General features: G+C 39.7%; 80 protein-coding genes, 4 tRNA genes, 1 other RNA gene, 2 pseudogenes and 1 riboswitch. Of the genes and pseudogenes, 75 read left to right on the plus strand and 12 right to left on the minus strand.

Annotated elements, in window-relative coordinates; all coding sequences use genetic code 11:
* From GARC_RS26885 to GARC_RS08465, 6 genes are all read left to right on the plus strand, one after another.
* The coding region (locus tag GARC_RS26885; RefSeq protein ID WP_039989179.1) for a hypothetical protein at positions 1 to 353 on the plus strand (353 nt) is incomplete at its 5' end.
* 39 nt (positions 354 to 392) lie between these two features.
* On the plus strand, positions 393 to 902 hold the full coding sequence (locus tag GARC_RS08440; RefSeq protein ID WP_007618860.1) for an adenylyl-sulfate kinase: 510 nt from the start codon (positions 393 to 395) through the stop codon (positions 900 to 902).
* A 9-nt stretch (positions 903 to 911) separates the two neighbouring features.
* On the plus strand, positions 912 to 2,357 hold the full coding sequence (locus GARC_RS27215; RefSeq protein ID WP_226989085.1) for a formyltransferase family protein: 1,446 nt from the start codon (positions 912 to 914) through the stop codon (positions 2,355 to 2,357).
* On the plus strand, positions 2,354 to 4,735 hold the full coding sequence (locus tag GARC_RS08455; protein ID WP_007618862.1) for a PEP/pyruvate-binding domain-containing protein: 2,382 nt from the start codon (positions 2,354 to 2,356) through the stop codon (positions 4,733 to 4,735). The genes GARC_RS27215 and GARC_RS08455 overlap by 4 nt, the downstream gene beginning before the upstream one ends.
* Entirely contained in the window at positions 4,735 to 5,352 is a 618-nt protein-coding gene (locus GARC_RS08460) for a gamma-glutamyl-gamma-aminobutyrate hydrolase family protein (protein ID WP_007618863.1), read from the plus strand. The genes GARC_RS08455 and GARC_RS08460 overlap by 1 nt, the downstream gene beginning before the upstream one ends.
* Positions 5,353 to 5,359: 7 nt before the next feature.
* Complete coding sequence (locus GARC_RS08465) at positions 5,360 to 6,073, plus strand: phosphocholine cytidylyltransferase family protein (RefSeq protein WP_007618864.1); 714 nt, start codon at positions 5,360 to 5,362, stop codon at positions 6,071 to 6,073.
* A 118-nt stretch (positions 6,074 to 6,191) separates the two neighbouring features.
* Here the strand turns inward: GARC_RS08465 and GARC_RS08470 are convergent, their stop codons facing one another.
* Entirely contained in the window at positions 6,192 to 9,704 is a 3,513-nt protein-coding gene (locus GARC_RS08470; protein ID WP_007618865.1) for a motility associated factor glycosyltransferase family protein, read from the minus strand.
* A gap of 266 nt (positions 9,705 to 9,970) precedes the next feature.
* Here GARC_RS08470 and GARC_RS08475 point away from each other — a divergent pair, with 266 nt between their 5' ends.
* From GARC_RS08475 to GARC_RS08645, 35 genes and pseudogenes are all read left to right on the plus strand, one after another.
* Positions 9,971 to 10,774 (plus strand): flagellin N-terminal helical domain-containing protein, encoded by an 804-nt coding sequence (locus GARC_RS08475; protein ID WP_007618866.1) that lies wholly within the window; start codon positions 9,971 to 9,973, stop codon positions 10,772 to 10,774.
* A 198-nt stretch (positions 10,775 to 10,972) separates the two neighbouring features.
* Positions 10,973 to 12,412 carry a sigma-54 interaction domain-containing protein gene (locus GARC_RS08480; RefSeq protein WP_007618868.1) on the plus strand — a complete coding sequence of 480 codons (1,440 nt, stop codon included), beginning with the start codon at positions 10,973 to 10,975 and terminating at the stop codon, positions 12,410 to 12,412.
* Between the two features lie 170 nt (positions 12,413 to 12,582).
* Positions 12,583 to 13,842: a sensor histidine kinase gene (locus GARC_RS08485; protein ID WP_007618869.1), complete on the plus strand. Its 1,260-nt coding sequence runs from the start codon at positions 12,583 to 12,585 to the stop codon at positions 13,840 to 13,842.
* A gap of 3 nt (positions 13,843 to 13,845) precedes the next feature.
* Positions 13,846 to 15,198, plus strand: coding sequence for a sigma-54-dependent transcriptional regulator (locus GARC_RS08490; protein ID WP_007618871.1), 1,353 nt, complete (start codon positions 13,846 to 13,848; stop codon positions 15,196 to 15,198).
* Positions 15,199 to 15,494: 296 nt separating this feature from the next.
* Positions 15,495 to 15,821 carry a flagellar hook-basal body complex protein FliE gene (gene fliE / locus GARC_RS08495; protein ID WP_007618879.1) on the plus strand — a complete coding sequence of 109 codons (327 nt, stop codon included), beginning with the start codon at positions 15,495 to 15,497 and terminating at the stop codon, positions 15,819 to 15,821.
* A 10-nt stretch (positions 15,822 to 15,831) separates the two neighbouring features.
* Positions 15,832 to 17,532, plus strand: a complete 1,701-nt coding sequence (gene fliF / locus GARC_RS08500; protein ID WP_007618887.1) for a flagellar basal-body MS-ring/collar protein FliF — start codon at positions 15,832 to 15,834, stop codon at positions 17,530 to 17,532.
* A 37-nt stretch (positions 17,533 to 17,569) separates the two neighbouring features.
* Entirely contained in the window at positions 17,570 to 18,607 is a 1,038-nt protein-coding gene (gene fliG, locus GARC_RS08505) for a flagellar motor switch protein FliG (RefSeq protein WP_007618889.1), read from the plus strand.
* Positions 18,608 to 18,637: 30 nt separating this feature from the next.
* On the plus strand, positions 18,638 to 19,420 hold the full coding sequence (gene fliH / locus GARC_RS08510; protein WP_007618891.1) for a flagellar assembly protein FliH: 783 nt from the start codon (positions 18,638 to 18,640) through the stop codon (positions 19,418 to 19,420).
* Between the two features lie 3 nt (positions 19,421 to 19,423).
* Positions 19,424 to 20,758: a flagellar protein export ATPase FliI gene (gene fliI / locus GARC_RS08515; protein WP_007618893.1), complete on the plus strand. Its 1,335-nt coding sequence runs from the start codon at positions 19,424 to 19,426 to the stop codon at positions 20,756 to 20,758.
* A 10-nt stretch (positions 20,759 to 20,768) separates the two neighbouring features.
* Positions 20,769 to 21,209, plus strand: coding sequence for a flagellar export protein FliJ (gene fliJ, locus GARC_RS08520; RefSeq protein ID WP_007618895.1), 441 nt, complete (start codon positions 20,769 to 20,771; stop codon positions 21,207 to 21,209).
* Positions 21,210 to 21,392: 183 nt separating this feature from the next.
* Complete coding sequence (locus GARC_RS08525; protein WP_007618897.1) at positions 21,393 to 23,627, plus strand: flagellar hook-length control protein FliK; 2,235 nt, start codon at positions 21,393 to 21,395, stop codon at positions 23,625 to 23,627.
* 98 nt (positions 23,628 to 23,725) lie between these two features.
* The gene (gene fliL, locus GARC_RS08530) at positions 23,726 to 24,247 is read left to right on the plus strand and encodes a flagellar basal body-associated protein FliL (protein ID WP_007618899.1); all 522 of its coding nucleotides are present in this window, start codon (positions 23,726 to 23,728) and stop codon (positions 24,245 to 24,247) included.
* A 28-nt stretch (positions 24,248 to 24,275) separates the two neighbouring features.
* Positions 24,276 to 25,334, plus strand: coding sequence for a flagellar motor switch protein FliM (gene fliM / locus GARC_RS08535; RefSeq protein WP_007618905.1), 1,059 nt, complete (start codon positions 24,276 to 24,278; stop codon positions 25,332 to 25,334).
* A gap of 29 nt (positions 25,335 to 25,363) precedes the next feature.
* Positions 25,364 to 25,783 (plus strand): flagellar motor switch protein FliN, encoded by a 420-nt coding sequence (gene fliN / locus GARC_RS08540; RefSeq protein WP_007618907.1) that lies wholly within the window; start codon positions 25,364 to 25,366, stop codon positions 25,781 to 25,783.
* Complete coding sequence (gene fliO, locus GARC_RS26285; protein ID WP_081587527.1) at positions 25,743 to 26,252, plus strand: flagellar biosynthetic protein FliO; 510 nt, start codon at positions 25,743 to 25,745, stop codon at positions 26,250 to 26,252. The genes fliN and fliO overlap by 41 nt, the downstream gene beginning before the upstream one ends.
* Positions 26,249 to 27,004, plus strand: a complete 756-nt coding sequence (fliP, locus tag GARC_RS08550; protein ID WP_007618910.1) for a flagellar type III secretion system pore protein FliP — start codon at positions 26,249 to 26,251, stop codon at positions 27,002 to 27,004. Before fliO ends, fliP begins: the two co-directional genes overlap by 4 nt.
* Positions 27,005 to 27,054: 50 nt before the next feature.
* Positions 27,055 to 27,324, plus strand: coding sequence for a flagellar biosynthesis protein FliQ (fliQ, locus tag GARC_RS08555; RefSeq protein WP_007618912.1), 270 nt, complete (start codon positions 27,055 to 27,057; stop codon positions 27,322 to 27,324).
* A 57-nt stretch (positions 27,325 to 27,381) separates the two neighbouring features.
* Positions 27,382 to 28,143, plus strand: coding sequence for a flagellar biosynthetic protein FliR (fliR, locus tag GARC_RS08560; RefSeq protein WP_407636165.1), 762 nt, complete (start codon positions 27,382 to 27,384; stop codon positions 28,141 to 28,143).
* Positions 28,144 to 28,160: 17 nt separating this feature from the next.
* A complete protein-coding gene (flhB, locus tag GARC_RS08565; RefSeq protein WP_007618917.1) occupies positions 28,161 to 29,285 on the plus strand; it encodes a flagellar biosynthesis protein FlhB in 1,125 nt (374 codons plus the stop codon).
* Between the two features lie 189 nt (positions 29,286 to 29,474).
* Positions 29,475 to 31,574, plus strand: coding sequence for a flagellar biosynthesis protein FlhA (gene flhA / locus GARC_RS08570; RefSeq protein ID WP_039989182.1), 2,100 nt, complete (start codon positions 29,475 to 29,477; stop codon positions 31,572 to 31,574).
* 45 nt (positions 31,575 to 31,619) lie between these two features.
* Entirely contained in the window at positions 31,620 to 32,927 is a 1,308-nt protein-coding gene (gene flhF / locus GARC_RS08575; protein WP_007618923.1) for a flagellar biosynthesis protein FlhF, read from the plus strand.
* Complete coding sequence (locus GARC_RS08580; RefSeq protein WP_039989183.1) at positions 32,924 to 33,790, plus strand: MinD/ParA family ATP-binding protein; 867 nt, start codon at positions 32,924 to 32,926, stop codon at positions 33,788 to 33,790. Before flhF ends, GARC_RS08580 begins: the two co-directional genes overlap by 4 nt.
* Positions 33,787 to 34,518 (plus strand): RNA polymerase sigma factor FliA, encoded by a 732-nt coding sequence (locus GARC_RS08585; protein WP_007618927.1) that lies wholly within the window; start codon positions 33,787 to 33,789, stop codon positions 34,516 to 34,518. The genes GARC_RS08580 and GARC_RS08585 overlap by 4 nt, the downstream gene beginning before the upstream one ends.
* 56 nt (positions 34,519 to 34,574) lie before the next feature.
* Positions 34,575 to 34,958 carry a chemotaxis response regulator CheY gene (cheY, locus tag GARC_RS08590; RefSeq protein WP_039989185.1) on the plus strand — a complete coding sequence of 128 codons (384 nt, stop codon included), beginning with the start codon at positions 34,575 to 34,577 and terminating at the stop codon, positions 34,956 to 34,958.
* Positions 34,959 to 34,991: 33 nt separating this feature from the next.
* On the plus strand, positions 34,992 to 35,756 hold the full coding sequence (locus tag GARC_RS08595) for a protein phosphatase CheZ (protein WP_039989187.1): 765 nt from the start codon (positions 34,992 to 34,994) through the stop codon (positions 35,754 to 35,756).
* A gap of 12 nt (positions 35,757 to 35,768) precedes the next feature.
* A complete protein-coding gene (locus tag GARC_RS08600) occupies positions 35,769 to 37,868 on the plus strand; it encodes a chemotaxis protein CheA (protein ID WP_007618930.1) in 2,100 nt (699 codons plus the stop codon).
* Positions 37,869 to 37,935: 67 nt separating this feature from the next.
* Positions 37,936 to 39,048, plus strand: a complete 1,113-nt coding sequence (locus GARC_RS08605; protein WP_007618931.1) for a protein-glutamate methylesterase/protein-glutamine glutaminase — start codon at positions 37,936 to 37,938, stop codon at positions 39,046 to 39,048.
* Between the two features lie 98 nt (positions 39,049 to 39,146).
* Complete coding sequence (locus GARC_RS08610) at positions 39,147 to 39,926, plus strand: ParA family protein (RefSeq protein ID WP_007618932.1); 780 nt, start codon at positions 39,147 to 39,149, stop codon at positions 39,924 to 39,926.
* Positions 39,923 to 40,628, plus strand: a pseudogene (locus GARC_RS27700) (chemotaxis protein CheW). The gene GARC_RS08610 and the pseudogene GARC_RS27700 overlap by 4 nt, the downstream one beginning before the upstream one ends.
* A gap of 25 nt (positions 40,629 to 40,653) precedes the next feature.
* Positions 40,654 to 41,148 carry a chemotaxis protein CheW gene (locus GARC_RS08620; protein WP_039989209.1) on the plus strand — a complete coding sequence of 165 codons (495 nt, stop codon included), beginning with the start codon at positions 40,654 to 40,656 and terminating at the stop codon, positions 41,146 to 41,148.
* A gap of 91 nt (positions 41,149 to 41,239) precedes the next feature.
* Positions 41,240 to 41,662, plus strand: coding sequence for a DUF2802 domain-containing protein (locus GARC_RS08625; RefSeq protein WP_007618936.1), 423 nt, complete (start codon positions 41,240 to 41,242; stop codon positions 41,660 to 41,662).
* Between the two features lie 173 nt (positions 41,663 to 41,835).
* A complete protein-coding gene (gene metA / locus GARC_RS08630) occupies positions 41,836 to 42,756 on the plus strand; it encodes a homoserine O-acetyltransferase MetA (protein ID WP_039989189.1) in 921 nt (306 codons plus the stop codon).
* Between the two features lie 53 nt (positions 42,757 to 42,809).
* Positions 42,810 to 43,868, plus strand: coding sequence for a homocysteine S-methyltransferase family protein (locus tag GARC_RS08635; protein ID WP_039989191.1), 1,059 nt, complete (start codon positions 42,810 to 42,812; stop codon positions 43,866 to 43,868).
* 9 nt (positions 43,869 to 43,877) lie between these two features.
* Positions 43,878 to 46,541, plus strand: coding sequence for a methionine synthase (gene metH, locus GARC_RS08640; protein WP_007618941.1), 2,664 nt, complete (start codon positions 43,878 to 43,880; stop codon positions 46,539 to 46,541).
* Entirely contained in the window at positions 46,538 to 47,131 is a 594-nt protein-coding gene (locus GARC_RS08645; protein ID WP_007618943.1) for a DUF938 domain-containing protein, read from the plus strand. Before metH ends, GARC_RS08645 begins: the two co-directional genes overlap by 4 nt.
* 70 nt (positions 47,132 to 47,201) lie before the next feature.
* Here the strand turns inward: GARC_RS08645 and GARC_RS08650 are convergent, their stop codons facing one another.
* Positions 47,202 to 48,365, minus strand: coding sequence for a GNAT family N-acetyltransferase (locus tag GARC_RS08650; protein ID WP_007618944.1), 1,164 nt, complete (start codon positions 48,363 to 48,365; stop codon positions 47,202 to 47,204).
* Between the two features lie 308 nt (positions 48,366 to 48,673).
* On the opposite strand from GARC_RS08650, the gene GARC_RS25900 reads away from it, so the two are divergent.
* The 9 genes from GARC_RS25900 (at position 48,674) to GARC_RS08695 (ending at position 56,102) form a co-directional block, all read left to right on the plus strand.
* Positions 48,674 to 48,859, plus strand: a complete 186-nt coding sequence (locus tag GARC_RS25900) for a regulatory protein RecX (protein WP_007618946.1) — start codon at positions 48,674 to 48,676, stop codon at positions 48,857 to 48,859.
* Between the two features lie 128 nt (positions 48,860 to 48,987).
* On the plus strand, positions 48,988 to 51,585 hold the full coding sequence (gene alaS, locus GARC_RS08660; protein WP_007618947.1) for an alanine--tRNA ligase: 2,598 nt from the start codon (positions 48,988 to 48,990) through the stop codon (positions 51,583 to 51,585).
* 156 nt (positions 51,586 to 51,741) lie between these two features.
* The gene (gene csrA, locus GARC_RS08665; RefSeq protein ID WP_007618949.1) at positions 51,742 to 51,957 is read left to right on the plus strand and encodes a carbon storage regulator CsrA; all 216 of its coding nucleotides are present in this window, start codon (positions 51,742 to 51,744) and stop codon (positions 51,955 to 51,957) included.
* Between the two features lie 296 nt (positions 51,958 to 52,253).
* Positions 52,254 to 52,343 (plus strand) — tRNA-Ser (locus GARC_RS08670).
* Between the two features lie 27 nt (positions 52,344 to 52,370).
* Positions 52,371 to 52,447 (plus strand) — tRNA-Arg (locus GARC_RS08675).
* Positions 52,448 to 52,511: 64 nt separating this feature from the next.
* A tRNA-Arg gene (locus GARC_RS08680) sits at positions 52,512 to 52,588 on the plus strand.
* 291 nt (positions 52,589 to 52,879) lie between these two features.
* A complete protein-coding gene (locus tag GARC_RS08685; protein ID WP_007618953.1) occupies positions 52,880 to 53,146 on the plus strand; it encodes an OadG family protein in 267 nt (88 codons plus the stop codon).
* A gap of 25 nt (positions 53,147 to 53,171) precedes the next feature.
* Entirely contained in the window at positions 53,172 to 54,962 is a 1,791-nt protein-coding gene (oadA, locus tag GARC_RS08690; RefSeq protein WP_007618954.1) for a sodium-extruding oxaloacetate decarboxylase subunit alpha, read from the plus strand.
* Positions 54,963 to 54,971: 9 nt separating this feature from the next.
* Positions 54,972 to 56,102, plus strand: a complete 1,131-nt coding sequence (locus tag GARC_RS08695) for a sodium ion-translocating decarboxylase subunit beta (protein WP_007618955.1) — start codon at positions 54,972 to 54,974, stop codon at positions 56,100 to 56,102.
* A 214-nt stretch (positions 56,103 to 56,316) separates the two neighbouring features.
* On the opposite strand, the gene GARC_RS08700 is transcribed toward GARC_RS08695, so the two are convergent.
* From GARC_RS08700 to pspF, 6 genes are read right to left on the minus strand one after another with little or no spacing between them, the layout of a single operon-like run.
* Positions 56,317 to 57,102 carry a peptide ABC transporter ATP-binding protein gene (locus GARC_RS08700; protein ID WP_007618956.1) on the minus strand — a complete coding sequence of 262 codons (786 nt, stop codon included), beginning with the start codon at positions 57,100 to 57,102 and terminating at the stop codon, positions 56,317 to 56,319.
* Positions 57,102 to 58,097: an oligopeptide/dipeptide ABC transporter ATP-binding protein gene (locus GARC_RS08705; protein WP_007618957.1), complete on the minus strand. Its 996-nt coding sequence runs from the start codon at positions 58,095 to 58,097 to the stop codon at positions 57,102 to 57,104. The genes GARC_RS08700 and GARC_RS08705 overlap by 1 nt, the downstream gene beginning before the upstream one ends.
* The gene (locus GARC_RS08710) at positions 58,097 to 58,990 is read right to left on the minus strand and encodes an ABC transporter permease subunit (protein ID WP_039989194.1); all 894 of its coding nucleotides are present in this window, start codon (positions 58,988 to 58,990) and stop codon (positions 58,097 to 58,099) included. Before GARC_RS08710 ends, GARC_RS08705 begins: the two co-directional genes overlap by 1 nt.
* The gene (locus GARC_RS08715; RefSeq protein ID WP_007618959.1) at positions 58,977 to 60,008 is read right to left on the minus strand and encodes an ABC transporter permease; all 1,032 of its coding nucleotides are present in this window, start codon (positions 60,006 to 60,008) and stop codon (positions 58,977 to 58,979) included. The genes GARC_RS08710 and GARC_RS08715 overlap by 14 nt, the downstream gene beginning before the upstream one ends.
* Positions 60,008 to 61,645: an ABC transporter substrate-binding protein gene (locus tag GARC_RS08720; protein ID WP_039989197.1), complete on the minus strand. Its 1,638-nt coding sequence runs from the start codon at positions 61,643 to 61,645 to the stop codon at positions 60,008 to 60,010. Before GARC_RS08720 ends, GARC_RS08715 begins: the two co-directional genes overlap by 1 nt.
* A 9-nt stretch (positions 61,646 to 61,654) precedes the next feature.
* Entirely contained in the window at positions 61,655 to 62,755 is a 1,101-nt protein-coding gene (gene pspF, locus GARC_RS08725) for a phage shock protein operon transcriptional activator (protein WP_007618962.1), read from the minus strand.
* 232 nt (positions 62,756 to 62,987) lie between these two features.
* On the opposite strand from pspF, the gene pspA reads away from it, so the two are divergent.
* The 7 genes from pspA (at position 62,988) to tyrR (ending at position 69,683) form a co-directional block, all read left to right on the plus strand.
* Complete coding sequence (gene pspA / locus GARC_RS08730) at positions 62,988 to 63,665, plus strand: phage shock protein PspA (RefSeq protein WP_007618964.1); 678 nt, start codon at positions 62,988 to 62,990, stop codon at positions 63,663 to 63,665.
* Positions 63,666 to 63,694: 29 nt separating this feature from the next.
* On the plus strand, positions 63,695 to 63,931 hold the full coding sequence (gene pspB, locus GARC_RS08735; RefSeq protein WP_039989199.1) for an envelope stress response membrane protein PspB: 237 nt from the start codon (positions 63,695 to 63,697) through the stop codon (positions 63,929 to 63,931).
* Positions 63,928 to 64,392: an envelope stress response membrane protein PspC gene (pspC, locus tag GARC_RS08740; protein ID WP_007618966.1), complete on the plus strand. Its 465-nt coding sequence runs from the start codon at positions 63,928 to 63,930 to the stop codon at positions 64,390 to 64,392. The genes pspB and pspC overlap by 4 nt, the downstream gene beginning before the upstream one ends.
* Positions 64,393 to 64,503: 111 nt before the next feature.
* Positions 64,504 to 65,934, plus strand: a complete 1,431-nt coding sequence (locus GARC_RS08745) for a YcjX family GTP-binding protein (RefSeq protein ID WP_007618967.1) — start codon at positions 64,504 to 64,506, stop codon at positions 65,932 to 65,934.
* Positions 65,931 to 66,995, plus strand: a complete 1,065-nt coding sequence (locus GARC_RS08750) for a YcjF family protein (protein WP_007618968.1) — start codon at positions 65,931 to 65,933, stop codon at positions 66,993 to 66,995. Before GARC_RS08745 ends, GARC_RS08750 begins: the two co-directional genes overlap by 4 nt.
* A gap of 162 nt (positions 66,996 to 67,157) precedes the next feature.
* Positions 67,158 to 67,958, plus strand: a complete 801-nt coding sequence (gene phhA / locus GARC_RS08755; RefSeq protein WP_007618969.1) for a phenylalanine 4-monooxygenase — start codon at positions 67,158 to 67,160, stop codon at positions 67,956 to 67,958.
* Between the two features lie 165 nt (positions 67,959 to 68,123).
* Positions 68,124 to 69,683 carry a transcriptional regulator TyrR gene (gene tyrR, locus GARC_RS08760; RefSeq protein WP_007618971.1) on the plus strand — a complete coding sequence of 520 codons (1,560 nt, stop codon included), beginning with the start codon at positions 68,124 to 68,126 and terminating at the stop codon, positions 69,681 to 69,683.
* 132 nt (positions 69,684 to 69,815) lie between these two features.
* Here tyrR and GARC_RS08765 read toward each other — a convergent pair whose 3' ends face one another.
* Positions 69,816 to 70,283 carry an Lrp/AsnC family transcriptional regulator gene (locus GARC_RS08765; RefSeq protein WP_039989212.1) on the minus strand — a complete coding sequence of 156 codons (468 nt, stop codon included), beginning with the start codon at positions 70,281 to 70,283 and terminating at the stop codon, positions 69,816 to 69,818.
* Between the two features lie 210 nt (positions 70,284 to 70,493).
* On the opposite strand from GARC_RS08765, the gene GARC_RS08770 reads away from it, so the two are divergent.
* Both GARC_RS08770 and ffs read left to right on the plus strand, forming a co-directional pair.
* Positions 70,494 to 71,543: a Glu/Leu/Phe/Val dehydrogenase dimerization domain-containing protein gene (locus tag GARC_RS08770; RefSeq protein ID WP_007618974.1), complete on the plus strand. Its 1,050-nt coding sequence runs from the start codon at positions 70,494 to 70,496 to the stop codon at positions 71,541 to 71,543.
* 98 nt (positions 71,544 to 71,641) lie between these two features.
* Positions 71,642 to 71,738: signal recognition particle sRNA small type (gene ffs / locus GARC_RS26295), an RNA gene on the plus strand.
* A 28-nt stretch (positions 71,739 to 71,766) separates the two neighbouring features.
* Here the strand turns inward: ffs and GARC_RS08775 are convergent.
* Positions 71,767 to 72,030, minus strand: coding sequence for a late competence development ComFB family protein (locus GARC_RS08775; protein ID WP_007618976.1), 264 nt, complete (start codon positions 72,028 to 72,030; stop codon positions 71,767 to 71,769).
* Positions 72,031 to 72,514: 484 nt separating this feature from the next.
* On the opposite strand from GARC_RS08775, the pseudogene GARC_RS08780 reads away from it, so the two are divergent.
* From GARC_RS08780 to GARC_RS08815, 8 genes and pseudogenes are all read left to right on the plus strand, one after another.
* A pseudogene (locus GARC_RS08780) lies at positions 72,515 to 72,914 on the plus strand (IS66 family transposase); the annotation flags it as partial.
* A gap of 1,478 nt (positions 72,915 to 74,392) precedes the next feature.
* On the plus strand, positions 74,393 to 75,163 hold the full coding sequence (locus GARC_RS08785; protein WP_007618980.1) for a DUF3450 domain-containing protein: 771 nt from the start codon (positions 74,393 to 74,395) through the stop codon (positions 75,161 to 75,163).
* 5 nt (positions 75,164 to 75,168) lie between these two features.
* Positions 75,169 to 76,521 carry a MotA/TolQ/ExbB proton channel family protein gene (locus GARC_RS08790; RefSeq protein WP_007618990.1) on the plus strand — a complete coding sequence of 451 codons (1,353 nt, stop codon included), beginning with the start codon at positions 75,169 to 75,171 and terminating at the stop codon, positions 76,519 to 76,521.
* 1 nt (position 76,522) lies between these two features.
* Positions 76,523 to 77,047, plus strand: a complete 525-nt coding sequence (locus tag GARC_RS08795; RefSeq protein WP_007618991.1) for a MotA/TolQ/ExbB proton channel family protein — start codon at positions 76,523 to 76,525, stop codon at positions 77,045 to 77,047.
* Between the two features lie 12 nt (positions 77,048 to 77,059).
* Complete coding sequence (locus GARC_RS08800) at positions 77,060 to 77,458, plus strand: ExbD/TolR family protein (RefSeq protein ID WP_007618992.1); 399 nt, start codon at positions 77,060 to 77,062, stop codon at positions 77,456 to 77,458.
* Position 77,459: 1 nt separating this feature from the next.
* Entirely contained in the window at positions 77,460 to 78,071 is a 612-nt protein-coding gene (locus GARC_RS08805; RefSeq protein WP_007618993.1) for an energy transducer TonB, read from the plus strand.
* Positions 78,071 to 79,333, plus strand: coding sequence for a tetratricopeptide repeat protein (locus GARC_RS08810; protein WP_007618994.1), 1,263 nt, complete (start codon positions 78,071 to 78,073; stop codon positions 79,331 to 79,333). The genes GARC_RS08805 and GARC_RS08810 overlap by 1 nt, the downstream gene beginning before the upstream one ends.
* A gap of 114 nt (positions 79,334 to 79,447) precedes the next feature.
* On the plus strand, positions 79,448 to 81,529 hold the full coding sequence (locus GARC_RS08815) for a spermidine synthase (protein ID WP_007618995.1): 2,082 nt from the start codon (positions 79,448 to 79,450) through the stop codon (positions 81,527 to 81,529).
* Between the two features lie 7 nt (positions 81,530 to 81,536).
* Here GARC_RS08815 and GARC_RS08820 read toward each other — a convergent pair whose 3' ends face one another.
* Entirely contained in the window at positions 81,537 to 83,648 is a 2,112-nt protein-coding gene (locus tag GARC_RS08820; protein ID WP_007618996.1) for a tRNA(Met) cytidine acetyltransferase TmcA, read from the minus strand.
* Between the two features lie 194 nt (positions 83,649 to 83,842).
* Between GARC_RS08820 and GARC_RS08825 the strand changes: the two genes are divergently transcribed.
* The 8 genes from GARC_RS08825 to rimI all read left to right on the plus strand — a co-directional run bounded on the left by GARC_RS08825 (position 83,843) and on the right by rimI (position 90,285).
* Entirely contained in the window at positions 83,843 to 84,694 is an 852-nt protein-coding gene (locus GARC_RS08825) for a hypothetical protein (RefSeq protein WP_007618997.1), read from the plus strand.
* Positions 84,695 to 84,790: 96 nt separating this feature from the next.
* A riboswitch (TPP riboswitch) is annotated at positions 84,791 to 84,894 on the plus strand.
* A 57-nt stretch (positions 84,895 to 84,951) separates the two neighbouring features.
* Positions 84,952 to 87,075, plus strand: a complete 2,124-nt coding sequence (locus GARC_RS08830; protein WP_007618998.1) for a TonB-dependent receptor — start codon at positions 84,952 to 84,954, stop codon at positions 87,073 to 87,075.
* 59 nt (positions 87,076 to 87,134) lie between these two features.
* Positions 87,135 to 87,392, plus strand: a complete 258-nt coding sequence (locus tag GARC_RS08835; RefSeq protein WP_007618999.1) for a hypothetical protein — start codon at positions 87,135 to 87,137, stop codon at positions 87,390 to 87,392.
* On the plus strand, positions 87,392 to 87,997 hold the full coding sequence (pnuC, locus tag GARC_RS08840; protein WP_007619000.1) for a nicotinamide riboside transporter PnuC: 606 nt from the start codon (positions 87,392 to 87,394) through the stop codon (positions 87,995 to 87,997). Before GARC_RS08835 ends, pnuC begins: the two co-directional genes overlap by 1 nt.
* On the plus strand, positions 87,994 to 88,785 hold the full coding sequence (locus tag GARC_RS08845) for a phosphotransferase (RefSeq protein WP_007619001.1): 792 nt from the start codon (positions 87,994 to 87,996) through the stop codon (positions 88,783 to 88,785). The genes pnuC and GARC_RS08845 overlap by 4 nt, the downstream gene beginning before the upstream one ends.
* Positions 88,786 to 88,923: 138 nt before the next feature.
* Positions 88,924 to 89,000: transfer RNA gene (locus GARC_RS08850), tRNA-Trp, on the plus strand.
* 312 nt (positions 89,001 to 89,312) lie between these two features.
* Positions 89,313 to 89,813, plus strand: a complete 501-nt coding sequence (locus GARC_RS08855; RefSeq protein WP_007619002.1) for a DNA polymerase III subunit psi — start codon at positions 89,313 to 89,315, stop codon at positions 89,811 to 89,813.
* Between the two features lie 25 nt (positions 89,814 to 89,838).
* Positions 89,839 to 90,285, plus strand: a complete 447-nt coding sequence (gene rimI / locus GARC_RS08860) for a ribosomal protein S18-alanine N-acetyltransferase (RefSeq protein ID WP_007619003.1) — start codon at positions 89,839 to 89,841, stop codon at positions 90,283 to 90,285.
* Positions 90,286 to 90,359: 74 nt separating this feature from the next.
* Here the strand turns inward: rimI and GARC_RS08865 are convergent, their stop codons facing one another.
* Positions 90,360 to 90,614: a helix-turn-helix transcriptional regulator gene (locus GARC_RS08865; RefSeq protein ID WP_007619004.1), complete on the minus strand. Its 255-nt coding sequence runs from the start codon at positions 90,612 to 90,614 to the stop codon at positions 90,360 to 90,362.
* Positions 90,615 to 90,861 lie beyond the last annotated feature (247 nt).

Consider the following 90,861-nt stretch of genomic DNA (forward strand, 5'->3'; position numbering starts at 1 on the left):
TTTCTGTCATTGATTATTCCGTCAGCTTAGGTGAACAAGAGGATTCTTATATTGGGACAGGAAAATCAGTTCGATTTCTAAGTCAAAATGAATTTGATTCTTTTTATCAAATGATACTTAATTCAGGAAAAGATATTTGGGTTCGAGGAAATTCAAAACCTGATTTTGAAAAAAATCGTATGTATATTGAAGGTATTATTACAGATGAGATACATGCTCAAAGTTTCATTAAAAAACAAAGAGATTGGGTTTTGACTATGCAAAATAAGGAGCCTAAATTATTCGACGCGTTAGTGCATAATAAAGATCCTGAGTACTGGACTTGGTCGAAATTATCAGATAGCTATAAATAGTAAATTCAATAACTTAGAAATTATCCCCATGGAGTAAAAATGGTCGTTTGGTTAATTGGTTTATCGGGATCCGGTAAAACAACAATAGGAAGTGCATTTTACCAGCGAGTAAAGTTAAAGAAAGAGGCAACTGTTTTAGTTGATGGGGATGGTATTAGGGCTATATTTAAACACGAATCCTACCATGACTATTCTGTAAACGGACGACGTATCAGTGCTGAGCGACTGCAAGAAATATGTTTGTGGTTAGATAAGCAAGGATTAGATGTGGTTTGTTGTAACTTAGGTATTTTTGATGATATTAATCTTAAAAATCGAGAAATATTTTCTGATTATAGAGAAGTATTTATTGATGTATCGATTGATAAATTAATTGCTCAAGATAATAAATGTTTATATCAATCAGCATTACGCGGTGAACAAACTAATGTAGTAGGCATTGATATTCAATATACACCTCCTTGCTCCCCTGATTTAACCATTAAAAACAGTCAAAAATTAGAGGATGTCAGCAGTTATGTTGATAAAATCATCTCTATTTGTAACTGAGGAAGGAATGTGAGCGCTTATCCATATTGTAACGGTCCGTTACTTAATTTACCGCAGAGCTACATGTACACACCTTATTTAGGTTTGGGGTTCATCTTTGATTGGCATAAATCCCGATCTTCTTATCTGACCCAATGCCCTTCTCCTGTCTATCTAGAGCTCCCTTCAAATCCCCTTCATTTAAATGTTCCTGATACTAGTCAACATTCAACAGAGGATATTTTGGTACAGCTTTGTTTGGATCTCAGAACTGAAGCTAAAATGTCTAAACATGTTGTTTATTGGTTACCGCGGATATTAAAAAAATTTGAAGTGAGTAAACGCCTCTATCAATTTTATGGGATTGAAGCACCACACAGAATAGTTAGCGAAAGTAGCTATGACAAATTAGAGCTTTATTTACTGCTGGCTGAGTCCCTTATTCGTGCTTGGGCGATAAAGCCAATATCTCAATATATCAATGGATTATTAAAATTAGTAGATACATTGCTCTCGCAAAAATCGCAGTTGAATAGGAATCAATCGTCACATCTCGGGTGGCTTATTATTGCCGAACAAATGATTTTGGATACAGTTTTGAAGCAGTCTAATTTGAAGAAAGATAATGCTCATTCGATTGTTAGATTGAAGTGTGATTCACATTCATTTCTTGATTTTACTCAGTCCCTCACTAATAACTCTAATGAGTCACCGGTAGTTGATGGAACTTATGACGGTAAAATAGTCCTAGAAAAGAGTAAAAAAATACTTCTTTTATGTGGTCATACAACCCGATCTATAGCTTATGTTCAGGCCCTTTGTAGTGCAAATATTATTCCTTGTCAGATTATTGTCTATGGTACTTCTAAATCAAAATTCACATCAACTAGAACGCATAGCAACGTTTCGATTCAAAACATGTTCACCCCAAATTTAGAATTAGATATTTTGCAAAGCCTAGATAATCATGGATTGAAATATACATCAACTGAAGAACAAGAACTCTCAGCTCCTGCTTTATTAGCACTAATTAGAGAGGCTGATCCTGATTTAATCATTTACTCTGGATATGGAGGACAACTAGTGCCTGCTTCGATTTTGAGTGAATTCCCTGTATTACATATCCATTCGGGTTGGTTACCTGACTATCGAGGAAGCACAACTTTGTATTATCAAATCCTTGATGAAAATTGTTGTGCTGCGAGTGCTATTTTATTAGATGAGCAGATTGACACTGGAGTAATAGTTGCTCGTAAAAGGTACCCTATTCCAGAAAAGGGAATTGATGTAGATCATTTGTACGATAGTACAATTCGAGCTGATCTATTAGTGGAAACATTGAAGCAGTGGTTAGACCCATTTAAACAGTGGAATATAACGACTCAAACAGAAGACTCTTTGCCCTTTTTTATTATTCACCCTTTGTTAAAACATTTAGCTCTGTTAAAGATTGATCAAGAGATGATAGATTTATGAGCAATCATCATTCTCAGTTTGTTTTTGGTACTAAATCGGAAACATTAACAAAGCTGCAGCCATTATTAACCCAAGCAAAAATCCTTCCTATTCTTTATTTCTCAGAAGGCGATTGGCGTAGGGATTCCGCTCAAGTTTTAAATTCTATCCATGTTTTCTCGCCAGAAAATGACTTAATTATAAGAAGCAGTGCTAAAAATGAAGACGGACATGAAAATTCTATGGCTGGGGCTTTCCTTAGTTGCCTGAACGTTTCTGTGAATGATGAAGCAGGATTAATAAGCGCAATTGAGCAAGTTATCGATTCATTTAGTGACTTTTCTCAAACAGACAATCAAATATTGGTCCAACCTATGTTAACCGATATAAATATGTCTGGTGTTCTGATGACTCACGATCTAGAACGCGGTGCTCCATATTACATCATCAATTATGACGATGAGAGTGGTTTAACCGATACGATTACCGGTGGTATTGGTATACAAAAGACGGTTCTTATTTATCGAGAAACCGAGCTGGAAAAAGTTCACTCTCCTAGAATTCGTTCACTGTTAAAGGCTTGTGCAGAACTAGAAAATATCTGTGGAAATGTTCCTCTTGATATTGAGTTTGCTATCAATCAATCAGGGATTGTTTATATATTTCAAGTGCGACAAATTACCTTATTTAATACATGGCATCCGGTTACAGAGAGAAGAGTAGTAAGAACCTTAAAGCATGTTGTAGAATTTATTCAGCAAATAATGAAAAGAAAGTCGGGTATTTATGGTGAAAAAACAATATTAGGTGTGATGCCCGATTGGAATCCTGCAGAAATTATTGGTACTACACCTAGACCTTTGGCTTCGTCACTCTACCGTTACCTTATTACCCAATCTACTTGGCGAGAGTCAAGAGCCGCTATGGGCTACTTTCATCCAAAAAACGAAGAACTAATGTTAATGATTGACCATCATCCATATATTGATGTGCGAAATAGTTTTAATTCTTTTCTACCTAATAATTTGTCTAGTAATATAAAAGAGAAGTTACTTAATGGTTGGATAACGAGGTTAGATAAATTTCCTGAATTGCACGATAAAGTCGAATTTGAAGTCGTTCAGACATGTATGAATTTCACTTTCGAGCATGACTTTGAAAACCGCTATAAGGATCTATTAAGTGAAAGGGAGTTTAAGGAATATCACACATCTATTCATTCGTTAACACTTGATGCTTTACTTATGCAAGATAGTGGATCGTTATGCCAAGCAAGCATGATGATTGATGAATTGGCCGTTGTGCAGGTATCTCGCGTTTTAAGTCCTACCCCTGAATTATCTGTAGTTCGAGACTTGTTAGTTTCCTGTCGTGATAAAGGAACTTATCCTTTTTCAATTTTGGCACGTCATGCTTTTATTGCGGAGTCTTTATTACGTTCTGCGGTTGAACGAGGCGCATTGAGTGTAGAGCGATTGCAAACTTTCAAGCAATCTATTCATACGATTACGACTGATTTGGCTGAGGAATATGGTGAAGTGTGTGATGGTAGTAGAAAAAACACGGAATTTCTAGATAGGTTTGGCCATCTGAGACCAGGAACTTATGATATTACATCTCTTCGTTATGATGAACGGAATGACCTGTTTACAGGTTCAGTTCAAAAGACGATTTTGGATGATAATTGCACATTTAAATTGCACCCTAGTGAACGAGAGAGCTTGCAATTATTGTTAAAAGAAGCCGGTTTTCCAATAGAAGTTGAAAATCTCATTGAGTATATGCGTAAAGCTATTATGGGGCGTGAATATGCAAAATTTGTATTTACCCGTGACTTGTCGGATGCGCTAGCTGTCTTAACTCAATGGGGTGGGAAAGTGGGATTATCTCGAGAGGATCTTTCTTATCTCGATATAACATTATTACTCGATACTTTAACTAATCCACTGCTGGATGATATCGACCGAGTTTTACTGAATAATGTAGAGAAAGCTAAACGAGATTGTGAACAAGCAAGGTCTTTAAAATTAGGGCACTTAATCTCAAATCCAGATGGTATTTATGTCATTCCTCTCCATCGTAGTGTGGCTAATTTTGTTACGGTTGAAACAGTTGAATCCGATGTGGTTGTACTTGATTTAGGTACACCTGCCACTATGGATTTAAGTAATAAAATAGTATGTATTGAAAATGCTGATCCCGGTTATGACTGGTTGTTTACTAAAGGAATTGCAGGCTTAATCACTCAATATGGAGGTACAAACTCTCATATGGCTATTCGCTGTGTCGAGTTTGCTATTCCTGCTGCAATTGGTTGTGGTGAACAGCTATTTTCTCGTATTGTGAAGTCTCAAAAATTGATTTTAAATTGTCGAGACAAAAAGATTGAGTTGATGTAATGATTAATCAGACCACAAAGAAACCAATTATTTTAATTAGCCAGCGAGTTGAACGTCATGAACAACGAAATGAGACAAGAGATTCGTTAGATCAGGCGTTAAGTCGATGGGTGGTTGCATCAGAAGCTATCCCAATCAATTTACCAAATACATTATTGCCAGAAATGCTAAAGGAGTTATTAGTACAATTAATGCCGACGGGAATTATTCTTTCTGGAGGTAATAATGTTGGTGAGTTTTGTGAGCGTGATAAAACTGAAACAGTTCTTTTAGATTGGGCGAAATTACAGAATGTTCCTGTTTTAGGGATTTGTCGTGGAATGCAGTTCATTGGTATTTGGTCAGGCACTACATTGGAAAGGGCTAAGGGGCACGTGGCGGAAAACCATGAAATTTGTGGCGATTTAAACTCCATTGTAAATAGTTACCATGATTATTCTTTAAAAAGTGTTCCCAAAGGGTTTCGTCCATTGGCCTATGCTCAAGACGGTCATTTAGAAGCCATTACATCTGAAACTGATTGGCCATGCGAAGGCTGGATGTGGCACCCTGAAAGGGATACACCTTTCGATTTAACATGGTTAACTCGATTTCGTTTATTAATGAGATTAGATTAGGAAAAAGATGAAAGCATTAATTTTAGCTGCTGGTCGAGGAAGTCGGATGAAAGGGCTAACGGAGAATAGCCCAAAATGTTTAGTAAAGTTAAATGGAAAATCTTTACTTACCTATCAATTAACAGCTCTAAGAGAAGCTGGTATTACTGAAATCGGTATAGTGACAGGATATCGCCGTGAGATGCTTGTATCTTCTGAATTGATTGAGTTTTATAACGAGCGTTGGAATAAGACCAATATGGTATCTTCGCTTAATTGTGCTTATGAGTGGCTGCAAGCAGACGATTGTATTGTTAGCTACTCTGATATTTTTTATGACGCATCTGCAGTCAACTCTCTAATTGAAGCGCAAGCTGATATTGCAATTACCTATGATCCAAATTGGTTGGAAATTTGGAGTCGGCGTTTCGAGGACCCGTTATCTGATGCCGAAACCTTCATAATGAATGATAAAAATGAATTATGCGAAATTGGTAATCAACCTAAATTAGTTGACCAAGTACATGGGCAATATATGGGGTTATTGAAATTTACGCCTAAAGGATTGGATATAATTGCTAAATTGCATCAAGGTCTTTCAGCTGATTTACAAGATAAAATGCACATGACAGGTGCATTGCAGAAAGTGATTGAAAGTAAAGTATTAGCGATTAAAGCAGTACCTTATTTAGGTCGATGGGGAGAAGTCGATTCTGAAGATGATCTTGCGTGTTATCAATAAATTTTGATTCTATATATTGTTGAACTTGTTAAGTTTGAATCGATTTATTTCCATAACCACTACGGCCTGAAAATAGCCATTTTTGATACACTTTAGTAATTGTATTGCCAGCTTGCCCTTAAATTTTAGAATCCAATAAATCTAGAACTTTTTGTTTATGTGTATAAAAGTCTGTTTCTGTCATTAATTGAAATATTAGCTGTCTCATTTTTAATGAACCGATTATTTTTTTTGTTCTGGTACCATTATTTGGTACTTTCTTGGATTGTTGACAATTACCTCTTAGAAACACGGAAATGTAACAACGATTGTCAAATGCTATATATCTTTCTGCGGGTATATTGAAGACATGTTCTTCCAAATCAATATTTTGTAGAGCCCTGTACTTAGGAAGTATTAGATTACATTTCTGTTCACTAAGGCAGGATGAAATCGCGACTCTAGCTAAAAATAATGGACTATCAAATATTTTTTCATTTTTAATCGCTGGTGACTTTAAATATGTAATCCCATTATAATCGAGAGGGGGGGCTTCATCGGATTTCAAGGTGATTATGGTGTTTCTCTTTCCTAATACGCTGGCATGTTTCAAGTCTTCTAAATGATATATTGCATAATCTGGAGTTTTTTTATACGAATCTAATTGCTGAGTGCTTAAAAAGTCAATTTTGTTAATCCATGAGAATTCACTATCCAGAATAAATTTCAAACTTTTCGTAAATATTGATGAGTCTGTAGCAATTAATATTGAACAATTGCCACAGTGGTTCTCTAGTTTTTTGATTTCTCTTTTAATTATATTGAAAGAGGATACATCAAAATCATCTTCTTCATTTTCTGTCATTAGGAATTTGATATTTCCAACAGTTTCTAACCATTTTTCTTTTGTTTGGATAAAAGCCTTTGGTACGGATTTGGAGTGCTGAGGTGTGTTTTGTAACTTACTCAACACTGCATTGGCAAAATTCACCGTCCCATACAAATAATAAAACAATAATGATTTGCCATTTTTATAAGAAGTAAACAACATTTCTTTTTGTTTGTTGATTACCCGCTCGATATCTTCTTTGCAGGTCACGTCTTTTTCTAAAAGGGTTTGAAATGCACTTAGTTCTGAAATTAACAGATCATGAGAAAACTGTTTTTCAAATCTCTCTGAGTAATTACTGAGTTCTTTAGTTGAAAAGATCTGCGTCTTTAGTTTTTCAACGACTTGTGTTTTTTGATTTTCAGTGACTACTATTAACAATTCATCTGGTCTTATAGGCAAGGCGCCTTGGATCTTTGCCCCATCACTGCAGTTGTAAAAATCCTGCCCTTTAGGCTTTGCGCTGGTCACTTGTTCAATGACTTGCCTAGAGACTTTAAATTCGTGTTTAGTATTGACCCTAGGACGAAAATTTCCAGGTACTATTAAAGAGGTATTAGCACTCTTAGTAAAGTCATAGGTTTCTTCTCCATCTTCTTGATAATACCCAGATGATTTTGAATGGTGGTGCTTAACATCTACAAAACCGAGATCAACACCAATTAAATAAATGCTAGTGAATCCTATAGTGCTGAATAGGTCGATGGCAAAATTACTTACAGTGGGGAAGGCGTTGAGTAGCGTGGTAAAGTTTTCTCGGCCTAATACACTTAACGCTGATACCGTTGATGATTCACCTTCTTTAAAAGCAATCAAAACATCTTTATATAAATCGCAGGTATCTGGGTGAATGCCGTTGCAGGATATCAGTGTGATATTTTTTAGGTAGTCTAAGTCGCCTATTAACACTGCCCAATCAAAGGTACTTCTGTTTTGTTCTATTTCGGCATGAAAGTCTGGCGTAATGCCATGTCTATGTAAGGCTTGTAGCGTGGTTCCACAGCTAACAATAATCGCTTGGCCTTGCCATTCTTTGATGGCTTCAATTGAGCTGTCTAATGATGGGCCATTGCCAACAATAAATACCGGTACTTCTTTATCGTCATAACTTAATTGACTTGCAGGGTCTGCCGTTAGAACGGGAATTTTTCGGCGCATGCCTTCTTTGGTATGGGCAATGCCATAATAGGCATGATCGAAGTATTCGCCCATGGATATCACCACTTGCAACTGCTCTCTGAGCTGAGTGATAGCCGAATTTAAAGAGGCGTTGTAGTAACTTTGATAAAAATAGGTGCTATTTAGAATGTAAGGACCAATGGCGTAGAACTGACTTAATAAATCTCTGAATAAATTCGTACCGTCGTCGCCAATATTTAAGTAAATACGTGTTTCTGATTTTTCTACGGTTTCGAATATGTTTTGCCAATCGATCGCAAACAACGATGCATAAAAGAAGTCTGGGTTGGGTTCACATATAAAGAGTTTTTCTACTGTATGTTCTTCAAGTAACTTTTCTAGTTGATAACCCACACCCAAGCCAAACATGATGATTGAGGGCACATTGTTGGGTAAGGCACCCACTTCTTCTTCGGCTTGTTTAAGTAACTCTTCGGTTTCTTTAACAAATTGGTAATGAATGTAGTGGGCGAGTTTGTTGCCTTTATAGCCTAGTACTAAGCCATCTTTGTTAGGTTGTTCGTTAAAGTTGTCGAAGTTTAAGGTGCAATCTTGCTTAGGTGATGCACCGTACCATGAGTGTAAACTGTCAATTTTGACTAAATTAACTTCACCGGCTGTGTTGGCAATGGGTAGCCATTTTTTGGGTTTGTAGTTTTTGTATTCTTTATAGATGTCAGGAAAATACTTTTTAAATGCTCTGAGGTTGTTGGTCAACTTTTCGTTAGGTGTAACTAATAACGAATGATCCGCTAAGTCTATGTTGGGAGTCCAACTGGGTAAAAAATCTAAATAACTTTCTTGCGACTTAAGTTTAAAGCCACTTTCTTCAATTTCACTCCAACTGCGCTCGGATAAATCTTTATGTATTGAGTCGAACACTTGATGGTTATAGTGTTTGTACAGATGAAAACTAGAAATAGCGCAGTGCTCAACTAACTCATTGATGTCTTGAAGTAGGTCCCTGCCATCTTTTTCAAGTTGCAGAAAAATAGCGGTATTGTGTTCTTTTGCTAAGGTAAAAATGTCTTGCCATGATGTGGTCATAATCGAACATTGGAAGTACTGTAATTCTGGTTCGTAAATAAGTAGGTTTTTGATTTTGTGGCGTTTTAACAAATGACTTAAATGAATACCTAGTCCACATCCAAGTACTACCAAACATTCAATTTCATAAGGCATGGGTTGTTGCTGGTTTCTAAGTTTTACACTTTCTAGTTCTTCAATACTTTTTACTTGGTGAGAATCATCATTATGGCTTGATATAGGTGTTTTAAATACAACTTCAGGGCAGTGTTGCTCAATTCGTGATAATTGTTCGAGCACCTCTTCCTCTGGATGAAAACCATAAAAGGTGCGGCCCATACCGTAATCAACAATATTATTTTCACCATATTTATTGATGAAAATAGAATGGTTGGCAAGATTCGGGTTTTGTACATAAGGCAACAAAGAAGGGATGTTACGCTGAAATGTATTGATATTGCTTTGGTGAGTGGTGAGTATGTGACTTGCTAGTTTTTCATCAAGCAGCGCTTGTTTTTGTTCATCTTTCTCAATATGTAAACGGATATTCTTCAGCATACTAACTCTAAACTCGTAATCGACAGGCACTTCACAATAGTTACTATCTTATGCTATCGGCAGTACTAAAAAAAGAATAAGTCTTTGAATTTATTGTGAGAAGTTAATGTTATTTAGTTATGTCAGAGGGTTTATTGATAGTGGCCTGATTGAGTTTTAATCTATAACTATGTATTGCTTTTTATACCTTTATTGGCGTTGCTTATATTTTACACACTCATGGACACTCTGCTATTATACCAAGCAGGTAAATGAGGAAAAAACATATGATTAGTTTTAACACTGAATCAAATACATCGTTGTTACAACAAGTTCAGAACAAGCAAGAGTCTATTCTCGAGAAGCTTTCTTCTGGTAAAAAAATTAATAGTGCGGCTGATGGCGCGGCTGCGCAGCAGATCATTGATCGTTTGACCACACAAGTTGAGGGTAACCGACAAGCTATTTCTAATGCTTACGATGGCGTTTCTTTGACTCAAGTTGCTGAAGGTGGCTTGTCTGGAATTAACGAAGACGTTAATAGGATCCGTGAACTGTCTATCCAAGCGGGTAACGGCATATTGAATGATTCGGATCGACAGGCAATTCAAGCCGAGGTCACGCAATTACAAGAAAATATTTCCCAAACCATTGAGCAAACTGAGTTTGCTGGCAAACCTTTGTTATCGGGCGACGGTAATATTGATTTTCAAATAGGTGCTAACGCTGGCCAGAAAATTGGCGTGGGTACGCAAGATGTTGCGGCCGGTTTGAGCGATATTCTTAATGTTGATTTAAGTTCGGCTCAAGGTGATGAAGATGCCTTGGCTGCGGCTGATGCTGCTTCAGAGTTTGTAGGTAATGCGCGTACCGATTTAGGTGCTACACAAAATCAATTTGAAAGTGCGGCGCGAAATCTAACTCAATCTGATATTAATGTTTCAGCAGCCAGAAGCCGAATTCAAGATACTGATTATGCACAAGCTGCTTCTGAAAGTGCTGCCGCTGACATACTGAGTCAAACTAGTTTGGCTGTGCAAGGCATGGCAAATCAACAACAAGGTCAGGTGCTGTCTTTGTTAAATGGTTAAAAAATTTGATGTGCAAAAAAGAGCGGCTGGTCTGCTCTTTTTTTATGCGTTACGTTTTTTCATTCTTGTGTTTTTTTGTATGAAAAATATACGACTTTAAAATTGCCTTAAATTATATTGCTATCCCACCTCGAATGGTTAAAATCATATACAATACAGTGAATTATAAGACCAACATAAGATAAGGCTGGAAGTGGAATGAGCAATATTTTGATTATTAGTTCTGACATAGCGCGGGCAAATAATCTGAGTACTATTCTGACCTTTCTTGGCGAGCCTTGTAGCAGCGTTTTATATACTTCTGCGATAGAAACTCTTAGAGACAAAATAGATATCAAAGCTGTTTTAATTGATGCAGATACACACGAACTAGCTTGCGATATCAGTGAAAAATTTCCTCATCAACCTTTTGTATTGGTTGGAGACTATGAAACCTTTGAACCAAAGACAAATATTGTCGGCGCCATAAGTGAACCTATTACTTACCCTGCATTGACTCAAATGTTACACCGTTGCCAAGAGTACAAACGCAGCCAGCCCAATACCAAGACCAGCGTTCACAACAAAACCCGTCTATTTAGGAGCTTGGTTGGAAAAAGTAAACAAATTCAGGGTGTTAGACATTTAATTGAGCAAGTGGCTCCAACCGAGGCAAATGTTCTTATCCTTGGCGCGTCAGGCACAGGTAAAGAAGTGATTGCTCGTAATGTACATTTTTTATCTAATCGCACTGACAGTATCTTTATCCCAGTAAACTGTGGTGCTATACCTGGTGAACTGCTCGAAAGTGAGCTGTTTGGTCATGAAAAAGGGGCCTTTACTGGTGCTATTAGTTCGCGAAAAGGGCGTTTTGAACTGGCGGAAGGCGGTACCTTATTTCTTGATGAAATTGGTGACATGCCATTACAAATGCAAGTTAAACTGCTGCGTGTATTACAAGAGCGAACCTACGAAAGGGTAGGTGGTACCAAACCCATTAAATGCAACGTAAGAGTTATTGCAGCCACTCATCGTAACCTAGAAATTATGATCGAGGATGGGCAGTTTAGAGAAGACTTGTACTACCGTTTAAACGTATTTCCAATTGATAGCCCTGCATTGTGTGACCGAAAAGAAGACATTCCATTATTACTTCAAGAGCTGGTATCGAGACTCGAGTTAGATAACTCACAAATAATGTTTACTGCTAACGCTATGGCCTCTCTGATGGAACACAAATGGGCGGGCAATGTTCGCGAATTATCGAATTTGGTTGAGCGTTTGATGATTTTATACCCTAATCAACTTATAGATGTAAGTGATTTACCCAGTAAGTATAAACATCTTGATGTTGAAGATTATGAACCCGATTACCCTGAAGAATTGTTAGAGCGTGACGCTATTAACGCTATGTTTGGTGGTGATAGTAGTGACGACGATAATGAAGAGGTTAATAATAGCTTCGATAATGTGTTATCGACTGAGTTGCCCGTTGACGGGCTAAATTTGAAAGAATACATTTCAGATTTAGAAGTTAATTTGATCACTCAAGCCCTAGAACAACAAGATTGGGTGGTCGCCAGAGCGGCTGAAGCTCTTGGTATGCGTCGTACCACTTTGGTTGAAAAAATGCGTAAGTACAATATTAGTAAAGATTAGCGGTAACATTCTACGATCCCCTTGCTTAACCTCACTGTGTCATTTCATTGACGTCATGTTTTCATAATAATTCATTCTAACATCTTGATTTAATTGTTAATTTTTGTTGGCATGGCATGTGCTTTACTCCACCTGTAATTATTCTGTCTAAGTTTTGACGTGAGGAATGTATGGGTACTAGTAACATCTTGATTGAAGCATCGCGTGACTCCTTGTCTGCGCTTGGCGAAGTGGTTAGGCATGACGCGTTAAAGAAAGCGTCACATGGATCTAACACTCAAGAATTAGACGCACTGCGTTTGCAAGCTAATCGTTTGGAGCATTTGCTACAAGTTATGCCCGCGGGAGTTGTGGTGATAGATGGTAAAGGATTTGTCAGACAGTCAAATAATCTGGCTAAAGCTTTATTAGGTGAGCCTTTGGAAGGCCAACAATGGCGAACCATTATCGCTCGTTCATTTAAGCCCCAAGCTGATGATGGACATGAAGTCTCATTGCATGATGGACGTAAAGTCAAACTGTCGATAACACCTTTAGAAAAAGAACCTGGGCAGCTTATTGTACTCACTGATTTGACCGAAACTAGGCAATTACAGCAACGTATTGGACATTTACAAAAGTTATCTTCATTAGGAAAAATGGTAGCGTCATTGGCACACCAAATTCGTACGCCTTTGTCGGCAGCTATGTTGTATGCGGCGAATCTGTCCAACAGCACCTTAAATAAAACTTCCCGTGAGAAGTTTAGTCACAAACTTGTTTCAAGATTGCGAGACTTAGAAAGCCAAGTAAATGATATGTTGTTGTTTGCCAAAAGTGGCGACGAACAAGTGATAAGTGAAATATCACTACAAAGCTTAATGCAAGAAGTACAGCAAGGTGCTGATGCCATGTTGCAAAGCCAGCAAGCTAGGTTAGTACTTTCTTTACCCGAGCCTGATGTTGTTATTTTGGGTAATAAAACCGCGTTAGCCGGAGCCTTACAAAATCTTATACACAATGCGTTAACCGTTAAACCGCAAAATGCGCTGATTAAAATTGCTGTGAATCGCCAAAAAAACAACCCTGATTGGGTGGATTTATCTGTCACAGACAACGGTCCTGGCATTAAAACTGAAAATCTAAATCGAGTTTTTGAACCTTTTTTCACTACTAAAAGTAATGGTACTGGATTAGGCCTAGCAGTGGTTAGGAGTGTTGCTCAGTCCCATCAAGGCAAGGTTCATGTGACCAATTCAGCTGAAGGTGGTGCCTGTTTTACTTTGTGTTTACCCACTTATGATGACAGACAATCACCACATCAAGTGACTGTCTCAACACACCAAGCCATTGAACCAACAAAACAAGCCATTGCGCCAACAAAACAAGCCATTGCGCCAACAAAAAGTGTGCAGCCTCAACAATATTTTGCCGATGCGGCGGGGAGCTAAAGTATGAGTCAAGCTAAAGTATTGATAGTAGAAGACGACGCAGGCCTAAGAGAAGCTTTAGTCGATACATTGTTGCTGGGTGGTTATCAAGTTATTGAAGCCGACAGTGGTGAACAAGCCATGGTTAAGTTGTCTGAACAAGCCGTTGACTTAGTAGTGAGTGATATACAAATGGGCGGTATGAGCGGTTTAACATTGCTCAAGAATATAAAAAACAAATATCCTAATTTGGCCATATTATTAATGACAGCTTACGCGACTATTGATGATGCTGTGCAGGCAATGCGAGATGGCGCAACCGATTACCTATCTAAACCTTTTGCTCCAGAAGTGTTACTTAATTTGGTTGGCCGTTATGCGCCGGCACAAAAAGTAGAATCACGTACACCAGTAGCAGATGATCCTAGCAGCTTACAGCTACTCGCTTTGGCCAAAAAGGTGGCTAGATCAGAAGCAACTGTCATGGTCTTAGGGCCTAGCGGATCGGGAAAAGAAGTCTTAGCCCGCTATATTCACGACCAATCTAACCGCAGCCAACAAACCTTTGTGGCTATCAACTGTGCCGCTATTCCAGAAAACATGTTAGAAGCGACACTTTTTGGATACGAAAAAGGGGCATTTACCGGAGCAATACAAGCTTGTCCAGGTAAGTTTGAACAAGCCCAAGGTGGCACCATTTTACTCGATGAAATTAGTGAAATGGACTTAAATCTTCAAGTTAAATTATTACGTGTTCTGCAGGAAAAAGAAGTCGAAAGACTAGGTGGTCGTAAAACCATTGCACTGGATGTCAGGATCATCGCAACCAGCAACCGTAACTTAAAGCAAACCGTAGATGCAGGCGAATTTAGAGAGGATTTATACTATCGCCTAAATGTGTTCCCACTTACTTGGTTGCCTCTTGATAAAAGAGGTGGTGATATTATTCCGTTAGCCGAACATTTAATCGAACGTCATTGCCAAAAACAAGGCTGCGAAATATCAAAATTGACTGCAGCCGGACGCAGTAAACTGTTACAACACAACTGGCCTGGTAATGTGCGAGAATTAGAAAATGTGATCCAGCGTGCCTTAATTTTATCTGATGGAAATCAAATTGATGCCCAAGACTTAATGATTGAGCAAGATACATCGGTATTGGCTCAGGCACCTCGGCTAGATTTTGAAAACATTGAAGAAGATAACAGCAAATTAGGGTCAGAATTGCGTCAGCAGGAGCATCAAATCATTCTTGATACCTTGCAAAGCTGCAAAGGTCGTCGCAAAGATGTGGCTGAACGGTTAGGCATAAGCCCTAGAACCTTACGTTACAAACTCGCCAAAATGCGTGAAGTAGGTATCGAACTTCCTGCATAACAATCAGTTTATAGTGTCGCAGATGCGAATCCTTTAGCCACCTAGAACGGTGGCTTTTCTTTTTCCGTTGCTTTAAATAATGCCGCTAATTAATGAAAACTTATTTATCAGTTTGTTTGATATCTCAACTGTCAAGAATATGACACCTCAACTTTTGTGATTATATGTATTTAAGTTGTTGAATTACATGCGTATTTTTTGTTGTGTTAGTTCGCTGCTATTTGGCACTTACCTTGCTAATGAAGTAGTTAGTTAACTCAAACGACAAAATATATCTTTTGCCAGCGGAGCGTCTTATGGACATCAAAGCACAATCACTTTATCAAGAAATGCAAGGCATGGCCCAGCAATCAAAGTTGGGCATGGGTGAGGGAAATGCCATTCAAGGCAATCCTTCTTCACAGAATTTTGCTGATTTACTGAGTAACGCTATAGGCACTGTTAATGACATGCAGTTAGAGTCTAAAGATATGGCTATGTCATTTGAGATGGGCGACAAAAGCTTAAGCTTAGCGGATGTCATGGTGGCGAAAGAGAAAGCTGGCATTGCATTTGAAGCAACGATCCAAGTACGTAATAAAGTACTTGATGCCTATAAACAAATTATGAACATGCCAGTTTAGGAGCTAACTAGTGGCTGAAGCAGCAAGTACAGAACTGGCAATGAGTGATATGAGTACAGATATGTACCCAGAAGACTCGGGTGCAGAACAAAAATCTGGTTTTATGGACTCAATCGGCAGTACCGATATAGTGCGTCAAATTACCTTGATTATCGCCTTAGTGATATGTGTGGCGATTGCTGTGTTTATCTTGATTTGGGCCCAAGAGCCTGATTACCGCCCTTTAGGTAGCATGGAAACACAAGAGTTAATCGAAACCCTTGATTACCTTGATCAGGCGCAAATTGATTACCGTTTAGAAGGCAATACTGTCTATGTAAGCGGTGAGCATTATCAAAAAATTAAATTAGGTATGACTCGTCAAGGCATTACCCAAGGCGATTCGGCAGGTGTCGATATCATCATGCAGGACATGGGTTTTGGAGTCAGCCAACGAGTTGAAAAAGTACGTCTAAAACACGCCAGAGAAAAACAAATCGCCAGCACTATTGAAGAAATGACAGCGGTTTCAAGGGCGAAAGTACTTTTGGCCTTACCTAAAGAAAATGTATTTGCCCGCCGCGAAAAACAAGCTAGTGCCACTGTAGTGGTCACCACTAGGCGTGGGTCGATGATTTCAACTGGAGAAGTGAACTCCATAATCGATATTGTTGCTTCCGCGGTGCAAGGATTAGAGCCTGAACGAGTGACAGTGACTAATAGTAATGGGCGTTTGCTAAATTCAGGATCCCAAGGAGCCGAATCGGCGCGTTCGCGCAAAGAATACGAATTGGAGCAAAAGCGCGAAAGTTCCTATATCGAAAAAATAGATTCCATCCTTATCCCTGTCTTAGGCTTAGGTAACTATACCGCTCAAGCCGATGTGACTATGGACTTTACTTCGGTAGAACAAACGCAGCGTAGCTACAACCCTGACTTACCTGCCATTCGCAGTGAAATGACGGTCGAAGATAACAGTATTGGTGGGGTTATCGCCGGTATTCCAGGAGCACTAACCAATCAACCTCCTTTAGACTCGAATATCCCTGAACGCGCTAGTACTAGCTCAACTCAGCAAACGCCTGGACGAAATCATAAAGAAGAAACCCGTAACTACGAATTGGACACCACAGTCAGTCATACAAAACAACAAGTGGGTATGATCCGCCGATTAAGTGTTTCGGTTGCGTTAGATTATGTGAGCAGCACAGCTGCAGATGGTACAGTGTCAACTGCGCCTAGAGCTCAGGCTGAACTATTGGATATCCGTCGTTTGTTGCAAGGTGGGATTGGCTTTGATGTGACTCGCGGAGATTCTTTAGAAGTAGTGAGCATTCCATTTAACCGTGAAGGTGAAGTAGAGCTGGCAGAAATTCCGTTTTGGGAAGACCCTAAATATTTACCATTATTTAAACTCGGTGGTGGTATCTTTATTATTGCTTTGCTTATTTTAGTGGTTGTGCGGCCTATGGTACGTAAACTGATTAATCCTGATGATATGAAAGCAGATGAATTTGATGCTGATGAAGGGTTAGACTTAGGTGATGAGACTATTAGCTTATTAGCTGAAGAATTTGACGAATCTCAGGTAGGGTTTGCCGCAGATGGCACCTTTATGTTGCCAGATTTACATAAAGATGAAGATGTACTTAAAGCGGTCAGAGCACTAGTTGCAAATGAACCTGAGTTGTCTTCACAAGTAGTTAAAAACTGGATGATGCTTGATGATTAAGTTTAGAGCTAATATCTGGAATTTTGAGGATTAGATTGTGGCTGAAGAAGAACAAACCGAAGATACGGGTTATGACGTTAGTAAATTAGAAGGCGTTGATAAGGCTGCTATTTTACTACTAAGTTTGACCGAAGATGATGCGGCGCAAATTCTAAAACATTTAGAGCCAAAGCAAGTGCAAAAGTTAGGTCAAGCTATGGCTCAGATTGATGATATGACTCAGGCGAAAATTACTGCGGTTCATAAACATTTTATCGAAGAAATTCAAAACTACAGCACTATTGGATTCCAGAGCACAGATTTTGTGAAACGTGCGCTTACCTCTGCATTAGGCGAAGACAAAGCGGCGAACTTAATTGATCAAATTTTGATGGGCACAGGTGCCAAAGGCCTAGATTCATTAAAATGGATGGATTCAAAACAAGTGGCCAGTATTATTCGTAACGAGCATCCACAAATTCAAACTATTGTTATGTCGTATTTAGATGCTGAGCAATCAGCGGAAATTCTCAGTCAGTTCCCAGAAAAAGTTCGTCTGGACTTAATGATGAGAGTCGCGAATTTGGAAGAAGTGCAACCTGCCGCATTACAAGAATTAAACGAAATTATGGAAAAACAGTTTGCTGGTCAAGCGGGTACACAAGCCGCGAAAATGGGCGGCTTAAAATCTGCAGCTGACATCATGAACTACCTAGATACCAATATCGAAGGTCAGTTGATGGACGCCATCCGCGAGCAAGACGAAGAAATGAGCCAGCAGATCCAAGACTTGATGTTTGTGTTTGATAACTTGGCTGATGTCGATGACAGGGCAATTCAAGCTATTCTGCGCGAAGTGCAACAAGACGCATTACTTAAAGCGATTAAAGGTGCAGAAGGCGAATTAAAAGAAAAAATCACCAAAAATATGTCAAAACGAGCGGCCGAAATGTTGCTTGATGACCTTGAAGCCATGGGGCCTGTGCGTATTAGTGAAGTGGAAACAGCGCAGAAAGAAATACTCTCTGTGGCAAGACGTTTGGCTGACGCAGGTGAAATTATGTTGGGCGGCGGCGGTGGCGATGAGTTTTTGTAATATAGCCGTTAGTTTTAAGGCAAATAAAGTATGACCACAGATGAGCAAGATGATGAATTCCAAGCATGGGATTTACCCTATGTTGAAGATATCAATCAAGATACGCTTGACAACAAAACCAATGCATTGAATCGTAAATCTGATTGGAAGTACGAGCCCCCTGAAGTAGAAATAGAGATATTACCCCCCACAGCTGAAGAAATCGAAGAGATTCGAGCTGCAGCCCATGCCGAGGGATTTTCTCAAGGTCAGCAAGAAGGTCATGCTCAAGGGGCCGAAGAGGGATTTGCCAAAGGGCACGAAGAAGGTTTAGCTAAAGGTTTAGAAGAAGGTACCCAACAAGGTTTAGTGACTGGCGAAGAGCAAGTTCAGCAACATGTGGCCAGTTGGATATCCTTGCTTGATAGTCTTCAAAATCCAGTAGCGAATGTCGAGCAAGAACTTGAAAAAGAACTGGTGCTTTTAGCAGTGAGTCTAGCCAAAGGTGTGATACGCAGTGAGGTAAAAACCAATACTGATCTTATCTTTCAGGCTTTAAGTGAGGGATTAAAAGCCTTACCGATCCAAGAAAAACATTACCAAATCCATTTGCATCCCGATGATATTGAGTTAGTTAATAACCATTTTAGCCCTGAAGAAATCACTAAACATCGTTGGGATTTTATTGGATCTCCTGAATTATCAGCGGGGGGATGTGAAATTGTCACTCAATCAAATGCTGTTGATATTACGGTAGAGCGGCGAGTCAAAGATATCATAGACAAATTCCTGTTAGAACAAGGTTTGAGTCATGTTAGCGAAAGTGACGAGTAAGTTATGTCTACCGCTATGTTGGAACGGATAAAAAGGCTTAAAGATCAAGTACCGCAAGCGCCGATTGTTGCCTGTGGCAAACTAGTACGCGGCATAGGGCTAACGCTCGAAGCTGTAGGTTGTCAAATGCCTGTCGGCAGTCAGTGCTTGATCCAAACAATGGAAGGTGAAATCGAAGCAGAAGTAGTAGGTTTTGCTGAAAATATTACTTATTTGATGCCGACAGAAGCTGTCAAAGGCATAGTGCCTGGCTCACGTGTGCAACCTCTCAATCGTGAACAAGGATTGGCTGTCGGTATGGATCTACTTGGTCGTGTTGTAGATGGCAATGGTCAACCTTTGGATGGTTTAGGCCCTATCAAAGCAGAAAAACGTGTGCCCTTATCTAGGCCTCCAATGAATCCGCTACTGCGTAAACCTATTACCCAACCTTTAGATGTAGGGGTAAGAGCAATTAATTCTATTGTGACCGTTGGCTTGGGTCAGCGTATGGGCTTATTTGCTGGCAGTGGCGTAGGTAAAAGTGTGTTGATGGGCATGATGACTCGTGGCACCGCAGCTGATGTAGTGGTAGTTGGCTTGGTAGGAGAACGAGGCAGAGAAGTAAAAGAGTTTATACAAGATATTTTGGGCGAAGAAGAGCGGGCAAAATCAGTGGTGGTGGCAGCGCCAGCCGATACGTCGCCGCTTATGCGTTTAAAAGGTTGTGAAACCGCCGTTACTATCGCCGAATATTTTCGAGATAAAGGTTTAAATGTATTACTACTGATTGATTCCCTTACACGTTATGCCATGGCGCAACGTGAAATTGCCCTAGCTGTAGGTGAGCCTCCCGCAACAAAAGGTTATCCGCCCTCGGTATTCGCCAGATTACCAGCACTAGTAGAGCGCGCGGGTAATGGTAGCGAAAACCAAGGGTCGATTACTGCTTTTTATACAGTATTAACTGAGGGAGACGATTTACAAGATCCCATAGCCGATGCTGCAAGAGCAATCTTGGACGGACATATTGTGCTATCCAGAGATTTGGCAGATTCGGGTCATTATCCAGCAATTGATATTGAGTCCTCAATCAGTCGAGTCATGCCTATGGTGGTATCTGAAGAGCATGTGCTTGGGGCTAGACGTATTCGCCAAGTGTATTCAAATTACCAGCGTAACCGTGACTTAATCAGTATTGGTGCATACAGCAAAGGTACTGATCCTAGAATTGATTTAGCCATTAATGCAGAGCCTGCAATCAACGCTTTTTTACAGCAAGGTATGCAACAAATTATAGATTTTGAGCACAGTATCGCTGACATGGCTACCTTAAGTGGTGGATTGGGTAAGGCATAATGATAAACTAATGGCGCAATCTCAATTACAGATGGTCGCAGACTGGGAGCGGCAAAAAGAACAGAAACTGGTGCAAGATTTTCAGTTGGCCCAACAGTTTGCCCAAGATAACAAGCAAAAACTTTCTGGATTAGAAAACTACCGTTTAAATTATTTACGGGAAGCTCAATTACGGGCAAAACAAGGCGTTGGTAGTGTCATCTTTGGTCAACATCAACAATTTATTGGTAAGTTAGATAAAGCCTGTGAAATGCAATTGCATACTTTAAATCAGGCGGTAAGAGTGGCCGACCAAAGACGAATGTTATGGATGGCACAACAACGAAAACGTAAAGCCGTAGAAATGTTGCTGGATAAACAACACAAAGCCAAATTAAAGCGGGAAGACAAGCTTGAGCAAATAATGCTGGATGAACTGTCACTGCAAAAATTTATGCGCAAGAGAGGATAATACAAGTTACCAAGGAAAAAGTTGGAATGTTCTTTGCTGAGTCATACATACACACACAATATAATGGTTAATTTAAAGCTGAGCTTAGAGTGAAAATGTCAAGTTAAAATGGCATGGTAAAGAATAAATAGCTTATGAATCAGCAGTTTAACCTAAACGTCTCAGTTCGAGGGATAATAAATAATGATGCAACATGTTGCCACAACTAAATCAGAAATTGCCGCTTTTGCCACTGGTACGGGGTCAAATTCAATTAGTGGTACTGATTCTAATGAACAGTTTGGCAAGTTATTGCAAGATCAAAACTCCCCAAATTCGTTTGCTGCTAAATCTGATGGACCACCTCCCCACTCGCCAAGAAAACTTATGTTGCAACAATCTCTTGACGAAATGGAGAAAGCTCCTATTTCAGCTGATAAAGAGAGTAAAAAACTGCAGCAAAAAAACACTTCAAATGAGCTTATAGAAATTCAAGACGCACATAAATCAAGCTCATCACAACACAAAACTGCGGTGCAATCTGCCACTCAAGATAATGCTGCTGATAATAGTTTAGAAGGTCATGGTGAAGTAAATGGTGAACTAGAAGTTGCTAATACAGAAGCAGAGTTGCTTTTAACCTCAAAACAAAACGATTTTGAAGCAGATAATAATGATGCTCAAGAATGGGTAACATTAGTTGATAACCTGCAAAAACTGGTGGATATTTCGCGACTTACTAATACACCTTCAGTTGATAGTGAGGTTGAATCTTTAGATGTATTGGCGGATGAATTAATATTATCCCAAAAAGTTGCTCAAGATCTGTTGGAGCTTAGTGCCGATTCAGAGATGCCAGAACCTCTACAAACAGGTTTTGTAGATGACGAAAATGTCAGCAAGGATGATCTTGGATCCCTTGCTGCCAAAGAGGAAAACCAAGCTAGCCTAGCCATATTGATTCAGCAGGCATTAGAAAAATTGTCTGCCGAGGGTGATACTGGCCAAGAGTCGTCTAATGATATCCAACAAAAGACGGCTGAATTATTGTTAGCACAACCTGAAGTTTTACAAAGTTTGCTTAATCAACTGCAGAACGTCAGTCAAAAAAATGGCTCTGACACTGCGGAGCAAAAAACGCTTGATACAACAATAGATAACGTTATTAAAAAAGACTCAGCGTTAGCAAATCAGCAAATTGAAACCAACGGACAAGTAGACCTAACTTTAGGTGAAAATAAAGCGCTGCTGAGCACCTTATTAGATGGCTCTGAATTAGATGGCTCTGAAATTAACAAAAACGGTGTACAAGAAACCGTTAAATCGGCTAAGCCTGTTTTTTCTGATGCACCGGAAAAATTAGTGCAAGCCCAGCAAGTTGAGACGTTATTACCAAAATTAGGATCTGTATCCGAGCAAGACGATATACTTGAGCAAGATGTTCACGTTGCGCCTAATAATTCACTTAACTCGAATAAAACCGAGAAAGTAGCTAATAATAACGACATAAAAAACATTTTAAACTTGTCTGATAATAAGCTAGATAAGGTATTGGAGAATATTGCCCAGCGCGTGTTTGATACTAAAAATACTAACGAGACTATAAGCCCGGAACAGCTAGCTCAGCAGGCAGTTATGCCTAAGACGACTGAAATCACTAATTTAGTCGGATCTTCGTCAAAAGATTTTATTGCCGAGTTAAAGTCGAGCTTAGAAGAGTTTAAAAGTCAGTTATCTCAAGGCAGAGAGCCGGGTATGGATTTAAAAGCCTTAGTAGCAGATGCGTTAGCAAAAACAACCGACACCTCCGTTGTTAGCAAAGCCCCTGTAAACTTAGAACAGGCGCTTAACAATGTATCGCAATTACTCGATTTTGCACAAACAATGAACCGGGCGATTGAGCATCATCACGACCAAACTTATAGTGCTTCATTAAGAGATGTCGCACAAATTCAAGGTGAACAAAGTAAACAAATTCAATTAAATCAGTTTGAGAGCAAATTCGATAAAGCCATTAATATAGCTAAACCAGAAGGCCATCAGCAGTTAGCTGAAAAAGTCCGCTGGATGGTGAATACTAAAAATCTAGTGGCTGAAATTCGACTTGACCCTGCTGAATTAGGGTCGGTGCATGTAAAAGTGGCAGTGTCAGGAGAGTCAGCAACGGTGAATTTTGTGGTTCAATCACAACTTGCACGAGATGCCGTTGACAATGCCACTCCTAGATTAAGAGAAATGTTGGCTGAAAAAGGCATAGAACTAGGCCAATCTTCAGTGCGTCAAGAAAGTGATGGTCAGCAAGGCCAGGGGGATGGTGAATTCTCCGGGCAGGGTGGCAGCGGTAATGAGGAGCTTGAAAATCTTGAGGGACCTGAGCAAGTTTTAGCCCAGCAAAATATTGTTAATGGTGCCTTAGGGGGAATTGATTATTTTGTCTAGTTCGCGAATAAATTTGCAAGTAAATAGCCTAAAGCACTTTGCCAAATTAACTTTGGAGCTGATACTAACGCCACGGTTTGATAATTTGAGAATAAAGCATGGCTGAAGAAGAATTAAAAATGGAAGAGGGCGGCAAAAAAAGCAAACTGATTATTATTATTGTTGCTGTTGTTGTGCTGATTGCAGGTGGCGGTGCCGCTTATTACTTTTTGATGGGGGATGATGGCCCGATGCCGGAAGCTGAAGGTGAAGCTTTAGTGCAAGGGGACGAGGGCGCTGACTCAACTATCGTTAAAACCGGCACTGCTTTGTATGTCGCTATGCCCAGACCCTTTGTATTTAATGTGCCGGGGTCAACTCGAGACCGCTTAGTAGAAATTAAAGTGCAGCTAATGATGCGTGGTTCCGATAACGAAGAACAAGCTAAGATGCATATTCCTTTGATTGAAGGTACTTTATTAAAAACCTTTAGTACTGCCAATGCTGATGATTTAGTCACCGAGGCGGGAAAAATTGCGATTCGCGATAGCGCATTGAAAGAAGTACAAAAAACCATGATAGGTGTCAGCGGCAATCAAACCGTGGAAGAAGTACTATTCACCGGTTTTGTAATGCAATAACAACTGATTTGTTAATGAGAGAGTTAGATTGAGCGATTTATTATCCCAAGACGAGATTGATGCACTATTACATGGTGTAGACGATGTTGAGGAAGAAGAAGTTGACAGTGGTGTGTCTGATGGCTCAGCCATGGAATACGACTTCTCTTCTCAAGACCGGATCGTTCGTGGGCGCATGCCAACCCTTGAAATCGTTAACGAACGTTTTGCTCGGCATATGCGGGTCAGTCTATTTAATATGATGCGTCGTTCGGCAGAAGTATCTATTAATGGTATCCAAATGATTAAATTTGGAGAGTACATTCACACCTTGTTTGTGCCTACCAGTCTGAATATGGTGCGTTTTCGCCCACTCAAAGGCACTGGACTGATTACCATGGAAGCCAGACTAGTCTTTATTTTGGTTGATAACTTTTTTGGTGGTGATGGCCGTTATCACGCAAAAATTGAAGGCCGAGAGTTTACCCCAACTGAACGGCGTATTATTCAGATGTTATTGAAGCTTATCTTTGAAGATTACAAAGAGGCCTGGGCACCTGTTATGGATGTCTCATTTGAATATCTAGACTCTGAAGTTAATCCAGCCATGGCCAACATTGTTAGCCCTACTGAAGTTGTAGTGATCAGCTCATTCCATATAGAGCTAGATGGTGGCGGTGGTGATTTCCATGTATCCCTGCCATATTCAATGCTGGAGCCAATACGAGAGCTTTTAGATGCCGGTGTACAAAGTGATAAAGAAGACACCGATTTGCGCTGGAGCAAGGCTTTAAGAGATGAAATTATGGATGTGCAGGTGTCTTTATCTACCCATATGATGGATCTGAAGTTGACTTTAGCAGACATCATGGAGCTGGAACCAGGTTATGTGATCCCCATCGAAATGCCTGAACATATTACGGTATTAATTGAAGATCTTCCTACTTTCAGAGCTAAATTAGGACGTTCAAGAGACAATGTGGCACTTAAGATAATTGAAAAAATTCCGCGCCCGACTTCTGTGAAGTCTGAGCTGCAACTGTTAACTAAAGGTGGTCGAAGAATTGACAGCGACGCCGAATTGCAAACCCTTGAAGATGATTGGTAATCCCTGTTATCCAGAGTATGGAGTAAATAATGAGTGAAGAAGACGGTTTAGACGATTGGGCTGCGGCCATGGCTGAGCAAGCTGACGAAGAAGGTAAGACTGAAGGCGCCACTGATGAGTCAGGTTTGGGGGCAGAAGTAGCCGAACTTGAAGAGTTTGATGAAGATCGTGAAATAACGCCCACAGAAAAACGTAAGCTCGACACCATTTTAGATATCCCAGTGACTATCTCTATGGAGGTTGGTCGCAGCAATATCAGTATTCGAAATTTACTGCAATTAAACCAAGGATCTGTAGTGGAACTTGACCGAGTTGCTGGAGAGCCATTAGATGTTTTAGTAAATGGCACGTTGATTGCTCATGGAGAAGTAGTAGTAGTCAACGATAAATTTGGTATTCGATTAACTGATGTTATTAGCCAACTGGAAAGAATCAAAAAGCTTAGATAGACAAATAGCTTATAAAACATGGGCTTGGATAGCTCTCGGCTCATGTTTATGTATCTCATTTGAGGCCAATTCGGCGCCTCAAACTCTCTCAAACCCCACTTCAATAGTGTCAATTTTCCTGTCTTTATTGCTGGTTATTGGCGTTGTTTTTATGTTGGCGTTCCTGATGCGACGGTTTAACGTCACTCAATCTGGCACCTCAAATCTGAAAGTTGTTGCTTCAATGATGGCTGGAGCAAAAGAAAGGGTCATGGTTATTGAAGTGGCAGGTGAACAACATTTGATAGGTGTTACTGCTCACAATATTAATCATCTGGCGACCCTAACGACACCTATTGATAATTCGCCAGCATCCTTGTCGGGTAATGATAAGTTCAAAGATAAACTAGCGCTGTTTATGGCCGGTAAAATAAATCCGGCTATGGCTCCAAATGCTAAAGCAAAAGACACGAGTGGAGAGCAATCATGAAAAAAACATGTTTGAGTCTTTGTTTGATGTTGCTGCTAGGTATTGTTAGTGGACAGGTTTTGGCTGAACCAGGGATCCCTGCATTGACGCTTACCGATAATCCTGACGGTAGTAAAGATTATACAATGACCTTGCAGGTTGTCGCCATCATGACGTCCTTAAGCCTGCTACCCGCATTTGTAATGATGATGACCTCATTTACAAGGATCATTATAGTTCTGTCTATATTGCGTCAAGCCATAGGTTTGCAGCAATCACCTTCTAACCAAATTCTAATCGGCGTGAGTTTGTTTTTGTCGATGTTTATCATGGCTCCTGTATTTGAAAAGATAAACGAAACAGCACTGCAACCTTACTTAAACGAAGAAATTACTTCAATTCAGGCCTATGAAATTGGTAAAGAGCCATTACGTGCTTTTATGTTGGCGCAAACTAGGGTTAAAGATTTGGAAACCTTTGTGCAAATTGGCGGTATGGATGGACAATTTCAAGATCCCGTCGATGTGCCAATGAATGTGCTGATCCCGGCTTTTGTGACCAGCGAATTAAAAACTGCGTTTCAAATTGGTTTTATGTTGTTTATTCCCTTTTTGATTTTAGATTTAGTGGTTGCCTCGATTTTGATGGCCATGGGTATGATGATGTTGTCACCGATGATCGTGTCATTACCTTTTAAACTCATGTTATTTGTTTTGGTGGATGGCTGGAATTTAGTTTTTGGTACCTTAGCCAATAGTTTTGGGATGGGTTAGCGAATGTTACTTAGTCAAAATAATAGTCAAAAAATCAATAAGGTGCGCCCATGAGCCCAGAAGTCTTTGTTGAAATACTCAAAGAAGCGTTGCAGATGGTTATTCTGTTGGTTTCAGCGATTATTCTTCCTAGCTTATTTGTGGGGTTAATTGTTGCTGTGTTTCAAGCTGCCACCTCTATCAACGAACAAACTATGAGTTTTTTACCGCGCCTCATTGTCACTTTATTGGCACTTAGTTGGGGAGGGCATTGGCTAGTACAAAAGCTTATGGACTTCTTTTTCACTATGGTAGAGCGTATTCCCGAAGTAGTGGGTTAGCGGTGTTAGTTTTTCAGGCTCGAGGCTAAAGTCTTGGATATTGCCACTACTACCATCATGCAGTACTTAGCGGACATGCTGTTGCCTTTTATGCGCATCTCGGGGTTATTTGCCTCTATGGTGGGCTTGAGTGCTAAGACCGTGCCGCCAACCACTAGAGCGTTACTCACGTTATTTTTAACCCTTATTATTATGCCGGTCATCCCACCTGTGCCAATTCCAGCAGCAGAGGTTTTTTCTGTGGGGACTTTTTTATTAGTGATCCAACAGTTAATCATTGGTATCGCCTTAGGTTTTTTGTCGAATATGGTACTTAATACTTTTGTGTTAGCGGGCCAAATCGTTGCCTTGCAAACGGGTTTGGGCTTTGCATCTATAGTCGATCCTGTAAATGGCATTAATGTGCCAGCAGTGGGGCAGTTTTACCTAATTTTGGCAACCTTATTGTTTTGGGCTTTAGATGGGCACTTAGCCATGATCCGTATGGTTGTAATGAGCTTTGAAGCTTTCCCTATTGGAGAAGCCTGGTTTGCCCCTGAACAATTTAGAGATATTGCCCATTGGGCAGGCTGGATGTTTATTTCAGCTGTGACTATATCTCTGGCGCCGATAGTGTCATTGCTTATTGTTAACTTAGCTTTTGGTGTAATGACCAAAGCGGCGCCGCAATTGAATATTTTTAGTATAGGTTTTGCCATCGCACAAATTATGGGACTACTGATAATTTGGTTAACGTTAGACAACTTAACCCATCACTTTGAAGTGATGTGGGATCGGGCACAGCAGATGATGTGTCAGTTAGTGTTAGTTTGTCCTTAAACAAAGGGAGGTAAATCATGTCTGATGCAAACGAAAAAACAGAAGAACCCACAGCCAAAAAAACCGAGGACTCCCGTAAAAAAGGGCAGATTGCACGGTCTAAAGAATTGTCGACGGCCTTAGTGTTAATTGCTAGCGGTATTAGTTTTTTAGTTATTGGCTCTCAGATTGCTAGCGCGGTATTTGAAGTGGCACAGCGTATGTTTACTTTGTCACGTGATGAAACTTATGATTTTACCCATATGTTTCAAGCTTGGGGATTCGCTTTAGATACTATTAGTATGCCGGTGTTACTATATATGATGATTGTGACTATCGCTGGAGTCTACGGCAATATTGCGTTAGGAGGGTATAATTTCACTTGGGATAGCACTAAGCCTAAAGCACAAAAAATAAGCCCAATTGCGGGCTTTAAACGTATGTTTGGTATGAACAGCGTAGTGGAATTATTAAAAGCCATAGCCAAGTTTGTGGTGGTGGCAATGATGGCCTATATAGCACTTATGATGTTTCAGGATGAGGCATTACATTTGGACTTAGAGTTATATCCTGGAAACCTGTTTCATGCCATGGACTTAATTGCATGGGGCTTTTTAATTATGACTTTTGCACTGATACCTATTGCGGCTTTTGATGTGCCTTATCAGAGCTACAAACATAATAAAGAAATGAAAATGTCTATGCAGGAAGTCAAAGACGAGCGTAAAAATGCTGATGGCGACCCCCAAGTAAAAAGCAGAATTCGTAAGTTACAATATCAAGCAGCCGCTAATCGTATGATGCAAGAAGTGCCCAATGCTGATGTGGTAGTGACTAACCCTACTCATTTTTCTGTGGCGTTAAAGTATGACCAGCTTGGTACTCGCGCACCAACTTTAGTGGCGAAAGGAGTCGATGAAATGGCCATGCATATTCGGACTATTGCCAATGCACATGAGGTACCTATTGTGGCGTCCCCCATGTTAGCTAGGGCTATTTATTATTCCACTGAAGCAGAACACGAAATTCCAGAAAAACTGTTTATGGCCGTAGCCCAAGTATTGGCTTATGTTTATCAATTAAAAGCCTATAAAAAAGGTAAAGGTAAACGTCCTAAACCATTAAAAACTAACTTGCCTATCCCCCCAGAGCTAAGACGTTAACCAAGTTAACCTGATCTAAAATGGTTTAATACATTGTTTTTATTGGATTTATTTTAGTTGGCGGCGCGTCTTAACCTGAGTTTAGGTTCGTTAATACAAAAAATTCTGCTTTATCCAAAGACTTGGCGCACTAGTTGCTTTTACTCCTTTTAAGGTTAACAAAATCAACAAAGCGTCAATATATCGTTTATGCAATTAGCTTCCTATTTTAATCGATTTGATAAAAACCATTTTAAGTCAGCGGCAACTGGTTTAGGCGCACCAATAGTCTTGTTAGCAATAATGGGTATGGTGATCCTGCCCATGCCTGCTTTTTTATTGGATATTCTATTCAGTTTCAATATCGCCTTGTCTTTAGTGGTTATCTTGGTGTCAGTATTTACTAAGAAACCCGTTGATTTTGGTATTTTCCCATTAGTGTTACTTATTGCGACTGTATTACGACTTGCCTTAAATGTAGCGTCCACAAGGATAGTTTTACTTGAAGGCCACGAAGGGGGCGATGCAGCAGGTAAGGTGATACAAGCTTTTGGTGAAGTTGTTATTGGGGGTAACTATGCGGTAGGTATAGTGGTCTTTGCAATTTTACTGATTATTAACTTTAAAGTAGTTACCGCCGGCGCTGGGCGTATTTCAGAAGTCAGTGCACGTTTTACTTTGGATGCCATGCCCGGTAAACAAATGGCCATAGATGCAGACTTAAATGCAGGATTTATTGATTCTGATGAGGCCCGTAAACGTCGTTTTGAAATCACCAGTGAAGCTGACTTCTATGGTTCTATGGACGGTGCATCCAAATTTGTAAAAGGTGATGCGGTAGCGGGTTTATTCATTATGTTGATTAACATAGTGGGGGGCTTGTTTATTGGCATGATCCAGCACGACTTGGCTTTTGGCGATGCCATTGAAATATACACCTTATTGACCATAGGTGATGGTTTAGTGGCACAAATTCCGTCGTTATTGCTGTCAGTTGCGACCGCCATTATTGTGACAAGAGAAAACGACTCACAAGAAATGGGCAAAGAATTAACTAGACAATTAGGTAATCAGCGAGCGCTTTATATTACCGCTGGTATCTTGTTTGTGATGGGTATTGTTCCCGGGATGCCTCACGTTGCCTTTTTAGGTTTTAGTGCTGTGGTGGGTGGTTACGCTTATTACAGTAACTGGCGCCAACAGAAAATTGCCAATGAGCCAGAGATTGTTAAGTCTTTACCTGAAAAAAATCAACAACCTGCAGAAATAAAGGAGCTTGGTTGGGATGACGTTCAACATGTTGACACCATAGGTTTAGAAGTGGGTTATAGGTTGATCCCATTGGTCGATAAAGCTCAAGGTGGTGAATTGCTTACACGTATTAAAGGTGTACGTAAAAAATTATCTCAAGAATTGGGTTTCTTGATCCCTCCGGTACATATTCGCGACAATTTAGATTTAAGCCCGAATAACTACACTATTGCAATGTTAGGCGTCACAGTTGGTGAAGCTGAACTAAGTCACGATGATGAGTTGGCGATTAATCCCGGACAAGTATTTGGTAAATTAGAAGGTAAAGCAACTAAGGATCCTGCCTTTGGACTTGATGCCGTGTGGATCAGAGCCAATCAAAGAGAACATGCACAAACCCTTGGGTATACGGTAGTGGATGCCGCTACTGTTGTGGCTACACATTTAAGTCAATTGTTAACCAACAACGCGTATCAACTGTTAGGCCATGAAGAAGTACAGCAATTATTAGATTTGTTAGCCAAAAATAGTCCCAAATTAGTTGAAGGTTTAGTACCTGATATATTGCCCTTGAGTACTGTAGTTAAAGTCTTGCAAACCATGCTTTATGAAGGTGTGCCCATAAGAGATATGCGCACCATAGTACAGACCTTATGTGAGTTTGGTCCGAAAAGCCAAGATCCCGACGTTTTGGTGTCAGCGGTGCGTATCGCACTTAAACGCTTAATTGTGCAAGAAATAAACGGAGGATTGGCGGAAATCCCTGTTATTACTTTGGCGCCAGAATTGGAACAGATGTTGCACCAGTCTCTTCAAGCTGGTGGAGCAGATGGCGCAGGAATTGAACCTGGCTTAGCAGAACGTTTGCAAGGTTCGTTGAACGATGCTGCGCAACAACAAGAATTAGCAGGTGAACCTGCAGTTTTATTGACCTCAGGTATGTTAAGGCCTGTATTGTCAAAATTCTTAAAACACTCAGTGAGTGGGTTACATGTATTGTCTTATCAGGAAATACCTGATGACAAACAAATTAAAATTGTCAGTGCCGTGGGTCAATAATCTGACGGGATGAGCAAGCGTAGTGTTGGTATTTAAGGGGTATATATGAAAATCAGACGTTTTTATGGCAAAGATATGCGAGAAGCACTCAAACAAGTTAAAGACGAGTTGGGTGGTGAAGCGGTTATTATGTCCAATAAAAAACATGCTGACGGTATCGAGATAGTGGCTGCCTACGACAAAGAGCCTGATGCACAGCTAATGCCTAATAAATCTGAGCCCACAAGCAAAGCTAGTCAAACTAGAAAAACACCGACTTTAAGTGAGATTATTGGTGATTCTGGACCTGATAGTTTAAAAGCATTGTTGGAAAAACAGTCTCAGTCTGCCTCTCCCACACAAATTAAAGACCTAAAGCAGGTACCCGAAAAACAGCAGCAAGTGTATTCAAGTAATGCGGTTGCTGCTCAGCAAAATAACCAGCAACAAGATGCACTCAAAGAAATGCGTCAAGAGTTATCGTCTTTGCGACACATTTTGCAATTCCAAGTATCTGGCTTGATTGAACAAGAAAAGAATCGCAAACATCCACTGCATGGATATTTGTTGCAAAGGTTACAACAAATGGGGATCTCGGATGCCTTAGCTGAAGAAGTGGTGTCTTACGCGCCTGAAGAGGCCGATGAAAGACAATCTTGGTTGTTTCTTCTTAAACTTTTGGCTAATAGATTACAAACCAAACCTGATGATATCCTGTCCCAACCCGGAGTGGTGGCATTAATGGGACCTACTGGTACAGGTAAAACCACTACTATCGCTAAACTCGCTGCTCAAGCTGCACATAAATATGGCGTTGAGCAAGTGGCTATTATTACTTTGGATAATTATCGAATAGGTGCATACGAACAAATTGCTACCTATGGAAAAATTATTGGCTGCAGTGTTAAGCAAGCTCAAAATTCAAACGAACTATCAGATTTACTTTATCAGTTTAGAAATAAGCGTTTGGTATTAGTCGATACCGCTGGTTTTAGTCAGAAAGATGCTAGACTAATCAAACAGTTAGAAACAATGAAACAGAACTCTTGTGCTAATATCAGAAATTATTTAGTGATGCAGGCTAACTGTCAGTATCGAGTCATGCAACAAACAGTAAATGAGTATCGACAGATTTCTTTACAAGGGTGTATATTGACTAAATTAGATGAGTGTTACAGTTTAGGAGAGGTAATCAGTGTGGCAATTGAGAACAAATTAAAAATTTGTTATTTGGCTGACGGGCAACGGGTACCTGAAGATTTACAATCTGCAAGCACTAAATTTTTAATTACTAGTGCTGCGAAGCTTTATAAAAAATACGGTTTAATTCATACTAGCGCTAATCACGTTAATAACGCAGTAGTAGCAGTATGATTGAGGACCAAGCGAGTAGCTTAAGAAGAATGAATCAATCTAGATTAATAAAAGTAATAGCCGTGACAGGTGGAAAGGGTGGAGTGGGGAAAACAAATGTTACCCTCAATACTGCTATATCACTTGCGCAACAAGGCAAAAGAGTCATGGTGTTAGATGCCGATTTAGGCTTAGCTAACGTTGATGTGCTTTTAGGTCTTAGGGTAGAAAAAAATCTGTCTCATGTATTATCGGGCGAATGTACTCTAGATGAGGTGTTAGTTGAAGGTCCCTACGGGATTAAAATTGCTCCAGCTACCTCTGGTAGCCAATCGATGACAGAGCTTACGCCCACAGAACACGCAGGTCTTATTCGGGCGTTTAGTGAATTACAATCAAAAATTGATGTGCTAATTGTTGACACTGCGGCTGGTATATCAGACATGGTATTAAGTTTTTCCAAGGCATCACAGGACATTATGATGGTTGTCTGTGACGAACCAACATCCCTAACCGATGCTTATGCTCTGATAAAAATTCTGAATAAAGAACATGGCATATTTCGTTTTAAAATTGTTGCCAATATGGTGCGCAGTATGCGTGAAGGTGACGAATTGTTTTCCAAATTAACTAAAGTGACCAATAGATTTTTAGATGTGGCACTAGAACTTGTAGCCGTTATTCCGTTTGATGAAAATGTTCGCAAGTCGGTCAGAAAACAAAAAGCAGTAGTGGAAGCATTTCCTACTTCACCTGCAGCTATGGCTATTCGAAAGCTCGCCAAAAAAGCTATGGAGTGGCCCATTCCGAATCAACCAGGTGGTCATCTAGAATTTTTCCTAGAACAATTGGTCACCAAAAAAACAGTGGGTGACGACAGGTGAGTAGTAAAGCTGCTGCTTATCAACAACTGGCCGATAAGAATGAGCTGGTTGAAAGACACGCGTCTTTAGTTAAGCGTATTGCTCATCATTTAATCGCGCGTTTGCCAGCTAGTGTGTTAGTTGATGATTTGATTCAAGCAGGTATGATAGGCTTATTAGAAGCCTCACGAAATTTTGATGGTAGTAAAGGCGCCAGTTTTGAAACTTTCGCAGGGATCCGTATTAGAGGATCCATGTTAGATGAAATACGTAAAGGTGATTGGACTCCTCGTTCTGTGCATAAAAATGGCAGGGCTATTACCGAAGCTATTAATCAAGTTGAAAGAGAAACTGGTCGTGACGCCCGCGATTTAGATGTGGCAGAAAAATTACAAGTCAGTATCGAAAGTTACCACCAAATGTTGAATGAAGTGAATGCTGGAAAAATTATCGGCATGGAAGACTTAGGTGTAACGGAAGATGTGATCAGTACACAACAAACAAAAGGTTCAGACACACCCTTTGAAGATTTTCTTCAAGGTTCGTTTCAAAAGGCTCTGGCGCATGCCATTACAACGTTACCAGAGCGTGAGGCAATAGTATTGTCTCTATATTATGACGAAGAGCTGAATTTAAGAGAGATTGGTGAAGTACTGGATGTTAGTGAGTCCAGAGTGAGTCAAATACATAGCCAAGCCATGCTGAAACTAAAGTCACGCATGCAATATTGGCGTTCAAACGACAAGTAATTATCGTAATAAAGTTGGGTTTAACCTGAGCGTTAAAACTCTCACTGGAGGTGGTTTTGGATAAGAATATGAAGATCCTTGTTGTTGATGATTTTTCAACAATGCGAAGGATTATCAAGAACTTACTTAAAGATCTTGGCTTTGCAAATATACAGGAAGCAGATGATGGTAGTACTGCATTACCTATGTTGCAACAAGGTGATTTTGATTTTGTAGTAACTGACTGGAATATGCCAGGTATGCAAGGTATTGATTTGCTTAGAGCTATACGCGCAGACGCCAATTTAAAACATATTCCTGTTTTGATGGTGACTGCAGAAGCGAAAAAGGAACAAATTGTTGCTGCAGCACAAGCTGGGGTAAACGGTTATGTTATTAAACCTTTTACTGCTGCAACATTAAAAGAGAAATTAGCAAAAATCTTTGAACGACTTGGTTAAATTCAGGCTAAGCTAATTGCGAGAAAAGACTGTATGACGACCATGAACACTGCGCCAATTTCTCTTGAAGACGCAAAAAAACTAGTGACGTTGATCGAAAGTGGAGATAACCAGGGAGCTCAAGAGTTATTTGACGCTGCTGGCGCTCGAAGTTCATTAGAGTTATTTGCTGAAGTCGGTAAATTGACGCGTCAACTCCATGATTCATTAAATAACTTTCAACTAGATCCTCGCATCATTAATATGGCGAACGAAGATATTCCAGATGCACAAACTAGACTAACTTACGTCATAGAAGCAACTGAAGAAGCAGCAAATAAAACCATGGATTTGGTGGATTCTTGTATGCCTATTGCAGAGAACTTGCATGATGGGATAGTTAAGATCATGCCAGAATGGAATAAATTGCTTGCGCGAGAGTTGCTAGTGGGCGAATTTAATGTGCTTGCTAAAAAAATGGATGGTTTTCTGAAAAATGGTAGTGAAGATTCTGCTAAGTTAACTGGCCTGTTGACAGAAGTATTGATGGCTCAAGGTTATCAAGATTTGACTGGTCAAATTATTAGACGAGTTATCGAGTTAGTTAAAGAAGTTGAAGACAATTTAGTCTACATGCTCACTATGTTTGGCGGCGTTGAACCTAAAGATGGTGCCGAGGTTGTTGAAAAACCTAACAAATCTGAGAATGAAGCCGATAAGATAAAGGCTGAAGGTCCAATATTGGATGCCGACAGCAGAGAAGACGTGGCGTCAGATCAAGATGACGTTGATGATTTGCTTTCGAGTCTGGGATTTTAAGGGGGCTTTAATATGGCTTTTGATGTTGACGAGGAAATATTAGCCGACTTTCTGGTTGAAGCCGGAGAGATCTTAGAGTTATTACAAGAACAACTCGTTGAGTTAGAAAATAATCCTCAAGATTCGAATCTACTAAATGCTATTTTTAGGGGATATCATACCGTCAAAGGTGGGGCTGGGTTTTTATCACTGACTGAGTTAGTAGATATATGCCATGGCGCAGAAAACGTTTTTGATGTTATGCGTAATGGTCAACGAGCGCTTACGCCTGAACTGATGGATGTTATATTACAAGCCACAGATGAAGTCGTGCAAATGTTTGATCTTGTCAAGGCCGGAGCTCCTCTGGTCGCAGCTGATAAGAGCCTGATCGATACACTTACCAGACTCAGTAAACCAGAATCAGCCGAAGAAGCCGCGCCTAAAAGTGAGCCTGAATCTGCAGTTAATAAAGCCACAGCTAATGATGAAGTAGCAACCGCCTCCGGTGATTTTAGTGAAGATGAATTTGAGGCATTGCTTGATGAGTTGCATGGCAGCGGGGCTCCAGTCTCTAAGGAACCTTCTGCGGTAGAAGAAACAACTGCAAATGATCAAGATATTAGTGATGATGAATTCGAGGCGCTACTCGATCAATTGCACGGTAAAGGTCAATTTAAAGGTGAAGAAAAAACTGCTAGTGAGCCGGTAACAGAGACCCCAAAAACACCTGAGAAAAGTGTTTCTCCTGATGACATTTCTGATGATGAGTTTGAAGCTCTTTTAGATCAACTTCATGGCAAAGGTAAAGGTCCAGTAGAGCAAGAGCCTGAAAAACCAACTGCTGTAAGCGAAACTAAACCTGCGGAAGTAAAACAAGCTGCCGCACCAGTTGAGAAAGAAGAACAAACTAAAGCTGTCATAGCTAAAACAGAGGAGAAAAAATCTGCGCCTCCTCCTCAGGCAGAGACAACCGTAAGGGTCGACACTAAGCGTCTAGATCAGATTATGAATATGGTCGGCGAATTAGTTTTAGTGAGAAACCGTCTACTCAGTCTTAGTACTAATGTTAATGATGAAAGTATGGCTAAGGCCATAGCCAATCTAGATGTGGTAACGGGTGACTTACAAGGCGCGGTGATGAAAACGCGTATGCAACCCATCAAGAAAGTATTTGGTCGTTTTCCTCGAGTTGTACGTGACCTTGCTAGAACATTAAAAAAAGAAATAACACTTGTACTTGAAGGCGAGGAGACTGACTTAGATAAAAATTTGGTTGAAGCCTTAGCCGATCCTTTAGTGCATTTAGTCCGAAATTCAGTTGATCATGGTATTGAAATGCCAGAAGAAAGGAAGGCTGCAGGCAAACCCACTATGGGTACTGTTAAGTTGTCCGCATCTCAAGAAGGTGATCATATTCTACTGAGTATTATCGATGATGGTAAGGGCATGGATCCAGATAAACTTAAGGAAATTGCGGTTTCCCGAGGGGTAATGGATGCTGATACAGCAGCAAGAATGACCGATGTTGAAGCTTTTAATTTGATTTTTGCCCCAGGATTTTCAACTAAAACTGAAATATCTGAAGTATCAGGCCGTGGTGTCGGTATGGATGTGGTAAAAACCAAAATCAATCAATTGAATGGTACCGTCAATATTGATTCCAAGATGGGCGTGGGCACTACACTTGAAATAAAAGTGCCTTTGACCTTGGCAATATTACCAACGCTGATGATAGTCATAGGTAAACAAACCTTTGCTCTACCGCTAGGTTCTGTGAATGAAATCATCAACCTTGATATGAAAAAAACCAATACTGTTGATGGTCAGTTAACCATGATCGTCCGTTCTAAAGCTATACCATTATTTTATTTGGGTGAATGGTTAGCAAGAGGGGAAGTTAATATTGATAAAACCACAGGACATGTTGTTGTGGTACAAATTGGTACTCAGCAGCTTGGCTTTGTAGTCGACGCACTGATTGGCCAAGAAGAAGTCGTTATTAAACCTTTGGATGAGTTGCTTCAAGGTACGCCTGGCATGGCGGGAGCAACCATAACAAGTGATGGTGGGATTGCGTTGATATTAGATGTACCCGGATTACTGAAAAGGTATGCGGCCAAAAAAACATAGGTATTTATGCTCTTAAATAAGCCTAACGTGAAATTGATAATTATAGATACGGGTAAGATAGGCGAAGATGGCATATAGGATTTTAATAGTTGATGATTCAACTTTTTTTCGCCGCAGAATAAAACAGATACTTGAGGATGACGCTGAATTAGAGGTGGTTGGTGAAGCCAAAAATGGTCAGGAAGCGTTAACCTTAGTTGCATCTTTAAAACCTGATGTTGTGACAATGGATATTGAAATGCCCGTCATGGATGGGATCACAGCGGTGAAGAGAATAATGGCCAGTAATCCTGTTCCTATTATTATGTTTTCATCACTTACTCAGGAAGGCGCGCAAGCAACATTGAATGCATTGGATGCCGGAGCATTAGATTTTCTCCCTAAGAAATTCGAAGATATTGCTCTAAACAGAAAAGAAGCCATTCTGTTGCTACAAAACCGTGTTAAAGCTCTGTGTGGTAGAAAGTTGTTCGGTACTAGTTCATTGTCAAGAACAGGCTCCAATGCATTTAGATCTACAACATCACCACCAATCAAAAATGTAAATAGAGTAGCAAGTACACTAGTTAAAAAGACCAAATTCGACGCTTCCGCTTCCAGTCACTATGCTTGTTTAGCTATAGGTACCTCTACCGGGGGACCTGTGGCGTTACAGAAAATTTTGACTGAGTTACCGAGTAACTTCCCTATCCCAGTAGTGTTGGTGCAGCATATGCCAGGTACATTTACTCAGGCCTTTGCGAAACGCTTACATGAATTATGTGCTGTAACAGTTAAAGAAGCTGTTCATGGTGAAAGGTTGACCCCTGGGGTCTGTTATCTCGCTCCCGGTGGTAAACAAATGACCATTGAGGGCAGAGCGGGTAATGCAACAGTCACCATTTCTGAGCCCGAGCGTTTTCCTGATACAGCTTATAAGCCTAGTGTTGATGTGACTTTTGATTCTGTGGCGCAGGTTTATGCTGGTAATGTACTTGCTGTTATCTTAACGGGTATGGGGGCTGATGGTAGGGAAGGTTGCAAAACTTTAAAAGCCAAGGGTGCTAAAATATGGGCGCAAGATGAGCAGAGTAGCGTTGTATACGGGATGCCTCAGGCAGTAACTGTTGCCAATATATCCGAAGCAAATTATGACATTGCTCATATGGCAAGTCATATAATTAGCGAAATATTAGACTAAGGCAAAGGAGCACTGTGAGTGTTGTTTCAAAATGAGAATGTTGAACTAAGTGTCTCTGGAATCTCTTTGACTCTCATTTTTGAAGGGTGGTTTTTAGTTTGGTAGTTTGGACTGTCGCGAATCATAAAGGTGGTGTAGGTAAAACTACTACAACTGTTACCCTCGGCGGTTTGTTGGCACAAAGTGGACAACGAGTGATATTAGTTGATACAGATCCACAGGCCTCATTAAGTTATTATTTTGGTGTTGATTCAGAAGAATTATCTACAAGTTTGTATAATGTCTTTATGGCTGGGAAGTCGGTTACTAAAGATGATGTTTTAAACTGTCTTTGTTCGACTAAATTGGACTCTTTGTTTATTTTACCTGCGACAATGGCATTAGCTACTCTTGATCGAAAGTTAGGCACACAAAGTGGAATGGGATTAATTTTGCGGCGCGCCTTGGATCTTTTACGAGATGAGTTTGATTACGCAATTATTGATTGTCCGCCTGTTTTAGGTGTGTTGATGATTAACGCTTTGGCTGCGTGTGACAGGGTTGTTATCCCAGTACAGACCGAGTTTTTGGCGTTAAAAGGTTTGGAGCGAATGATGCATTCTATGGAAATCATGCAAAAATCTCTAGCAAAAACATTTGCTTATACTATAGTGCCAACAATGTACGATAAACGTGTTAACGCGGCAACTGAAGCATACAGTACCTTAATTCGCACCTATAAAGATAGAATGTGGGCTGGGTTAATTCCAATTGATACACGATTTAGAGATGCCAGTCAGGCGCAAAGCCCGCCATCAGTATATTGCCCGAAATCCCGAGGGGTTTTCGCCTATGCTAAATTATTGAGTTATTTACAAAAATTGGAAACACAAAAATGAGCGGTAATCCCTTCGCTAACGAAGATGTGATGGAAGATTACATGTCAGCTTTGTTGACAGAAGAGCCTATTATTGAAGATGTTCAACGTCAGTCTGTTGAACAGTTGCTGAAGACTGCGCCTATTCCTAGAACTAAGCCTTTTATTCAACCAATAGAAGAATCTGTTCCAGTGATTGCTAAAGTTCTAGAGTCTCAGGTCGAAAAAAAAGCAAGTAACTGATAAAACACTAACAAAAGTTGTCATACCTGTTATTCCTAAAGGGGAATTTCAAGTGTTACTGTTTGAAGTGGCAGGATTAACATTAGCTGTGCCTTTGACTGAATTAGGTGGCATACATCAGATTGAGACTGTTAATCCTCTGTTTGGTAAACCTGCATGGTTTAAAGGTGTTTTGCTACATCGTGACGAAAAGTATAATGTGGTTGATACAGCAAAATGGGTAATGCCAGAAAAAGCTCTTGAAAAGCTGGCAGAAACCACAAAATATCAATATCTTATAGTATTAGGTGAAAGTGGTTGGGGGTTAGGCTGTGAAAGTCTGATTACCACCGAGACATTGTTACCAGATGAAGTGAAATGGCGAAATGTTGAAGCTAGTCGCCCATGGTTATCTGGGATGGTTAAAAAGAAAATGTGTGCTTTGGTGAATGTTCCACAGTTTATTAACATGTTGAACCAAGGTTTAAGCAGTAACGATTAGCCTATTTAAGGCCGGAGCAATGGGTATGAGTAACGACAGAAATTCAAGTAATGCAGCAGCCGCGAACGGTGATGAAGTCTTGCAGTGGGTTACCTATAAATTAGGCGACGAGACTTACGGTATTAATGTTATGCAAGTACAAGAAGTACTGCGTCATACCGAAATCGCTCCAGTACCAGGTGCTCCCGATTATGTCCTGGGGATAATTAATCTAAGAGGAAACGTTGTTACCGTTATCGATACGCGTTCTCGTTTTGGGTTACCCGCTTCTGGTATTACAGATAGCACCCGTATCGTCATTATCGAGTCAGAAGAACAAGTGGTTGGTATTCTCGTCGACAGTGTCGCTGAAGTAGTGTATTTACGCTCTTCAGAAATCGACAGTGCACCTAATGTGGGTACAGAAGAAAGTGCGAAGTTTATTCAGGGGGTGAGTAACAGAGATGGAGAATTGCTTATCCTTGTTGACTTAAATAAATTGCTCAATGACGAAGAGTGGACCGAAATCACCAATATTTAAATGTGGAATTTAGGCAGCACTTTTCTCTTAGGCGTAATTTTCCAGCCTACGTTATAGTGAGATGTATTTTGTTGTCCTTTTAGAGATAATTATGAGTTTTCCATTATTACTAAGTTTAATAGCATTGATTGTCTCCATTGTTTGTTTAACTTTTTTGATCGTGTTGTTTAAGCGCTATAACACCCAGCTTGAAATCATTGTGTCGCAGAGTAGTTCACTGTCAGAATTAAGCAAAACAGTGAATAACCTCAATGAAGCATTACATGAAATCCGTAGCGGTAATTATGGAGTTAGTAGCCGTGTCAAAGAATTAGTTCAGCAAGTCGATAATTTACAGGCAGCTCAACAAAGTTTAGTTGAAAATTTAGTCGAACAAGATCCGCAAAGCCGTTTCTATAGCAAAGGTACTAAACTTATTAGTCAAGGCGCTAGTCTTGAAGATGTGATGCGAGAATGTGATATGCCTGCCGCAGAAGCTGAATTATTGTTTAATCTTCATAAAAGCCAAAAATAACCCCCCCCCAAAAAAAAGAAAAAATTACAGTTTAATTTGTGGATCACTTTGTCTATCTAAGACTGATTTTTATATTTCTATAATTTTTGTTTAGACGTCTAGACGTAAAGATGTTGACTTTTTTAGCGTATTGAGCCAAATTTGTTGGTATCACTTTTAGCCTTAGATCTGTTATGCCGATTAGAATTCCAAGTAACTTGCCCGCACAAAATGTGCTAAACAAGGAAAATATTTTTTTTATGGATACCGAGCGTGCCGCGACGCAAGATATTCGGCCAATGGAAGTGGGTATCTTGAATTTGATGCCTAATAAAATGGAAACTGAAGAGCAGTTTTTACGTTTGCTCTCAAATACTCCTTTGCAGGTAAATATCGATTTAATTCGTATTGATAACCAAGCCCCTAAAAACACTCCTGCAGCGCACATGGATAATTTCTATGTGGAATTTGATGACGTGGCAAATAAAAAATATGACGGATTAATTGTAACAGGCGCGCCACTTGCACATCTTGCCTATCAAGATGTGAAGTATTGGGAAAAAATGACTCTCATTATGGATTGGGCACGTCGCCATGTGCAGTCTACTTTATTTTCATGTTGGGCCGCTCATGCAGCTATTTATCATTTTTTCGGTAAAAATAGGCAAATTCGTGACCATAAGTTAAGCGGTGTTTATCGCCACTTCGTACAAAATGAGCATGATGAATTACTCAGAGGTTTTGATCCTGCCTTTTACGCTCCGCAATCACGCTATGGTGAAATAAGCTTGGCAGACTACGCTTCCATACCTGAACTGAATGTATTGGCTAAGTCAGATGAAGGTGGTGCTTATATAGTCGCATCTGAAGATAAACGTTTAGTGTTTGTGACTGGTCATCCTGAGTACGACCCCGATAGTTTAAAACAAGAATACCAAAGAGATTTATCGACTAATGGTCAGCCGCAAATCCCAGTAAACTACTTCGTGGATAATGATCCAAATAAAGATCCTATGGTTAATTGGCGAGCCCATGGAAGTTTATTGTTTACTAATTGGTTGAATTATTACGTTTACCAAAATACCCCTTATGACTTGGATCAGCTTTCTGAGTAAAAAAATTAATTTATATAGTGTAAGAGTGAAGAGGAAATACATTGAGTCAGCGAATGGCCCCAAAACAATTAAAAGAACAACTGATTGACGCTGCAAATAAACGTATTTTGTTGCTTGATGGTGCCATGGGCACCATGATCCAAGAACACAAACTAGAAGAAGCGGATTATCGAGGTGAGCGTTTTGCTGATTGGCATTCTGATGTGAAAGGCAACAACGATTTATTAGTTTTGAGTCAGCCTAAGATCATCTATGACATTCACTGTGCGTATCTTGAAGCGGGTGCCGATATTATTGAAACCAACACATTCAACGCTACCACTATCTCCATGTCTGATTACAATATGCAAGACTTGGCAAAAGAGATAAATATTGAGGCAACTAAGTTAGCTAAAAAAGCAGCAGATAAATTTACCGCACTAACACCGGATAAACCTAGATTTGTAGCAGGTGTTTTAGGGCCGACTAGTCGCACCGCCTCGATTTCTCCTGACGTAAACGACCCCGCCAAACGTAACGTTACCTTTGATGAATTGGTTGCAGCTTATGTGGAAGCGACTCATGGATTGATTGAGGGTGGCGCAGATTTGATCATGGTGGAAACCATTTTTGATACCTTAAATGCTAAAGCAGCAGTGTTTGCGGTACAGACAGTTTTTGATGAGCTGGGATTCAGTTTACCTGTGATGATTTCTGGCACTATTACCGATGCCTCTGGGCGCACATTATCTGGTCAAACGGCTGAAGCTTTTTATTATTCAATGAACCATGTAGAACCCTTTTCTTTTGGCTTAAATTGCGCATTAGGTCCTGATTTATTGCGCCAATATGTAGAGGAAATATCTCAAATATCCGAATGTTTTGTCTCCGCCCATCCTAATGCGGGTTTACCTAATGAGTTTGGTGAATACGATATGGAAAGTGACGAGATGGCTGCGCACATTAAAGAGTGGGCAGAGTCAGGTCTATTAAACATTGTGGGTGGCTGTTGTGGCAGCACGCCAAAACACATTGCGGCCATAGCCGATGCGGTAAAAGATTTCGCACCTCGTAAAATAGTCCAAAGAGAGGTGAAAATGCGCCTGTCTGGTTTAGAACCTTTTGTCCATTAGGCGGTTGTGATGAGTATTAATGAAGTAGATTTAGAACAAGATATTCTCGTCGAAGCGAAGACCTCTGCAAACTTTATCAATGTAGGTGAACGCACCAACGTCACTGGTTCCGCCATGTTTAAGCGTTTGATCCTTAACGATGAGTACGAAAAAGCCTTGGATGTTGCTCGCCAACAAGTTGAAAATGGTGCGCAAATCATAGATATCAATATGGATGAGGCCATGTTGGACTCTGAAGCAGCGATGACGCGCTTTTTAAATTTAATTGCCTCTGAACCCGATATTTCTCGGGTGCCTATCATGATTGATTCATCTAAATGGACAGTCATCGAAGCAGGTTTAAAGTGTGTGCAAGGCAAAGCTATTGTTAACTCAATTAGTTTGAAAGAAGGCGAGGAAAACTTTCTGCATCAAGCTAAGTTGTTAAAACGTTATGGTGCCGCCACAGTGGTCATGGCGTTTGACGAGAAAGGACAAGCAGATACAGAAGACCGCAAATTTGAGATATGTGAACGTAGTTATAAATTACTCACTGAAAAAATTGGCTTTCCACCTCAAGACATTATCTTTGACCCAAATATTTTTGCCGTGGCAACCGGCATCGAAGAACATAATAATTATGCAGTAGATTTTATTAATGCCACTAGGCGAATTCGCCAAAATCTGCCCCATGCTCACGTCTCGGGCGGATTATCAAACGTCTCTTTTTCATTTCGTGGCAATAATCCCGTTCGTGAAGCTATGCATTCTGTATTTTTATATTATGCGATCAAAGCTGGTATGGATATGGGGATTGTGAATGCTGGCCAGTTAGAAGTGTATGACCAGATCCCCGCAGAATTAAAAGATGCGGTGGAGGACGTGATCCTAAATCGTCATGATCAAGCTACAGATAAACTTTTAGAGCTAGCACCTAAATATCAAGGTGACGGTAAAGCCCTAGTCAAAGACAACCTTGAATGGCGTGAATTGCCCGTCAATAAACGTCTAGAACACGCGTTAGTGCGCGGTATTATGGACTTTATAGAGGAAGACACCGAAGCTGCTCGCCTAGCAGCAGAAAAACCGCTACATGTTATCGAAGGGCCATTGATGGATGGCATGAATGTAGTCGGGGATTTGTTTGGTGAAGGAAAAATGTTTCTGCCCCAAGTGGTCAAATCTGCCCGCGTGATGAAAAAGGCGGTATCTTATCTTAATCCCTATATTGAGCTTGAAAAAGACCAGGGCAGCAGTAACGGTAAAATTTTGCTGGCGACTGTAAAAGGTGATGTGCACGATATTGGAAAAAATATTGTAGGTGTGGTGCTGCAATGTAATAACTTTGAGATCATCGACCTTGGTGTGATGGTGCCTTGTGCAAAATTATTGCAAGTGGCCAAGGACGAAAATGTCGACATGATCGGTTTATCAGGACTAATCACCCCTTCACTTGATGAAATGGTGCATGTTGCAAAAGAAATGCAACGCTTGGACTTCGACTTGCCTTTGCTGATTGGTGGTGCAACTACTTCAAAAGCACATACTGCAGTGAAGATTGAGCATAACTATCAACATCCAGTGGTGTATGTTCCTAACGCCAGTAGAGCTGTTGGAGTTTGTCAGAAACTGATCACCGCAGAAAATCGTGCCATCTATGCAGAAGAATTAAAACTCGATTATGAAAAAGTGCGGGTACAACACGCCAAGAAAAAGCCGCGCACTAGACCCGTTACTTTAGAGCAAGCCCGTGAAAATGGTTTTAAGTTTGATTGGGATAACTATCAGCCACCTGTACCCAAACAGTTGGGCGTGACAGCTGTGAGTGTAGGACTGGCAGAATTGGTTGAATACATTGATTGGACACCGTTTTTCTTAACCTGGTCTTTGGCGGGTAAATATCCGCGCATTTTACAAGACGACGTTGTTGGTAAAGAAGCACAGATTCTTTTTGATGATGCACAAGCCATGTTAAAAACCTTATGCAATAACCCTGAGCTTAAGGCTAGCGGTGTTATAGGTATATTTCCCGCTAATCGAGTGCAAGACGATATTCAAATTTATACGGACGAAAGTCGTAATCAAGTGGCACACATAGCTCACCATCTGCGCCAACAAACAGAAAAACCTAAAGGGGCAAATAATTGTTTAAGTGATTTTATTGCGCCTAAGTCTTCAGGCAAAGCCGATTATATTGGCGCATTTGCTGTGACAGCAGGAACCTGGGAAGATGGATTCGCCAAAGCTTACGAAGATGATGGTGATGATTATAATTCTATATTGGTTAAATCTCTCTCTGATCGATTTGCAGAAGCTTTTGCAGAATATTTGCATAAAAAAGTACGTAAAGAAATTTGGGGCTACGTACCTGATGAGCAATTATCTAACGAAGAACTTATTCGTGAGAAGTATCAAGGTATTCGACCTGCCCCAGGTTATGCGGCTTGTCCGGAACATTCCGAAAAACAACTGATTTGGGATTTGTTGGATGCGGAAAAAAATACAGGTATGAAACTCACAGAAAATTACGCCATGTGGCCTGGAGCTGCTGTATCAGGTTTTTATTTTTCTCATCCAGAATGTCGTTATTTTGCAGTGGCACAAATACAAGAAGATCAATTACTCGATTATGCTGCGCGTAAAAACTGGGACAGATTAGAAGCTGAAAAATGGCTAGGGCCTAACCTGCAATGACATTGAGCAAAAAACCTTTTAGCCAAGCATGTGAAAATAATAAGCAGCCTATTTTAGAGGTCTTGCATAGAATTTTGGCGGATAGAAAAAAACTGTTAGAAATTGGTTCTGGCACAGGTCAACATGCCGCACATTTTGCTCCTAGGCTGACACATTTAGAATGGCATACTAGCGATATGCCTAATAATCATAGTGGCATAAAAGCTTGGCTCAACGATGTTCCAGTTAAAAACCTGCATCAACCTATGCCATTTACAATCGGTGTTAACGATTGGCCTTTAGGTACTTTTGATGCCGTGTATACGGCGAATACAACACACATAATGCAACCTTCTGAAGCGCAACTTATGATGCAACTTGTGGCCGATAACTTGCCTGTTGGTGGGGTGTTTTGCCAATATGGCCCTTATAAGTTTGATGGGCAATATACCAGTGAGTCTAATAAAGCCTTTGATCTGCATCTAAGAGAACAAGGATGTGGTGGTATTCGTGATATTGATGAGCTGACCCTTTGGGCTAAACCTCTGGTTCTCATTGAGAAAGTGGCAATGCCTGCAAATAACTTCATGTTGATCTGGCAAAAACAATAACCTGAATTCGGGGGATGGCTTGTACTGAGTTCAGGGTAAATAACCTTTGAGCACTATAAGCCTATCCAACTTAGGCTTCTGACTGTCTAAAAGGTAAAAGTTTTTCAGCATCATTTTTGTATTGTTCGATTTGGGTATTTTCTTGTTGAATAAATCGCTCAACTGCCTCGTGAAATGCCAATTCTTTGAGTGAATGGTTTGAGTAGCAATAAATAGGCTCAAAACCCCTTAAAATTTTATGTTCACCTTGCGTGCCGGGGTTAAACCGAGCAATATTTTGTTCAATACAAAATTCGATGCCTTGGTAGTAACAACACTCGAAATGCAAGTTATGTATCTCTTCTAAGGCACCCCAGTAGCGACCACAAAGTTGATTTTGATCAAATATAAATAATGCACTGGCAATAGGTTGCCCATCTTTTAATGCAATGACTAACATTAAGTTGTGATGTAAGTCTCTAAAAATTTGTTCGAAAAACATTTCAGTTAAATAACCGTTATGACCACTACGTTTTAAATAGGTTTGTTTATAGCAATGATAGAAAAATTGCATGTTTTCTTCGGTTAAATGCTCGCCGTGAACGCGAACAACTTTTATTCCTTCGGTGGTGACTTTAAGGCGTTCTTTTTTCACATTCTTTCTTTTACGTGAATTAAAGTGCGTCAAATAATCTTCAAAAGATGAATATTGCCGATTAAACCACTGGAATTGCACAGAATGGCGTTGTATTTGACCATGTTCATGGAGTAACTGGCTGATGTCTTGTTCAACAAATAACCAATGCATGGAAGACATGCCAGTCAATTTTAATTGATTAGTAATTTCTTGGCATAAAATAGGTAATAGTTGCTGTTTACCTACTCTTTCGTCGAGCATTAACCTCGCGCCAGTGACGGGGGTAAAAGGAATGGCTGCGACTAATTTGGGGTAATAGTTCACGCCATATTGTCGATATGTGTTTGCCCACGCGAAATCAAACACATATTCTCCGTAACTATGTGTCTTTTTGTATAATGGTAAGATGCCAACAGCCATGGAATTTTGGTAGATTACTAAATGAAACGGCTGCCAACCTGATTTTCCGCCAACTGACCCCGAGGTTTCTAAAGCGTGCAAAAAAGGGTATTGACAAAATGGGCTGCTGTCTTTAGCTAAATTATCCCAAATTGTTTGACCAATTTGTTCAATTGAGGTGCTAAATTTGAATGTATATTTTGAGCTTGATATTGACAATATTTGGCCTAACCTTTTGCTAAGTTTACTTCCCTAATATGGCAGATAATGACGTTAAGATCATTAAATATACCATCACAAGATTACTTGCTGGGCGTGAGCACGGTAAACATAAATTACTCAAGAAGCTATTGCAACGGGACTTTGAGCGTCATCTTTACCTCTAATGGATAGATAAATTTAATCAGCATAATTTACAAAGTAATGAGAGGTTTGCTGAATCTTTGATCCGCGGTCGTGCTAATTAGGGCATAGGTGAATCAAGAATAGGCAATGAGTTAAAAGAACATCATATTTCTGCATAGATAGTGACCGCAGCAATAACTGAGCTTAATCTTGATTGGTTCGAATTGGCTGTTAAAGTGTTTGAGAAAAAATATGCTAATAAGCCTGCTAAAGATTTTAAAGATCAACAAAAACAGCAGAGATTTTTATATTATCGTGGTTTTACTCATGAACAAATTCACTATGCAATTGAATCAACAAAAGATTAACAGACTTTAGTGTTAACGCTAGCCTTAACAAAAGACAACTAAACTGATATCTTTGGCGCCACAAGCCGTATTTATGCCGCTTAGGGCATATTTGAACCCCATTAATTATTAACACTTCAGGATTGTAAATGAGTAAAACAACCGCCGAGATCCGGTGCGCATTTTTAGATTTCTTTGCCGCTAGAGGACATCAAAAAGTATCCAGTTCATCTTTAGTTCCAGCAAATGATCCAACACTTTTGTTTACAAATGCTGGAATGAACCAATTTAAAGATGTGTTTTTAGGTACAGAGTCTCGTAGTTACGACAAAGCGACATCTTCGCAACGTTGTGTACGAGCAGGTGGTAAACATAATGATCTTGAAAATGTAGGTTATACAGCCCGGCACCATACTTTTTTCGAAATGTTAGGTAACTTCAGCTTTGGTGATTATTTTAAAACCGAAGCAATTCAATATGCGTGGGATTTTTTAACCACAGAATTAGGCCTGCCGAAAGATAAATTATTGGTCACCATTTACCACGAAGACGACGAAGCTTTTGATATTTGGGCCAATAAGATAGGTCTGCCAGAAGATAGAATTATCCGTATTAGCACTTCAGACAATTTTTGGTCTATGGGCGATACTGGCCCTTGTGGACCTTGTTCAGAAATTTTTTATGACCACGGTGAACATATTTGGGGTGGCCCGCCTGGCTCTCCGGAAGAAGACGGCGACAGATTTATTGAAATCTGGAATCTGGTGTTTATGCAGTTTAATCGTCAAAGTGATGGCACTATGCAGCCTTTACCTAAACCTTCTATCGATACGGGAATGGGCTTAGAGCGGATCTCAGCGATTTTACAAAACGTACATAGCAACTACGAAATTGATATTTTTCAGAATTTAATCGAAGCAACTGCCACAGTGGTTGGCACAACCGATAAACAAGATAAGTCATTACGTGTTATTGCTGACCATATCCGTTCATGTAGTTTCTTGATTTGTGACGGTATTATTCCCTCAAATGAAGGCCGCGGATATGTATTAAGACGTATTATACGCAGAGCGGTAAGACATGGTAATAAACTCGGAGCCAGTGAGGTGTTTTTCTATCGTTTGGTGGAAGCATTAGTAACTCAAATGGGCGATGCCTATCCTGAATTAGCTGCCAACCGAGAACTTATTGAGAAAGTATTAAGAACTGAAGAAGAACAGTTCTCTCGTACCCTTGAGCGCGGCATGAGTATCCTTAATGATGCTCTTAACGAATTAACATCCAATGTGGTGCCAGGTGAATTGGTCTTTAAACTATACGATACATATGGTTTCCCTGCAGACTTAACCAATGACGTTGCCCGTGAAAAAGAACTGAGTATTGACGAAGAAGGTTTCCAAGCTGCTATGGCGGCTCAGCGTAAACGTGCTCAACAAGCTAGTCAATTTGATACGGATTATAATGAGCAACTAAAGTCTAATAGCACTTCTGAATTTACAGGTTATGATCAGGTTACTAATCAAGCAGAAATTGTTGAATTGTTTGCCAACGGCCAACAGGTAGAAAAATTAAGTGCGGGTGAAGAGGGCGTTATTGTGCTTGATAAAAGCCCTTTTTATGCTGAGTCAGGCGGACAAATTGGAGATACTGGCGTACTCAAAACGACTAGCGGTAGTTTTGAAGTAAGAGATACGGTTAAGTTGGGTAATGCTATTGCTCATAAAGGAAAGGCTGACGCTGATTTTAAATTGGGTGACGTGGTGCAAGCTGAATTCGATGTTGCACGCCGTGAAGCTATAAAGTTGAACCACAGTGCCACGCATCTTATGCATGCAGCTTTGAAACAAGTATTGGGCGAGCATGTTAACCAGAAAGGCTCGCTTGTATCTGCGGATCGCTTTCGTTTTGATTTTTCACATTTTGAAGCTGTCACTAATGTCGAGCTTCAAAGTGTTGAGACGCTAGTTAACCAGCAAATTCGTGCCAACCATAGTTTACAAACCAAGTTAATGAATTTGGATGAGGCTAAAGATGCAGGCGCAATGGCTTTATTTGGTGAAAAATATGCAGAAGACGTGCGTGTTGTCACTATGGGAGACTTTTCTATGGAACTGTGTGGCGGAACACATGTCAATAGAACAGGTGATATTGGACTGTTTAAGATTGTGTCAGAAAGTGGTATTGCTGCCGGTGTCAGAAGGATAGAAGCGGTCACTGGAGGTAAAGCCCTTGATGTAGTGCAAAGCCAAAGTCAACAACTGAGTCAAATGGCTAGCCTATTAAAAACTGATCCTCAAGGCTTATTTATCCGTATAGAACATGTATTAGAACAAAATAAAATAGTAGAAAAAGAATTAGAAAAGTTAAAACAACAACTCGCCAGTAATGCCACGACAGACGTATTGTCTGAGGTATATGAAATAAAAGGCGTCAAAGTACTGTCAACTGTATTACAAGGCATTGAAGCTAAAGCACTGAGAACTATGGTCGATGACTTTAAGAACCAGTTAGCTAGTGCGATCATTGTTTTAGGAATAGCTGAAGAAAATAAAGTCAGTTTGATAGTGGGGGTGACCAAAGACTTAGTGTCTAAGGTTAAAGCAGGTGAGTTGGTTAACTTTGTTGCCCAGCAGGTTGGCGGTAAAGGAGGAGGACGTCCTGATATGGCTCAGGCAGGTGGTTCTCAACCTCAAAACTTAGATTCAGCCATTGCTTCAGTGCAAGCTTGGCTAGAAGAAAAGTTGTAAAAGTATAAAGGTAGTAAAACAAGAATTTTTCGGTTGTTTTTTGTGGTGACAACAAAAATAGGGAAAAACCGATAGGGTAAATTTTCTGGCTTAGCTGGTAATTTACACTAACTTTAACGAAGGGATCGTGTTTTTAACGGAAATAGGAGCAATAGAATGCTAATTTTAACTCGTCGTGTTGGAGAAACCCTAATGGTTGGTGATGACGTCACCGTGACAGTATTAGGGGTAAAAGGGAATCAGGTAAGAATTGGTGTGAATGCGCCTAAGGAAATATCTGTGCATCGTGAAGAAATTTATATGCGCATCCAAGCTGAAAAGAACGTGCAACTTGCCGCCCATGAACAGGAAGCAAGTCCAGACGAAAACTAATAGCAATTGGACTTAAAAAAAAGCTGGGTAACCAGCTTTTTTTATGGATGATGAATTTATATTTTCTTTCAAATCTGACAAAAAATAAGCACTTAGCCAATAATCGTTTAAAATCCCAGCAAGCCGTCATTAACTTCATAAAAAGTGTTTGACTTACTCATGTGGATCGGTAAACTTCGGCTCCTCATTTAGGAGACGTTAACCCTAAGTCAGGGTGACTAAAGCGAAGTGCTTAGAAATATAATCTAAGTAAATTAGCCAGAAAAATCTGAAGATGAGTGTAAGATCTAAGTTCCGGAGAGGTGGGTGAGTGGCTGAAACCAGTTCCCTGCTAAGGAACCGTACGTTTATTCGTACCGAGGGTTCGAATCCCTCCCTCTCCGCCATTAGGTTTTGATGTGAAAGTTTTCAATGCGCGTGTAGCTCAGCTGGATAGAGTACCTGGCTACGAACCAGGTGGTCGGAGGTTCGAATCCTTCCACGCGCACCATATTTCAAAGATTTTTTAGAAGATAGTTAAATGTTAGTTATACTTCTAAAGCAAACCGGTTTAAGCGCGTGTAGCTCAGCTGGATAGAGTACCTGGCTACGAACCAGGTGGTCGGAGGTTCGAATCCTTCCACGCGCACCAAATAATAAAGCCCATAAAATTTTATGGGCTTTTTTATTGTCTCGAAATTCTAAATCCTTTTTGATAAATCAAATTAACGGTTAGCCAATTGAATTGGACTCTCTTTGGAGTGTTTTATGATACTTCATGTAAGTATCATGTTAATGGTTTACTTGAAGTGGGTAAATATTCACAATATCCGAATATTTTATTATTCTTTATGCACTTTTCCTCTTGGCCTTTTGTTGTGTTTTCTTAGGCTGCATGGTACTTATCACCTACTAAATTGTTTAATATTGAGATCACGTTTGTATGCAGCCTGAAGTCGCAAATGCTCTTGTCGAAGCCGCTAATTTATTAGTTGTTGGAATGGTAGTGGTATTTCTGTTTTTATCGATGTTAATTGGTGCAGTTACTTTGATTGCTTGGATTAATAAACTTATTCCCGATGAGTCGCTAAACACTATAGAAAACCACTCAAAATTTACTAATAACACTTTGCCTAATAACCAAGGCGTTTCTCCAAAGATTGTGGCTGTGATTAGCTCAGCTATCGTTCAGCACAGACAGCCACACTAGTTTAAAATTTTAAGGAAGTATCCTCATGCGTAAACCACTAGCGATTACAGATGTTGTATTGCGTGACGCTCACCAATCATTGTTTGCAACCAGAATGCGTCTCAAAGACATGTTACCGATAGCAAGTAAATTAGACGATATTGGCTATTGGTCTCTAGAAACATGGGGTGGCGCGACTTTTGATGCTTGCATTCGTTACTTAGGAGAAGACCCATGGGATCGCATTCGTCAACTTAAAAAGGCGATGCCTAAAACTAAGCAGCAAATGTTGTTACGTGGCCAGAATCTTTTAGGATATCGTCATTACGCCGATGATGTAGTAGAAAAATTTGTAGAGCGAGCACATACAAATGGTGTTGATGTGTTCCGTATATTTGATGCGATGAACGATATTCGTAACCTTCAAACTGCAGTTAAAGCAGCTATTAAACAAGGTGCACATGCTCAAGGAACCATGTCTTACACAGTGTCACCTGTGCATTCCTTGCAAACTTGGTTGGATATGGCCAACAAATTACAAGACATGGGTGTGCATTCAATTTGTATAAAAGACATGGCAGGTTTGTTAAAACCATACGAATGTGAAGAACTGGTGACTAGATTAAAAGAATCCATCGAAGTACCTATTGCTTTGCATTGTCATGCAACGACCGGCTTGAGCGCCGCTACCTATCAAAAAGCGATTGATGCAGGTATCGATATTTTAGACACCTCTATTTCATCGATGAGTATGACCTATGGTCATACAGCGACTGAAACTATAGTATCTATAGTTGAAGGTACTGAGCGTGATACTGGTTTGGCTTTGCCAGCCTTTACTGAAATTGCTAGTTATTTCCGTGATGTACGTAAAAAGTATGCAGAGTTCGAAGGTAGCCTCAAAGGTGTTGATGCACGTATTTTGATAGCACAAGTTCCTGGTGGCATGTTAACCAACATGGAAAGTCAGCTGAAAGAGCAGGGTGCTGAAGATAAAATGGATGAAGTGCTTTTAGAAATTCCGAGAGTAAGAGAAGATCTTGGTTTTATTCCGCTAGTTACACCGACCTCGCAGATAGTTGGCACTCAATCTGTTATCAATGTAATAACAGGTGAACGTTACAAAAGCATCAGTAAAGAAACTGCCGGTGTACTCAAAGGCGAATATGGGGCCACTTCTGCACCTGTGAACAAAGAATTACAACTGCGAGTATTAGATGGTAAAGAAGCCATTACATGTCGCCCAGCAGACCTTATTGAAGACGAGTTAGCGGCGCTTACCTCCGAACTTACAGATATTGTCAAAAAAGAATCTATCCAAACAGCAGATGATTTGGTGGATGACGTGTTGACCTATGCATTGTTCCCACAAATCGGCTTAAAGTTTATTAAAAATAGAAATAACCCTGATGCGTTCGAGCCAGCGCCGAGTCAAACACCACAAGTTGCTGCTAGCAATGTTGTTGCGACTGAGGCTACAAGCTCTGGTGCTGCGATGTATTCAGTGCGTGTAGACGGTCAAGTGTTTGAGGTTGAAGTGGCGAAAAGTGGTGAGTTAACCAATGTGCAAGTAGCTTCTAGTTCCGGGCCTGTAGCACAAGGGGCTAGTTCTTCTTCAGCAACAGGACAAACATTAAATTCACCTTTGGCAGGGAATATTTTTAAAGTGCTGGTCAAAGAAGGTGATGTAGTTAATACAGGTGATGTTGTCATCATTATGGAAGCTATGAAAATGGAAACTGAAATTCGTGCCTCCGTTTCGGGTGCTGTATCCAATATTTCAACTAAAGAAGGTGATGCCGTGCAAACGGGACAACCTTTATTAGTTATAGGATAAGGAACACAAATGGAAAAGCTCGAATTATTATGGCAAAGCACCTCATTGGCTCATTTTGAGTTAGGTCAGGTGATCATGATGAGCGTTGGTGCATTATTACTTTATTTAGCTATTGTTAAAAAGTTTGAACCTTTGCTACTGTTACCTATTGGTTTTGGTGCTGTATTAACCAACATTCCGTTGGCCGGTTTTAGTGATCCTGGTGGATTGCTTTACCTTGTTTATCATGTTGGTATCGATACTGGGGTCTTCCCATTGCTGATTTTTATGGGCGTTGGAGCAATGACGGACTTTAGCGCATTGATTGCCAACCCTAGAATGTTGCTACTTGGCGCTGCAGCCCAATTTGGTATCTTCGGTACACTATTTGGTGCGATAGCCTTGAACATGGTTCCAGGCTTTGAATTTTCACTACAAGATGCCGCAGCCATCGCCATTATCGGTGGTGCTGATGGACCTACTGCTATATTTTTAGCCTCAAAACTAGCGCCTGATCTTCTCGGTGCTATTGCGGTAGCCGCTTATTCCTACATGGCGTTAGTGCCTCTTATTCAACCACCTATCATGCGTTTATTAACTAGCGAAGATGAAAGAAAAATAGAAATGCCACAGCTTAGGACTGTGTCTAAGCGTGAGAAAATTGTATTTCCTCTAGCGGTACTATTGCTTTGTATTTTGTTTTTACCTACAGCTACTCCTTTAGTTGGAATGTTTTGTTTGGGTAACTTAATGAAAGAGTCAGGTGTAGTAGATAGGCTCAGTAATAGTGCACAAAACGAATTAATTAATGTTGTAACTATCTTTTTGGGCTTAGCGGTTGGCTCGAAATTATCAGCCGATAAGTTTTTAACAGTAGAAACGTTAGGTATCTTGGCGCTAGGTGCTATCGCGTTCTCTATAGGTACATCAGCAGGCATATTAATGGCAAAAGCAATGAGTAAGCTTAGTAGCCAAAAGATCAACCCATTGATTGGGGCTGCGGGTGTATCTGCGGTGCCTATGGCTGCAAGGGTGGTTAACAAAGTTGGACTAGAGGCAAACCATCATAACTTCTTGTTGATGCATGCTATGGGGCCTAATGTAGCTGGAGTCTTAGGCTCAGCAGTCGCCGCTGGAATTTTGTTAGCTTTGGTAGGGTAAAATAACTAAATTGATTTCGGACTGAGGAATGTCGAAGAATTAAATATTAATTTATATTTCAAAGAGACAATCGATATCAATGGCATTTATCAGGTATTTGATGGGCCACAAATAGCGGTGCTGACAGGCACTGCTTATTCCTAACAAAGGTTACTAAATATGGTGCTAATTTTACTCATTCGATTTAGTGCCATTCCCTATGTGCCACCCAGTGTTAATTATTCTGTCTATTAACCAATGCTTGATGAGAATCTACTAACTTTTTAGTGTATTCATCTTTAGGCCAATTGAATATCACATCTGTTTTTCCCGACTCGATTACTTTTCCATCTTTCATGATGATCACTTTGTCAGAGATATGCCTGACAATACCTAAATTTTGGGAAATAAAAATAAACCCTAATCCCAAATCACGCTGTAATTTCATTAGCAGATTAACTGCCTGAGAACGTACCGATGGATCTAATGCAGCAAAGGGTTCATCTGCAACTATCACCTTGGGATTAAGTATCAGAGCGCGGGCTAAGGCTATTCTTTGACGCTGTCCATCCGACAGCATATGCCGATAAAAAAAACGGTGCTCTGTCATTAGCCCAACTTGTCTTAAGGTGTGTTCTATAAGGGATATACGTTCTTGAGCATTAAGTTTAGTGTTGAGGCGCAACGGTTCTTCCAGAATAGTGCCTAAGGTCAATCCCGGGTTTAGAGACTCATTAGTATTTTGAAAAATCATTCTGATATCGAGGCATCTGACATTAATATTCGATTTATTTAGCTCCACTCCATTCATAAAAATCTTGCCACTTTTGGGTGTTTCTAAACCCACAAGTAGTTTGGCCAATAAGGACTTACCCGAGCCGTTGTTGCCAACAATAGCCAAGGTTTCACCTGCTTTAAAATTAAAGCTTACAGGCCCTAAATCAAAAGTTATCTTCTTTTTTGACCACATGCTTTTTATGGTATTTTGAAAAGTTAAGTCTTCAACTTCGATAAGATCCATTATTTGGCTTTCCAATGCAGCGGAAAATGACAGCTATAAAAATGTGTATGAACCCGTCTAATTTGAGGTATTGCCACGCACTCTCTGCGAGCTCGTGGGCACCTTGGGCCTAATCTACAGCCAATTGGTAAGTGATACAGAGTCGGGATAGTGCCATCAAGTGAGGTGAGTGGGGACTTTGGTGGTAAGTCTTTGCGAAAGCTTGGGGCACTATCTAGCAGAGCTTGAGTATAGGGGTGGAAGGCGCGTTTTCTTAGTTGCTGTAACTCACCACTTTCAACTGTTTGTCCACAATACAAAACTGTCATATAACTAGCCATATTCGAGATAGCTAACAAATCGTGACTGACGAATAAAATACTCATATTTCTTACTTGGTTAACCCTACTAAGTAATTTTAATATTTGTGTTTTTGCGATTACTTCCATGCCTCTAGTGGGATCATCGGCAATAATTAACTTAGGTTCAGAAGCAAGAGCCATGGCAATCATAAACTTCTGCACTACATCGTTGCTAATTTGGTGAGGATAACTATTGAGGCATATTTGATGATTTTTAATACCCACTTTATGCAACAGTTTTATCGCTAACCCTTGTTTTTCAGCATTGCGTTGCCAAAACCAGGTTTTAGTTAACTTGTCAGTAGGAAGCATTTCTTTTAGTTGCTGGCCTAAGGTTAATAGCGGATCAAGTGAATTAATTGGGTTTTGGAAAATCACCGAAATATCTTTACGAATGATCTTTCGTCTTGCTTTGACCGACATGGTCAATAAGTTTTGTCCTTTCCAGGTCATACGGTCGGCAGTAATTCGCCAGCGCACAGGCAGCGCCCCAACAATGGCTTTAACTATCAAACTTTTGCCTGAGCCGGATTCACCCACCAAGGCATGAATTTGACCTTCATGGATCACCATGTTGATTTTATCTAGCGCCTTTACCCAGCCGCCAGATATATCAATTTCCAACGTGAGGTTTTTGATATCAAGTAGGACCATTAGTGTAATAACCTATTTCTAAGGGCTGATCGCAGACCGTCACCAACTAAATTAATGGAAATTATCATGACAAACAAGGCACCACCGGGCACGGCAATAGTCCAAGGTGCAATGTAAGCGACTTCAATACCTTCCAAGAGCATTGCCCCTAATTCAGACGACGGGGCTTGAGCGCCTAGTTTGAGAAATCCTAATGCACTGATATCTAAGATCGAAACGGATAGTGCTAGGGTCGCCTGTACCACTAACATTTCACCCATATTCGGTAATATGGAATGGATAAATATATGCCTTTTGCTGGCTCCGTCGAGTTTGGCAGCCATAATGTATTCTTTCGATAGTTCACGTCTTATAAAGTCGCGAGTTTGGTGCACAAATTGCGGTATTAACGACAGGGCGATGGCCCACATGCTATTAACTAATCCCGGACCTAAAATAGCAATAATAATGATGGCGATAAGTAGTGTTGGAATGGCTTGAATGGAGTCTAAAGTATGGTTAATAAAACTTGAGCGGAATCCTTTGCTCATCCCTGCTAGAGCGCCTAATCCAACTCCCAGCAACATTGCTACTATAACCAGCAATATACTAATACCAAAGGTCATTCTGCAGCCATATATAATCCGAGATAATAAATCACGGCCTAAGGCGTCTGTTCCAAATAAGTGGCTAATGCCACCGTTGGGATACCAAGAGGGGGGGATCAGTAAATCACCTATTTGTTGCATATTTGGATCAAAGGGCGCTAATAAAGGACAGAAAATGGTGATTATTAGAAAAAACGTAAAACAAAAAAAGCCAGCGACAGCGATATGATTTTTTTTGAATTCCATCCAAGTGTACTGCAGCGGAGAGGGATGGTGTTCTTCTTGATATAAGCTAGGTTGTGGCACGTTCAGCCCTTCTGCGTCTTGGATCGGTGAGACGAATAGTGAGATCAATCGACATAGTGAAAATGACAACCAAAACGGATACAGCTAACATTCCTGCTCTAATCGCTGGGTAATCTTGTTGATAAATGGCCTGAATGAGCCAATTACCTATACCTGGCCAAGAAAATATACTCTCTACTATCATGGCGTTGGTTAACAATGTGGGAAATTGCATGGCTAGTAGTGGCAGAATGGGTATCAGCGCATTCCTTATTCCATGGCGCATTAACACTTGCCTAGGGGTTAAACCTCTAGCGTAGGCAGCTAAGATAAACTCACTATTTAAAGTTTCAATTACAGAACGTCTTGTGATGCGCAATATGAGGGTTGTTGTGACAACGGCAATTGATAAAGTTGGTAAAATAAGGTGCCTAAACGCACTAATGAGTGCTGCCTGTTTATCGATAGAATCAGATAATAAAATATCGATTATAATGAAATCTGTGATGCTAGGGATCTCAAATAATAAACTAATACGTCCAGATAGTGGAAACCATCCAAGTTGCAGGGAAAATACTAAAATCAAGAGCAATGCGAGCCAGAATACTGGTATGGAATAACCCAATAAGCTCACCGAAAGCAGACTATAGTCCGTAAGTTTATGGTGTCGTAAAGCAGCTATAAAACCTAATGGTAGTCCAATGAAAAAAGACAGGAAAAGCGCATAAGCACTAAGCTCTATGCTAGCCGGAAGGTAATGGCCAACATCTTCATATAGTGGTAATCCAGAACTAAAACTGACTCCCCAGTTGCCAGCAAATAGTTCACCTATATAATGCCAATATTGGACAAAAATATTGTCATCAGCAGAATACATTAATGCACTATTTTGCATTGCCGTTAATTCATTCAGCCGTAAGCCCGTAAGATTTTCTACTGCTTCCCCAGGAAATAAATAAGCCAAGATAAAAGACAATAAACTCAAAATAAAAAGGGTCACAAGAACAAGATTTGTATAACGCAACAAAACATTAGTCATTAGTGCTTTTTCACTCCACCAAAACGCACACCGCCATATGGATTAATCACTAACCCATCCAGTTCTTTTCTATGGGCTTGGTATCGAGATGCATGAGCAATGGGGATCAAAGGCAGTTGTTCTGCTAAAAGTTCATTGGCCTTGCCATAAAAATAGGTCCGTTCACTGATCTCAGTATACTGTAGCGCTTTATTAATCAATAAGTCATATTCGTCAGAACACCACATTGCTCTGTTAGTGCCTGACTCTATGGCCGCACATGATAATAGTGGTCGGTAAAAATTATCTGGATCGCCATTGTCTGCAGACCAGCCAATTAATACAGAGTCATGTAATCCCTCGGTTAAACGTTCTCTAAATATTGACCATTCGTAACTGATAATATTGACTTGTATGCCGACAACTTGCAGATAGGCTTGGATTAGCTCTGCCATTTTCATGGCATTTGGATTATAAGCTCGTTGCACTGGCATGGCCCAGACCGTCATTGAAAAGTCCTCAGGGATCCCTTCCTCACGCAATAGTTTTATTGCTGCGATTGGATTATAACTAAGAGGTCTAACATCCGCTAAGAATGCCCAGGATGTTGGTGGAACTATGTTCTTTGCTGGAATAGCACTATTAAAATAAATGGCTTCAATCAAGGCATTTTTATCGATTGCCATACCTAACGCTCGGCGCACTTGCGGGTTATTAAAGGGCGGTTTCGAGGTGTTAAAAGCCCAAAAACCTATGTTTAAGCCAGGTTTTTCATCTAATACTAAATTTTCTTGTTGACGTATCACTTCTAGTTCACTGTGAGCTGGTAAAGCAATCGCATCACATTCCCCAGTAAGCAGTTTAGCCAGCCTAAGTGAGCTGGAAGGGGTGATATCAAATATGAGCTTGTCGGTTAGCTCAACTTCGCGCCAATATTCTGGATGTTTTGTATAGCGTATATAACGGTCTTGGCGAAAGCTGGCCAACTGATATGGACCAGTGCCTACTGGCTTATAATCTATTAGTTCTTTTTGATTCCGAGATATTAATTTGTCCGCATATTCAGCGGATAATATCACCGCAAAATCTGTCGCGAGGTTAGCTAAAAAAGAACTTTCTGGATTATGAAGGGTGATTTCTATTCGATAACCATTTATTCGCTTAACCTGTGATATCAATCCGCGAAGATTCAAGCTATCGGTATAAGTATATCTTCCACCAGAAATGTCGTGATACGGGTGATCAACCAGACGCCAACGATTAATGCTAAACAATACGTCGTCTGCATTAAAAAAGCGTGTTGGTGTAAAGGTCTGAGTTTGATGAAAAGAAACCTCTTGTCTCAATTGAAAGGTATAAGTTTTACCGTCATCACTGACTAGCCAACTGGTGGCTAACGCGGGGACGATATCTCCAGTCACTGGGTCAAAATCTATTAATCGATCATAAATTTGGTGGGACGAAGCATCGACCGTCGTGCCTGAGGTATCTAATTGTGGATTAAAGTTGGAGGGACTTCCTTCCGAGCAATATATAATACCATTGGGGTCTGTTTTTGATTGAAGAAGTGCATCACATGCACACAATAAGGTACAGACCAAAATAATTAAAGGTGTCTTGAATCCAGTATTTTTATTGTGCTTTTTGAGAATATTCACGAGTTGAGCTTAAACCATATCTTCATTAGTTTGTTCTAACAAATTATACTTTTTCAAATAACCACGTAATTGATGATAAGTTAATCCAAGTTTTTCAGCGGTCTTTTTTTGATTAAATTGGCTGTCTGCCAATGCTTGCTTTATTAAATCAATCTCAAAATCTTGGGAAAGTTCTTTTAAATCAACTGGAAAATCAAAAGATGAGCTTGTTTTAAGCTCAGAAGTGACTGGAACTTGTGGTAAAGGTTCAACTGATGCAGTCGCAGCAGCAGAAACCACTTCTGATTGCATAATTCTGTCCTGTGTTTTGATTCTTTTTTGTGGTCGGTAAATAGACTCAAAAGGATCCAAAACAATATTATGCACAGGTAAGTTGGGATTATTACTTCGATATACTGCACGTTCGACTACATTTTTTAATTCACGAATATTACCAGGCCAGTAATAGTCCAACAAAGTGCGTTTGGCTTTTTCTGTAAAACCGCTGAAGAGTTCCATATCCAGCTCTCTGGCCATATTAATCGCAAAGTGTTCCGCTAACATCATTATGTCTTCTCTACGTTCCCGTAGAGGGGGTAGGGTAATAACGTCAAATGCTAACCTGTCTAGCAAGTCAGCTCGGAATTCGCCTGAGTCAGCCAAGGCGGGTAAATCTTCATTGGTTGCTGCTACTAATCGAACATCGACTTTGACACTGCGAGACCCACCCACACGTTCAAACTCTCCATATTCAATCACACGCAGCAGCTTTTCTTGTACCATGCCAGAGGTATTGGCCAGTTCATCTAAAAATAGGGTGCCGTTATGTGCTGTTTCGAATCTCCCTTCTCGGCGTTTGGCCGCGCCAGTAAATGCACCTGCTTCGTAACCAAACAATTCACTTTCTAACAAACTTTCGTTTAGAGCTGCACAATTTAGTGTTAGATAATTTTGTTCCCAGCGTTTTGACAAAAAGTGCATGCGGGCGGCTACAAGTTCCTTACCTGTGCCTCTTTCACCAATAATTAATACGGGTTTATTTAAAGGCGCAATTTGTGAAATTTGCTCTAATACCTCTAAAAAGTTATTAGAGTGTCCTAGCAAATTATCTTGTTGGCGAAAGCGGCTCATCAATATCCTCAAAAAGTGGTCTAAACGACTAACTAATAGTCTGCTTACTAATTATTGTAGATCTCAGGGGTCGGCGTGTAAATTAATATTTCTTTAAAATCAATAATTTAGTTAAACCATGATGTTGGCCTGTAAATTGAATAACAATAGTAAATAGTAGTTTGGTAAATAAAACCAATAATCCAGTTAAGTAACAGTATTTAACTAACATTTGATAAAAGAGGTAAAGACTATGGGTATCTTCTCGCGTTTCACAGACATAGTGAACTCAAATATTAATTCCATTTTAGACAAGGCCGAAGATCCTGAAAAAATGGTGCGTTTAATCATTCAGGAAATGGAAGACACTTTAGTTGAAGTGCGCTCTGCTTCTGCGAAGACCTTAGCTAGTAAAAAGGAGATTTTTTCGCAAATCAGTAAAATGCAAAACGAAGCCAAGGATTGGAAAGCGAAAGCGGAGTTAGCTATCAGTAAAGATAGAGAAGACTTGGCTAGGGCTGCGTTGCAAGAAAAGAAAAAATGTGACGAACATGCCAGAGCTTTGTCGTCTGAGCTTAATATAGTCGATGAGCAAATCACTAAATTACAAAGTGAAGTAGGTCAGTTACAAGATAAACTGGCGGATGCTAAAACACGTCAAAAAGCCATTATGCTACGTCAGAAAACGGTTAGCTCTAGGCTTGAAGTCAAGAAGACCTTAGACAGTGGCAAAGTCGATGCTGCAATGGGACGTTTTGAGCAATATGAGCGCAAAATTGATGATTTAGAGTCACAAGTTGATGCGTACGACTTAGGTAAGAAAACCTTAGCTGATGAATTTGCTGAACTTGAGTCAGATGAAGAAATCGATGATGAACTGGCTGCGTTGAAGAAAAAAATGCAAAGCAAATCTACAGCTAGTAAAAAATAATACCTATTCGAGTTAGAAGGAGATAAATTGTGGAAGACGTGATTGGAATCATAATAGCACCTATCATTATATTTATGATCTTTGTCGCTCCGATATGGTTGATAATGCATTATCGGAGCAAAAAGCAAATGAGTCAGGGACTGACTGAAGCCGAATATGGTACTTTGCAAGAATTAGCTGACAGAGCGGAAAAAATGGCAGATCGCATCCATACCTTAGAGGCAATTTTGGATGCCGAGGCACCAGAGTGGAGGAATAAAGTATGAAGACATTTGGCACTTTACATCGTGACCCGAGCAAAGGGAAAATTGCTGGAGTATGTGCTGGTATTGCAGAGTACTTTGGCATGGAGATCTGGTTGGTGCGAATTCTGTTCCTAACTGGATTTTTCTTGTTAGGAGGGCCATTTTTTTTCGTTGGTTACATTGCAGCCTGGTTTATTTTAGAAAAAAAGCCTCACGGCTTGTCAACTAAGCCAAGAGCTGACGAGTTTGTTCAGAAAAACAGCCACAATAAAGCTCAAGGTAAAGGATGGCATAATGTGTCTGAACAAGGATCAGAAAAAGTAGTAGTGAAGTCTAAAATTTGGCAAGCAGGCGAACCACCTAAGCAGGCTTTTATCGATATTAAACAACGTTTTGAAAAAAATGAAACTAGACTCAGAAAAATGGAGACTTATGTGACCTCATCGGAGTTTCAACTCAACCGAGAGTTAAGCAAATTATAATTTATACTCCCGCTGGATCCGACACCTTGATGTGGTATGGGTATAAAAGGGCTAATTGAATGTTAGCCCTTAGTGTTTCTTTTTTAACTACACAAGGCTGATACAGTTTTCATGCAGACTTCTTTTTTCAAACATCCAACCATGCAAATTACCAAACAAAAGCTCAAGCTAACTGCCGCCAGACTGGTTAATCACCATGTTAATTTGGCAGTGACGGGATTAAGTGGCAGCGGTAAAACGGCATTTATTACATCTTTGGTTAATCAATTAATTGAAGCAAATGAAGCTGCGCAGCTACCTTTTTTTTCAGTAGTAAGAGAGTCGCGCTTGATTGGTGTAAAACGGGATGTTCAACCCAACTTAACTTTTAGTCGATTTGCTTACGAAGACGCTATGGCTAAGTTAACTCAAACTTCTTCACAATGGCCTTCTTCGACCAAAGGTATCTCGCAGGTTAGACTAAAAATAAAGTATAAAAAGAGTAGGGGATTGAGTAAATATCTAACGGAAGAGGCCACTCTAACACTAGATATTACCGACTATCCTGGCGAATGGTTGCTTGATTTACCGCTGCTTGATATGGATTATGCTCAGTGGTCTAGGCATTGTGAAGAGGAGCTCAGTGACCCTAAGAGAAATGCGTTAGCTAAGCCATTTTTTGCGGCACTGGCTGATTTAGATTTAAACGCTAAAGGCGATGAATTAGCGTTGCAAAATATTGCCGAGTTATACACTCAATATCTAGTGGATTGCCAGAGTCATGGTTATCAATTGTTACAACCTGGGCGCTTCATATTACCTGGCGAATTGTCAGGCGCACCCGTTCTACATTTTTTCCCTGTTACTGGCACGCAGTTAGAACAACAGGAAGTTGATCTCAATAATCCTGCAAAAGACAGTAATGCCGAGTTATTAAGGCAACGCTTCAAACACTATAAAACCCAAGTGGTGCAACCATTCTATAAAGAGCATTTTAAGCGTTTTGATCGACAAGTTGTTTTAGTTGATTGTTTGTCTGCGTTAAATCGTGGTTTCCATAGTTATCAAGACTTACAAAAAGCATTAGATTGGTTGATGGGGAGTTTTCAATATGGCTCTTCTAATATTCTCAATCGTTTGTTTCAACCTAAAATTGATAAGTTAGTGTTTGCCGCAAGTAAGGCTGATCACATTACACCTGATCAGCAAACTAATTTGGTCAAACTATTAGAAAGTATGCTGCATAGTGCAAGAAAACAAATACAATTCGATGGCGTGATCACCGAGTCGACTGCGATATCGGCTATTCGTTCTTCAAAATCTGGCCTTGGTCAGCTTAATGGTGAGAGTATTCCAGTGCTGCAAGGTAGAAATGAACAAGGCTCCGCCATTACCTTGTTTCCGGGAGAAGTGCCACAAAGTTGTCCAGGTCCGGAATTCTGGAAACAGCAACAGTTTGAGTTCCCCAAATTATCTCCACCGATCCTCAATGCAGAGCATGTACTGCCACATATTAGAATGGATCAAGTGCTCGATTTTCTACTAGCGGATAAACTAGAATGAAGCAATTCCATGACCCCCAAGAACAAAATAAACTCGAGGAAAAATCCCCTGGAAAACTCAAAGGTGCATATGTTTTTAACAACGAAGATGCAGATCCCCAGTCACAATCTATAGTCAGACCAGCGCTCATTGTGACCGATATTGACTCAATTGAAGTAAGTGATGAACCCTTAGGTCAGAGTCAAACTTTGCCGTTCCCTGAAGAGTTAACTATTAAAAAATCAGCAAAAAAATGGTTGTTGTTTTTATCTGCAGCTGTACTTCTAGCAAGTAGTGCCGAGTTAGTATTTTTTATTATTGCCATGGTAGACAAAATGGATTGGTTAGCCGGTGTTTGGCTTGCTATTTTTTCTGTGCTGGGAATTTTGGTTTTGCGTCAAGTTTTTGTTGAATACAGAGGACTCAAACAACTTAAGCGTCAAGGCGACATTCGATCCCAATCTGAGCAAATGGCCAGCACTAGTGTCATTGGATTGGCTGAGCAACATTGTTTGAAAATCGCAGCAAGTCTTCCAAAGAATTATCAATATTTAGTGGCAAATTGGCATGACAGTTTTGATTCACATTATTCAGATAGTGAAGTGTTATCTTTGTTTGAGCACCAAGTATTGGCTCCTATTGATAAATTAGCTATAAAACAAGTGAGCAATAATGCCTCGGCTGCTGGTGTCATGATTGCCGTTAGCCCTTTTGCTTTGTTAGATATGTTGATAGTACTGTGGAGAAATATTCGGATGATGAACCAGGTGAGTGAAATATATGGCTTACATTTAGGTTATTGGGGCAGGGTAAGTCTGATCCGCAATATATTTCACACTATGCTATATGCAGGCGCCGCCGAAATTCTGTCTGATGCGGGTAATTACGCATTAAGTGCCGGGATCACTGGTAAGATATCGACCCGAGTCGCACAGGGAATGGGTGCTGGAGTATTGACCGCCAGGATTGGTTTAAAGGCGATCAATGAAAGCCGTCCATTGCCATGGTTGTCAGAAAAAAAACCAAGTTTGTCGGGTATTAGCAAACAGTTGTTGTCCGATCTAAACAAGCAGCTACGATAGGCTGCTCGCTCAATTGAGCTGGTTTTCATGCTGTGTAGATTTGCATGTTTGTAAGCTTATGTTTACGATTTTGACACAAGGCTAATACACGCCATAGGCTTTAGATTTGGGGTGGGGCGAGTACAATTTTGGATATGTTAACTCATAAATTAATATAATTTCATGTCAAAAAACACCCGTTATAAGTCTCATCAACCAGATGAGACTGGTTTGGTAAATTGGAGTGCGGAAGAAAATAAGATTTGGAGCGCATTGTTACAAAAACAATGGGGTTTGCTCGAAGGACGGGCTTGTGACGAGTATTTACATGGGCTTGAATTGTTGAATTTACCCTCTGACCGTATTCCACAGTTGGCTGAAATTAACTCCGTATTGATTAAAGAGACTGGCTGGCAGGTCAAGCAAGTTCCTTCATTGATAAACTTTGATGACTTCTTTCGTCTCTTAGCCAACAAAGAATTTCCAGTGGCGACTTTTATACGTTCAAATGAAGAATTTGAGTACTTGCAAGAGCCGGATATCTTCCATGAAATTTTTGGACATTGTCCTCTATTGACGAACCCCGCCTTTGCACATTTTACTCATACCTATGGAAAACTTGGCTATGCTGCCTGTAAAGAAGATAGAGCTTTTTTAGCCAGGTTGTATTGGTTTACTGTTGAGTTTGGGTTAGTTAATACACCCGATGGAACGCGAATTTATGGAGGAGGGGTTTTGTCTTCACCCGGCGAGACAATTCATGCCGTCGAATCAAATGATTGTGTGCATATGCCAATGCAGCCATTGGACGCACTTAGAACTCCATACCGCATCGATATTATGCAGCCTATTTATTATGTACTGAAATCATTTGACTCCCTTTTTGATATTGCAGAAATGGATATCATGGCCTTGGTAAGCCAAGCCAAAAAACTGGGGCTATTTGCACCTAGGTTTTTACCAAAAGAGAAACAGAGTAGTTAGTTTTTTGATTAATGTGAGTGTCTTTGTTCATCCATCCTAATGCTTGTTTATTAGTATGTGTAAATCGCCAACTAATAACACTGTCTAAGCACATCCAATTGTAATAATATCTTTACGCTTGCCCAAATTGGGCTGGCCTAGTTTGGCATTAAAACGAGGTTGTAAATGCGCTTAGAAGTAAATTGTCAGGATCGTTTGGGTATTGCTCAAGATGTGTTAGATATATTAGTCGAGCATGAAATTGATCTGCGTGGAATTGAAATTGATGAAATGGGAAAAATTTTCTTAAACTTCCCTAATATGGAATTTGCAGATTTTCAACATTTAATGCCCAAAATACGTAAAATTGAAGGCATAGAAGATGTAAAAACCACTCCTTTTATGCCAATCGAGAGAGAGCAATATCAGCTTAAAGCATTATTACAGACTTTGCCTGACCCAGTTTTTTCAGTAGACACCAAAGGCAAAATCATCTTAATTAATGATGCGGTTGTATCGAGTCTAGAAGTTCCCAAAAATGACATTATTGGCAGTGATATCGCTGAACTACTAAAAGGGTTTAATGTTATTCGTTGGTTGGAAGGTAAAAATCCTCAAGCTCAAGCACAAAGGATCAAATTTTTAGAATTGGATTATTTACTTGATATGTTACCGGTTATGGTACCTGACTCCGATGGCGCTGATATATTGGCAGGGGCTGTTTTTATGCTGAAATCTGAGCTTAGGTTAGGCCAACAGCTTACCGTTTTTCATAAGGTCAGTGTGGATAGTTTTATCTCTATTCAAGCGGATAGCAAGGCGATGAAAAATGTAGTGAAAGAGGCTAAAAGAATGGCCGAGTTGGATGAACCTATCATTATATTTGGTGAAACGGGCACAGGTAAAGAGATGCTTGCCAAGGAATGCCATAATGCAAGTAGACGCAATGAGGGGGCGTTTTTAACATTAAGCTGCGCGTCTTTGCCGGATAATGTGGCTGAGTCAGAATTATTTGGGTATATCTCAGAGACGAGCGAGCAAACGGAGAACAAAGTTGGTTTGTTAGAATTAGCACAGGGAGGCACGTTATTTTTAGATGAAGTAGGTGATATGTCAGCCCAGCTTCAAGTAAAACTTTTGCAAGTATTGCAAAATGGTAGCTATCCCAGAGTGGGTGATGACAAGGAACTGAAGGTTGATGTGCGGATCATTTGTTCGACTCAAAAAGATCTTGGTAAGTTAATGCAAGAGGGACAATTTAGAGAAGATTTGTTTTACCGACTAAATGTGTTGAGTTTAGTTTTGCCCCCATTAAGAGAGCGCAAATCAGATATTATCGCATTAGCGGAGCGTTTTATAAAACAGCACAGCGTTAAATTGGGTCGTAAGGCACCTAAGATGACTAAAGCTTGTGTTGATTATTTACACAGCTACCCGTGGCCTGGCAATGTGAGACAACTTGAAAATGCTCTTTATCGCGCTGTTTCATTATTAGAAGGTATCGAACTAGAGAAAGAAAACATTCAACTGCCGTCATGCTCCGCAACAGTGAGTTTTGTTTCAGAGGAGTTTGCCGGAAGTTTAGATGACGAAGTGAAGCGTTTTGAAAAAGACATATTGATGCGCTTATATCCGAGTTATCCAAGTACAAGGCAATTAGCTAAAAAGCTAGGTTTAAGTCATACCGCGATCGCCAATAAATTGCGTGACTACGGGATTAATAAAAAGACGGTAAAAATAGTGTAACGTTTTTCTTAAAATATTAATTCGAGAATATAATCGAATCCACTGAATAAAATCACACCCACACTCAGAGTGAATGTAGAGCAAAAATAATTATTGTAATAAAAAACTGCTAGTACTTAGCTAGCAGGATTTTCATAGATTTTTAATGGGTAACTCAGTAGTATTTTTGACTTGTTTTAGGGCAAAAGTAGAGCTTAGATGGTCGACTAAGGGGAGATTAGTGAGCTTGGTTTTTAGTAAATGTTCATATTCTTCGATACTTTCAACTATAACCTTCAATAAATAGTCCTTTTCTCCACTAGTGGTATGACATTCAACTATCGAGTCAATACTCTGTACTGCTTTTTCAAAGTCATTTAATGACTCTCCATCATGATTTTTTAAGGTGACATATATAAAAACTGACACGCCTAAGTTTAACTTTTTGCTGTCAAGTAATGTCACTTTTTGCAGAATTATTTTATCTGCTTCTAGACGTTTTACTCTTCTCCAACATGGGGTGTGAGATAAGCCTACTTTTTGACTTAAATCAGCCATAGATACAGTCGCATCCTTCTGCATCACCCGTAAAATTTCCCGATCAAATTTATCTAGTTTCATAAAATATTTAATTGAAAGCGTGAACTTAATTTGTAGCATGATGAAAGTTTAATTCTTTTTCAAGACAAAAATGAGGATATTTATCCTAGTGACTCATTTCTTCTGCGATTTATCCTTGCAACTAGATTAGTTGCTTAAGAAAGTCGCAAAAAATGTCCTATATCTTATGGGATATGATTGTTTTAATAGTCAAGAAAACAAGGGAACAAAATGTCGGTTTTTGAGCATAGCGAATTTGATGGACATGAACATGTGGCTTTTCACCAAGATAAGGCCAGCGGATTAAAAGCAATCATTGCTGTGCATAATTCAAACCTTGGGAATGCCTTAGGTGGGTGCCGAATGTGGCCTTACTCTAGTGACGAAGAAGCATTGCGAGACGTATTGAGATTGTCTAAGGGCATGACCTATAAAGCAGCAATGGCGGGCCTTAAGCAGGGAGGTGGTAAGGCTGTTATTCTTGGTAACCCACGAACTGAAAAAACACCAGAAAAAATGTTAGCTATGGGCAAGTTCATTAATAGTTTGTCTGGACAATATATCAGTGCGGAAGACTCTGGATTGACTGTTGATGACTTGAAGTTAATGGCAAAAGAAACTGCATATGTGTCGGGTATTCAAGCCAAATATCATATCAATTCTGAATCCGCTGACGGCAATCCGGCACCTTCTACAGCGTATGGGGTTTTTGTTGGTCTGAGGACAAGTGTTGAACATACAATGAATTCAGATCTGAAAAACGTGAAAGTAGCTATCCAAGGTTTGGGACATGTAGGCATGCGTTTAGCTAAGCATTTATGTAATCAAGGGGCCAAGTTATATGTAACTGATATTCATCCAGAGAATATTGAAAAGGCGGTCAATGAGTTTTCTGCCATTGCAGTAAATCCTAATGATATATACGACTTAGATGTAGATGTATTTGCCCCATGCGCAATGGGAGCCATACTTGATGCCGAAAATATTGGTAGGCTGAGGGTAAAAGTAATTGCTGGAGCTGCAAACAACCAATTGGCTAAAGAAGTGTTTGGTCAGTTATTAGTAGATAAGGGGATCTTGTATGCCCCAGACTATGTGATCAATGCGGGAGGTGTGATTGACATATACCACCAATCAATTGCTAGCTCTGATAAAGGATTACGAGACCATATTGAAAAAATCAGTGATACATTATTAGAGATTTACCGACGCGCCGAGGCGCAAGGAATTGCCACTAATATAGTTGCCAACCAAATTGCTGAAGAACGTTTTAGTAAATAATTAAATTGTCTTAAAAGTGGGTTGCATATAGCAAGAGCTTTGTTCATAATGCGCCCGCCTTAACGAGATGTATTAGTTAAGGTTTTTCAATGGTGACCTTTCGGTCCCCTCGCAATGATACTTTGTGAACCCGGTCAGGCCTGGAAGGGAGCAGCCGCAGCAAACGACTCATGTGCCGAGGTGTGGCTGGGAGGGCACCACCAATTTCCTTTCTTGTCTGTTTTTAGTCTTTATCTTGTTCCAAAAAGCTAATAGCTTGATTTACAGCATTTACAGCATTCATTTGCATCTGTTGCCGTTCACTTTGAGCTAAATAAAACGACATATCCACTTCAAATCTAATGTAACGAGGAGGGATTTGATTTAAAGCTAAACAGCATAAATCAGCCAAGTAATCTTCACTTTTAGACTTGTTTAAGCCTAAAGCTTCAATTCTTTCTAATACCAAGTGCTCATAGTAATTATGTATATCATCATCTAGTTTCATGTATTTTTCCCTAATAGTTGTTAGTTAATAATTGACTATAAACATGAACAACAGGTTTCGTATAGTATTTTAATAAATTGTTATCTCAAGAAAGTAAACGTTTCCTTTGAGAAAGGAAATTTCTAAAACAGATATTTTAGTGAATTATTGTAAATAAAATGATATTTAAATCTGCAGAGAAGTATTTTTGTTATATATTATAATCTGACTCATTACTATAGTTGCCCCTAATCCCCCGCTTCCGTATATCCTCCAACCTGAGGTTCATTAACTTTTTTATATTAAAAATCGTTTGAACGATAAGTACTCACTAAAATTGTGGTCTAGGTAGACATACATGTTTACATTTGAAAAACCGCAGATGCGATATGAATAAAAAGGCCGCGCAGCCAACCGGTAAGTTGATTAAAGTCGTTAACCCCAAAGCCCACCCCTAATCTGCGATACCACAATTAACGGTTGTTTATCACGGCGTAACACTAAATGTAGTTCGAGTCGTAGAAGTCAAATGGGTGAAGACAGCAATGAAAAATTAGAGTTTATCCCTGCTCAGGTGAAAGTGATTGAGCATATGCGACCTAAATATACGTGCAAGGTTTGTGAAAAAAAAGGGGATTAGCAACCAAATCAAACAAGCGCCGGTGCCCAATAGCTTTATTCCAAAGGGTTATGCCACGGATAACTTATTAAGCCAAATCATCACCAGTAAATATCAGTATGGCTTGCCGCTTTATAGACAAGAGACGATGTTTAAACAATATAGTATTGAACTGAGTCGCAAGACCACCACAGATTGGATGAAGAAAAGCGCCGATATCTTGCAAGTATTGTACGATAGAATCAGGCAACAACTACTTAAGCATTCAGTTATCCATGCTGATGAGCGAGTCAAAATAAGGAAAAAAAAGCAATCCTCTGCTATAACAGTTTGAAGCTTGGCTGCTCAGCCAAACGACCAACGGCGCACATGCCAGTGCTGTACTTTACACCATAATCGAGACTGCCAAGGCGACTGGACTTACGCCATTCAACTATGTCATGGAATGTTAAGCTACAATAAATGTTTTTTACAATACAGTTACCTTCAATTCGAAAGTATGCTTTTGTTGATGTAACTTTCGAAAGAGCATAGGACGGACTATGGGGGACTAAACGCTGCAAATACTTGGTCCATAGCTTGGGGGGAATACCAAGTCTCAGCATGCCAGTTTTGTAGAACCTCTGCAGTCTGATAGAAAAATTAATACTTGATAATCCAATATTTTTTGTGGGCTGCCTAGAAGTGGAACAGGCCTATTAAAACTGCATGTTATGCAGTCACTCTCAAATCATTGATGGCAGCAAGTTTACTGGTATGGATCACGCTTCAAGGTGTCTAACAAAGAGACATCCTATTGGTAGCCGTACTGAAAAGTTTGACGAAAACATAATTGAAAAATATTCTAAAGAAATTCGTCGCTCATATTTACAGTATGCGCATGAAAAGTATGTAAATAGTGGAGTATGAGTTGACAAGAGTATGACTAATAACCGTTATTTATGGTTAATTAAAAATGTATTCTCGAATTCTTCTATTGTTTTTATAAAAAGAAACCTCTTAGACACAGTTTTGTCATGTTGTAGAACAGACTTTCGCAGTGGCTTTGCCTAGTCTATAAGTTTAGAAAATATTGCTAAATATTTCTCGATAGAGGAGGATTCAAATCGACTTTGGCAATAAAAAATTTCAATCATCAATTCTTACTATTAGTTATTAAGACCTATTAGCGCACCCCTAAAATTTGTTAAAAGAATAGTGTGATTTTTGAGGCTTAAAATATGAACGTTCCTTATTAAACTTTCTTGAAAGAAAACGAGCTGTATTTACTGCCAGCAAGGCACACGTTACAAATAGTGTACATTAATAAATTGTAAGTTCAGGTAAAAAAATTAAGCCTGAGCTATAACCCGTTATTAAGCATTATAAGTATTCAATTTGCGAATGAGGTTAACAGCTTAGGTAACGTCTGGTTTGCGTGATATCAAAATAAATGCCATAGATTTGGCACTACTTTTTAACGAAATATGAATTATTACTTTTGCTCTACGCACAATTATTTAGGTCAGTTGATCTCTGATGCTTGGAAAAGAAGAAATCACTGTTTGAAATATTGCAACTATTTAATTTAAATAAATGTGAGCTTTAAGCCCAAGTACTTCCTTGACAATTTGCTAACATCCATGTGAATATTCTCCAGTCTTAGACTTCTGTAAAATGAATTCTAAGCCCCTTAAACAACAGAGCTTAATAGCCCCTTGTCAACAAATTATATGGCTTGACGAGGATTTAAAATAAAAGAATTGGTTGGGAATTATGTCCAAAATGAGCAAGAGAAACCTTATTGCTTCTGCCGTCGTTGGTGCTTTAGCACTCGGTAGCAGCGCCGTTGTCTCTGCAGATCCGTTAAATGAGCTTCATAAAGAAGAAGCAAAAATTCACGCGGCTGCAGCGAAATCCCAAGAGAAAATAAACAATCTGTATGAGCAGTCACAGGAATTGTTTATTGAGTATCGTGGTGTTGTTGACGAAACAGAAAATTTGAAAGTGTATAACGATTATGTTGCAACACTTGTAGCAGATCAGCAGCGTAGTATTGATTCACTACAAACTCAGATTGATGGTATTGATGGCGTTAAGCGTGGCGTAGTTCCGCTAATGTTTAGAATGATTGATAGCCTTGAGAAATTTATTGCTCTTGATGTGCCAATCAACCTTGAAGAGCGTAAAGAGCGTGTTGAACGTTTACGCGACATCATGGCTAATTCAAATGTCACTACCTCTGAACAGTTCCGTCAGGTAATTGAAGCGTATCAAATCGAAAACCAAATGGGTGCAGCGAGTTCTATTCGGGCGTATCAAGGTAAGTTGAATTATCAAGGGACTGAAATCACAGTAGATTTCTTTAATCTTGGTAGAACAGCACACTTAGCTTTGTCTCTAGATGGAAAAAGTGCGTGGGTTTGGGATAATGATGCTAGAGCTTGGGAAGAGTTGGGTGCTGAATATTTAAGTGCAGTAGTTACAGCTGTGAAAATGGCGAGTAAATTGTTGCCACCTGATCTTCTTAAATTACCAATCAAAGCTGCGGAGTGATATTGATGAAAACTGTATTTAAATCCATATTAGCTGCTGCGTCGATTGCTTTAATGGCTTCTTCAGCACAAGCAGCGAATTCTTTAGAAGACCTTCTTCAAGAAGTTAAGAAAAATCGTGTTTCTGAAGCACGCATTAACAAACAACGTGAGGCAGAGTTCCAATCGGCTCGTGCAGATAAACAAGCATTGTTAAGAAAGGCGCAAGCCGACCTTAAAGCTGAAAGATCTCGTGAAGATAGATTGAAAAAAGCATTTTCCGATAACGAAGTAAGACTAGCCGAGAAAGAAGTTGAGTTAACTACAGCTACTGGTACTTTGGGCGAGATGTTTGGTGTAGTTCGTCAGGCATCTGCAGAAGCCTATGGTCAGATTTCTACTTCTATTGTTAGTGCTGAATTCCCAGGGCGTGGCGCATTTTTAAAGCGTATGTCTGAGGAAGCTAAAGGCCTTCCCAATATTAAAGAATTGGAAGATCTATGGTTTGCACTACAAACAGAAATGACCGAGCAAGGACGAGTTTCACGCTTTACTACTGAAGTTGTTAGTTTAGATGGTGGTTCTACTCAACAAGAAGTGGTTCGTGTTGGTACGTTCAACTTAATTGGTGAGCAAGGTTATTTAGTTTACGATTACGAAAACGAAATGGTCCAGCCATTAGGTCGTCAACCTGATGGATACCTAGTGAATTCTGCTATTGAACTTAGAAATGCGACTTCAGGTCTTGTTCCATTTTATGCGGATCCTTCAAGCGGCGGTATTCTTAGCTTATTGAAAGAAAAAGCGACTATGATGGAACGTTATCATGCGGGTGGCACAGTTGGTTATACTATTACTGTGATGTTGTTTATAGGTCTAATAATAGGTCTGTATAAAGTTGTTACTCTCACTTTAGTGGGCGCGAAAATGAAATCTCAACTTAAAAACGTGGCTAACCCTTCTAGTGGCAACCCTCTTGGTCGTATTCTGAATGTTTACGCTGAAAATAAAACCGCTGATGCAGAAAGCTTAGAGTTGAAGTTAGACGAAGCTATTCTTAAAGAGTTACCTAGAATTGAAAGTGGTATTAATATCATTAAGATTTTTGCGGCTATAGCTCCTTTATTAGGTTTGTTAGGTACAGTTATCGGTATGATTGAAACCTTCCAACAAATTACTTTGTTCGGAACGGGGGATCCTAAATTGATGGCAGGAAGTATTTCAATGGCATTGGTAACAACTGCTTTGGGTATTATTGCTGCACTACCACTATTGCTGACACACAGTATTGTTGCGGGTCGTAGTAAATCAATTGTACATATTCTCGATGAACAGACTGCGGGCATTATAGCTACGCATGCTGAGACGGAGAAAGCCTAAGATGTTATTTCTGATAGAACAATGGGAGTCTGTCAGGGATTTTATTGCTGCTGGCGGTGACGTGCTTTATGTTGTCGCAGCTGCGCTCTTTCTTATGTGGGCATTTATGATAGAGCGCTTCTGGTATTTGGCTTCAGTTTTCCCAAAATTAAGAGATGAAATTATCTCTAACTGGGATGCACGAGAAGACACTACCTCATGGTATGCGCATAGAATCCGTGACACATGGATTTCACAAGCTTCAGATGGTCTAGGTACAAGAATGTTATTAATTAAAACTCTTGTCGCTATGTGCCCTCTAATTGGTCTGTTGGGAACAGTTACCGGCATGATCGGTGTGTTCGAGACCATGGCAACTCAGGGTACAAGTAACCCTCGTCTAATGGCCGCAGGGATATCTATGGCTACTATTCCGACTATGGCTGGAATGGTTGCTGCTTTATCTGGTGTTTTCTTTAGTTCTCGTTTAGAAGCTAAAGTTAAAATTGCTAGAGAAAAGCTTGTAGATGCCTTGCCCCATCATTAAAGAGAGGATCTTATGGGTCGTAAAGTTCGAGTAGAAGAAGATGCCTCAATTGATATGACACCTATGCTAGACATAGTGTTCATAATGTTGATCTTCTTCATTGTTACTACTGTTTTTGTAAAAGAAGCAGGGATTGAAGTCAATAAACCTAATGGTTCACTTGCTGTCATGCCTAAAAATGCAAATATTTTTATCGCAATAACAGAAGATGGAAAAGTTTGGATTGATAAACGTCCGGTTGAAACGGAACTTGTTCGTTCTAATTTAGAGCGTTTAATGGCTGAGCAACCTTCTGATGTAATAATTATCCAGGCTGATAAAGAAGCTGAACACGGGCTAGTTATTGAAGTTATGGACCAGATTAAAGCGGCTGGTATTGATCGCATCTCAATTGCAACGGCAGGTAGTTAATATGGGTCGATTAATAATTTCTATATTGTTAGGTGGTGTAATAGCCTTCCTTCTTTTTATTGTGATGGCAGAGTTGATTTCTAATTCTGGAAGACCACCACCGGAAGCTGGTAAAACGGTTGTAATCGATATTGTTATGTCTACGCCAGACGATTCGACACAGCTTAGGCAAAGGGTTCCGCCACCACCGCCACCGCCACCTAAGCAGCCACCTAAAATTGAGCCTGTTGAACCGGATGTGGCTGAAGTTAATACAGATGGATTAGGCTTTAATATGCCTAGTGTTGATGTAGGAGGTGCTTCGGTCAATATTGGTAGTGTGGGTGCAATGCGTGATGGAGATGCTACACCTATCGTAAGGATTGAACCAAAGTATCCGGTTCAGGCTGCGCGAGATGGTAAGGAAGGCTGGGTTAAATTGTCTTTTACTATCAATGAAGTAGGTGGTGTTGAAGACGTCACTGTTATTGACGCGGATCCCAAACGAGTGTTTGACCGTGAAGCAAGGCGTGCTTTAGGTAAATGGAAATACAAACCTAAGATAGAAGATGGTAAACCGATGAAGCAATTCGGGCTAACAGTGCAACTAGACTTTAAGTTGGATCAATCATAATGAAGAAACATCTAAAACATTTATGTGTGGTTTCAGTGATGTCTGTTGCCACTATTATACCGGCCAGTGTTTATGCTCAGGCATCTGCTCCTATTGCATGTCCTGATTATAAACGCGGAGCGACTAACATTCCTGGTCAAAAAGTAGGTAAAAAGGTTGGGAAGGCCCTTGAAGCTTACAATGAAGATTTAGTTGATGAAGCATTAACAATTCTTTATGAAATAGATACTTCTGATACATTTGATCGGGCGTTTGCCGATAATTTTATCGGCAAATTATTAGCATCTCAAACTGGTAAAGCAAAGAAAGCTATCGAGTACTTGCAAAAATCAGTGGCGCCTAATAAGTTAAATGATTCCGAGCAGGTTCAGACGATAAAGTTGATTGCCGACTTGAGTCTTCAAGAAGAGGAATATGATAGTGCAATTAAGTACTATCAGCAGTGGATGAAGGTTACTTGTAAAGAAGACTTTGATGTCTACTTTAGAATGGCTAACGCTTATTATCAGACACAGAAATATGCTGACATTATTGCGCCCATCAATAAGGCAATAGCCTTAGCTGATAAGCCTAATAAGACTGCCTATGCTCTTAAAATGACTTCTTACTACAATCGCAAAATGTATAAAGAAACAATTGAAGTGCAGGAAGAGACAGTTAGGATATTTCCTGATGACAAAGCTCAGTGGACACAGCTAGGATTCTTCTACATGCTTGTTGAAGATCACAAAAAAGCATTGTCTACGTTTGAGATGGCTTATAATCAGGGGTACTTAGTTAAAGCGGCTGAATTTAAAGCGCTTAGCCAGTTGTATTCTATGAATGATATACCTATTAAAGCTGCGCAAATATTAGAAAAGCACGTCAAGTCTGGCATAATCAAAAAAGACGAAAGAATGCTTACAAGTATTGCTTCATCATATCAACAAGCTAAAGAGTTTAAAGAAGCTGCTGACTTCTATGGACAGTCAGCTTTATTGGGTTCTGATCCTGATTTATATCAGAAGCAAGGTATGGTGTATTACGCTTTAGAACGTTATAGCGACGCTATAGTTTCTTTACAAAAGGCTTTGGATGGCGGCTCTGATAAAACAGGTGCTATTCATTTAGCGATGATGCAAGCTAATTTTGATAAAGGTGACTTTAGGTCTGCTTACAAACATGTGCTGGAAGCAAAAAAGGATAATTCCACAGCTCGAAATGCTAGGAGTTGGGAACCTTATATCAAGGAAAAAGCGAAGAATCGCGGTATTAAGCTTTAGTTTAAAAAGCTCCCGTAGGGAGCTTTTTTTTGCGCTTAAATCTTAATTTTTTTGCTGAATTTGATGTTTTGATACACCTAATACTCTAATCTTAAGTCAACGTCTGAAAAGTTAATGCAATATTTCATCTCAGTTTTTATTAGTGCCTTTCTGGTTTTCCAAATTCAACCTATCATTTCGAAAATTATATTGCCTTGGTTTGGTGGTGGAGCCAGTGTCTGGACTACTTGCATGTTGTTTTTCCAATTCTTTTTATTGGTAGGTTATTTATATGCTTATATACTGACCAAAATATTAAGAGTTAAATATCAGATAGCGATGCATTTGGCTTGCTTGTTATTAAGCTTGTTTTTGTTACCTATCAATATTGCTGACATACAAAATATAGTGATAAGTGGCTCGCCTACTTGGGCTGTATTGAAAGTATTATTTTTTAGTTTGGGATTTCCCTATTTAATATTATCGGCGAATACGCCTCTACTACAGCATTGGTTCACTAGCGAAACTAATGGCGCGAATCCCTATAGGTTGTACGCCATTTCTAATGTTGGTGCATTTTTGGCGCTTATTAGTTATCCAGTAGTCATCGAACCTTTTATGCCACTCGACTGGCAGATTAAGTTATGGTCCACTATTTATTGGTTATTTGTACTGATGGTTGGCTGGATTTTTTATATAGTTGCTAAGCAAAATAGCCAAGATAGACTATCTATTGATGAACAACTGATTAGTTCAAAGATTCATTTTTCCAGATTGATTTTATGGTTTATGCTTTCGGCCTTAGGTGTGATTTTATTGGTGTCAACCACCAATGCCTTGACGCAAAATATACCACCTGTGCCTTTTCTGTGGATTGTTCCTTTAGCGATATATTTGCTTACCTATGTAGTGGCATTCAGTAATATTGCTATTTACGTTAGAAATATTTGGCTGCCTTTCTTTATGCTGCTGTCATTTGTTGCCTTGTTAATATATTTCATAGGTGGGCAATTTGACATTATTACGCAGTTATTGATTTATCTGTTGATTTTGTTGTGTGGTTGTATGATTTGTCATGGTGAATTGAATTCACTTAAACCACTACATGGAAATACAACTTTGTTTTATTTGGTGCTATCCGCCGGTGGAGTCTTTGGTAGTTTTTTAGTGACTTTTGTCGCTAAGAGTTTGTTTGATGAGTTTTTGGAATTCCCATTGGCAATTTTTGGTGTTCTGGTTCTAGCTAGTGCTTCAATGTGGTGGAACAAACAAAATAGATTAACCGAAGCTAAGTCCTGTGGCGCTAGTGTTGTCGCCAAAAATCAGCTTTCTATATTAACCACAGGGACTGCCGTTGTCGCACTGGTTTGGTTATTCGCTTTCGGCAAACTTAACAATCAATACCAACAATACGATATTGCTAAGGCGCGAAATTTTTACGGGATACTGTCTGTTAAAGATATCTCTGAGGGCAAAGTTAATGAGAGAAGATTAATTGATGGTACTACCTCTCATGGCAGTCAATCTTTGCCTCTGTCTAAGTCAACAGTGCCTTTGAGTTATTATCGTCCGGGTACAGGCGTACAACTGGTCATTGATGAATTGTCGAATGACAAGCTATTACAAGTAGGGATCATTGGTTTAGGGGTAGGGGCGTTAGCTGCTTACGGTCAATTGGGAGACCATTATACTTTTTATGAACTCAACCCACTAGTAGCAGACTTTGCTAATAGATATTTTAGTTATTTGGACAGTACTGAGGCTGACGTCGATGTAAAGTTAGGGGATGCTCGGGTTACTTTGCAAAATGAATTAGATTTAGGGCATAACAATGCATTTGACTTACTTATCATTGATGCGTTTTCAGGAGATTTAATACCTACTCATTTGATGACCCAAGAAGCATTTTTATTGTATCAGCAGCATATCAAAGCCCAAGGAGTTATGGCTTTACACATCTCCAATAGGCACTTGTCATTATTGCCAGTCATCATGAACCATAGTAAAAGCCTAAATATGCAGGTTATGTTGTTTGAAACACCAGGTGATGGTTATGAACATGATGCCCAGTGGGTGATATTGACAAATAATAGTCTAGTGACCCAATCACCTAAGTTAATGGCTATGCAAACACCTAAAGCTAAGGGGCAATATCAAAACGTCTTATGGACGGATGATTATTCAAGTTTATTAGCAATATTAAAGGTCCTAAACTAAATACTCATTACTGAGCTATTAGGATTTTTGCAAAGCTCATTTTTAAGGCTTGTTCGATTTGTTTTTTGCCACTCAAGCTAAATTTTGCGGCAAGGCTTTGGTCCGTTATATTTTGTAATAATGCGGCTACCAACAAGGCTTGTTCTTGTGTCGTTAAACTTAAAAGGCACGTTGGATTGTTTATCAGGTACTCTTTTAATAGTCTCTTGCAGGTAAAATAAGCCCGTTTCCCAATGGCAAATTGCTTAAGTGTTTCTATATTTTCACATGGACTTACTTTTGCCGTGGTTGCAAATAGTAGAATTTGCAAAATTAAATCTTCAGATAAGTATTGAAAATTTTTATCCATTTGATAAAGCAATTCCTGGTGAAATTCTTTATGCATAAGGCCAGACATTTCCAATGCTCTATTTGTTAAAGGTTTAATACAAATAGCACTGTGTTCACCACTTGATACTTCCGGCTTTACACTAAGTTTTGTGAGTAAAAAATCACGACTGTACCAAAACTTTAGGATGTCAGTATTACAGCCAAAAGACGTGGTTAAAAACTCAATATGTTGCTGTCTCGCCTGTTGCTCTACATATTTAATTAATTGTTTACCCAGCGCTTTTCGCTGATGTTCAGGGGCTATCGCAATTCTACTAATACGCCATTGTTGAGCTAATAGAAAGGGGCTCATGTTATAAGAGGACGAGAGGTTTTGTGCAACTAAATGTCCTTTTACTCTTCTGCTACAATCAGCAATATTGGCGGCAAGTTCACTAAAACAATTGCCTCCTTCTTCGACTATTTGCGCCACGCCAATCAAATCGACACCTCTGCTCAATATAAAACATTCTATTTCAGGAGCATCTAATAAACGTTGTAAGTCGTCTTGGCTGGTTTGATAGTGGGCGTCGATTAATAAACTAAAGATACTCGCGAGTAAATTTTTGTCGCTGGATAATTGTGCCTTTGATACGTGCTGACAGTTAATGGTCTGGTCCATCGACTCAATATTTTGAATACTGTGCGACATATTTTGGAACATTGTATTGAACCAGAATTGTTCTAATGTGTCGTGTTTATACCAGCGGATCGGTTGTATCATATGGACTGTTTTGAAATTGGGTTTCAATAGTGCGAGTTGCTTTATAAAACGCATTTCAAAGCCTCGACCACTGCCTTCATATCCGTGAACTGTAGAGCTAAATACAACCCGCGTAAATTTTTCAGCAAGTTTATTTAGTATATTTACAGGAATTGCAGAGGCTTCGTCTATTAACAACAAATCTACTTTAGATCCATCTTCTAATAAGATATCTATGGGTTTAAAGGTTAATGAACTCGTCTGATATATCACGCTATTTTTAGTTACAAGAGCATCAGGTAATAAGCGTTTAATATGAAAAAACACCTGTTCGACAGTATGAATGTGGGGTGCAGTTAGGCATATCGTTTTTGCAGATATTTGCATTAATTTAGCTGCTGCTATTCCTAACGCTGAAGATTTGCCTCGGCCTCTATCAGCGGTTAATACTAAGGGGCGATTTCTGTGTCCTTGAGCGACACTGCAGATACTTTTTACGGCTAGTTCTTGCTCGCGATATCGGTCATTATTCGAACTTTCTTCAACAACAATTGCCTGACCAAAAAATTTATCTTTAGACAACATAGCGACAGAACTATCTTCATTAAATGCAGATACTAAGTGTCTAATAAAATAGCTAGGTGTATGTTTGTTTTGGTAACCATAAGAAATACGATTAATTTTTTCTGGATCAGCATAGTTTGGCCATTCAGATAATTCAGGACATAGAATAACCATTAATCCATTAGCCTTTACTGTGCCACTTAACGCCATAGCTGCATTGGCTCTAAATCCACTAAAGCAATCTAATACAATCCAGTCATATTCGTGCCCTAATTTAGAACGGTAGTCTTTAATCTCAACGTTATGGTAATTAGTTTGGGTTTCTCCTATCCATAAAGTACTTTGTATATCCTGATCATCTAATAAGCTAATCGCAGCGTTTTTTACCCAATCTTCTCGACCTGTTATGACTAACAATTGTCTGTGACATAACTTTGACTGACGTTGTTGAAACCAACGGAATAGCTGCTCAGGTAAATTCACAAAAATTCTTATTTAAGAGGGTTGGATATTATCCGCTAGTGTAAGCAAACTAACTTAAGAATACGAATGTGGTTTTGCATTATCCTTGTATTTACTTTGATACAATTCAACTGAGGATCCCCTTATCTAATATGAAATACTTGTTTCTAAGCAGATGTATAAATTAAATTGTTATTAATTCAGAGGATAAAAAATTGGTACTTAGAGTTGTTTTACTTATTACTATAAACTTTTTAATAGCCTGCAGTTCATCGGCTACTAGTACTGATGATTATATCGTTGTAGCAGAGAGTGATTTGCCTGATGAGCTGAAAGAAACTTCCGGCCTTTACTGCCCAGAGGTTGGTTCAGCTTATACTGTCAATGATTCTGGGAATAAGCCTATTATTTACAAAATCGACCACGCTGGGCGAATTATAGGTAAAACCATTGTTGCTTCTAAAAATACAGATTGGGAAGCATTGACTGGAGATAGCGAACATTTTTATATCGGTGATGTGGGTAACAATAATGGCAAGCGAAAGTTTGTTCAGATCCATGGCGTGGATAAACAAAACGGTAAAACCGAGGGAAATGTCTCAACAATGTCGCTATTTTATAGTAATAACGATGTTAAAAATAATGAGTATCTCAATCATGACTTTGATGCAGAAACATTGATTAGTGTTGATGATAGCCTGTTTTTATTTTCTAAGAGTTGGAAAACTGGCACCTTATTTATTTACCAAGTAAATAAAACCCAGGCTGAGCAGTTTGTAGAACATATAAGTGAGGTTAAAGGGCTACCTGGTATTATTACAGGTGGTGATTTTGACCGCAAAAACAGTAGATTTATTTTGGTTGGGTATGGTGCACAGTTGCTGGGGCGTATTACCCCCTTTATTGTTATTCTTAATAGGGATTTTACTTTGCAGACGTCTTTCGAACTTTCTGGTTACGGACAAGTAGAAGGGGTATGCGTGTCGTCAAATGGAGAAGTTTGGTTTACCCAGGAAAGTTCTTTATTATCCAAACACAAACTAGTCAAATTAAAAGTAACTAAATAAATACTATTTTGCTCTTACAAATTACCATTCATCTATTGCGAAGGTCTATTTGCCTGTTACACTGCGTCCGCTAAATACGAGGTAGAACAACTGTATTTAGCAACCAAGGGGAGCCATTTGGCTGAGATTTGAGGAAAGACTCATCAACCCTTATACCTGATCCGGATAATGCCGGCGTAGGAATGGTAAGACACTTATCCCCATTTACCTGCCGTAAACCCGGATCTTTTCAACTCATACTGAAGAGATCCTTTTAAATGAAATTTAGTAAAAAGCCACTGGCTAGCTTAATCAGCCTATGTTTAATCAATTCTTATGTATCTGCGCAAAATATTGATACTCAACTTTCTGAGCAATCTGAGCAATCTGAGTTAGAACGTATTATTGTCCGAGGTGCATTGTCAGCCACACCTTTGTCCGAAATGGCGACCAGTATTTCTGTGCTAAATGAGCAAGCAATACAAGATCGCCAAGCCCAGCACCTTGAAGATATATTAAATCGCGCTGCGAACGTTAACTTTGCTAGTGGCGCTAGCCGTGGACGTTTTGTGCAAATTCGTGGTATCGGTGAACGTAGTCAGTTTACCGATCCTATTAATCCTTCTGTTGGTTATCTAGTAGATGGTATCAATTATTCTGGATTGCTCGCTGGGGCAAGTACCTTTGATATCGAGCAAGTTGAAATATTTAAAGGGCCTAACAGTGCGCGTTTTGGTGCCGATGGTCTTGCGGGTATGATCAATGTGCTAAGTAAGGATCCATCAGAGCAAACCAGTGTTAACGCTCAATTTGGTATGGCCAATTACGGTAGCTGGAATGTAGGAGCTGCAGTTGGCGGTGGGCTAAGCGATAGCGTAGATTATCGTTTATCGGTTCATCAAAACACCAGTGATGCCTTTGTGGAAAATACTTGGCTCGGTAGAGATGACACTAATGGTGTTGACGAGTTAACTGCAAGAGCCAAACTAAATTGGCAGGCGACTGACAAGTTATCTATTAAAACAGTCATTCACTTGATCGATGTGGATAATGCTTATGACACTTTTTCACTCGACAGAGACAGAACTACCTTATCGGATGAGCCAGGCGTAGACACGCAAGAAAGTGAAGCTATTGGTGTAACCATAGATTATCAAGGTTTAGCTTGGGCTGATGTACAACTTCAGAGTAGCTTTATGCAAGCCGATCTTGCTTATGGATTTGATGAAGATTGGGGATATGTGGGTATAGCGCCCGGGTGGGAATATTCATCAACAGACTATTATTTTCGAGATCGTGAAGATAGTACTATTCAAGCAAAATTAATCAGTAAAAATAGTGAAGTTAATACTTGGGTTCTCGGATGGTACTTTGCCGACAAAAAAGAAGACTTAACACGTGAGTACACTTGGCTTTCCAATCCTTTTGAAAGTAGCGTAGCACGTATTGATAGCGCGTTATTTGGTCAATATAAATATGTTCTGTCTGATACTCAGTGGTTAACAACCAGTTTACGCTTAGCGTCACAAAAATTTGATTATGACGATTCTAATCTTATTGACCAAGAAATTGATCATACTGACTGGGGGGCAGAGGTAAGTTATCACCAAAAAGCAGGTGATAATAGTATGCTCTACCTTAGTTTATTACGCAGTTATAAAATGGGCGGGGTCAATGGACAGGCACTGAGTAAGGCTGAGGATGATGATTTTGCCGATCTTCAATCATATATACTCAATAATGCCATTTTTGATGCTGAGTCCTTGGTAGGTCTAGAATTTGGCATAAAAGGTACCAACGACGACGGCAGTTTAGTCCTCGATTTTACAACCTTTTATCAAGAACGTAATGATGTGCAATATAAAAACTCTATTGTTGAAGGACAGTCATTTGTCGACGTATATGATAACGCCGCCGATGGTAAAAATTATGGTATCGAAGTTAGCATAAATTATATGTTGTCAGACAATGTCGATGTTTTTACCAATATTGGTTACCTTAAAACCGAGATCAATGGCATTACCCGTCGCGATGGTGATGTTACTGAGACTATTAACGAAAGAGAACAAGCCCATGCACCTAGTTATCATATCAATGCCGGTCTAAATTGGCGCGTTGCCGATAACCTAAACTGGTTAATCGAATTTGATGCCAAAGATGAGTTCTTTTATTCATTTAGCCATGATCAACAATCAGACAATATCTTCATCGCCCATACTAGCCTAGATTACCAAATCGAAAATTGGCAGGTTAGTTTATATGCTCGTAATTTGTTTGATAAACAATACGCCAATCGTGGATTTTACTTTGGAAACGATCCCCGAGACGAGTATGAAGGCCATTTATATGAACAGTTTGGTGAGCCTCGCCGTGTAGGTATCAACTTTAAATATCAATATTAATAACGATATACCAAGCCGGAGCTGACTTATCACTCCGGCTGTAATCATAAGGAATCAAGATGAAATTAGTTGTCGAAATATCCATGTATCCTCTCAAAGAACAGTACATAGAGCCCATTCAGGAGTTTATTGATCGTTTAAATACTCATGAGAGTCTCAAGGTAGTGACGTCTGCCACTAGCACTTTAGTGAGCGGGGATTATCTACCCACAATGCAATTGTTAGCCGAAGAAATGCAACGTAGTCATCAAAAAGTAGGACAAGCCATATTTGTCTGCAAGTTTTTAAATGGCGATAAAATGAGTACTGAAATTTAATGGAAAGTTTTCTAGGGCAACTAGCGGCGACATCTTTTTTGGAGGGCATTGCGGTTGCTTTAGCTTTGGCTTATGTGTGGTTGGCGGCGAGAAAAAATATCTGGTGTTGGCCATGTGCTTTACTGAGTACAGGAATTTATACTTGGTTGTTTTGGAGTGTGTCTTTACCTTTTCATACTGGGCTGAATTTCTACTATTTAATTATGGCTGTTTATGGCTTGATAAAGTGGCGTAATAATCCTGCAGATACTTTTTCTGTGCAAAGCTGGTCAATATCCCGGCATGTGATATGTATTACAGGGCTGACTATTGGAGCCCTGACATTAAGCCATTTTGCCAGTAGAGTGCTGGATGCAAACTATATACATCTAGATGCATTTATAACGGTTTTTAGTGTTTTTACAACTGTGCTTGTAGCCCATAAAGTACGAGAGAATTGGTTATACTGGATTGTCATTAATCTGTTTGCTGCCTACCTTTATTTTGCCAAAGATTTAGCTTTAACAGGGATCTTATTTGTATGTTATACCGGCTTTGCAGTATATGGTTTTATTCAATGGCGAATAGCACCCGTTAAAGTAAAAGGCCAAGCAGATACAATATGAACGACTTAAAGGTTATGCTGGAAGCTGAGCTAAAAGAATTAGATTTTATCCAGTCGGACTTTTACCTCAAAGCTTTTAATGGCGGGACAGTAAATAGTAGTTATCGCCTTGAAACATCTAACAATCGTTATTTTGTAAAAACCTTTGAGTCAGATGAAATTACGATATTAGACAGAAAAAAACTCTTCGATGTTCAACGTGAACTTGCGGTTAAGGAGCTTGCAGTAACACCAATCTATCTATCTAAGTCATGTAGTTTTCAAATTGATCAATGGTTTGATTCACCAACCTTAGATCAAGTTGATTTATCTAACCGCATTATCACCAAAAGCTTAGCGTCTGCACTATCAAAATTACATAACACTAAGATAGATGCGCCGGAGCTAGATTTACCTAGGCAATGGCAACATTATATAAGTCTGATTGATGTGTCTCTTAGCATTTCAGAACAGCAAACATTAGAGAATTATGCGGCTATATGGCATCAAGCCTGCTCGACTAAAACAGTGTTTTGTCACAATGATTTGGCTTTATCCCATGTTACCCATACTCAGCCTAACAAAATTTTTGATTGGGAATACTGTGCCATATCTTGCCCCTATTTTGATCTGGCATCATGTATTGCTGTAAATGGTTTAAGTGCAACAGATGAAGCAAGCTTATGCGCATATTATTCTGAAGAAAGTGAACAACTGTTATCAGAAGTGATTGCCAAAGTCACTATTATGAGACCCCTTGTGGAATTAACTAATAAGCTTTGGTATGAGGCTGCTCGTAAATTATCTTAATAGCCCTTGCTGAATCCAGCATTTTGCGATTTTTTGGATTTATAGCTCATTAAATGTGCAGTTGATCGTTAGATGTCTATAGTAAAAGCAAAATCACTTTACCTTTCGCTTCCCGTCAGTATAATTCAGGCCGTCAGCAGGGGTGTAGTTCCAATTGGTAGAACAGCGGTCTCCAAAACCGATGGTTGGGGGTTCGAATCCCTCCACCCCTGCCAAATAATTAAAAATCAACCTGAGTAGATCTTTGGTTGAAAAGTAAAACGTGATTGTGAAGGGGGAGGGTGAGAACGCCCACGGGGTTGACTAATTTTTCTGGAATAAATTAGAACATGCGGAGCATGGCCTCGAAGGGGTGTAAGGCAGGAAGCTTGGAATACAAATCGTCTGGAACGATTTGAACCGCAACAGCGCCGCTTGCGGTCAGTTACATGGATGTCACTGAGGTAATCCCTCCACCCTTGCCAAATTTTCTTATACGCGTTTTTAAATCGCAACTTATCTCATTAAATTCATGCTAATCTGTTGAAATGGAAAATACTTCTCATCTTGTCTTAAGTGATTATCAACGCGCTATTTTGAATGAAATGGGCGTATCCTCATGGCAGTTAGCTAATGAACAACAGGCTCAAGTAGAAGTCGAAAAGCAACCCCTTAAAGCGATTGCTGCCTTGTCTAAAGTAAAATCAAAAGAAGATGCCCTAGCCAAGTTGCAACAACTCAAAGTGCAAACGCAAACTAGCGAAGCTACTGAGTCTGTGTTAGTAACCTTTTCAAAAAGCGATGCCAAACTGCCAATGTTTACCGATGTATTAATAGCGTTGGGTTTGGATGCTAAACAACAAAAGCATATTTCAACAGATGACTTGAGTCATTATTCGAATTATCCCTTGTGTTGGTCACAAGGTGAAAAGGTTAACTTGTCTGATAAACAACTTATTACCCCAACTTTATCTGCGTTAAATGACCCTGATATCAAAAAGCAACTTTGGCAGCAATTACTAGGTGCCTTATCTCTTGAAAAAAATTAACTAAATAACTGACACCATAAGTTCGATGAAACCACAATTTTCCCCCTTAACAATTCAAAATAGTGATCCGTATTTTGAATTGCATAAACAAGGACAGTATTCACCTTGGTCCCGCAAGATATTTGAAGACTGTTTAACTAAGCCTTATTTTGCTTATTCACTCGACCATGATAATCAGCCATTAGGTTATTACATTGCTATGACAGTATTAGATGAAGTGACATTGATGGATATTGTGGTCAGTTCTGCCCATCAAGGTAATGGTTTTGGCAAATCCTTATTGCAACACCTTTTGGATCACTGTAACCAAAATAATATTCAACAAATTTGGTTAGAAGTGCGTGAGTCAAATGCAGCAGCAATCAACCTTTATGACAATGCCGGTTTTATTTTGGTTGAACAGAGAGTGAATTATTACCCCAGCGCAAAAGGTAAAGAAGATGCTTTGATTATGTGTTGTTACTTAGGATAAAAGTGAAATTTGAATAATTAAGAATGTTATCAGAATAAGGGGGAAGGAGAGGGGGACAAGCCCCCAAATAAAACTTATCGTCGTGCAGCCGTAACATTTAGAGTTTCAGTGTTGTCTTGACGATCAACCGCTAATTTCACAAACTTAGATGAGTTGTAGTTACAGCCCACACACATAGCGATAAATTGGTTCATACTCGGCGCACCGATATTTTTTTCCCAATTTTCGTAAGTTTTGCGGGTTTTTACGTTAGCAAGTTTTGCCATTTTAACTGTAGTTAACCCAGCATCAAGTCGCATTTTTCTTAAGTCAGCACCATTAATATACATTTTTAGTTCCTATTATGATTATTGAAACAACTGCAGAGTGGCATATTAGTATTATTACTAAACTCCGCTTTCATTCTCGATTTCAATAATACAAATAAAAATGTGGATTTGACTCCACGCGGTGAATTAATTGCACTAAATTGGGTAAGTTTATGATTCGTATAGTTAAATTTTTAAGGTCCAAAATTAAATATTCAGTCCCTTACGGGACGAATATATCTTTTATATTTTAACTTAGGCAATCATA

The organism is Paraglaciecola arctica BSs20135, from assembly GCF_000314995.1.
Classification (GTDB): Bacteria; Pseudomonadota; Gammaproteobacteria; order Enterobacterales; family Alteromonadaceae; genus Paraglaciecola; species Paraglaciecola arctica.

Bases quoted from the DNA above. Each gene is read 5' to 3' on its own strand.
- flhA (WP_039989182.1), top strand. From the start codon at position 29,475: ATGCAATTAGCTTCCTATTTTAATCGATTTGATAAAAACCATTTTAAG.
- fliJ (WP_007618895.1), top strand. From the start codon at position 20,769: ATGGCGCAATCTCAATTACAGATGGTCGCAGACTGGGAGCGGCAAAAA.
- fliI (WP_007618893.1), top strand. From the start codon at position 19,424: ATGTCTACCGCTATGTTGGAACGGATAAAAAGGCTTAAAGATCAAGTA.
- pnuC (WP_007619000.1), top strand. From the start codon at position 87,392: ATGGAAAGTTTTCTAGGGCAACTAGCGGCGACATCTTTTTTGGAGGGC.
- pspC (WP_007618966.1), top strand. From the start codon at position 63,928: ATGAAGACATTTGGCACTTTACATCGTGACCCGAGCAAAGGGAAAATT.
- GARC_RS08815 (WP_007618995.1), top strand. From the start codon at position 79,448: ATGCAATATTTCATCTCAGTTTTTATTAGTGCCTTTCTGGTTTTCCAA.
- GARC_RS08775 (WP_007618976.1), bottom strand. From the start codon at position 72,030: ATGAAACTAGATGATGATATACATAATTACTATGAGCACTTGGTATTA.
- GARC_RS08485 (WP_007618869.1), top strand. From the start codon at position 12,583: ATGGGTACTAGTAACATCTTGATTGAAGCATCGCGTGACTCCTTGTCT.
- fliP (WP_007618910.1), top strand. From the start codon at position 26,249: ATGAAAAAAACATGTTTGAGTCTTTGTTTGATGTTGCTGCTAGGTATT.
- GARC_RS08745 (WP_007618967.1), top strand. From the start codon at position 64,504: ATGCAGACTTCTTTTTTCAAACATCCAACCATGCAAATTACCAAACAA.
- GARC_RS08635 (WP_039989191.1), top strand. From the start codon at position 42,810: ATGGCCCCAAAACAATTAAAAGAACAACTGATTGACGCTGCAAATAAA.
- GARC_RS08705 (WP_007618957.1), bottom strand. From the start codon at position 58,097: ATGGTCCTACTTGATATCAAAAACCTCACGTTGGAAATTGATATATCT.
- GARC_RS08845 (WP_007619001.1), top strand. From the start codon at position 87,994: ATGAACGACTTAAAGGTTATGCTGGAAGCTGAGCTAAAAGAATTAGAT.
- GARC_RS08455 (WP_007618862.1), top strand. From the start codon at position 2,354: ATGAGCAATCATCATTCTCAGTTTGTTTTTGGTACTAAATCGGAAACA.
- GARC_RS08465 (WP_007618864.1), top strand. From the start codon at position 5,360: ATGAAAGCATTAATTTTAGCTGCTGGTCGAGGAAGTCGGATGAAAGGG.
- GARC_RS08800 (WP_007618992.1), top strand. From the start codon at position 77,060: ATGGGTCGTAAAGTTCGAGTAGAAGAAGATGCCTCAATTGATATGACA.
- GARC_RS08490 (WP_007618871.1), top strand. From the start codon at position 13,846: ATGAGTCAAGCTAAAGTATTGATAGTAGAAGACGACGCAGGCCTAAGA.
- GARC_RS08625 (WP_007618936.1), top strand. From the start codon at position 41,240: ATGAGTTTTCCATTATTACTAAGTTTAATAGCATTGATTGTCTCCATT.
- GARC_RS08475 (WP_007618866.1), top strand. From the start codon at position 9,971: ATGATTAGTTTTAACACTGAATCAAATACATCGTTGTTACAACAAGTT.
- pspF (WP_007618962.1), bottom strand. From the start codon at position 62,755: ATGAGCCGCTTTCGCCAACAAGATAATTTGCTAGGACACTCTAATAAC.
- GARC_RS08750 (WP_007618968.1), top strand. From the start codon at position 65,931: ATGAAGCAATTCCATGACCCCCAAGAACAAAATAAACTCGAGGAAAAA.
- GARC_RS08865 (WP_007619004.1), bottom strand. From the start codon at position 90,614: ATGTATATTAATGGTGCTGACTTAAGAAAAATGCGACTTGATGCTGGG.
- GARC_RS08605 (WP_007618931.1), top strand. From the start codon at position 37,936: ATGGCATATAGGATTTTAATAGTTGATGATTCAACTTTTTTTCGCCGC.
- GARC_RS08700 (WP_007618956.1), bottom strand. From the start codon at position 57,102: ATGGATCTTATCGAAGTTGAAGACTTAACTTTTCAAAATACCATAAAA.
- GARC_RS08855 (WP_007619002.1), top strand. From the start codon at position 89,313: ATGGAAAATACTTCTCATCTTGTCTTAAGTGATTATCAACGCGCTATT.
- fliH (WP_007618891.1), top strand. From the start codon at position 18,638: ATGACCACAGATGAGCAAGATGATGAATTCCAAGCATGGGATTTACCC.
- rimI (WP_007619003.1), top strand. From the start codon at position 89,839: ATGAAACCACAATTTTCCCCCTTAACAATTCAAAATAGTGATCCGTAT.
- metH (WP_007618941.1), top strand. From the start codon at position 43,878: ATGAGTATTAATGAAGTAGATTTAGAACAAGATATTCTCGTCGAAGCG.
- GARC_RS08645 (WP_007618943.1), top strand. From the start codon at position 46,538: ATGACATTGAGCAAAAAACCTTTTAGCCAAGCATGTGAAAATAATAAG.
- GARC_RS08795 (WP_007618991.1), top strand. From the start codon at position 76,523: ATGTTATTTCTGATAGAACAATGGGAGTCTGTCAGGGATTTTATTGCT.
- GARC_RS08440 (WP_007618860.1), top strand. From the start codon at position 393: ATGGTCGTTTGGTTAATTGGTTTATCGGGATCCGGTAAAACAACAATA.
- tyrR (WP_007618971.1), top strand. From the start codon at position 68,124: ATGCGCTTAGAAGTAAATTGTCAGGATCGTTTGGGTATTGCTCAAGAT.
- GARC_RS08830 (WP_007618998.1), top strand. From the start codon at position 84,952: ATGAAATTTAGTAAAAAGCCACTGGCTAGCTTAATCAGCCTATGTTTA.
- fliN (WP_007618907.1), top strand. From the start codon at position 25,364: ATGAGTGAAGAAGACGGTTTAGACGATTGGGCTGCGGCCATGGCTGAG.
- GARC_RS08765 (WP_039989212.1), bottom strand. From the start codon at position 70,283: ATGAAACTAGATAAATTTGATCGGGAAATTTTACGGGTGATGCAGAAG.
- GARC_RS08600 (WP_007618930.1), top strand. From the start codon at position 35,769: ATGGCTTTTGATGTTGACGAGGAAATATTAGCCGACTTTCTGGTTGAA.
- GARC_RS08770 (WP_007618974.1), top strand. From the start codon at position 70,494: ATGTCGGTTTTTGAGCATAGCGAATTTGATGGACATGAACATGTGGCT.
- flhF (WP_007618923.1), top strand. From the start codon at position 31,620: ATGAAAATCAGACGTTTTTATGGCAAAGATATGCGAGAAGCACTCAAA.
- GARC_RS08785 (WP_007618980.1), top strand. From the start codon at position 74,393: ATGAGCAAGAGAAACCTTATTGCTTCTGCCGTCGTTGGTGCTTTAGCA.
- alaS (WP_007618947.1), top strand. From the start codon at position 48,988: ATGAGTAAAACAACCGCCGAGATCCGGTGCGCATTTTTAGATTTCTTT.
- GARC_RS08835 (WP_007618999.1), top strand. From the start codon at position 87,135: ATGAAATTAGTTGTCGAAATATCCATGTATCCTCTCAAAGAACAGTAC.
- GARC_RS08620 (WP_039989209.1), top strand. From the start codon at position 40,654: ATGAGTAACGACAGAAATTCAAGTAATGCAGCAGCCGCGAACGGTGAT.
- fliO (WP_081587527.1), top strand. From the start codon at position 25,743: ATGTTATTAGCCAACTGGAAAGAATCAAAAAGCTTAGATAGACAAATA.
- GARC_RS08810 (WP_007618994.1), top strand. From the start codon at position 78,071: ATGAAGAAACATCTAAAACATTTATGTGTGGTTTCAGTGATGTCTGTT.
- oadA (WP_007618954.1), top strand. From the start codon at position 53,172: ATGCGTAAACCACTAGCGATTACAGATGTTGTATTGCGTGACGCTCAC.
- flhB (WP_007618917.1), top strand. From the start codon at position 28,161: ATGTCTGATGCAAACGAAAAAACAGAAGAACCCACAGCCAAAAAAACC.
- GARC_RS08595 (WP_039989187.1), top strand. From the start codon at position 34,992: ATGACGACCATGAACACTGCGCCAATTTCTCTTGAAGACGCAAAAAAA.
- fliE (WP_007618879.1), top strand. From the start codon at position 15,495: ATGGACATCAAAGCACAATCACTTTATCAAGAAATGCAAGGCATGGCC.
- GARC_RS08480 (WP_007618868.1), top strand. From the start codon at position 10,973: ATGAGCAATATTTTGATTATTAGTTCTGACATAGCGCGGGCAAATAAT.
- phhA (WP_007618969.1), top strand. From the start codon at position 67,158: ATGTCAAAAAACACCCGTTATAAGTCTCATCAACCAGATGAGACTGGT.
- GARC_RS08685 (WP_007618953.1), top strand. From the start codon at position 52,880: ATGCAGCCTGAAGTCGCAAATGCTCTTGTCGAAGCCGCTAATTTATTA.
- metA (WP_039989189.1), top strand. From the start codon at position 41,836: ATGCCGATTAGAATTCCAAGTAACTTGCCCGCACAAAATGTGCTAAAC.
- fliR (WP_407636165.1), top strand. From the start codon at position 27,382: ATGCAGTACTTAGCGGACATGCTGTTGCCTTTTATGCGCATCTCGGGG.
- GARC_RS08460 (WP_007618863.1), top strand. From the start codon at position 4,735: ATGATTAATCAGACCACAAAGAAACCAATTATTTTAATTAGCCAGCGA.
- GARC_RS08715 (WP_007618959.1), bottom strand. From the start codon at position 60,008: ATGACTAATGTTTTGTTGCGTTATACAAATCTTGTTCTTGTGACCCTT.
- GARC_RS08470 (WP_007618865.1), bottom strand. From the start codon at position 9,704: ATGCTGAAGAATATCCGTTTACATATTGAGAAAGATGAACAAAAACAA.
- GARC_RS08580 (WP_039989183.1), top strand. From the start codon at position 32,924: ATGATTGAGGACCAAGCGAGTAGCTTAAGAAGAATGAATCAATCTAGA.
- GARC_RS08805 (WP_007618993.1), top strand. From the start codon at position 77,460: ATGGGTCGATTAATAATTTCTATATTGTTAGGTGGTGTAATAGCCTTC.
- GARC_RS08790 (WP_007618990.1), top strand. From the start codon at position 75,169: ATGAAAACTGTATTTAAATCCATATTAGCTGCTGCGTCGATTGCTTTA.
- fliL (WP_007618899.1), top strand. From the start codon at position 23,726: ATGGCTGAAGAAGAATTAAAAATGGAAGAGGGCGGCAAAAAAAGCAAA.
- GARC_RS08695 (WP_007618955.1), top strand. From the start codon at position 54,972: ATGGAAAAGCTCGAATTATTATGGCAAAGCACCTCATTGGCTCATTTT.
- pspA (WP_007618964.1), top strand. From the start codon at position 62,988: ATGGGTATCTTCTCGCGTTTCACAGACATAGTGAACTCAAATATTAAT.
- csrA (WP_007618949.1), top strand. From the start codon at position 51,742: ATGCTAATTTTAACTCGTCGTGTTGGAGAAACCCTAATGGTTGGTGAT.
- GARC_RS08525 (WP_007618897.1), top strand. From the start codon at position 21,393: ATGATGCAACATGTTGCCACAACTAAATCAGAAATTGCCGCTTTTGCC.
- fliQ (WP_007618912.1), top strand. From the start codon at position 27,055: ATGAGCCCAGAAGTCTTTGTTGAAATACTCAAAGAAGCGTTGCAGATG.